General features: G+C 73.3%; 93 protein-coding genes (1 of these 93 running past the window's edge). 35 read left to right on the top strand and 58 right to left on the bottom strand.

Annotation, left to right across the window (positions count from 1 at the left end; all coding sequences use genetic code 11):
* Positions 1-85 precede the first annotated feature (85 nt).
* Both ACMXGY_RS18835 and ACMXGY_RS18840 read left to right on the top strand, forming a co-directional pair.
* Positions 86-646 carry a DUF6318 family protein gene (locus tag ACMXGY_RS18835; protein WP_483774491.1) on the top strand — a complete coding sequence of 187 codons (561 nt, stop codon included), beginning with the start codon at positions 86-88 and terminating at the stop codon, positions 644-646.
* Positions 647-668: 22 nt separating this feature from the next.
* A complete protein-coding gene (locus ACMXGY_RS18840; protein WP_483774492.1) occupies positions 669-1,601 on the top strand; it encodes a hypothetical protein in 933 nt (310 codons plus the stop codon).
* Positions 1,602-1,711: 110 nt separating this feature from the next.
* Here ACMXGY_RS18840 and ACMXGY_RS18845 read toward each other — a convergent pair whose 3' ends face one another.
* Together ACMXGY_RS18845 and ACMXGY_RS18850 are read right to left on the bottom strand one after the other, a co-directional pair.
* A complete protein-coding gene (locus ACMXGY_RS18845; RefSeq protein ID WP_483774493.1) occupies positions 1,712-2,080 on the bottom strand; it encodes a DUF6199 family natural product biosynthesis protein in 369 nt (122 codons plus the stop codon).
* Positions 2,081-2,185: 105 nt separating this feature from the next.
* Positions 2,186-4,381: a family 43 glycosylhydrolase gene (locus ACMXGY_RS18850; protein ID WP_483774494.1), complete on the bottom strand. Its 2,196-nt coding sequence runs from the start codon at positions 4,379-4,381 to the stop codon at positions 2,186-2,188.
* A 214-nt stretch (positions 4,382-4,595) separates the two neighbouring features.
* On the opposite strand from ACMXGY_RS18850, the gene ACMXGY_RS18855 reads away from it, so the two are divergent.
* The 3 genes from ACMXGY_RS18855 to ACMXGY_RS18865 all read left to right on the top strand — a co-directional run bounded on the left by ACMXGY_RS18855 (position 4,596) and on the right by ACMXGY_RS18865 (position 8,875).
* A complete protein-coding gene (locus ACMXGY_RS18855; RefSeq protein WP_483774495.1) occupies positions 4,596-5,795 on the top strand; it encodes an FAD-dependent monooxygenase in 1,200 nt (399 codons plus the stop codon).
* Positions 5,796-5,842: 47 nt separating this feature from the next.
* Positions 5,843-6,496, top strand: a complete 654-nt coding sequence (locus tag ACMXGY_RS18860) for a response regulator (protein ID WP_483774496.1) — start codon at positions 5,843-5,845, stop codon at positions 6,494-6,496.
* Positions 6,497-6,853: 357 nt separating this feature from the next.
* The gene (locus ACMXGY_RS18865) at positions 6,854-8,875 is read left to right on the top strand and encodes a DUF262 domain-containing protein (RefSeq protein ID WP_483774497.1); all 2,022 of its coding nucleotides are present in this window, start codon (positions 6,854-6,856) and stop codon (positions 8,873-8,875) included.
* A gap of 473 nt (positions 8,876-9,348) precedes the next feature.
* Here the strand turns inward: ACMXGY_RS18865 and ACMXGY_RS18870 are convergent, their stop codons facing one another.
* The 4 genes from ACMXGY_RS18870 to ACMXGY_RS18885 form a co-directional block, all read right to left on the bottom strand.
* Positions 9,349-10,329 carry a hypothetical protein gene (locus tag ACMXGY_RS18870; RefSeq protein ID WP_483774498.1) on the bottom strand — a complete coding sequence of 327 codons (981 nt, stop codon included), beginning with the start codon at positions 10,327-10,329 and terminating at the stop codon, positions 9,349-9,351.
* Positions 10,330-10,377: 48 nt separating this feature from the next.
* Positions 10,378-10,917, bottom strand: coding sequence for a hypothetical protein (locus ACMXGY_RS18875; protein ID WP_483774499.1), 540 nt, complete (start codon positions 10,915-10,917; stop codon positions 10,378-10,380).
* Between the two features lie 68 nt (positions 10,918-10,985).
* Positions 10,986-12,074 (bottom strand): hypothetical protein, encoded by a 1,089-nt coding sequence (locus tag ACMXGY_RS18880; protein WP_483774500.1) that lies wholly within the window; start codon positions 12,072-12,074, stop codon positions 10,986-10,988.
* Positions 12,075-12,121: 47 nt separating this feature from the next.
* Complete coding sequence (locus ACMXGY_RS18885; protein WP_483774501.1) at positions 12,122-12,508, bottom strand: hypothetical protein; 387 nt, start codon at positions 12,506-12,508, stop codon at positions 12,122-12,124.
* A 141-nt stretch (positions 12,509-12,649) separates the two neighbouring features.
* Between ACMXGY_RS18885 and ACMXGY_RS18890 the strand changes: the two genes are divergently transcribed.
* Both ACMXGY_RS18890 and ACMXGY_RS18895 read left to right on the top strand, forming a co-directional pair.
* Positions 12,650-13,246 carry a MarR family transcriptional regulator gene (locus ACMXGY_RS18890; RefSeq protein WP_483774502.1) on the top strand — a complete coding sequence of 199 codons (597 nt, stop codon included), beginning with the start codon at positions 12,650-12,652 and terminating at the stop codon, positions 13,244-13,246.
* A complete protein-coding gene (locus tag ACMXGY_RS18895) occupies positions 13,239-13,718 on the top strand; it encodes a HEPN domain-containing protein (RefSeq protein WP_483774503.1) in 480 nt (159 codons plus the stop codon). The genes ACMXGY_RS18890 and ACMXGY_RS18895 overlap by 8 nt, the downstream gene beginning before the upstream one ends.
* A 42-nt stretch (positions 13,719-13,760) precedes the next feature.
* Here the strand turns inward: ACMXGY_RS18895 and ACMXGY_RS18900 are convergent, their stop codons facing one another.
* Entirely contained in the window at positions 13,761-14,276 is a 516-nt protein-coding gene (locus ACMXGY_RS18900; RefSeq protein ID WP_483774504.1) for a hypothetical protein, read from the bottom strand.
* Between the two features lie 168 nt (positions 14,277-14,444).
* On the opposite strand from ACMXGY_RS18900, the gene ACMXGY_RS18905 reads away from it, so the two are divergent.
* Both ACMXGY_RS18905 and ACMXGY_RS18910 read left to right on the top strand, forming a co-directional pair.
* A complete protein-coding gene (locus tag ACMXGY_RS18905) occupies positions 14,445-15,572 on the top strand; it encodes a saccharopine dehydrogenase family protein (RefSeq protein WP_483774505.1) in 1,128 nt (375 codons plus the stop codon).
* Between the two features lie 30 nt (positions 15,573-15,602).
* Positions 15,603-16,223: a hypothetical protein gene (locus tag ACMXGY_RS18910; RefSeq protein ID WP_483774506.1), complete on the top strand. Its 621-nt coding sequence runs from the start codon at positions 15,603-15,605 to the stop codon at positions 16,221-16,223.
* A 235-nt stretch (positions 16,224-16,458) separates the two neighbouring features.
* Here ACMXGY_RS18910 and ACMXGY_RS18915 read toward each other — a convergent pair whose 3' ends face one another.
* From ACMXGY_RS18915 to ACMXGY_RS18945, 7 genes are all read right to left on the bottom strand, one after another.
* Positions 16,459-18,948, bottom strand: coding sequence for an OmpL47-type beta-barrel domain-containing protein (locus ACMXGY_RS18915; RefSeq protein WP_483774507.1), 2,490 nt, complete (start codon positions 18,946-18,948; stop codon positions 16,459-16,461).
* Positions 18,949-19,054: 106 nt separating this feature from the next.
* Entirely contained in the window at positions 19,055-23,062 is a 4,008-nt protein-coding gene (locus ACMXGY_RS18920) for a ThuA domain-containing protein (protein ID WP_483774508.1), read from the bottom strand.
* 106 nt (positions 23,063-23,168) lie between these two features.
* Positions 23,169-24,305: a multicopper oxidase domain-containing protein gene (locus tag ACMXGY_RS18925; RefSeq protein WP_483774509.1), complete on the bottom strand. Its 1,137-nt coding sequence runs from the start codon at positions 24,303-24,305 to the stop codon at positions 23,169-23,171.
* 480 nt (positions 24,306-24,785) lie between these two features.
* Positions 24,786-25,652: an alpha/beta fold hydrolase gene (locus ACMXGY_RS18930; protein WP_483774510.1), complete on the bottom strand. Its 867-nt coding sequence runs from the start codon at positions 25,650-25,652 to the stop codon at positions 24,786-24,788.
* Positions 25,653-25,774: 122 nt separating this feature from the next.
* Positions 25,775-26,074 (bottom strand): hypothetical protein, encoded by a 300-nt coding sequence (locus ACMXGY_RS18935; protein WP_483774511.1) that lies wholly within the window; start codon positions 26,072-26,074, stop codon positions 25,775-25,777.
* Positions 26,071-26,703, bottom strand: a complete 633-nt coding sequence (locus ACMXGY_RS18940) for a hypothetical protein (protein WP_483774512.1) — start codon at positions 26,701-26,703, stop codon at positions 26,071-26,073. The genes ACMXGY_RS18935 and ACMXGY_RS18940 overlap by 4 nt, the downstream gene beginning before the upstream one ends.
* 68 nt (positions 26,704-26,771) lie before the next feature.
* Positions 26,772-27,764, bottom strand: a complete 993-nt coding sequence (locus tag ACMXGY_RS18945) for a WXG100 family type VII secretion target (RefSeq protein ID WP_483774513.1) — start codon at positions 27,762-27,764, stop codon at positions 26,772-26,774.
* A gap of 157 nt (positions 27,765-27,921) precedes the next feature.
* Between ACMXGY_RS18945 and ACMXGY_RS18950 the strand changes: the two genes are divergently transcribed.
* The gene (locus ACMXGY_RS18950; RefSeq protein WP_483774514.1) at positions 27,922-29,127 is read left to right on the top strand and encodes a hypothetical protein; all 1,206 of its coding nucleotides are present in this window, start codon (positions 27,922-27,924) and stop codon (positions 29,125-29,127) included.
* Positions 29,128-29,131: 4 nt separating this feature from the next.
* Here the strand turns inward: ACMXGY_RS18950 and ACMXGY_RS18955 are convergent, their stop codons facing one another.
* Positions 29,132-31,171: an MDR family MFS transporter gene (locus tag ACMXGY_RS18955; protein WP_483774515.1), complete on the bottom strand. Its 2,040-nt coding sequence runs from the start codon at positions 31,169-31,171 to the stop codon at positions 29,132-29,134.
* 165 nt (positions 31,172-31,336) lie between these two features.
* Entirely contained in the window at positions 31,337-31,717 is a 381-nt protein-coding gene (locus ACMXGY_RS18960; protein WP_483774516.1) for an ArsR/SmtB family transcription factor, read from the bottom strand.
* Between the two features lie 187 nt (positions 31,718-31,904).
* Between ACMXGY_RS18960 and ACMXGY_RS18965 the strand changes: the two genes are divergently transcribed.
* Positions 31,905-32,621 (top strand): NADPH-dependent F420 reductase, encoded by a 717-nt coding sequence (locus tag ACMXGY_RS18965; RefSeq protein WP_483774517.1) that lies wholly within the window; start codon positions 31,905-31,907, stop codon positions 32,619-32,621.
* A 206-nt stretch (positions 32,622-32,827) separates the two neighbouring features.
* Positions 32,828-33,499 (top strand): histidine phosphatase family protein, encoded by a 672-nt coding sequence (locus tag ACMXGY_RS18970; protein WP_483774518.1) that lies wholly within the window; start codon positions 32,828-32,830, stop codon positions 33,497-33,499.
* 32 nt (positions 33,500-33,531) lie between these two features.
* On the opposite strand, the gene ACMXGY_RS18975 is transcribed toward ACMXGY_RS18970, so the two are convergent.
* The 5 genes from ACMXGY_RS18975 to ACMXGY_RS18995 form a co-directional block, all read right to left on the bottom strand.
* Positions 33,532-34,152 (bottom strand): response regulator, encoded by a 621-nt coding sequence (locus ACMXGY_RS18975; RefSeq protein ID WP_483774519.1) that lies wholly within the window; start codon positions 34,150-34,152, stop codon positions 33,532-33,534.
* Entirely contained in the window at positions 34,149-35,453 is a 1,305-nt protein-coding gene (locus ACMXGY_RS18980; RefSeq protein WP_483774520.1) for a sensor histidine kinase, read from the bottom strand. Before ACMXGY_RS18980 ends, ACMXGY_RS18975 begins: the two co-directional genes overlap by 4 nt.
* 45 nt (positions 35,454-35,498) lie before the next feature.
* Positions 35,499-36,293 carry an ABC transporter permease gene (locus tag ACMXGY_RS18985; RefSeq protein WP_483774521.1) on the bottom strand — a complete coding sequence of 265 codons (795 nt, stop codon included), beginning with the start codon at positions 36,291-36,293 and terminating at the stop codon, positions 35,499-35,501.
* Positions 36,290-37,228: an ABC transporter ATP-binding protein gene (locus ACMXGY_RS18990; RefSeq protein ID WP_483774522.1), complete on the bottom strand. Its 939-nt coding sequence runs from the start codon at positions 37,226-37,228 to the stop codon at positions 36,290-36,292. The genes ACMXGY_RS18985 and ACMXGY_RS18990 overlap by 4 nt, the downstream gene beginning before the upstream one ends.
* 96 nt (positions 37,229-37,324) lie before the next feature.
* Entirely contained in the window at positions 37,325-37,783 is a 459-nt protein-coding gene (locus ACMXGY_RS18995; protein ID WP_483774523.1) for a DUF6194 family protein, read from the bottom strand.
* Positions 37,784-37,828: 45 nt separating this feature from the next.
* Here ACMXGY_RS18995 and ACMXGY_RS19000 point away from each other — a divergent pair, with 45 nt between their 5' ends.
* The gene (locus ACMXGY_RS19000; protein ID WP_483774524.1) at positions 37,829-38,659 is read left to right on the top strand and encodes a MerR family transcriptional regulator; all 831 of its coding nucleotides are present in this window, start codon (positions 37,829-37,831) and stop codon (positions 38,657-38,659) included.
* A gap of 91 nt (positions 38,660-38,750) precedes the next feature.
* Positions 38,751-40,640 carry a glycerophosphodiester phosphodiesterase family protein gene (locus ACMXGY_RS19005; protein ID WP_483774525.1) on the top strand — a complete coding sequence of 630 codons (1,890 nt, stop codon included), beginning with the start codon at positions 38,751-38,753 and terminating at the stop codon, positions 40,638-40,640.
* 13 nt (positions 40,641-40,653) lie between these two features.
* Here the strand turns inward: ACMXGY_RS19005 and ACMXGY_RS19010 are convergent, their stop codons facing one another.
* Positions 40,654-41,490, bottom strand: coding sequence for a VOC family protein (locus tag ACMXGY_RS19010; RefSeq protein WP_483774526.1), 837 nt, complete (start codon positions 41,488-41,490; stop codon positions 40,654-40,656).
* 162 nt (positions 41,491-41,652) lie between these two features.
* Here ACMXGY_RS19010 and ACMXGY_RS19015 point away from each other — a divergent pair, with 162 nt between their 5' ends.
* Both ACMXGY_RS19015 and ACMXGY_RS19020 read left to right on the top strand, forming a co-directional pair.
* Positions 41,653-42,945, top strand: coding sequence for an endonuclease/exonuclease/phosphatase family protein (locus ACMXGY_RS19015; protein ID WP_483774527.1), 1,293 nt, complete (start codon positions 41,653-41,655; stop codon positions 42,943-42,945).
* A gap of 278 nt (positions 42,946-43,223) precedes the next feature.
* Positions 43,224-44,441, top strand: coding sequence for a ScyD/ScyE family protein (locus ACMXGY_RS19020; protein WP_483774528.1), 1,218 nt, complete (start codon positions 43,224-43,226; stop codon positions 44,439-44,441).
* A 42-nt stretch (positions 44,442-44,483) separates the two neighbouring features.
* Here the strand turns inward: ACMXGY_RS19020 and ACMXGY_RS19025 are convergent, their stop codons facing one another.
* Entirely contained in the window at positions 44,484-45,854 is a 1,371-nt protein-coding gene (locus ACMXGY_RS19025) for a pyridoxal phosphate-dependent decarboxylase family protein (RefSeq protein ID WP_483774529.1), read from the bottom strand.
* Positions 45,855-46,036: 182 nt separating this feature from the next.
* Between ACMXGY_RS19025 and ACMXGY_RS19030 the strand changes: the two genes are divergently transcribed.
* Positions 46,037-47,656: an asparaginase gene (locus ACMXGY_RS19030; protein ID WP_483774530.1), complete on the top strand. Its 1,620-nt coding sequence runs from the start codon at positions 46,037-46,039 to the stop codon at positions 47,654-47,656.
* Positions 47,657-47,821: 165 nt separating this feature from the next.
* Here the strand turns inward: ACMXGY_RS19030 and ACMXGY_RS19035 are convergent, their stop codons facing one another.
* From ACMXGY_RS19035 to ACMXGY_RS19095, 13 genes are all read right to left on the bottom strand, one after another.
* Positions 47,822-50,248, bottom strand: a complete 2,427-nt coding sequence (locus ACMXGY_RS19035) for an alpha/beta hydrolase-fold protein (RefSeq protein WP_483774531.1) — start codon at positions 50,246-50,248, stop codon at positions 47,822-47,824.
* Positions 50,249-50,458: 210 nt separating this feature from the next.
* Positions 50,459-51,310: an HpcH/HpaI aldolase/citrate lyase family protein gene (locus ACMXGY_RS19040; RefSeq protein WP_483774532.1), complete on the bottom strand. Its 852-nt coding sequence runs from the start codon at positions 51,308-51,310 to the stop codon at positions 50,459-50,461.
* Complete coding sequence (locus tag ACMXGY_RS19045) at positions 51,307-52,527, bottom strand: CaiB/BaiF CoA transferase family protein (protein WP_483774533.1); 1,221 nt, start codon at positions 52,525-52,527, stop codon at positions 51,307-51,309. The genes ACMXGY_RS19040 and ACMXGY_RS19045 overlap by 4 nt, the downstream gene beginning before the upstream one ends.
* Positions 52,524-54,701, bottom strand: a complete 2,178-nt coding sequence (locus tag ACMXGY_RS19050) for an SUMF1/EgtB/PvdO family nonheme iron enzyme (RefSeq protein ID WP_483774534.1) — start codon at positions 54,699-54,701, stop codon at positions 52,524-52,526. Before ACMXGY_RS19050 ends, ACMXGY_RS19045 begins: the two co-directional genes overlap by 4 nt.
* An 82-nt stretch (positions 54,702-54,783) precedes the next feature.
* A complete protein-coding gene (locus ACMXGY_RS19055) occupies positions 54,784-55,752 on the bottom strand; it encodes a ribokinase (protein WP_483774535.1) in 969 nt (322 codons plus the stop codon).
* Positions 55,749-57,206, bottom strand: a complete 1,458-nt coding sequence (locus ACMXGY_RS19060) for an ADP-ribosylglycohydrolase family protein (RefSeq protein WP_483774536.1) — start codon at positions 57,204-57,206, stop codon at positions 55,749-55,751. Before ACMXGY_RS19060 ends, ACMXGY_RS19055 begins: the two co-directional genes overlap by 4 nt.
* Positions 57,203-58,390: an ADP-ribosylglycohydrolase family protein gene (locus ACMXGY_RS19065; RefSeq protein ID WP_483774537.1), complete on the bottom strand. Its 1,188-nt coding sequence runs from the start codon at positions 58,388-58,390 to the stop codon at positions 57,203-57,205. Before ACMXGY_RS19065 ends, ACMXGY_RS19060 begins: the two co-directional genes overlap by 4 nt.
* A gap of 159 nt (positions 58,391-58,549) precedes the next feature.
* Complete coding sequence (locus ACMXGY_RS19070) at positions 58,550-59,839, bottom strand: ABC transporter substrate-binding protein (protein WP_483774538.1); 1,290 nt, start codon at positions 59,837-59,839, stop codon at positions 58,550-58,552.
* Positions 59,840-59,923: 84 nt separating this feature from the next.
* Entirely contained in the window at positions 59,924-60,751 is an 828-nt protein-coding gene (locus tag ACMXGY_RS19075) for a carbohydrate ABC transporter permease (protein WP_483774539.1), read from the bottom strand.
* Between the two features lie 3 nt (positions 60,752-60,754).
* Positions 60,755-61,717, bottom strand: a complete 963-nt coding sequence (locus ACMXGY_RS19080) for a carbohydrate ABC transporter permease (protein ID WP_483774540.1) — start codon at positions 61,715-61,717, stop codon at positions 60,755-60,757.
* Positions 61,714-62,844, bottom strand: coding sequence for a LacI family DNA-binding transcriptional regulator (locus ACMXGY_RS19085; protein ID WP_483774541.1), 1,131 nt, complete (start codon positions 62,842-62,844; stop codon positions 61,714-61,716). The genes ACMXGY_RS19080 and ACMXGY_RS19085 overlap by 4 nt, the downstream gene beginning before the upstream one ends.
* A gap of 420 nt (positions 62,845-63,264) precedes the next feature.
* Positions 63,265-63,999 (bottom strand): hypothetical protein, encoded by a 735-nt coding sequence (locus ACMXGY_RS19090; RefSeq protein ID WP_483774542.1) that lies wholly within the window; start codon positions 63,997-63,999, stop codon positions 63,265-63,267.
* A 78-nt stretch (positions 64,000-64,077) separates the two neighbouring features.
* A complete protein-coding gene (locus ACMXGY_RS19095; RefSeq protein ID WP_483774543.1) occupies positions 64,078-65,619 on the bottom strand; it encodes an arylsulfatase in 1,542 nt (513 codons plus the stop codon).
* A 381-nt stretch (positions 65,620-66,000) separates the two neighbouring features.
* Between ACMXGY_RS19095 and ACMXGY_RS19100 the strand changes: the two genes are divergently transcribed.
* On the top strand, positions 66,001-66,975 hold the full coding sequence (locus tag ACMXGY_RS19100; protein WP_483774544.1) for a glycoside hydrolase family 19 protein: 975 nt from the start codon (positions 66,001-66,003) through the stop codon (positions 66,973-66,975).
* A gap of 51 nt (positions 66,976-67,026) precedes the next feature.
* Here ACMXGY_RS19100 and ACMXGY_RS19105 read toward each other — a convergent pair whose 3' ends face one another.
* The gene (locus ACMXGY_RS19105) at positions 67,027-67,683 is read right to left on the bottom strand and encodes a DUF305 domain-containing protein (RefSeq protein WP_483774545.1); all 657 of its coding nucleotides are present in this window, start codon (positions 67,681-67,683) and stop codon (positions 67,027-67,029) included.
* 191 nt (positions 67,684-67,874) lie between these two features.
* Here ACMXGY_RS19105 and ACMXGY_RS19110 point away from each other — a divergent pair, with 191 nt between their 5' ends.
* Positions 67,875-69,686 (top strand): carbohydrate-binding protein, encoded by a 1,812-nt coding sequence (locus ACMXGY_RS19110; RefSeq protein WP_483774546.1) that lies wholly within the window; start codon positions 67,875-67,877, stop codon positions 69,684-69,686.
* A 66-nt stretch (positions 69,687-69,752) separates the two neighbouring features.
* Here ACMXGY_RS19110 and ACMXGY_RS19115 read toward each other — a convergent pair whose 3' ends face one another.
* The gene (locus ACMXGY_RS19115) at positions 69,753-70,343 is read right to left on the bottom strand and encodes an NADPH-dependent FMN reductase (protein WP_483774547.1); all 591 of its coding nucleotides are present in this window, start codon (positions 70,341-70,343) and stop codon (positions 69,753-69,755) included.
* Positions 70,344-70,440: 97 nt separating this feature from the next.
* Here ACMXGY_RS19115 and ACMXGY_RS19120 point away from each other — a divergent pair, with 97 nt between their 5' ends.
* Together ACMXGY_RS19120 and ACMXGY_RS19125 are read left to right on the top strand one after the other, a co-directional pair.
* The gene (locus tag ACMXGY_RS19120; protein ID WP_483774548.1) at positions 70,441-70,908 is read left to right on the top strand and encodes a MarR family winged helix-turn-helix transcriptional regulator; all 468 of its coding nucleotides are present in this window, start codon (positions 70,441-70,443) and stop codon (positions 70,906-70,908) included.
* Positions 70,905-71,327 carry a YchJ family protein gene (locus ACMXGY_RS19125; protein ID WP_483774549.1) on the top strand — a complete coding sequence of 141 codons (423 nt, stop codon included), beginning with the start codon at positions 70,905-70,907 and terminating at the stop codon, positions 71,325-71,327. The genes ACMXGY_RS19120 and ACMXGY_RS19125 overlap by 4 nt, the downstream gene beginning before the upstream one ends.
* Here the strand turns inward: ACMXGY_RS19125 and ACMXGY_RS19130 are convergent.
* Positions 71,300-71,770: a VanZ family protein gene (locus ACMXGY_RS19130; RefSeq protein WP_483774550.1), complete on the bottom strand. Its 471-nt coding sequence runs from the start codon at positions 71,768-71,770 to the stop codon at positions 71,300-71,302. The two genes, ACMXGY_RS19125 and ACMXGY_RS19130, sit on opposite strands and share 28 nt — an antisense overlap.
* Before the next feature lie 140 nt (positions 71,771-71,910).
* Here ACMXGY_RS19130 and ACMXGY_RS19135 point away from each other — a divergent pair, with 140 nt between their 5' ends.
* Together ACMXGY_RS19135 and ACMXGY_RS19140 are read left to right on the top strand one after the other, a co-directional pair.
* Positions 71,911-72,900 (top strand): TIGR03885 family FMN-dependent LLM class oxidoreductase, encoded by a 990-nt coding sequence (locus tag ACMXGY_RS19135; protein WP_483774551.1) that lies wholly within the window; start codon positions 71,911-71,913, stop codon positions 72,898-72,900.
* Positions 72,897-74,600 carry an alpha-amylase family protein gene (locus ACMXGY_RS19140; protein WP_483774552.1) on the top strand — a complete coding sequence of 568 codons (1,704 nt, stop codon included), beginning with the start codon at positions 72,897-72,899 and terminating at the stop codon, positions 74,598-74,600. The genes ACMXGY_RS19135 and ACMXGY_RS19140 overlap by 4 nt, the downstream gene beginning before the upstream one ends.
* Positions 74,601-74,673: 73 nt before the next feature.
* On the opposite strand, the gene ACMXGY_RS19145 is transcribed toward ACMXGY_RS19140, so the two are convergent.
* Entirely contained in the window at positions 74,674-74,988 is a 315-nt protein-coding gene (locus tag ACMXGY_RS19145; protein ID WP_483774553.1) for a hypothetical protein, read from the bottom strand.
* A 96-nt stretch (positions 74,989-75,084) separates the two neighbouring features.
* Here ACMXGY_RS19145 and ACMXGY_RS19150 point away from each other — a divergent pair, with 96 nt between their 5' ends.
* The gene (locus ACMXGY_RS19150) at positions 75,085-76,179 is read left to right on the top strand and encodes a threonine aldolase family protein (protein WP_483774554.1); all 1,095 of its coding nucleotides are present in this window, start codon (positions 75,085-75,087) and stop codon (positions 76,177-76,179) included.
* 18 nt (positions 76,180-76,197) lie between these two features.
* Complete coding sequence (locus ACMXGY_RS19155; RefSeq protein ID WP_483774555.1) at positions 76,198-76,692, top strand: nucleoside deaminase; 495 nt, start codon at positions 76,198-76,200, stop codon at positions 76,690-76,692.
* Positions 76,693-76,723: 31 nt separating this feature from the next.
* Here ACMXGY_RS19155 and ACMXGY_RS19160 read toward each other — a convergent pair whose 3' ends face one another.
* Positions 76,724-77,650, bottom strand: a complete 927-nt coding sequence (locus ACMXGY_RS19160) for a hypothetical protein (RefSeq protein WP_483774556.1) — start codon at positions 77,648-77,650, stop codon at positions 76,724-76,726.
* A 104-nt stretch (positions 77,651-77,754) separates the two neighbouring features.
* On the opposite strand from ACMXGY_RS19160, the gene ACMXGY_RS19165 reads away from it, so the two are divergent.
* Positions 77,755-78,183, top strand: coding sequence for an SRPBCC family protein (locus ACMXGY_RS19165; RefSeq protein ID WP_483774557.1), 429 nt, complete (start codon positions 77,755-77,757; stop codon positions 78,181-78,183).
* Between the two features lie 19 nt (positions 78,184-78,202).
* Here the strand turns inward: ACMXGY_RS19165 and ACMXGY_RS19170 are convergent, their stop codons facing one another.
* Entirely contained in the window at positions 78,203-81,769 is a 3,567-nt protein-coding gene (locus ACMXGY_RS19170; RefSeq protein WP_483774558.1) for a DUF5979 domain-containing protein, read from the bottom strand.
* Positions 81,770-81,936: 167 nt separating this feature from the next.
* Here ACMXGY_RS19170 and ACMXGY_RS19175 point away from each other — a divergent pair, with 167 nt between their 5' ends.
* Entirely contained in the window at positions 81,937-83,142 is a 1,206-nt protein-coding gene (locus ACMXGY_RS19175) for a glycoside hydrolase family 3 N-terminal domain-containing protein (RefSeq protein ID WP_483774559.1), read from the top strand.
* 44 nt (positions 83,143-83,186) lie between these two features.
* Entirely contained in the window at positions 83,187-84,239 is a 1,053-nt protein-coding gene (locus ACMXGY_RS19180) for a LacI family DNA-binding transcriptional regulator (RefSeq protein ID WP_483774560.1), read from the top strand.
* Positions 84,240-84,254: 15 nt separating this feature from the next.
* Here the strand turns inward: ACMXGY_RS19180 and ACMXGY_RS19185 are convergent, their stop codons facing one another.
* The 4 genes from ACMXGY_RS19185 to ACMXGY_RS19200 all read right to left on the bottom strand — a co-directional run bounded on the left by ACMXGY_RS19185 (position 84,255) and on the right by ACMXGY_RS19200 (position 88,755).
* Positions 84,255-84,533, bottom strand: a complete 279-nt coding sequence (locus ACMXGY_RS19185) for a hypothetical protein (protein WP_483774561.1) — start codon at positions 84,531-84,533, stop codon at positions 84,255-84,257.
* A gap of 30 nt (positions 84,534-84,563) precedes the next feature.
* Positions 84,564-85,856, bottom strand: a complete 1,293-nt coding sequence (locus ACMXGY_RS19190; protein WP_483774562.1) for an anion permease — start codon at positions 85,854-85,856, stop codon at positions 84,564-84,566.
* A 167-nt stretch (positions 85,857-86,023) separates the two neighbouring features.
* Entirely contained in the window at positions 86,024-87,697 is a 1,674-nt protein-coding gene (locus ACMXGY_RS19195) for a hypothetical protein (RefSeq protein WP_483774563.1), read from the bottom strand.
* 164 nt (positions 87,698-87,861) lie between these two features.
* Positions 87,862-88,755 carry an NUDIX hydrolase gene (locus ACMXGY_RS19200; protein WP_483774564.1) on the bottom strand — a complete coding sequence of 298 codons (894 nt, stop codon included), beginning with the start codon at positions 88,753-88,755 and terminating at the stop codon, positions 87,862-87,864.
* Positions 88,756-88,845: 90 nt separating this feature from the next.
* On the opposite strand from ACMXGY_RS19200, the gene ACMXGY_RS19205 reads away from it, so the two are divergent.
* Positions 88,846-89,892 carry an SPFH domain-containing protein gene (locus ACMXGY_RS19205; protein WP_483774565.1) on the top strand — a complete coding sequence of 349 codons (1,047 nt, stop codon included), beginning with the start codon at positions 88,846-88,848 and terminating at the stop codon, positions 89,890-89,892.
* A gap of 2 nt (positions 89,893-89,894) precedes the next feature.
* Entirely contained in the window at positions 89,895-90,824 is a 930-nt protein-coding gene (locus ACMXGY_RS19210) for a diacylglycerol kinase catalytic domain-containing protein (protein ID WP_483774566.1), read from the top strand.
* A 3-nt stretch (positions 90,825-90,827) separates the two neighbouring features.
* Here the strand turns inward: ACMXGY_RS19210 and ACMXGY_RS19215 are convergent, their stop codons facing one another.
* Together ACMXGY_RS19215 and ACMXGY_RS19220 are read right to left on the bottom strand one after the other, a co-directional pair.
* The gene (locus tag ACMXGY_RS19215; RefSeq protein ID WP_483774567.1) at positions 90,828-91,784 is read right to left on the bottom strand and encodes a hypothetical protein; all 957 of its coding nucleotides are present in this window, start codon (positions 91,782-91,784) and stop codon (positions 90,828-90,830) included.
* Positions 91,781-94,171, bottom strand: coding sequence for a S9 family peptidase (locus ACMXGY_RS19220; RefSeq protein WP_483774568.1), 2,391 nt, complete (start codon positions 94,169-94,171; stop codon positions 91,781-91,783). Before ACMXGY_RS19220 ends, ACMXGY_RS19215 begins: the two co-directional genes overlap by 4 nt.
* 63 nt (positions 94,172-94,234) lie before the next feature.
* Here ACMXGY_RS19220 and ACMXGY_RS19225 point away from each other — a divergent pair, with 63 nt between their 5' ends.
* Positions 94,235-95,119: a MerR family transcriptional regulator gene (locus tag ACMXGY_RS19225; protein WP_483774569.1), complete on the top strand. Its 885-nt coding sequence runs from the start codon at positions 94,235-94,237 to the stop codon at positions 95,117-95,119.
* A 25-nt stretch (positions 95,120-95,144) separates the two neighbouring features.
* Here ACMXGY_RS19225 and ACMXGY_RS19230 read toward each other — a convergent pair whose 3' ends face one another.
* Positions 95,145-96,593 (bottom strand): DUF1254 domain-containing protein, encoded by a 1,449-nt coding sequence (locus ACMXGY_RS19230; RefSeq protein ID WP_483774570.1) that lies wholly within the window; start codon positions 96,591-96,593, stop codon positions 95,145-95,147.
* A 136-nt stretch (positions 96,594-96,729) separates the two neighbouring features.
* Here ACMXGY_RS19230 and ACMXGY_RS19235 point away from each other — a divergent pair, with 136 nt between their 5' ends.
* Positions 96,730-97,698: a transglutaminase-like domain-containing protein gene (locus tag ACMXGY_RS19235; RefSeq protein WP_483774571.1), complete on the top strand. Its 969-nt coding sequence runs from the start codon at positions 96,730-96,732 to the stop codon at positions 97,696-97,698.
* Positions 97,699-97,708: 10 nt separating this feature from the next.
* Here ACMXGY_RS19235 and ACMXGY_RS19240 read toward each other — a convergent pair whose 3' ends face one another.
* The 3 genes from ACMXGY_RS19240 to ACMXGY_RS19250 are packed head-to-tail and all read right to left on the bottom strand — an operon-like array spanning position 97,709 to position 102,891.
* Complete coding sequence (locus tag ACMXGY_RS19240) at positions 97,709-99,406, bottom strand: outer membrane protein assembly factor BamB family protein (protein WP_483774572.1); 1,698 nt, start codon at positions 99,404-99,406, stop codon at positions 97,709-97,711.
* Positions 99,407-99,431: 25 nt separating this feature from the next.
* Complete coding sequence (locus ACMXGY_RS19245; RefSeq protein ID WP_483774573.1) at positions 99,432-101,165, bottom strand: outer membrane protein assembly factor BamB family protein; 1,734 nt, start codon at positions 101,163-101,165, stop codon at positions 99,432-99,434.
* Positions 101,166-101,190: 25 nt separating this feature from the next.
* Positions 101,191-102,891, bottom strand: a complete 1,701-nt coding sequence (locus ACMXGY_RS19250; protein WP_483774574.1) for an outer membrane protein assembly factor BamB family protein — start codon at positions 102,889-102,891, stop codon at positions 101,191-101,193.
* A gap of 102 nt (positions 102,892-102,993) precedes the next feature.
* On the opposite strand from ACMXGY_RS19250, the gene ACMXGY_RS19255 reads away from it, so the two are divergent.
* Complete coding sequence (locus ACMXGY_RS19255; protein WP_483774575.1) at positions 102,994-103,977, top strand: GGDEF domain-containing protein; 984 nt, start codon at positions 102,994-102,996, stop codon at positions 103,975-103,977.
* Between the two features lie 9 nt (positions 103,978-103,986).
* Here the strand turns inward: ACMXGY_RS19255 and ACMXGY_RS19260 are convergent, their stop codons facing one another.
* From ACMXGY_RS19260 to ACMXGY_RS19280, 5 genes are all read right to left on the bottom strand, one after another.
* On the bottom strand, positions 103,987-104,706 hold the full coding sequence (locus ACMXGY_RS19260) for an ABC transporter ATP-binding protein (protein WP_483774576.1): 720 nt from the start codon (positions 104,704-104,706) through the stop codon (positions 103,987-103,989).
* Positions 104,693-105,685 carry an ABC transporter ATP-binding protein gene (locus ACMXGY_RS19265; RefSeq protein WP_483776908.1) on the bottom strand — a complete coding sequence of 331 codons (993 nt, stop codon included), beginning with the start codon at positions 105,683-105,685 and terminating at the stop codon, positions 104,693-104,695. The genes ACMXGY_RS19260 and ACMXGY_RS19265 overlap by 14 nt, the downstream gene beginning before the upstream one ends.
* A gap of 98 nt (positions 105,686-105,783) precedes the next feature.
* A complete protein-coding gene (locus tag ACMXGY_RS19270; protein WP_483774577.1) occupies positions 105,784-107,076 on the bottom strand; it encodes a branched-chain amino acid ABC transporter permease in 1,293 nt (430 codons plus the stop codon).
* Positions 107,073-108,131 (bottom strand): branched-chain amino acid ABC transporter permease, encoded by a 1,059-nt coding sequence (locus ACMXGY_RS19275; RefSeq protein WP_483774578.1) that lies wholly within the window; start codon positions 108,129-108,131, stop codon positions 107,073-107,075. The genes ACMXGY_RS19270 and ACMXGY_RS19275 overlap by 4 nt, the downstream gene beginning before the upstream one ends.
* A gap of 123 nt (positions 108,132-108,254) precedes the next feature.
* Positions 108,255-109,511, bottom strand: coding sequence for a branched-chain amino acid ABC transporter substrate-binding protein (locus ACMXGY_RS19280; RefSeq protein ID WP_483774579.1), 1,257 nt, complete (start codon positions 109,509-109,511; stop codon positions 108,255-108,257).
* An 860-nt stretch (positions 109,512-110,371) separates the two neighbouring features.
* Here ACMXGY_RS19280 and cspE point away from each other — a divergent pair.
* Both cspE and ACMXGY_RS19290 read left to right on the top strand, forming a co-directional pair.
* Entirely contained in the window at positions 110,372-110,575 is a 204-nt protein-coding gene (cspE, locus tag ACMXGY_RS19285; RefSeq protein ID WP_047231069.1) for a transcription antiterminator/RNA stability regulator CspE, read from the top strand.
* A 338-nt stretch (positions 110,576-110,913) separates the two neighbouring features.
* Positions 110,914-111,660 (top strand): hypothetical protein, encoded by a 747-nt coding sequence (locus ACMXGY_RS19290; protein WP_483774580.1) that lies wholly within the window; start codon positions 110,914-110,916, stop codon positions 111,658-111,660.
* A gap of 40 nt (positions 111,661-111,700) precedes the next feature.
* On the opposite strand, the gene ACMXGY_RS19295 is transcribed toward ACMXGY_RS19290, so the two are convergent.
* Positions 111,701-115,343 carry the 3' portion of a TM0106 family RecB-like putative nuclease gene (locus ACMXGY_RS19295; protein WP_483774581.1) on the bottom strand. The gene runs 20 nt beyond the window's last position, so only the last 3,643 of its 3,663 coding nucleotides appear in the window; its start codon lies off the right edge, out of view; it ends in the stop codon at positions 111,701-111,703.

Raw genomic sequence — 115,343 nt, forward strand, 5'->3', positions numbered from 1 at the left:
AGGGGGTCCCGTGAGTCGTCCCGCCCGTGTGCTGTCCCATGCCCGTGCCCGACGGCGGTCGGTCGCCGTAGGTGCCGTCGTCGCCGTGGGGCTGGTGGTCGCCGGCTGCACCGGCGGCGCCGAACCCGACCCGTCGCCGTCGGTCGAAGAACCGGAGTCGCCGTCGCCGACCGAGACACCCGAACCGGAGCCGACCGAGTCCGGCCCGGTGAAGCCCAAGCGTCCGGCGGCGATGGACCGCGACGACGCCGAGGGCGCCGCCGCCGCGGCGGAGTACTTTCTCGAGCTCTACCCGTACGTCATGACAACAAGCGACACGGCGGATTGGGTAGCCATGTCCCATGCCGAGTGCGGCTACTGCTCCGACGCGCTAGCAAGCGCGTCATGGCTGAGCGAGAACAATGCGGCGTTCTCGGGCGGTGGGACCTCGGTCGAAATCCTTGACTCCTACGGACGCGACGCCGAGACCGGGATCTACCCGATGGATGTCAGATCGATTCAAGAGGCGATCTCCATCGTCGGCAAGGACGGGGCCGTCGTGGAAGACGTCCCTCGGAGTGAGTCGACATTCCGCGTCGAGGTTGGACGCAACACAGGCGCATGGGTCGTCGTCGAGGTTGCGCCGACGCCCGAGACGGGAGCCTGACGTGGCCCGACCTCGCCTTGCTATGAGCTTCGCACCCGTCATCGTCGCCATGTTCATTCTGACTGGCCCGGCCGCGGCATCAGCTCTCCACGAAGCGACACCACCGTTGGCTACCGCCCAGCAGGCGACGTCCCCTGGCTTTGGACAGGACAGCCACGCGCGCGATCAGAACGTCACTCTCGAGATCTGGCAACGCACCATCGGAGGCGTGTCCGTCGAGACCGGCGCCGATGATGGGCCTGCGACTGAGAGGTACTTTCGGGCCGAGCAGACGACGTGCTCGTTATTCCATGGGCTCGACGACCCGACTTCTGACCTGTCCGGACGATGCGCTGACTGGGAACGACTCCAAGCTGAGAACCTTGAGTGCGACGCCAACTCGTACTACCTCGGCGCCCTGTACCGCCAGACCCGCGAGATCGGTGCCGACGGCACCCCCGGCGACTGGTCGGCCACCGGTGACCCCGTCGCCGACCAGTCCTGTGTCACGCCCGCCGACCTTGCCGCCGAGGCCGAACGCGCTCTCGCCACGTTGACCCTCACGCCGTCACCGATCGTGGTGCAGCCCCCGGACGGGTGGACGCTGGTCAACGTCCCCACCATCACCTACACCGAACCCGGCGAGCAGATCCTGGACACGACCCTGCTCGGCATCCCGGTCCAGATACGCGCCGTCCCGGACACCTACACCTGGGACTACGGCGACGGCACCGATCCCCTCGTCACCACCGACCCGGGTGCGGCGTACCCGCACGAGACCGTCGCGCACACCTACGACCAACCCGCCGACGCCGTCAACATCACGCTCACCACCACGTGGACCGGCCAGTTCCGCATCACCGGCACCCCGACCTGGACCGACGTCACCGGCACCGCGAACACCGCGACCACCGCCGACCCGCTCCAGGTCTACGAGGCCCGCTCCCGCCTCGTCACCGACAACCTCGACGACTGACCCGCGTGGGACTGGCCATCGGTCTCTGCCGGGACCGCGAGGTAGAACCCTGGTCCTCGACCAGGGTTCTACCTCGCGCCACCAGGGTTCTACCTCGGCCGACCAGGGTTCTACCTCGATCGATCACGGTTCCATGTCGCGTGACCATGGCTGCTCGCGGTGAGGGCGTGGATTCCGTCCTGCGCAGCGCCATCGCACCGGTGTGCCGCATCGCTTGAGAGCCGCACTCCGGCTGCCGACGCCTCGCCCGCGCCTTCGCTGCTGTCGGAGAGCAGCGGCACCACGATGATGACCAGACCGACGAGGACGAGGACGGCTCCCCACGCGCGCAGCAGCAGCAGGTAGGCCCGGCTCGGCCGCCCGTCCTTGTCGCGCTGCCAACGCCGCCAAGGACGACCCCGGCGGAACGCGTGGGAGCCGGGAGCGATCACCATCCAGGCGCCCGCTGCGACGACGACGATCCCCAGGACGATGGCCATGCTGGGACCGTACTGTCCGAGCGGTCCCCTCGTCGCCCGGTCCGTCGAGCGACTCGTGGCGCCGCCCATCGGCCGGGCGGCGCCACGAGTCGTTTCCGGCCTACGTCACGCGCAGTTGAGCGCGTCGTACGCGGCCGTCACCTCCGTCGTCGTGCCGGCGACGTCCGTGACGACGACGAGCGCCTCGCCCGCCTCGAGCGCGCCACCGCGCACCTTGAACGACTGGTAGGCGTTCTTGCCGGGCTCGACCTGGGCGAACGACCGCTCGCCGTGCTCGGTCCGCAGGGCGATCGCGACCGTCTCGTCGCCGTCGTTCGCCGCGCGCACCGCGAGATACGGGGTGCCGCCGAGGCAGCGCGGCTGGGCCGTGACCGTGACCTGCGGGTCGACGGGCGGCACCTCGGCCGGGTAGACGTCGAGCGCGTCGAGCTCGGTGTACCAGGTGAGCTTGGTCAGCGCGACGGTGTTCCAGCCCTCCTGGAGCTCGACCTCGTGCACCACCGACTGCCAGTTCCCCCACGTGGTGTGCGGGAAGCTGACGACGCCGGCGTCCTCGCCGTTCACCGTGACGGTGCTCGACGAGGCCAGCGTGTAGCCGCCGCGCTCGGACCCGTTGGCGAACCGGACCCCGAGCGCGTACGGCCCGGCGTCCTCGGCGAAGACCTGGAGCGCGACCGAGCTGTCGAGGAAGTCGAGCCCGCCCACCTTCTCCCCGCCGGACGCGCCCGCCGCGGTCCCGACCGAGCCGCGCGTGATGACGCCGTCCTCGAACTCGTACCGCGTCGCGTCGGACGGGATCACGGGCGGCGCGATCGGCCGCGGGTCGCGCGTCGCCGGGTAGACGTCGAACGCGTCGAGCTCGGTGAAGAACGTCGCGCGGGTCAGCGTGATCGTGTTGGTGCCCGCGACGAGGTCGACCAGGTGCTCGGACGTCTGCCAGTTGCCCCACGTGGTGTGCGGGAAGACGACGGTCTCCGCGTCCTGGCCGTTGACGGCCAGCGTGCCCGTGGACGGGACGCGCGTCGACCCGTCCTGGGAGCCGTTCGCGAACCGGATGCCCAGCAGAGCGGGGCCGGCCTCGTCGGCGTGCACCTCGACCGTCACGGACGAGTCGGCGAAGTCCAGGCCGCCGACCTTCGCCCCGCCGGACGCGCCGCCGTCGGGCACGACGCGCGCGTTGGCCACAACGCCCTCCTCCGCCTGGTAGCGGTCGGAGGCCTGCGGGACGAACGGGACGCCGTCGGCCGTCCACTCGAGGTCCGCGACGTACATCGCGCGGTACGTGAAGGCCGTGTTCCAGCCGTGGAAGACGATCGCGTCGCTCCCGTCGGGCGCGGTGACGATGTCCTGCCCGCCCGGGCCGCGCACGTCGCCCTGGAAGCGGTCGCTCGTGAGGAGCTCGGTCGTGGCCTTGGTCCACGGGCCGGCGAGGCTCGACGCCGTCGCGTACGCCGTGCGGTAGGCACCGCCGTAGAAGTCGTTCGCCGAGTAGAAGAGGTAGTAGGTGCCGTCGCGCTGGACGATCGTCGGCGCCTCGACGACGCGGCCCTCGAAGGCCTTGTCCACGCGGATGAGCTCGACGGGCGGGCCGGTGAGCGTGGTGCCGTCGGACGAGAGCGGCTGCGCGAAGATGATCGCCGTCATGCCGGTGCAGCAGTTCCCGTCGGCCTTCCACAGCAGGTAGAGCTGGTCGCCGTCGCGGAACGTGCCGGCGTCGATCGCGCCACCCATGTCCTGCGTGCCGTCCTCGCCGTTGGGGCAGACGAACGGGTCGTCACCGACGGGCTCGAATGGGCCCTCCGGGGTGTCGGACAGCGCGACGCCGATGCACTGGCGCGGGGTCGTCGCGTCGCGGGCCGTGTAGTAGAGCGCGTAGCCGCGCTCGACCTCGGCGACCTCCGGCGCCCAGACGCAGCGGTCCGTCGCGCCGCCCGGGGAGAACGTGCACGTCTCGCTCACCCAGGCGCCGAGGTCCGGGGCGACGTCGGTCGGGTCGCTCCACGACACGAGGTCCGTCGACGTGCGGTGCTGCACGTTCTGGCCCTCGTGGTTCGTCGCGTAGGCGTGGTAGACGCCGTCGACGAGCAGGATGTCCGGGTCGGGGAAGTTCTCGTCGACGACCGGGGAGATCGTCGGTGCAGGGTCGGCCGCTGCTGGGCTCGCGGGCGCGGCGGTCGCGGATGCCGACGTCGCGGGCGCCGCGGTCGCGGCAGCGGATCCGGCGACCGTCAGCCCGAGCGCGAGCAGCGCGCTCGTGACAGCGGTGGCACGCGACCGCAGTGGTGACAGGGGTGGCTTCATGGGTGGGTGTCCTCTCGGCGGTGAGGGGGCAAGAACCCCGGACGACGTCGACCTCGGGGCTCCCTAGTGTCTCGGCCCACTCCACACAAGTCAACAACTTCCCGCAAGACTGAACACGTACCCTCATCGCGTGATTACCCCCTCCCCGGGGACACCGCGTCCGCACCCGTCCCGGTAGCGTCGCGACCGTGGACACATCCAGTGGGAGCGGTCGATGAGCGGGCGGGCGGTCGTCGTGGGCGGCGGGATCGGAGGGCTCGCGTCGGGCGTCGCGCTCTCGCGCGCAGGGTGGGACGTCACGGTGCTGGAGCGCGCGCCGTCGCTCGAGCCCGTGGGTGCCGGGATCGCCGTCGCGCCCAACGCGGTGCGAGCCCTCGTCGCCCTCGGGCTCGGCGACCGGCTGCGCGACCTCGCCGGGCTGCAGGGCGAGGTCGGGCTCCGGCGACCGGACGGGCGGTGGCTCGTGCGCGCGAACGCCGACGAGGCGAGCGCCCGGTTCGGCGACGACCAGACCCTCGTCCTGCACCGCGCGCAGCTCGTCGGCATGCTCGCCGACGCCCTGCCCGACGGCGCGCTGCGGCTCGGCGTGGACGCCGCCGTCGTGGACCCCGGCGACGCGGGGCGACCCGCACGCGTGCGGGTGCGGGACGTCGCCCACTCCTCGCGAGGGGGCGAGGAGATGGAGGTGGCACTCGTCGTCGCGGCGGACGGCATCGACTCACCGACGCGTGCGCGCTGGTGGCCCGAGGCGCCGAAGCCGGTTTCGGGCGGTTCGACGGCGTGGCGGCTCGTCGCGCCCGCGCCCGTGGGTGTCGTCGGGAGCGAGACCTGGGGGCGCGGGATCGTCGTGGGGATCGTGCCGCTCGCCGACGGGCGCGTGTACTCCTACGTGTCCGTCGCGGACGCGGCCGGGGTGCCGGCGTCGTTCGCGGAGCTGCGCGAGCGGCTCGCGGACTGGCACGAGCCGATCCCGTCGCTCCTCGCGTCGGTGGACCCGGCTCAGGTGCTGTGCCACGAGCTGCGGCAGCTGCCCGCTCCCCCGGCGTCGCTCGCGACGGGGCGCGTCGTGCTCGTCGGGGACGCGGCGCACGCGATGCTGCCGAACGTCGGGCAGGGCGGGTGTCAGGCGCTCGAGGACGCGGTGGTGCTGGGCGTGCGGATGGGTGCCGTTGCCGGTGCTGGATCCGCTGCTGCGAGCGTGCCCCAGGCGCTGCGCCGGTGGTCCGCAGAGCGGCGGCCGCGCGTCGTGAAGGTCATGAAGATGTCGGCGCTGATGGCCGGGATGTCCCGGTCGACGTCCCCAGTCGCGACGGCGATGCGCGACGCCGGCGCGCGGCTCGCCGGGCCGTGGAGCGCGGCGCTGGGATCGTGGGCGCTGCGCGGAGTGCTCAGCTGGCTGCCTCCCGAGGTATGACGGGTCTTCTGCCGGGTGACGTGGGCGGACGCCGCTAGGTTCGAGGCGTGATCAGGGTGCTGGTCGTCGGCGACGACCCGACGGTGCGACGGCTGCTGCGGGTAATCCTTCGGCCGGACGACATCGAGGTGGTCGCCGAGGCGTCCGACGGCGACGAGGTGGTGACGGCGGTCCAGGCCCATCACCCGGACGTCGTGCTCATGGACCTGCGGATGCCGCGAGTCGACGGGGTCGTCGCAACCCGGGCTGTCCTGGCTCTCACGGATCCTCCCGGAATCATCGTCATGACGTCGTTCGACACCGAGTCGGTCATCCTGGACGCGGTGCACGCCGGCGCCTCAGGCTTCCTCGCCAAGGACGCGTCGCCAGACGAGATCATGTCGGCGGTCCGCGCCGTTGCTGCTGGCGAAGGCGCACTGTCGCCACGAGCCGCGCGGACGGTGATGGCGCAGGTCAGCGCAGCCCCTGGTGCGGTGGGACGCCGCGAGGCGACGGAGAAGCTCGCGACGCTCACGGAACGCGAGCTCGAGGTCGCGCGGCTCGTCGCGCAGGGCCTGTCCAACCCCGAGATCGCGCAGCGGCTGTTCCTCGGCGAAGCGACCGTGAAGACTCACCTCTCTGCGGCGAGCACGAAGCTCGGTGTCACGAACCGCGTGCAGCTCGCCGTCGTCGTGACGCAGTCGGCGTCCGGCGACGCGTAAACGCCGCTTCCCTGCCCGTCATGCCCCCTGCGAGAGCCCCTCGCCGAGCGCTGCACCGGCGCCGCCTCAAACACGCTCATCCGCCCGGTAAAGACCGACGCCCGCCAATGTGATGACGATCGGCGCGCCCCTCGACCTCAAGAGCGGTTCGAGCAATCCGCCATTTTACGACGCTGCCCGCCCGCAGACTGGCGCACCTGCGTACTGCGGAGGCGGTAATCCACGGGTCAACGTGTACGTCCCTGCCTCCAATTCACCCCGTTGCCCTCTTGACGCGCTGGACCACCTCGGTGAAGCTGGGCCGTCGAGACGCGGCCGCATGAGAAGGAGCAGACCATCAAGGGCACCGAGAACAAGTTGCGAGAGATCCTCGAAGGCACCAAACAGTACGTGGTGCCCGCGTATCAGCGCGACTACGCGTGGTCGACCGGGCAGTGGAATGCACTCTGGCGGCCCGTGGAGCGTCAGTTCGATGCGCTCGTGAACGGAAACTCACTGAGCCCGTACTTCCTCGGTAGCCTCGTAATCAACGCTCAGGCGGACTCGTCCGCCTCCTCTGATGAACAGCCGAAGCGTTGGGACGTCATCGACGGTCAGCAGCGGCTGACAACCATCGTCATCCTTCTTGCCGCTCTACGCGACGCGACCGTCTCCGCTGTCCTGAGGGAGGGGATCGACGAACAAATCCTAAGGAACAAGTACGCGAGCGGCGACGGCCGCCTGAAGATCCTGCCAAAGGCCGCTGACGCCGAAGGGATGCGCGACCTCCTCGTCGACGGAGGAGAGGGGGGTACTGGCCGAATTCATGTCGCGTACCTCTGGATGCGAGACAGGGTAGGCCGCCTGCTCGACGTCCATGGCTCCGCCGCTGCCAGTCAGCTTCGACAGGCAATTCTCGACGGTCTACTCGTCGTCAAGATCGAGGTTGGCGAGGGCGACAACCCACACCGCATCTTTCAGACGCTCAACAGCACGGGAGTGGGCCTCTCCGAGGTCGACAAGCTGCGAAGCCATTTTTTTATGTTGCTTCCGGACAGCCACGAAGACGCCCATCATACCTATTGGCGTCCGATGGAGGACGCACTCGGGCGCAGCTTCGGTCGCTTCCTGTGGGTCGACCTCGTGAGCCGCGGGAACGGGCTTGAGCAGGTAAAGACCGAAGCTGTCTATGAGCACTGGCAGCAGATCTTGCAAGACGTCGAACACTCGGAGACCGAAGTCACCGCGACGCTAAAGGATTTGCATCGCCGACACAAGATATTTCTCGCTGCGACGGCACCCCACGAGGAGAACCTTCTCACGATACCTCTGCGCCGCTTGACCGAGTGGAGCTCGAATGTCCATCAGCCACTGACCCATCACCTCTTGGTACGTCATGCGGTCGGGGAACTGAGCGAAGTCGACCTCCGTCAATGCCTAGCTCTCGTAGAATCGTTTCTCGTGCGACGGATGCTCGTTGGCACGCCGACCAACAACCTCAACCGCATCTTCACGACGCTGGTGGGCCAGATTGCGTCGTTTGGCGGACCTGGAATTGCCGACGCGCTCCACCGTTTCCTCTCGGAGCCCGGCAAGTACTGGCCAAGCGACGCTGAACTGCGCGACAAGGCCGAGACGTCGCCCTTCGCCGCGTTTCAACGCGTGACGCAGCGGTATTTCGTGCTGCGAAGGCTCGAAGAGCATCGCGCCAAGGACGGCTACATCGACTGGACCTCAGCCAACTTTACTCTCGAACACTTCATGCCTCAGAAGCTCAACGCGCAGTGGTCTACGCATTTGCGCCAGTCGGGCATCAAGGACGTCGAGCACGTCCACCGGGAACTGGTGGATACAATTGGTAATTGCACGCTCACAAGCCTCAACCAAAAGCTGTCAAACTCGTTTCTAGACCGCAAGCAGGAGATCCTCTCGGGAAGCACGCTTCACCTGAACACCGAAATCTCCGAGTCCGCTGACTGGCTCCCCGACGACATCCGTCAGCGCTCTCGTCGCTTGATTGACGACGCCATCGAGATCTGGGAGGGTCCGCTCGCAGCAGTGAGCGATGCCAGTGCGCCCGACCTCTCCGCGGTTGAGGCGGCCCTCGCGGCGCTCACGGGGGCGGAGTGGACCTCTGCGAATGCTCTAGCCGAAGCATGCGAGGTCTCGTACGACGACGTCGTCGCCTATCTGGACGAAGCCCGTCCGAGCGAGCACCAGCGCGTCCTCAACCACGAAGGCGTACCCGACCCGCGCCGGGCCTGGGTGCGAGACGAGGGCCTGACGTCCATCGGCGAGCACCTGGTCGCGCTCGGCGTGCTGGCCTCAACGATTGACCTAACCGCCGACAAGAGTTTGTTCGTCGACGGGACCGCTATCGCCGAACGCGTCGGCTCCTGAAACTCAACGACCGACACCGCGAGGAGTAGGCCGCGAGCACTCGGCTCCGGTCTGCGCCCATTAGTCTTGCGCCTTTCATCGCGGCGCCTTCCGTTGTGCGGACTGATTTAAGAATTGGTGTTTGCGAACTGGGAGGTGCTTTTCAATGGTTCGAGTTCGGTCCGGGGTTGGTGGGCCTCGAGCTGAGGAGCTCAGGGGGTTCCTCGCGAGACGAGAAGTTCAAATCCGTACAGGGATGCGGTCGAACAGACTGGCGGTGTCGTGCTCGCTGAGTCGGTCCTAGTCACCGAATGAAGCACGCGGATGCACGACGAGACTCGCAGCGCAGCGCCCGCGCATCAGGCCGTGTCGGACTCGTGGTGGCGATTCGGTGCGTTCGGGGTCCCGGCAGAGCACGGGCGCCGATAGCGGCAAGAGGAGAGGCCGTCCTCGCAAACTTCAATGCCGACGTCGCGTGTTGACAGGCAATGTGATCAGCGTTCGATCACGAGCGGTCCGAGTCCCGGATGCTCCCGGAGCGCGTCCTCGCCGTGCGTGCGATAGAGCGTCATCACCGCCGCGAACGGTGCGTGGTCGCCCGTGAGGAGCAAGGGCTCAGTGGACGAGAACTGGCAGACGAGCCCCCAGCTCGCGGGCTCGGGAAACACTGCCGTCATCGCTGCGTAGTCGAACGAGAGCCATCGACCGCCCACCTGGACGAGCAGCCGGAAGTTGCTCACCACCAGCCGCGCGACACAGTGCTCACGCCACTGAGCCCGCGCCATGTTCTGGGCCGCGTTGCGCTGCGCCGCGTTCGACACAGCCGTGACGGCGAGGCCGGTGAGCACGAAGGACGGCCGCCCGTAGAAGAAGCCCGAGGTCTGCGTGTAGCTGACGTCCATGCCGTAGTACCGGGCATAGCGGATCGGCACGTCGCAGAAGAACTCTTCGTTCGGGTACCGGACGACGTCCCACACCGCCAGCGTCGGCGGAACCTCACGCTCGAGCAGCCGCCGATGAAGTTGTTGAGCATCGCTCCACGCCTTGGCCGACGTGTCTCGGCGCTGTATTTCCGCGACCTCGGACGAGTTGAACCTGCCCTTGCTCCGACGGTGGTCTCGGTAGGTGGCACTGCCCTTCACGATCGACACAACGACGAGCATTATCGGCGCGACGAAGAGACCGACGAACAGCGCCATGGCGGCGAGGATCCACCAACCCTCGAAGCTCTCGCGCTCGCTCAGGTGCGAGAGCCCGAGGACGCACGCGTAGAAGGTGATCGGCGCCAGGAGCAACGGCACGATCCACCGTGCATGCCGCCTGAACGGAGCCGCCTTAGCCATCCCGCGCGGATCATCCATCGAGGCCCCCTGCTTCCGTCGAGGATCGCTCCCCTGTGCGTCAGACACGCGCAGGCTATCCGAGCGCTCACCGGCGCGGCCTCGGGCATCCACAACGCGATCCCGCAGCTCCACGGTTCTTGTCCTCGCTCGCCGGCCCACCAAGCCGGGCGCTCCGCCCGGTCAGGCGCAGTCGTCGCAGACACCGTTCGCCGGCAGCTGCATGAAGCACGTCGGACACATGACGGCCGGACGCTCTGCGGCACCCGCGCGCACCGCACCACCCGCTGCTCGCACGAAGGTCGGCATCTCGTGTCGCTCGTAGCCGCCCCCCTCGAGCCGGACGTCGACGAACCCCCGGTTGAAGTAGGCGGCGGCCGGTCGGCCGTCGAGGTGCCCCACCCCGACGTACGACCGCGACTGCGGCGCCCAGACCTTGGTGAATGTGACCGGTCCGGCGATGTCTCGCATGAGCGGTCGGTTCTCGACGGGGAACTGCAATGCCTCGAACGCGTCGTCGAGCGACTCGTACTCCGTGCGCCCGACTCCGTGGATCTCCTTGTCGCACTCGGTGCACAGGTCCAGCTCGGCGCGGTCGCGGTCGTCGGCCTCGACGAGACCGCTCGTGTCCGCCAGATGACTGCACCCGCGGATGTGGAGCTTTCCGCGCCCCTTCGTCCGGACCAGTTCCGCGCGCGCCACGAGCTCGTCCTGCTCGTCCATGTCTCTCCTCGATCGAAGTCCGCGCGAGGCGGGCCGCTCTCCGCGACCCGCCGCGCGCCGTCGGGCACTCAGCGTGCGGCGGGAACCCCTCCTAGCGGCCCGGCCGCCAGCTGGACCTCGCTCGTGTAGCAGTAGAAGCCCGGCACGCGCTGGCCGGACCGGAAGGTCACCTTGTTGAGCTGTCCCGTGCGGTTGGCGATGACGTTCCACGGCAGCGGACCGTCGCCGGCCACGTCGACGAGCTGCTGGAGCGCGGCGCGCGACGAGTCCGCGTTGAGGTACACCGGCACGCCGCGCACGGTCGCCCACACGACCGCGCGCCCGCCGAACGTGCCCACGTCCGCGAGCGTCGGCGATCCCGACGCGAGCACCGACCGCAGGTGCTGCAGGAGAGCGTGCTCGTCGAACGGGTCGTCCTTCGTCCCGCGCGGCGCACGGACGGGCGGCGTCGGCGCGGGGCCGGCCCACGGGGCAGCACCACGGGCGGCACGCGCCGGCCCGGACCCACCGGCCGCCGCGCGGTCGGCCTCGGAGTACACCGCGTGCTGCTCGCGCGCCGCGGCAGGCGCGGCACCCGCGAACACCGCGCCGCGCATCGCCGCCATGCTGCGCGACGTCGCGGCGTACGCCTCGTCGACGCTGCCCAGGTCGTACGTGAGCGACCGCTCGCGCTTCACGCCGAGCGACGCGCCGACCTCGATCGCGTCCTGGTTGGCGCCCATGTAGAGGAACGTCCAGCCGAACTGCTCCTCGCGCTCGGTGACGAGCGCCTTGATCGCGGCGTGCGTGTACTCCTCCGAGGCGTTCTCGAGGCCGTCGGTCATGATCCCGACGATCACGGCGCCGGGCCGCTGCTCCTCGGGGAGCTGCGCGATGCGCAGCGCGGTCGTCTGCACGAGGCGCCCGATGGAGTCGAGCAGCGCCGTCATGCCGCGCGGGCGCAGGTCGAGCGGCGGGACCTCGCGCACGTCGAGGTCGGTGTAGAGCTCCTCGTACTCGTTGTCGAACTGCGCGAGCGTGACCGTGCAGCGGCCGGGCGCCTCGCGCTGCTCGGCGAGGAACAGGTCGAAGCCCTGCTCGGTGGCCTGCTTGATGGACTGCATCGAGCCGGACCGGTCGAGCAGCATGGCGAGGTGGGTGAGGGTCTGGTCGGGCATGGCGGTTCCCTTCGTCGTGCTGCTCGGGCTGGCGGTTCGGGGAGTGCTCAGGTGCGGCGGCGGAACCGCAGCGGTTCGACGGCGGTCGTCGGCTCGGGCGGCGGGGTCCCCCGCTCGCGGTCGTAGCGGGCGCGCGTGACGCCCTCGGCGGAGACGCGGCCGTCGGGGCCGGAATAGCCCGCGAGCGCCGGGGTCCGCGCGATCCGGGGCGGCACAGTGTTGGGCGCGACGCCCGCAGCCTCGGCGACGGATCGCATCGACGACCCGGCGAGCAGGGCCTCGGCCATGGCCTCGTCGAGCGCGACGTCGAGCAGCGCCCGGGCCCGTGACAGCGGCTCGACGGCGTCGCCCGGCGCAGCGGCCGACGCCTCGTCGAGCGCCGCGCGCGCGGCGTCGAGGCGAGGGCGGGGGTGCCGTGAGGCGTCGGTGGTCATGACGTCACTCTATGTGCAGTAATTGCACACGCGCAAGACATGCGCAGTGTTTTCACCTCGGAGCGCCATGCCTCACCTGGCCAGGTCGCCCCCGGCGGGGAACCCTAGAACTTTCATGAAGCAGCGACTAGCCTCCGTTTTATGAAAGCTGCCTCACCGCTCCTGCTTCCCCTGCTGAGGTCGCGAACACAGGGGGACATCCTCGCGCACGTCCTGCTCGACCCGGACCGTGCACAGAGCATCTCGGAGATCGCCGAGTCCGTCGGCACCTCGGCACCGACGGTGACCCGCGAGGTCGCGCGCCTCGAGGACGCCGGCCTGGTGCAGACGACGAAGCGCGGCAACACACGGCTCGTCCACGTCCTCACGGAGTCGGTCGTCTACGGCCCGCTCGTCGGCCTCCTAGCGGTGACCTTCGGTCCGCTCGCAGTCCTGCGCGACGCGCTGGGCGGCGTGGAAGGCATCGCGCGAGCCTTCGTCTACGGGTCGTGGGCGGCTCGGTACCACGAGCTGCCCGGCCCGGTCCCCGCCGACATCGACCTCCTCGTCGTGGGTGACCCCGACCGCGACGAGCTCGACGACGCCGTCGAGGCTGCCGAGCGCCGCTTGCACCGGGAGGTGAACGTCCGCCGCGTCCGAGCCGACGAGTGGGCGCGCGACACGAGCAGCTTCAAGCAGACCGTGCTCGACGGTCCGACCGTGGACGTGCTCGGCGGCTCCGGAACCGCGGATGCCTGAGTCGCGAGGACGGTGGACGACCGGGGAGGCCGTCGTCGTGGCAGCGCTCGAGCAACGCCGGCTGCAAGCCGTATACCCGTCAGCAGATCATGCGGCGCTGCTCGTCGAGCAGGCCGAGCAGCACCTGCGAACGGCAGCCCTCGTCGTCGACGTCGACCCGGCCGGCGCCTTCACGATGCTGTACGACGCCGCGCGCAAGTCGATGGTCGCCGTCCTTGCGGTCCAAGGCCTGCGCCCGACGTCTCGCGGCGGGCACCGCGTCGTCCAGGACGCCCTCGAAGCCCAGCTGGGGCGAGACGGTCGGACCGTCGTCCGCAGGTTCCGCGAGCTGCGCCTGCGCCGACACGACTCCGAGTATCCGGACCTCGACAGCCAACCAGTGACTCCGGACCAGGCACGTGAGGGCCTGGAGGACGCACGGACCGTCGTCGCTGCGATGAAGCGCTTCCTCCCGCTCGTGGGCCCCTGGTGACACGACGTCGACGGCGCATGCCGCGCGGCCGCGGACCCCGCTTCAGCCCGCGAGCGCTTCCCGCATGATCCGGACGGCGCGCGGGCCGACCCCGTGCAGGGCGAGGAGCTCCTTGTCACTCAGCCGTGCGACGTCGGACAAGGACGTGAGGCCCGCGCCGGCGAGCGCGCGCGTGGCCGGCCGGCCGATCGCGGCCGGGAGGTCCCCGGCCTGCCCGGGCTCGACGGAGTCCCCCGACGCGACGGGCGCGGCGAGGCGCTTCGGCGCCCGGTGCAGCCATGCGCGGCGCACCCAGTGGTTGAGCTGCTGACCGTTCATGTCGGCGAGCGGCACGCGCACGCCGAGCAGCGTCTCGCCGCGCGTCACGCGCTCGGCGGTGGGGTGCTCGGCGAGGACGGTCGCGACGTCGTCGGCCGCGAGGTGCAGCCGCACCACCTCGCCCGCCGTCGAGGCGAACGTCGTGGCGCGCACGGTGAACCCCGCTCCCCCGGCACGCGGGGTCTCCTCGGTCTCGGGCAGCGCGAGCGCGGCCTTGCGCAGCTGGGCGAGCGTCGTCATGCCGCCACCCTGCCACGGGTCGCCGGACCTCGGACACCCTGCGAGTCAGTCGCAGCCGACCTACGCTCACCGGAACCGAGCGGAGGAGACCCTGGTGCAGAACGCTGCCCGACCGAACACCCGACCGGCCGCACGACCCACCGCACGACCGGCCGCACGACCGGTCGCATGACCGGCCGCATCGTCCTCCTCGGCGCGACGGGGTACACCGGGACGCTCGTGGCCCACGAGCTCGTCCGCCGCGGCGCCCGGCCGGTCCTGGCCGCCCGCTCGCGCGACAAGCTCGACGCGCTCGCCGACGACCTGCGCGCCACCTCCGGCTCGTGGGCCGAGCCCGAGACGGCGGTGGTCGACCTCCACGAGCCGCGCACGGTGCGGGCGCTCGTGGACCGCGGCGACGTGCTCGTCTCGACGGTCGGGCCGTTCGCGCGCCACGGCGGACCCGCGGTCGACGCGGCGATCGGCGCGGGCGCGGTCTACCTCGACTCGACGGGCGAGCCGGCGTTCATCCGAGAGGTGTTCGAGCGCCACGGCCCGCGCGCCCGCGAGGCGGGCACGACGCTGCTCACCGCGTTCGGCCACGACTGGGTCCCCGGCAACGTCGCGGGCGCGCTCGCCCTGCGCGACGCGGGCGACGCGGCGACCCGGCTGCGCATCGGCTACTTCGGCAGCGGCGGGGGCGGCACGAGCGGCGGCACCCAGGCGACGGCCACGGCGTCGCTGCTCGAACCGTCCTACACGTTGCGCGACGGCTGGCTGCGCACGGAACGGCTCGGCGCCCGGACGGTGATGTTCGACCTCGAGGACGGAGCGGACGGCGGGCGCGTGCGCGGCATCTCCGCGGGCGGCACGGAGCCGTTCACGCTGCCTGTCCTCGCGCCGGGCCTGCGGGACGTCGACGTCGTGCTCGGCGTCCGCAGCCCGGCCCTGCGCCTCGTGCCCGCGGCGACGGCGCTCCTCGCCGGGGCGCTCCGGGTCCCGGGGCTGGGCACCGGGGTCCGCCGCCTCGTCGGGGCCCGCGCGTCGGGCTCGAGCGGTGGCCCGGACGCCGCACGGCGCGCGCGGTCGCGCAGCCACGTGCTCGCCGACGCGCGCGACGCCGACGGCGCGCTGCTGCGCCGCGTCCGGCTCGACGGCCCGGACCCGTACGACCTCACGGCGCGGTTCCTCGCCTGGGGTGCGATGCGTGCGGCCGAGGAGGGCGTGCGGGACGTCGGCGCGCTGGGTCCGGTCGAGGCGTTCGGGCTCGACGCGCTGCTCGACGGCGTGAAGGGCGCGGGCATGACCGTGCGCTGATCCGGGACACTGATCCGGGACACTGTGCCCGTGAGCAGCAGCTGTCAGCCCCGGCCCCCGCACCGGCGCACCCTGGTCTGGACGGCGGTGCGCGGTCGCGAGCGCCTCGCACCGGTCGCCGACTTCCTCGCGGTGCTCGCCATCCTGCTCGCACTGTTCGCCGGGTCGGTGTGGTTCCTCGTCGCCATGATCGCGACCGAGGAGGGGGTCGCCGCGACGGTCGCCGCGCTCCCCGTCCTGGGCTTCGGCGTCGGCCTGGTGATCTACGTCCGCAGCCCGGTGCGGCAGTCGGTGGTGCTCCGCCCGGACGAGATCGAGCTGCCGGTCGGGACGGAGCCGACGCGCGTCGTCGTGCGCTGGGACGACGTCGCGGCCGTGCGCACGCTGCCCGGCGAGCGCGGGCCGGTGCTGCAGGTCGACCTGCACGACGGCGCCCGCGCCCGCCACGCGGAGGGCGAGGACCTGCTCCAGGGTCGCCCGCTCCACGGCCCGTCGCCGGACACCGTCGACGTCGTCGACGCCGAGGCAGTCGCGCACGTCCTGCGCCACCTCCTCGACCACCCGGACGACCGCGCCCGGCTCGCCGAGCGCGGGGGCGTGGGGATCGTGCTCGCGTTCGCGCGCCCGGTCTACGGCGAACCGCCGGCCTGAGCCGCGCCGCCGTCGACGACTGTCGCCCGGCGAGTGACCCGCCGAGCACGACCCTGCGCGCGGTCGAGCACGACCTTGCTGTCGGAATGGCGCCCAGAACGACAGCAACGTCGTGTTCGGCGCGTCCCGGGTGGGCGGCGGCACGACGACGGCCCGGCCCCGCGCCCCGGAGGGAGCGGGACCGGGCCGTCGCCGGTCGGACGTCGGTTCGGTCAGGCGTCAGCCGACCGATCCGTCAGCGGCCGATGTCGGACAGCAGCGCCGCCTCGATGACGAGCTCGCGCTCGGTGTCGTCGAGCACGCCGTCGAGGACGAGGTCCTCGGTGACGAGGCTGACGTGGTCGACGAACTCGCGGTGCGTCGCGTACTCGTCGGTCTCGGCGACGTGGTCGTTGACCGTGCAGCCGGTGCCGTCGTCGTAGTTCTGCACCGTGCTGTCGTGGCCGTCGATGACGACCGTCGGCCGCACGTCGGAGCCCACGCAGCGGTCGCGGACGAGCTGGAGGACCGTGAACGTGACCTCGCCGGTCGCCGAGACGTTGCCCACCCCGTCGACCGCGCGGTAGCGCACGACGTGCTGGCCGTCGGCCGCGAACGCGACCGGGGCCGCGTAGCGCTGCCACGCACCGCCGTCGGCCTGGAACTCGATGCGGTCGACGCCCGACTCCTCGTCCACCGCGGTGAGGGTGACCCGTGCGCTCGCGACGAAGTCGCCGTCACGCGTGCGGCTGCCGCCCACGCCTGCCGTGACCACGGGACCCTCGGTGTCACCGGGCTCCTCGCCGCCCGCGATGACGAACGTGACGCTCTTCGGTGCCGACACGTTGCCCGCGACGTCCGTCGCGCGGTAGGTGACGGTGTGCTCGCCCGGGGTACGGACCGAGACCTGCGTCGCGTACGGGGTCCACGCACCGCCGTCGAGCTGGTACTCGACGGACCCGACGCCCGAGTCGGCGTCGGTCGCGTGCAGGCGGACGAAGACGTTGCTGAGGTACTCCCCGGCCTCGTTCTTCTCACCGCCCATCACGCGGTGGGCCACCGTGGGGGCGACGGTGTCGCTCCCGTCGCCCTCGACGACGGCGAACGTGACGCTCGCGTCCTCGGAGACGTTGCCCGCCTCGTCGGTCGCGCGGTAGGCGAGCGTGTGCTGGCCGGGCTCGTCGACCACGACGGCGCCGGTGTACGGGGCCCAGCCCGCGCCGTCGAGGTCGTACTCGACGGACGCGACGCCCGAGCCGTCGTCGGTGGCCGTGATCAGCACGGACGCGGAGCCGACGTAGGCGCCGGTCTCGTCCTGCGTACCGCTGACCTCGTTGGTGACGGTCGGAGCGGTCGTGTCCTCGCCGGCGTCGGCGACGACGGTGAACGTCGAGACCGTCTCCTCGGACACGTTGCCCGCGACGTCGGTGGCCCGGTAGACGAGCGTGTGCTCGCCGGGCTCGTCGACGACGAGCGGCTCGGTGTACGGGGCCCAGCCGGCGCCGTCGAGGTCGTACTCGACGCTCTCCACACCGGACGCGTCGTCCGTCGCGGTGAGCGTCGCCGTGGCGGACCCGACGAACGCGCCGTTGTCGTCCTGCTCCCCCGTGACCTCAGCGGCCACGGTCGGGGCGGTCGTGTCGTCCTCGCCGCCCGCGACGACGGTGAACGCCACGGAACCGACCTCGGACACGTTGCCCGCGACGTCGGTCGCCCGGTAGGAGACGGTGTGCTCGCCGAGCTCGGTGAAGGCCACCGTCGTGGTGTAGGGCAGCCACGCGCCGCCGTCGAGCTGGTACTCGACCGACGCGACGCCCGACCCCTCGTCCGCGGCGTGCAGCATGAACGAGGCGGTGCCGACGTAGGCGCCGTTCTCGTCCTGCTCGCCCATGAGCATGGGCTCGACCGTCGGGGCGGTCGTGTCCTCCTCGCCGGAGCCCTCGACGACGGTGAACGTCGCCGTCTGGGCCTCGGACGTGTTGCCGGCGACGTCGGTCGCGCGGAACTGCAGCGTGTGCGCGCCGACGGCGTCGACGAGGAACGGCTCGTCGTACGCCGTCCAGCCCGCGCCGTCGAGGTCGTACTCGACGCCCGCGACACCAGAGGCGTCGTCGGTCGCGGCGAGCGTGACCGTCGCGCCGCCGACGTACGCGCCGTCGCCGTCCTGCTCGCCCGTGACCTGGGCGGTCACGGAGGGCGCGGTCGTGTCGTCCCCACCGCCGCCGTCGGTGACGACGAGCTCGCCCCACATCTCGCCGTGCCCGGGGATCGCGCAGAAGTAGCGGTACTTGCCGGGCGTGAGGTTCACCTGCGCCTCGTGGCGCCCACCGTTCGCGTCGAACGGGCTCGCGAGGATGTTGAGGTTCACGTCGTGGTTGTAGCCCGGGGTCGACGTGTCGAACGTGAGCGTGTGGCTCATGCCGAACGTGCTGCCGGTCGCGATGCTGTTCTCGAACACGATCGTCGCGGGGCCCGCCTCGGCGGTCGCGGGGAAGGTCTTGTAGTCGGTCACGCTGTTGTCGCCGGTCCAGGTGAGGACCTGGGCGGCGGCGACGGTGGCGTCCGCGGCGGACGCGAGCGAGGTCGCGGTCGGGGCTGTGGCCGCGACGGGGGTCGCGGTGGTGGGGGCAGCCGTCGCCGGTGCGACGGTGAACACCGTCGCGGCGGTGAGGCCCGCGACCGCGGCGGCCACGAGCCGCCTGGCGCCCGTGCGACGGGTGTCGCCAGGGCCGGTTCGTCGTTCCATGGGGTGCACTCCTCGTGCGTCGTTGGTGCGAGGTCTGTGGTGCGAGATCGGTCGACGGTGGTCCGCCGTCGTGCTGGACGACGGCGGACCACCGGACGTGCGGGTCCTACAGGTCGGCCACGCGGATGTCACGGAACTCGATGAGGTCCGAGTTCCCGTGGTTCTGCAGGCCGATGAACCCGCTGTCGAACTGGCGCAGGTCGGTCGGCGGGTCGCCCGCACGGGACGACTGCTGTCCCGGCGAGTTCTCCCACTCGTTGATGACGACGCCGTTGCGGATGATCGTGTACTGCTGACCGACCACCCGGATCTCGTACTCGTTCCACTCGCCCTTCGGCTTCTCGCCGCCGGTGTTCAGACCGAGCGGGTCGAAGTTGTAGACCGAGCCGGTCTTCTGCGGCTCGCCCGTCGGGCCGTCGTAGATCTGGATCTCGTGACCGCACGAGATCGCGACCCACGCCGGGGACTGACCCTCGGCGCACTCGACGTCGCCGGGCTCGTTCGGGTTCGGGAACCGGGTGAACACGCCGGCGTTCGCGTAGTGGTCACCCTCCGAGACGTCGCGGTAGAGCAGCTTGACGGAGAAGTCGCCCAGCTCCTCACCCGCGTACCAGAGCATCCCCAGCCCGCCCTGCGAGCGGATCGACCCGCCCGGCTCGAGCGTGAACTTCCCGCCCGGTGCCTGGAACCAGTCGTACAGCGACGCCTCGGTGCCGTCGAAGATCGTGCGGTACCCGCCCGGGTCCACACCGATCTGGGACCGGGCCGCCGCGTCGACGAGGCGAGCGCGCTCGCGCTCGTCGATCCGGCTGTCGTCGTACAGGCTCTTCGCGACCGACTCCACGTGCGCCAGGAACCGCGCGTGGGTGCGCCACTCCTTCTCGTCCTGGAACAGGTCGTTCATCGTGCAGGCGCCCAGGTCGAGGTTCTCGACCGTGGAGTCGACGTCGCCGAAGAACACCGTCGGGCGCTCGTCGGGCAGGGTGCACGACGGCGAGCCGTCGGTCGTGACCGTGGCCGTCGACCCGTCCGCGTACGTCACGGTGAGCTTGGCCTCGTACGTCCCGATGCGGGGGTACTTGTGCTTCGGGTTGGCCTGACGCGAGGTCGAGCCGTCGCCGAACTCCCAGAGGTAGGAGACGCCACCGGAACGCTCACCGGTGAACTGCACGGTCAGAGGGTCGCCCTGGATGCTCGTGGCGGACGCCGCCGGGGCCGGGGTCGGAGCCCCGCCCTGGTAGGTGATCCGCATGAGCTTCTGGTTCGGGTCGAGGCTGAAGAAGCCGCCCGCGTAGTCGACCATGTACAGCGCGCCGTCCGGACCGAACTTCGCGTCCATCCAGCTCTGCAGCAGCCCGTCACCGCGACCGCCCGGGATGATCTGGCGCAGGTCCTCCATGAACGCCGGGGCGCCCGCCTCGTCGACCGTGTCGGGGTTGACCGTCACCGCGACGCGGTTGTTCGAGTTCGACTGGTCACCGATGAACCACTTGCCCTCCCAGTACGAGGGCCACGCGACGTCGGACTCCGGGTCGACCTGCGACTGCCGGTAGGTCGGGCCGGACATGACGGCCTGGCCGCCACCCCGCAGCCACGGGATGGTGTAGGTCGCGTCCTCGTCCTCGTACGTCGGGATGCCGTTGCCGCGGTCCGGGAAGACCGGCCCGCCGCCCGACGGCGAGTACCAGATCATGTTGTCCCGCACGGGCGGGAGGTCCACGAGGCCGGTGTTGCGGGGGGACGTGTTCTTCGGGTTGTCGCAGTCGTACCAGCCGGTGAGGACGCTCGCGTCCTCGTTGCTCCGGTCACGGTACGGCTGCTTGTTGCCCATGCAGTACGGCCAGCCCTGGTTGCCCGCGGACGTGATGATCGTCGCGGTCTCGTACTTGGCCGGGCCGAGCTCGGGGTTCGGGCTGCCGGCGTCCGGCCCGACCCAGGCGGCGGTGAGCCAGTTCGTGTCGGGGTCGATCTGCAGGCGCGAGATGTTGCGCACGCCCATCACGTAGATCTCGGGACGCGTCTTGTCCGCGGGGTACTCGCCCACCGGGAACAGGTTGTCCTCCGGGATCGTGTACGTGCCGTCGGGCTCCGGGTGGATCCGCAGGATCTTGCCGTTGAGGTCGTTCGTGTTGCCCGAGGTACGGCGCGCGTCCTGGAAGCTGATGCCCGCGTACTCCTGCGTCCAGTTGTTGCCGGAGTACCCGTTCGAGCCGCCGGACGAGTTGTTGTCACCCGAGCCGATGTAGAGGTTGCCCTCGTCGTCGAACGCCATGCCGCCGCCCGCGTGGCAGCAGCTGTGGATCTGCGTCTCCCACTCGAGCAGGTCGACGCGCGTGCTCTGGTCGATCGTCGGGGTCGCCGGGTCGTACGTGAACCGCGAGACCGTGCGGTAGCCGACGCGACGCTCACGGTCGATGTTCTCGTGCGGCATCCAGTACACGTAGAGCCAGTGGTTGTTCGCGAAGTCGGGGTCCGGCACGATGCCGAGCAGCCCCTCCTCGTTCTTCACGAGCTCGTCGCCGCTGCCGCGGTTGCCCATGACGTCGAGCGTCGTGAGCAGCTTCGCCTCGCCGGACTCCGGGTCCCACTGGTGGATCGTGCCGCAGCCGAGGCCCACGTTCGGGTCGCTCCACGGGACGATCGGACCGGTCGCGCACGCGCCGCGCCCGATGTAGAACACCGTGCCGTCGGGTGCGATCGTCAGGCCGTGCTGCTCGCCGTTCTGGTCCAGCGTGCCGGGCGTGTTCACCTGGGACAGGCGCTCGGCCTTGTAGTTGGACGCGATGGTCGCCTGGCAGTCGCCGCGCACGACACCCGTCGTCCACTGCAGCGCACCGAGCAGGTGCGTGCGGAACGTCTCGTCCTCCCAGCTCTCGGGCGTGCCGCCCATGCCCGTGAAGAACGAGCGGCCGCCGTCGTAGTCGCGGCACCAGGACAGGGGCTGGAACGGGTTGGTCGTGGGGCCGGCGTCGGCGCCGGGCTCGAGCGTCGCGACGGTGTGCACGTCACCGGTCGGGTCCTCGGACCAGTCGAGCCACTTGTCCTCGCGGTCCCACGTGAGCGGGAGGTCCGCCGTCGCGGGGTGCTGGCGGTCGACCAGGTCCACCGTGCGCTCCTCGACCGGGATCACCGGGTCGGGCTGCTCGACGGAGTCGGGGCCGAAGATCGAGAGCTCCGCGAGCTGGATCTCGGCGTCGCCCGAGTTCGCGGTGACGTCCAGCCGGTACCAGCCGTACTCGGTCTCGTTCCCGACGTCGAACGTGCGGGGCTGGAAGCGCTGCGGGAAGTCCTCGTCGGTGCGCGTGTCGAGGTCGACCCACGTCTGGCCGTCGGTCGAGCCCTGGAGCTTCCAGTTCTTCGGGTCACGGCCCGCGGAGTCGTTCGCCGACGTGATGCCGTACTTCACGAGCGCGACGGGCTGCTCCATGCGCAGCGTGAGCTGGCCCGTGTTGGCGAACGTCAGCCACTTGGTGCCGGGGTCGCCGTCGACGGCCTTGGGCGGGGCCTCGCCGGCCGGGCTGCGGCCGGTGCCGGTCGCCTCGGCGACCTTCTCCGCCGTCATCGTCGCGCCCTTGATCCGGGCGCCGACGAGGCCCTCGAACCACTTCGACGTCTCCTGCGAGCGCGCGGCGTCGCGCACACCGAGGAAGCCACCGCCGGTGTTGATGTACGCCTGGAGCGCGGCCTCCTGCTCGCCGCTCAGCTCGATGCCCTCCGAGGAGAGCATGACGACGCCGCGGTACTCGCCGAGCGTCGCCTCGCTGAGCATCGCGGGGTCGGACGTCGCCTCGACGTCGAACCCGTTGGCGGCACCCAGCTCGGTCAGCGCCGCGGTCGCCGCGACGACCGGGTCGGTCTGCTCGTCGGGCGCGCCGTGGAAGACGAGCACGCGCACGGGTGCGGTCGCCGCGGCCGTGGCGAGGGGAGCCGTCGTGAGGGCCTTCGAGGCCACCGCGGCGTTCGTCGGTGCCGTGGCACCGGTCTGGGCCGCCGCCGCCGGGATCACGGCGGCGCTCGCGATGAGCGCGGCGCTCGTGAGGCCGACGGTCAGGGCCCGTAGTGCTCCCGGTCGGGAGCGTCCCTTCGTCAGGGATGTCGATCGTCTGGACAGCACTCTGCAACTCCTTCGTCCTCGGTGCGACGCTCCCGGACGGGCCGGGAGCGGGTCCTGCGGGTGCGGGTCGTGCGATGCGGCGAGCCGGTGGCCCGTCACGTCCGCATCAGTGGCCGGCGTGTCCGCCCAGGTCGACGACGGCCGGGCCGGTCCCCCCGGCCGCGGCGCCGTCGGTCGTGGCCGTCGCGCCGGACGGTGGTGCTTCGGGTGGCGCCGACATCGTGTGGCTGTGGCCCTGGAACCGGTCGATGGTCTCCTGCGCCCCCGCCGGCATCGAGCCGTCGGCGTTGCGCACGAGGAAGACGCCGGCCATCCCGCCGTCGGAGTGGAACTGGACGTGGCAGTGGTACATCCACGCCCCCGGCCCGACGCCCAGCCCGGCGACGACCTGGAACCCGAACGCGTCACCGGGGTTGAGGTCCCGGTTGTCCACGACCTGGCTCGTGTCGTACTGGTCCGCGAGCAGGCCGGTCCGGTTGTTCGCCCAGCGGTGGGCGTGCAGGTGGAAGGTGTGGAGCTGGTTCCCGTGGCCGATGCAGATGAACTCGACGCGCTCGCCGAGGTTCGCCTCGTACAGCGGCGTGTCCGGGGCGACCTTGTTGTTGATCGTCATGTCGTTGAAGACCATCGTGAACTGCTTCTGCGGCAGCACGTCCCCGACCCGGCGCACGACGAGCGCGCCGTAGAGCCCCGCGGCGATCCCCTGCGTGCCGTGGTCGCCCCACGCGTGGTCGTGGTAGTGCCAGTAGCCCGCGCTGCCCGGCATCCAGATGCCGCGGTCGCGCGCCATCTTGACGGTCGACCACGTGTACGTCCGCGTCTGGCCCGGCTCGTTGAACGAGTTGTTGAAGGCGCTGCCGTCGCTGTTCACGTCGTAGTTCACGCCGTGCGGGTGGATCGAGAGCCGCTGGTCAGTCGTGTTGACGAGCGTGATCTCGAGCGTCTCGCCCTCCCACATCTCGAGGATCGGCCCGGGCACGGTCGCCTTGCCGCGCTCGAACCCGTAGCCGACGAGCGTGTCGGAGATCCGCTCGGCGTACATCGTGATCTTGCGGACGGTCGTGCTCGCCGTGAGCGGGGCCGCTGCGGCCGAGGCCGCGGGGGGCATCGCGGCGACGCTGCCCTGGGCGCCGAGCAGCAGCGCGGCCGCGGGGCTCGCCGCGACGACGCCCGCTCCAGCGAGCAGGGCGCGCCTCGACAGCGGCTTGCGCGGCGGGACGACGTCGGTCGTCGGGTCGGTCATGAGGTCTCCTTCCGGACGGCGAGCGGGCTGCTCGGCTGCTCGCCGCGGTCGTGCGGTCCCGGCAGGGCGCGAGAGCGTGCGCGCGCGACGACGCGCGAGCGAGCGCTCTCCTGGCTGTGGGGACGTGGATCGAGGGTGGGGGGTGGGTCAACGGGGGATCAGGGCAGGGGCCTCGTGAGGCCCCGCAGAGCACGCGTCGGTGCGTGCCGCTCGGTCGTCGGCCCGGACGTCGCGCTGCCCTGCACGGCACCCGGCCCCCCGGTCGGTTCCAGGGGCAACGAGATTCATGACACCGCAGTCAGGAGGCGATGTCAACAGGTAGGCGAAAGTTGTGTCGACAACAAGCAAAAGTCCGCTGCCCATCGACGCTCGTTCGCGGTGCGCCTCGACGAGACCCCGTCCGACCTGCCAAAACACGACCAGGCGGTCGCCATCTGTCGGATGGCGACCGCCCGGTCTTGCTCGGCTCGACGAGGGTCGTCAGCCGACGAGCGCCTCTCGAAGCGCCCCGGCGAACGCCGCCGGGTCGTTGTCCGGAGACCACTCGTTCACCATGAAGCCGCCGTGGTCGCCAGGGAACGTCACGGCCTCGGTGCCGAGCAGCTCCGCGAGCGCCGCCCCTCCGCGCCACGCCAGCGTTCCCTCGCCCTCCGCGCTGACCACCGGCACGATCCGCACGCCCGACGCCCGCAGGGCGTCACCGTCCGGCGACCACGACGGCATCGTGGCGAGGTTCCGGCCCAGCAGGAGGTCGTCGCGCGAGCCGTCGTCCTCGCTGGGCATCCCGAACATGGCCGGGTCGGGCGCGGGTCGGTCGAGGTAGTCCGCAGGGAGGGTGCCCTGGTGGCTGACGAGCGCGATGAACTTCGCCATCGCGGGCCCGAAGCCCTCGCGCCCGTACGTCTCGACGATGTCGGCCTGGACGGCCGTCGCGACGTCGCGGTCCTCCAGGAGCGTCGTGATGGGCGGCTCGTGCGACACGAACGTCCGCACGTCCCGCGGGTGCCGCTCGATCCACGACAGCCCCACCACACCGCCGCCGCTCGACCCGAAGACGTCGACCGGGCCGAGACCGAGCTCCGCGACGACCCGGTGCAGGTCGTCCGCGTGCTGCTCGACCGACACCTCGCCGTCGGGGGCCAGGGTGCTGCGCTCGACGCCGCGCGGGTCGTACGTGACGACGACGCGGTCGTCGAGCAGCGCCACGAGCTGCTCAAACCCGGACGCTCCCATGGGCGAGCCCATGACGACGAGGGGCAGCAGGTCGCCCGCGGCGTCGGGCGTCCACACGTCGTAGGTGAGGACGGCGCCGGGCACGTCCAGGGTGTAGGTCTTGCGCTCGCTCATGGTCGTCTCCGCATCGCCGTGGTTCGCGCGCCGCGGGTGCGGCGGTCTCGTCGGTGCAGACGCCCGGTCCGTCGAGAACTCATCGCTCCTCGGTCGGCGCGGCCTCGCCCAGGGGTCGAGGTTCAGGCGTGCGGTCGCCCGCGCTCCTGCGCGCGCTGCGCGGCCGCCTGCTTCCAGGCGGCCGACGTGCGGACCTTGACCAGCGCCCACAGCAGGAACACCCCGAGCGCGAGGGCCGTGGCGGCCCCGAACCACCGGCCGCCGTCGTCCGGCGGCGCGGCGAGCACGACCACGACCGGGACGACGAGGAACAGCACCGCGAGGACGGTCAGCCAGCCGGCGAACGTGCGCAGCCTGCGCGCGCGGGCGGGGTCGGGCGGCGGCGGGCCGGCCACCTGCCCGTACGGGCCGTGGCCGCTCATCGCAGCGCGTCCCGGACGCGGGCGAGCGCGGCAGCCTGGTCGGCCGGGGCGTCGGGCTGCACGGTGAGCCGGCCCTCCGCGTCGGCGGGTTCGAGCGCGACCTGCCACGCGCCGTCCGCGTCCCGGTGCGCGCTCGCGGTGGTGCTGCCGTCGAGCGTGACCACCTTGACCGTGACGGCGACGGGCTCGCCGTCGGGCGTGACGTCGACGCCGCGTGCCGCGAGGTCGACGCCGGCCTCCACGAGGTCGGTCCCCTGCGCGACGGCGAGCGTGTTCCACACGTCGTACCCGCGCGGCGTGATCATCAGCGCGCCCTTCGCGGTGCCCACGAGGACGGCGGCGTCGGCGCTCTCACGACGGGCGACGCCGACCTCGACCCAGGTCTCGGCGGTGGTCAGTGCGCCCGCGACCGCGCCCGCGAGCCCGTCGGCCCGGATCTGCGTGCCCTCGATCGTCGCCAGCTCGCGCACGAGCAGCGACGAGAGCCCTGCACGCTTGGACTGCGGGTCGGTCGCCGGGTCGGGGATCCGCAACGACGTCGCCGACTGCGTCGCCGCCGGCCCCGGCGCGAGCGCGACGAGCGCCGCGAGCTCGAAGGTGGTCAGCGGGAACGTGCTGGGTGCAGCCACGGTCTCTCCAGGTGGTGTCGGTGCGTCTCAGGGTCGTGCAGGCGGGACGGTCGCGGTTACGGCCGAATCTAGCCGAAGGAGAAGAGGTCCCTCAGCGGCGAGGTGACGTCGTCGACGAACTCGGCCGCGCCGTCGACGACGTCCTCGGCCGCGTTGCCCGCGGACTCCCACGCGTCGCCCGCGAAGTCGGCGACGTTCGACCCGACGTCACCCGCGAAGTTCGCGACCTCTCCGGGCCAGGTCGCGATCCACTCCGTGGTCTCCATGCCGTCGGGCGTGAGCTCCTGCAGGCCCCACCACGCGAGGCCGCCGACCGCGAGGCCCGCGGCGACGCCCCACCCGACGGGGTTGGACGCGAGGAACCCGGTCGCCGCCGCGAGCCCGAGACCACCGGTGATCACGCCCGCTCCCCCGAGCCCGGCGGAGATCGCGCCGTCGCCGATCGCCCACCCGTTGCCGTCGAGGAAGCCGTTCGTCATCTCGGTGACGCCCTCGACGTACTGCAGCATGCCGAGCCCGATCCCCAGCACGCTCAGGCCACCGGTCGCCCAGCCGGGCGCCGTGAAGATGTCGAACTCGTCGAGCGCTCCGAGCGTCGCGTCGGCGAGCCCGCCGATGCCGCCGACGATGTCGTCGATCCAGTCCGGGAAGCCGCCACCGTCGTCGCCGCTCTGCGGGCCACCGGGACCCCACGGGCCGCCCGGCCCCCACGGACCGCCGGGTCCCCCCGGGCCGCCGGGGCCCAATGGGCCGCCGGGGCCCCACGGGCCCCCGGGACCGCCAGGACCGCCCGCGGCAGAGGTCGTCTCCTGCTGGTCGGCGTGCCCGCGCAACGTGTCCGACTGCGTCGCGAGCAGGTCGGCGACGCTCTGGAGCGCCGGCCGCCCGATGTTGGTCCAGTCCGCGAGGAACTGCTGCTGGTCCGGCCCCTGCCAGCGACCGCCGGAGACGAGCGGCGTGATCGTCGAACCGACGGACCGCAGCCGGTCGCCCGCAGCGCTCATGTCCGAGGCCAACCTGCGCAGGTCCTCGACGTCAGCGCCCCACATCCCCTGGCTCACGCCGTGCTCCTTCGTCCGTCGGCCGTCCGTGCCGGTCGACCGTAGCGGAACGACCCGTCCGCGCACCATGGGGACCTCTCCCCGGGCGCGGACGGCCCGGAAGCCGACGGACCTTGGGTCGGTGCACGGCGCCCTGCGGTGCCACTACCCTCGCAGGATGCCGTCATCGAGGACCGCCCCCGCCGTCGTCGTCGCCGGGCTGCTCACCACCGTGCTGTGGGTCGTCACCGGGCAGGCCGCCGACTGGCTGTCCGGCGGTTCGTCGCCCGTCCTGCCGGGCGCGGTCGTGCGGGCCCTGCTGCCCCACCCGACCGGTCTCGTGGCCGGCGGCGAACCCGTGTCGGGGAGCACCGTCCTGGCGGCGGCGCTCGCGGGTGCCGTCGTCGCGGTCGGCACCTCCCTCGCGCTGCGGCGCCTGCCGACGGCGACCGGCGGCTGGGCGGTGTTCCTCGCGGTCTGGTTCTCGGTCGTCGGCGCGTCCGTGCTCGCCGGCTCGGTCGCGTGGTTCGCCGGCGTCACGCTTCCCCTGCCCTGGACGGCGGACACGGTCGAGGGCTTCGTCGCCGCCGCGCTCGGCGGGTACTGGGGGCTCGTGAACGGGCTTCTGGTCGGGCTCGCGGTCGTCGTGACGCGCGTGCTCCTGGACCGGCGCGACGACCCGGCCGGCACGCGGCACACCCGGCAGCTGACGACGGTGCGCACCTGGCCCGTCGCGCTCACCACCGGCGTGGCGACGGCCGTCCTCTGGGCCGGCGTCGGCATCACGCGGACGCTCGTCACGGGAGCCGTCGACCCGCAGTCGACGTGGGGGGTCGCGCGCGACGTCGTCCTGCTGCCCGCCGCCCAGCTCCCCGTCGACCGCGACGCGCTCCTCGCCGACCCGGTCGCCCTCGCCCTGCCGGTGGTGGTCGGTGTGGTCGTCGCGACCCTCACCGCCCTCGCCGCGCGGCGGCTCCCCCCGTCGGCCGGCCGCTGGTCGCTCCTGCTCGCCGTGTGGTTCGCGTGCGTCGCCGGCGCGGTTCTCGCCTCCGTCGTGCCCGTCGTGGTCTCGACCGTCACGTCGGGCGGCGCGCTGCCCGACGTCGGGCGCACCTTGCCCGTCCTCGAGGCCGGGCTCGCGTGGGGCCTGGTGTGCGGCGTCCTCGTGGCTCCGCTCGCGGTCGTCGTCCACCGGTATGCCGGGCCGGTCCGCCGCAGCGGGGACGAGCAGGCCGACGAGCCGTGGCCGTCGCCGTCGGGCCATGGCGAGGCGGCCGCGACCGATACGACCGCGGCCGGGGGAGCCGACGAGGTCCGAGCGGCAGACGCCCCGGAGCCGGCCCGCGACGGGCGCGAGCGCGACGAGGTCCCCGCGAACGCCTGACCGCTCAGCGCGCGGGCTCGGGGTCGGCGAGGAGCTCCTCGGCGACGCGGCGGACGAGCTCGTCGACGGCGGGCTCGTGGTCCCAGCCGGCCACGTACGTCGCGAGGCGCTCGCGCTCGGCCTCGCGCAGCCGCTCGGCGGCGGCCAGGCCGGCCTCGGTCGCGGTGACCGTGTCGCCGTCGAGCGTGACGAGGCCCCGCCCGGCGAGCGACCGGGCGACGTCGCGCACCCGCTCCTCGGGCTGCCCGGACCGCTCGGCCATCCTCAGCACCGAACGAGGCCCCTTGAGGGACGCGCGCGTCAGCATCCAGCACTCCCCCGGCCCGAGGCCTACCTGCCCGGCGATCACGCGATACACGGCCAGCGGGTCGCGCGCTCCGACGCGCCGCCACAGGATCAGACGGAGCTCCTCGAGCGAGGTGCGGCTCGACGGGAGGGCGAACGCCTCGCCCGCGGAGTGCCCGGCGACCTCGGCCGGGTCGGGGGCGCCGGCGTCGCGCGACGTGCCGCGCAGCGTCGTCTCGGGCAGGAGCCAGGTGAGCGCGAACGCGACGACCGCGACGGGCACGGCCCACAGGAACACCGTGTGCAGCGAGGCCGCGTAGGCGTCGAGGAACCAGTCCTGCACGTCGGGCGGGCACTGCGCGAGCCCGGCGGTCGACGCCGCGAGCGCCGCCGGGTCGCACGGGCCCTGCGCGTCGGCGGGCACGCCCGCGACGAGGTTCGCGCCGAGCCGGTTCGCGAAGATCGTGCCGAACACGGCGACCCCGACGGCCGAGCCGACGGTCCGGAAGAACGTCGCCCCTGACGTGGCCGTGCCGAGGTCGCGGTACTCGACGGCGTTCTGCACCGCGAGGATCAGGACCTGGTTGACCATGCCGAGCCCGAGCCCGAAGACGAACATGGACAGCCCGGCCTGCAGGGTCGAGGTGTCGCGCCCCATGAGCGACAGCAGGTACAGCCCCACGGCCGTGATCGCGGTGCCCACGATCGGGAAGACCTTGTACCGCCCGGTGCGCGAGATGATCTGGCCCGAGCCGATCGAGGTGAGCAGCAGGCCGAGCATCATCGGCGTCATCTGGAGGCCCGACGCGGTGGGGGTCGAGCCCTTCACCGTCTGCAGATACAGCGGCAGGAACGTGATGGCGCCGAACATCGCGAAGCCGACGGCGAAGCCGATCACCGACGCCGAGGAGAAAACCCGGTTGCGGAAGAGCCGCAGGGGCAGCACCGGCTCGCTCGCGCGCTGCTCCACGAGCACGAACGCGACGAGCGCGAGCACGCCGACGACCGCGAGCCCGTACACCTCGGGCGAGCTCCACCCCCACGTCGTCCCGCCGAGGCTCGTGATGAGCACGACCGCCGTCGCGACGACGCCGATGAGGACGATGCCCGCGTAGTCGATGCTCGGCCGCTTCGTCGCGGCGATGCGCGGAAGCACGGCGACGACCGTCACGAGCGCCGCGATGCCGAGCGGGACGTTGATGTAGAACACCCACTGCCACGAGAGGTTGTCGACGAAGAACCCGCCGAGCAGCGGTCCGGCGACCGACGAGACACCGAACACCGCGCCGAAGAACCCCTGGTAGCGGCCGCGCTCGCGCGGGGGCACGATGTCGCCGACGATCGCCTGCGACAGCACCATGAGACCGCCTCCGCCCACGCCCTGCAGGGCGCGCCACGCGATGAGCTGGCCCATCGTCGTCGACGTCCCGGCGAGGACCGAGCCGAGCAGGAAGATGAGGATGCAGGCGATGAACAACGGCTTGCGCCCGACGAGGTCGCCGAGCTTGCCCCACAGGACCGTCGTCGCGGTCGACGCGAGCATGTAGGACGTGACGACCCACGAGAGGTGCTCCGCCCCGCCGAGGTCCGAGACGATGGTCGGGAGCGCCGTCGCGACGATCGTCTGGTCGAGCGCCGCGAGGAGCATGCCGAGCATGAGCCCGCCGAAGATCACGTAGACGCGGCGCTTGGGAAGCCCTTCGCCGCCCTCCGGGGCGACCGCGGGTCCGCCCGTCGTCTCGTCCGTCGGTCCGGTCACGGCCCCTCCCCCGGGTGCGACGCTCGCTCGTCGCAGGATCGCACGGAGCCCCTGGGTCGGCACCTCCGGGCCCCGTCGCCGCGAGCCGCAGGCCCGATGGCGGACCCGTCTCCCGCACGGCACACAGGAGCGACCGATCACCCCGGTCGTGAGCGGTCAGTCGTCCTACCGCGCCCAGTCGCCAGCAGAAGAACCGATCGCACCGTGCATACTCGCGTCGGAGGGCAGGACGGACAGCTCCTTGAGAACCAGCGGCACCAGGCCAGGAAAGCGGCTGTCGAGCTCTTCGCGGCGAAGCCAGTTGCGATGGCGTGTGCCGTCGACCTCCTGGCGGATCAGCCCCGACTCCCGGAGCACGCGCCAGTGCCGCGTCAGCGCCGACTTGGACACACCGAAGTCGGCGGTGCTGCACGACGTACCCGGATCGGCGGCTATGTACGCCACGAGTGCGCGTCGAACGGGGTCTGCCAGCGCCGCCATGACCTCGAAGAGGTCGATCTCGTCCGCGGCAGGAATCGTGAGCGGCTTCGCCAGGCGACTGGCCATCTTCACGTCTCCTCTCTCGACGGGTTGACGTCATGTACACATCTGCGCGTACATTGCCATGTACGCGCTACAGCGTACATCTAGCGCGCCGTCCGGCGCGCGCTAGCCGTCAACGGCGACCGACACGTGGTCCGATGCGACGCAGCAGCGCTCGAGGTCCCCGTGACCGTCCGAAGGGAACGACGACATGACGAACATCGGAATCATCGGCAGCGGCGCGATCGGTGCCGGCATCGCCAGGCTCGCGGTCGCCGCGGGCCACCAGGTGCTGATCGCGAACTCCCGCGGTCCGCAGTCGCTGTCCGACCTCGTCGGCGAGCTCGGTGGGAGGGCTCGGGCAGGGGAGGTCGACGAGGCGGCGAGAACTGGCGAGATCGTCGTCCTCGCCGTCCCGCTGTCGGCCTATGACGCCCTCTCTGCCGACGCGCTCGACGGGAAGATCGTGCTCTCGACCGGCAACTACTACCCGTCGCGCGACGGGCGGATCGAGGACCTCGACTCGGGTGCCATGACCACGGCCGAGTACGAGCAGGCAATCCTGCCGGGTGCCGTGGTCGTCAAGGCGTTCAACAACATCGTCGCCCACCACATCCCGTCGCTCGCGCGGCCCGCGGATGCGCCGGATCGGTCCGGGCTCGCGGTCGCCGGCGACGACACCAGCGCCAAGCGCGCCGCTTCCGAGCTGGTCGACACGCTGGGGTTCGAGCCGGTCGATGCCGGGAGCCTCGCCGAGTCCTGGCGGTTCGAGCCCGAGTCCGGCGCGTACACCACGATCTACGCCGCCGACCTCGAGACCTTCAGCAAGGACTACCTCGCGGACGACGGGGCGCCTCTCCCCGCCGAGCGTCTGCGCACGATCCTGTCGGCGTCGTTCCGTCCGCACGTGGCCGGCCGCACTTTCTGAGACCCGCCTTCCGTCACCGGCAGAGGTCGCCGTACCGAACGCTGCGTACGGACCTTCCGCGGCCCGAGGTGCGCAACGGCGCGTGGGCGCCGAGCCGTTCCGCGCGCGGCCACACGATCGTCACCTCGTCGCCGTCCCCCCGAAACCCCGACGCCCTAGCGTCGGGCGTGACCAGAAGACCGGGACCACCGGAGGGCACAGCGACGATGACCCTGACGATCACGCTCGTACGGCACGGGCAGACCTACCTCAACGCACGCCGCCACCTGCAGGGGTCGTGCGACTCACCCCTCACCCGCACGGGGCGTGCGGGCGTGCGCGTCACCGCGCAGCACCTCGCGCGGCACGACTTCGACACCGTCTACTCCTCGCCGCAGGGCCGCGCCGTGCTCACGGCGATGGAGATCCTGCGGCACCACCCCGACCTGCCCCTCACGGTCGACCACGACCTGCGCGAGCTCTCGTTCGGCTCGTTCGAGCGCCGGCCCGAGACGCAGCTCGACGCCGTCGAGCCCTGGGCCGAGCTCGTGCCGCGCGTGCTCGCGGGCACGCACCCCGGCGTCGGGGGCGGCGAGCCGGGCGCGGAGTTCATGGCGCGCGTGCGCGCCGTGTTCACGCGCATCGTCGCCGCGCACGACGACGCCGCCCGCCCGGGCGCGACGCTCGACCGGCACGTGCTCGTCGTCGGGCACGGGCTCACGCTCGGCGCGTGGCTCGCGACGCTCGACCCGACGGGGCTCGTCGCGCTGCCCAACGCGTCCGTCTCGACGGTCGAGGTCACGGACGGCGTGCCGGTCGTCGTGTCGGCCGGCGTCGACGTCGCTGGGCACGGCTCGGTCGCGGCCCGCCCCGCGCCGACCACCGCCGTCCCCGTCTGACGCACGCCCGGGCGCCGGCCGGCACCCGGGCGTCAGGTGAGCAGGCGACGGCGGTAGCCCTCGGCGACCGCCGACGCTCGGTCCCGCACGCCGAGCTTGTCGTAGACGTGCTGCAGGTGGGTCTTGATGCTCGCCTCGCCGATGAACAGCGCGGCGGCGGCCTCGCGGTTCGAGCTGCCGTTCGCGACGAGCTGCAGCACCTGCTTCTCGCGCTCGGTCAGCGTGCCGGCGCCCGGCCTTCGGACCTGGCCCATGAGGTGCTGCGTCACCGACGGCGCGAGCACCGGCTCGCCACGCGCGGCCGCGCGGACCGCGCGCATCAGCTCGTCGGGCAACGCGTCCTTGAGGAGGTAGCCGGTCGCGCCCGCCTCGATCGCCGGCAGCACGTCGCTCTCGCTGTCGAAGGTGGTGAGGATGAGCACGCGGGTCTCCGGGGCCCGCTCGCGCAAGGCCGCGGTGGCGGCGACGCCGTCCGTCCCGGGCATCCGCAGGTCCATCAGCACGACGTCCGCCGACAGCTCCGTCGCACGGTCGACGCCCTCGGCGCCGTCCCCGGCCTCGCCGACCACGACGATGTCGTCCGCGCCCGCGAAGGTGTCGCGCAGGCCGCCCCGCACGACCGGATGGTCGTCGACGATCACCAGTCGGATCATCGGTCGGTCTCCTCTGCTCTCGTGCCGCCGGGGGCGATGGCCGGGACGCGCGCGCTGACGGACGTCCCCTCGCCCGGCGTGCTCTGCACCTCGACGTGACCGCCGACGCCTCGGATGCGCTGGCGCATGCTCGTCAGCCCGAAGCCGGTGCCGTCCTCACGGGCGAACCCGCGTCCGTCGTCGCGCACGTCCAGCAGCACCTCGGCACCGGTGTACGACAGCGTGACACCGACGCGCGAGGCCCCGGCGTGCTTCGCCACGTTGGTCAGCGACTCCTGCGTGACGCGGAAGAGCGCCACCTCGATCGCCGGGCTCAGGGGCACGCGGGCACCGGTGACCTCCACGTGCGCCCTCGTCCCCTCGTCCTGCGACCAGCGCTCGGCCAGCGTGCGGAGCGCGTCGGGAAGGTGCGCGCTCCCGAGCTCCTGTGGGGCGAGCGCCTGCACCGACCGCCGGGCCTCGGCCAGGCTGCTGCGCGCGAGCCGCAGCGCCCGCGTGACGTGCTCGTCGCTCTCGCCCCGCGCGCCCGCGGACCGCTCCGCGGCCTGGAGCTGGGTGATGATGCCGGCGAGACCCTGGGCAAGGGTGTCGTGGATCTCGCCCGCCAGACGCTGCCGCTCGTCCTGCGCCCCCGACTCCCGGGCCTGGGCGACCAGCTGCGCGTGGAGCCCGGCGTTCTCGTGCAGGGCCGCCTCCAGGCGCTCGACGAGCTCCTCGCGCTTGCGCTCCTCCGGTTCGCTGCGCGCCGTCAGGAGGATGCCCACGCCGATCGCGGCCGTCTGCACGGCGACGATCAGGAGGAACTCCGCGAGCGTCTCCGCGCTCGGGTCGTCCCAGACGCGCATCGCGGAGCCGTTGAGGGCCACGGACGTGAGCAGGACGCCGAGCACCCCGACCGGCCACGGCCTGAGCAGGTACGCCTGGAAGAAGCCGGCCACCGTGAAGACGAGGAAGACGTCGGAGTACGTCATGAGGGCGACGCACAGGGCGAGCAGCCCGACGAAGTAGACGCCCGCCGCCACGGGCCCCAGGGCCCTCCTCCTGAGGGGCAGCGTCTGGCGGAACAGCACCCACAGCGCCGAGACCACGACCAGCCCGAGGACCGTGGCGCCCTCGGGCCAGAGGGGTTCGCCGGAGGCCGGGAGGACCCGCGCGAAGTAGATCACGGTCGAGATCGTCAGCAGCAGCCACGGCGTGCACAGCTGCAGGAGGTCCCAGACCCGCAGCTGCTCCCGCTTCCAGGCCAACCGCGAGCGGTTCGTGGCCTCCGCCTCTGCCGTGACGGACGACTGGAGCGTCACGGAGCTCGGGCGTACACCGTCCCCGGCATCCCGCGTCATCGACACCTACTCCCAGCGGAAGAGCTTTGCGGCGATCGCGCTCGCGCTCACCGCGATCCCCGCCATTATGGCGATCTGCAGCCAGAACGGCTGGCCACCGGCGGTGGCGGTGACCTCGCCCGCCGCGGGGGACCACGCCGCGGTGAGGGCCTGCAGTCCGGGTGGGACGAGCTCACCCACCGCGCGCAGCACGTCGGGCATGAGGACACGGGGCAGGAAGGCGCCGCCGAAGAACATCAGCGCGACGAACAGGATGGTGCCGACCTGGTTCGCGGCGCTGCTCGTGCGGACCACGGCCGCGGAGATCATGCCGATCCCGAGAAGCGCCGCATAGCCGACGACGAACGCGACGGCGAACTCCAGGGGCCGCTCGGGCGGCGCGATGTCGAGCACCGCCCAGGCGACGACGATCAGGAGCACCGCGGAGACGACCACGGACGCGAACGCGACGACCATCTGCGCGAGCAGGACGCTCCGCGGGTGCGCCGGAGTGGTCGACAGCCGGCGCAGGATGCCGCGCTCGCGGTAGGTCGCGACCACCGCGGGGACGTGCTGCACGGCGATCATCACCATCCCGAACACGAGCGCGGTCGGCGCCCAGACGTCGATGGCCCGGAGCCCGCCCGTCTCCGGCGACGGCTCCCGGAGCGCCGGGACCGCCCCCAGCCCCAGCAGGAGCCCCGCCGGGAACAGCACGCCGAACAGGACGGTGGCCGAGTCGCGGACGAAGAGCTTCGCCTCGACCGTGACCATCTTGAGGCGGGTACGCGACCCGAGGCGGTGAGCGGTGGTCGCGGTCATCGGTCGACCCTCCTCTCGGAGGATGCCGGGGACTCCAGAGGCCGTCCCGTGAAGGCCACGAACGCGTCGTCGAGGGTGCTCTGGTCGACGCGTAGCTCCTCCGCCACGACCTGCGCCCTGGCGAGCGCCCCGGCGACGCTGCTCACGAGCGGTCCGGAGCCGGTGACCAGCCAGCGGCCCCCGTCGACCTCGACGGCAGACACCTCGGGCAGCTCGGTGAGGACCCTCTCGTCCAGCGGCCGGCTGACGCGGAACCGGAGCTGCTGCACCGCGCTCGACCGCGCGATCAACCCCTCCGGCGTGTCCACCGCGGCGACCCGGCCCCGGTCGATGACCGCGATCCGGTCGCTGAGGCGCTCCGCCTCGTCCATGAAGTGCGTGACGAGGAGGATCGTGACGCCCGTGTCGCGCACCCGCTCGATGAGGCCCCAGGTGTCCCGCCTCGCCTGCGGGTCGAGTCCTGTCGTGAGCTCGTCGAGGATCGCGACCCTCGGGTTGCCGACCAGGGCGACCGCGATCGAGAGCCGTTGCTTCTGCCCGCCGGAGAGCGCCTTGTACGGCGTGCTGCGCTTCTCGGCGAGGCCGAGCAGCTCCAGGAGCTCGCGCCAGTCGGCGGGGTCCCGGTAGAAGGAGCTGTAGAGGTCGAGCGCCTCGGCGACCTTGATCGCGTCGGGGAAGCTGCTCTCCTGGAGCTGCACGCCGAGCCGCTCGCGGACCTCGGCCCGGTCCGCGACCGGGTCGAGCCCCAGCACGGAGATCGAGCCGGAGTCGGGCGTGCGCAGGCCGGCGATGCTCTCGACGGTCGTCGTCTTGCCGGCCCCGTTGGGCCCGATGATGCCGAAGATCTCCCCCTCCTCGACGGTGAAGGAGACGTCGTCGACGGCGACGTGGTCTCCGTAGCGCTTGTGCAGGTGTCGTACGTCCAACGCGGTCATGCCGCGACGCTACGGACGCGCCGCACGCTGCCACATCGACCGTCGCGTCCGGGCCCGGTTGATCCGCGCATCCACCGTTCGGTGGACCCGCGCCCGTCAGCGCGCGGTCCGGCGCAGGGCGCGCGCCCGGGCGTCGCCGTGCGCGGCGCGCAGGAGGTCCAGCACGAGCGCCGTCGTGCGGTCGCCCGGGTTCACGACGGCGACCCACCCGAGCGCCCCGTAGACCGGGTGGGGGACGACGACGTCGGTCTCCCCGACCTCGGACGGCTCGCCGTCGCGGGGGTCGGTGCCGAGCAGCTCGCGGAACCGTGCTCGGCCGACGTGGACGTTGACCCTCCAGCGCCCGTCCTCGTCGAGGCGGGACGCCGTGTCGTCGGGGTAGTCCTTCGTGACGATCGTGCCGTAGGGCTGACCGTGCGGGACCACGCCGTCGGGTGCGTGGTAGAAGAAGTGGTCGGCCCACGCGAGCTCGGGGAACGGGCTGCCGGGACCTGGCGAGAGCACCAGCACGCCGTCGAGGGAGCGGACGGTCTCGAGGATCTGATCCATACTCATGGTTCGAGTGTGTCCTTGAAGTGCTTGTGGAGGGTCGGAGCGACGATGGGCTCGGGAGGACCGCCCCCGGGACGGGAGCGGCTGCGGACGTCTGACGTCGCGCGCGCGTCGGGCTGGTCCGTCCAGCAGGTGCGCGACCTCGAGCGGCTCGGCGTCCTCCCGCCCGCCGTCCGGTCCGCGAACGGGTACCGGACGTTCACGGACGAGCACGTCCTCGCGCTGCGCGCCTACCGCGGCCTGGCCACCGCCGTCGGGCCGGTGGCCGCCCGCCGCACGCTGCGCGACGCGTGGTCGCTCCCCCTCGACGAGGCCGCGGCGCTCGTCGGCGACCTGCACGTGACGCTCGCCCGCGAGCGCGAGGAAGCGCTCGCCGCGCGACGCGCCCTCCTCGCCATCCAGGCCGAGCCGTCCACCGCCGACGATCCGGGCGGCGCCGTCGGGCGCGCCGAACCCGGCGCCACGCTCACCATCACGGAGCTCGCCACCGCGCTGGGGGTGCGTACGTCGACGCTCCGATTCTGGGAGCGGGAAGGCCTCGTCGCGCCGGAGCGCGTCGCGTCGCGCGCGGGGTCCGTGAACGCCCGCCGCTACCCGCCGGGCGCCGTGCGCGAGGCCCGCATCACCGCGGCTCTTCGCGCTGCCGGGTACCCGGTCCCGGACGTGCGGCGGACGATCGACGCGCTCCGGCGGCTCGCCGACGACGCCGTCACCGACCCGCTCGCCGCGCTCGACGTCCGGCTCAAGGCGATCGCGCGCCGGACGCTCGCACTCCTCGACGCCGGGACCGACGTCGCCCGCCTGCTGGCCGGGCGTGCGCGAAGTGACCGGGAGACCCTCGGAGAGGGCACCCCGGGGGCGTGGCGTCCCGTCACCTGACCGTCCCCCCGGCGTCGCCCCCCGGCCACCGGGGCGCCATCCGGCGTTCCTAGCGTCGCCGGGGCAACCGTCCCGACGCTCGGAGGACCCGATGACGACCACCCGACCACGCGCCGCGCGCGGCACCGCCGCCACGCTCGCCGGCGCACTCCTCGCCACCACCCTGGTGACCGCGGCGACCACGACCGCGACCGTCCCGCTCGCGGCCCCTGCGGCCGCCGAGCCCGGCGACGTCCTGCTCTCCGAGTCGTTCGACGGCGACGCGCTGCCCGAGGGCTGGACGCCCGTGCTCGGCGACTGGCAGGTGCGCGACGGCCGGCTCGTCGGCGACGCGCCCGACGGGTCGTCGCCCGCGCGCATCGTGTTCGGCGAGTCAGCGGAGAACTACCGCCTCGACGCGACGCTGCGCTTCGAGGCCGTCGACAACGCCACGCGCTGGGCGGGTGCGATCCTCGACGTCGCGCCCGACGGCTCGGTCCCGTGGTGGCAGGCGGTGCTGCGCAGCACGACGACGGCGCACAACGGCATCGAGATCGCGCAGCGGACCACGGCGAACGCGTGGAACGTCCCATACACGGCGTCGGCTCCGGCCGACGCGGCGACGGGCCGCGACGTGCACCTGTCGGTCGAGGTCCAGGGCGCCTCGGTCACGTACTCGCTCGACGGGACGACCCTGCTGGAGGGCCGGATCGACCGCTCGCGCGACGGGGCGCTCGGCTTCGTCACCGCCGGGGCGACCGTGAGCATCGACGACGTCTCCGTCACCGAGATCGAGCCCGCCTCCTACGTGGGTGACGACGGCGAGCTCCCCGTCACGGTCGCGCACCGCGGCTACTCGTCCGTGACGCCCGAGAACACGCTCGCCGCCGTGGCCGCAGGGATGCGCACCGGTGCCGAGTACGTCGAGATCGACGTGCACACGTCCGCGGACGGCGTGCCCGTCGTCCTGCACGACCAGACCGTGGACCGCACGACGGACGGCTCGGGTGACGTCGCCGCCCTGCTCGGCGCCGACGTCACCGCGCTCGACGCCGGGTCCTGGTTCTCCCCCGCGTTCGCCGGCCAGACCCTGCCCTCGTTTGCGCAGGTGCTCGACCTGCTGGAGACCGGCTCGTCGACCCTGCTGCTGGAGATCAAGGGCCCGGAGACGTCCGCCGAGGTCGAGCGCGTCGTCGACATGATCGTCGAGGCGGGGCTGGAGGACCGTGTGGTCCTGCAGTCGTTCGACGTCGCCGCGCTGCGGTTCGCGCACGAGCACGCGCCGCAGATCCCGCGCGGCCTGCTCCGCGGCTCCCTCGACGCCGACCCCGTGGCCGTCGCCCGCGACCTCGGCGCGGTCATGTACAACCCGTCGGCGAGCGCGCTGCTCGCACGCCCGAGCGCCGTCGCAGACCTCAACGAGGCCGGGATCGCGGTCATGCCGTACACCGTCAACTCCGCGGCGGACTGGGCCCGGCTCACCGAGATCGGCGTCGACGGCATCATCACCGACCGGGCGGGCGCGTTCGTCGGCTGGAAGCAGGCGCGCGAGCAGGAGGCGCCGGCCCCCGGAGCGCCGACGGTCGCGATCGTGAGCCCGGCGGAGGGCGCGGAGGTCGAGCGCGGCGGGTCGCTCGTCGTCGCCGCGAGCGCGACGGACGCGGACGAGGTCGTGCTCACGCTCGACGGCGCGCCGGTCGAGAACGGCGCGGTCCTCCCGGCCGCGGACCTCGTCCTCGGGGAGCACACCGTCGTCGCGACGGCGCGCGGCGCCGGTGGCGAGGCGACGGCGGAGCGCACCGTCGTCGTGACCGTCACGCCGGAGGGCCTGCGGGCGCGCCTCGCGGCCCTCGGCCTCCCGCCCGGCCAGCTCGTCAGCGCGCTCACCGCGGCCGAGGCCGGCCGGTGGGACGCGGTGCGGCGCGTCGTCGAGAAGTTCGTCGGCGACACGGCCACGCGCGAGCGCCTGCTCGAGGAGATCGACCACCTCGCCGGCCGCTGACCGTCGGCAGCGGTCAGGAGCCCCCGGGCGGCGTGTACTGCGAGAGCGTCAGCACGCCGCCCTGGGGGTCGCGCACCTCGGCCTCGCGCGTCCACCCCGTGTCGAGCGACGACAGGACCGTGGCGCCCGCGTGCTCGGCCGCCGCCGCGGCGTCGTCCCGGTCTGCGACGGTGAACGTCACGGTGTGGCGCGCGGGGCCGCCGTCGGGCAGGATCCCGGCGACGACGTCGCGGAACCCGGGGGGCGCACCTTCCTGGTTCGCGTCGATCTCCGGGTAGACCGTGCGCGCGAGGTGGTCGCCGTAGCCGGCGACGCGCACCATGCCGGCGCCGAGCCCCGGGTCCACCTCCCAGCCGAAGAGCGGCCCGTAGAAGTGCAGCGCCCGCGCGACGTCGGGGGTGTGCAGGACGCTGAAGTTCCACGTGCCGGGGGCGTTGACCCGCTGCGCGCCGAGCCGCGTCCCGGGCTGCCACAGGCGGAAGCGCGCGCCCTGCGCGTCGCGGACCGTCGCCATGCGTCCCGGCGGGCCGACCGTCGTCGGGCCGTCGAGGACCTCACCGTCCAGGTCGGGCACGCCGCGCGCCGACGCGTCGACGTCGTCGACCGCGACGTACGTGACCCACTCGGCGGTGCCGCTCCCGCTGGCGATCGCGGCGACGTCCTGCCCATCGAGCGACGCGACGACGTACCGCTCCCCCGCGCCCGGCGGGAGCTTCTCCTCGAAGTCCCAGCCGAAGAGGGCGCCGTAGAACGCGAGGGCGGCGTCGACGTCGGGCTGCTCGGTGTCCACCCAGCACGGCACACCGTGCGGGTAGGTCCGCTGGGGCTGGGGCTGAGGTGGGGTGCTCATGACCCCACACTCCCACCGGGCACCCACGGCCGCGCGTCGCCCTCCGCGGGCCACCGACCGTTCTCCTGCCGTTCGCCCGCCGGCTCTTCCCGGGGCCGACGACGCGTGCGTAGGGTGACGACACATCGCCCGACGACCGTCACCGACGACGAGGAGCCGACCGTGTCCACGAGACCCGTCACCCGGACCTTCCCCCACGCAGCACGAACCGTCCTCGCGCCCGCCCTGGCCGCGGCGCTCGCCCTGGGGAGTGTCGGCGCCGTCGCGAGCCCCGCCGTCGCGCACGGCGGCGGCGGCCACGGTCAAGGACACGGCCACGGTGGGAAGGGCGAGACCCTGCGCGTCGCGACGTACAACGCGAGCCTGAACCGGGCGGCGACGGGCGAGCTCGAGGCCGACCTCTCGACGCCCGACGACGCCCAGGCCGCGACGATCGCCGAGGTGCTGCAGCGCACGCGGCCCGACGTCGTGCTCCTCAACGAGTTCGACTACGTGCCCGACAGCCGCGCGGTGGACCTGTTCCGCGAGAACTACCTCGAGGTGTCCCAGGGCGGCGCCGAGCCGATCGAGTACCGCTACGCGTACGTGGCGCCGTCGAACACGGGCGTGCCGAGCGGGTTCGACCTCAACAACGACGGCACGGTCGGCGGCGGGGACGACGCGCTCGGGTTCGGGCTGTTCGAGGGGCAGTACGGCATGGCGGTGCTCTCGCGCTACCCGATCGACACCCGCGGCGTGCGCACGTTCCAGGAGTTCCTGTGGAAGGACATGCCCGGCGCGCTCCTCCCCGACGACCCGGCGACCCCCGAGCCCGCGGACTGGTTCACGCCCGAGGAGCTCGAGGTCGTGCGGCTGTCGAGCAAGTCGCACTGGGACGTGCCGGTCCGCGTGGGCCGCGAGACGGTGCACGTGCTCGCGTCGCACCCCACGCCGCCGACGTTCGACGGCCCCGAGGACCGCAACGGGCGGCGCAACCACGACGAGATCCGGTTCTGGGCGGACTACGTCACGCCCGGGAAGGCCTCTCGGTACGTCTACGACGACGAGGGCCGCCGCGGGGGCCTGCGCCCGAACGAGAGCTTCGTGATCCTCGGCGACCAGAACGCCGACCCGCGCGACGGCGACTCCGTGGACGCCGCGATCGACCAGCTCCTCGACCACCGGCGCGTCCAGGACCCGGCGCCGCGCTCCGACGGTGGCGTCGAGGCCTCGGCGCTCCAGGGCGGCGCGAACCTGACGCACGAGGGCGACCCCGCGCTCGACACCGCGGACTTCGCCGACACCGCGCCGGGCAACCTGCGCGCCGACTACGTGCTGCCGTCGCGCGACCTGCGCGTGCGCGACTCGGGCGTCTTCTGGCCCGTCCAGGCCGACCCGCTGTCGCGGCTCACCGGCGTGTTCCCGTTCCCGAGCAGCGACCACCGCCTCGTGTGGGTCGACCTCCGGGTGCGCTGAGCGGTGCGCTGAGGTCCGCCAGATCTCACCCCCTCCGGCCGGGCCGACCCCTGGCGCGGCTCCGGCCGGAGGGTGCACACTCGTCATGGCTCACACTCACTGCTGAGGCACAGCCACCTCGCCGCCGGCACCCTGCCGGCACTCGGCACCGTCGCACCGTCGACGCGCGCCTCCGTCGTCCGGCCCGACGACATCCTGAGATCACGTCCGGATCCTCGGCGCCCGCACACGGGCCGTCCCCCGGGGTCCCGGACGCCGCCGGACCCTGGAGCACACCCATGAGACGAGTACCCACCGTCCTGGCCGCCGCGGCGACGTCGCTGCTGCTGGCCGCCACCCCCGCCGTCGCGCACGGCGGCGGCAAGCCCGACCCCAAGCCCCCGACCGTCACGGACGTCGTCGGTGGGCTCGTCGGCCCGCTGAGCGTGGCCGTCGGCCCGCGCGGCACCACGTACGTCACGCAGGACTTCGCCGCGCTCGTCTCGGCCGTCCGGCCCGACGGCACCACGACGGTGCTGCACACCGCCGAGGGCGGTGCGGAGGCCGCCGGCGTCTCGTACGCCGACCGCACGCTGACGTTCACCGAGACGTCCTACGGCATGAGCCCCGTGTCGGAGACCGCCGTCGTCAAGACGGTGCCGACCGACCGGGCCGGCAACCCCGTCGGGGAACCGACCGTGCTCGCCGACATCCACGCGTACGAGACCGCGAACAACCCCGACGGCGGCGTGTCGTACGGCCTGCTCGAGACGGACCCGGCGTGCGTCGCCCAGGTGCCCGCCGAGCCCGTCCCCGCCCTGTACACGGGGCACCTCGACGCCCACCCGTACGCGACGACCACGTCGCACCGCACGACCTACGTCGCCGACGCGGGCGCGAACGCGATCCTCGCGATCGACCGGCGCGGTGGGGTGCGCACCGTCGCCGTCCTGCCGTCCCAGCCGTACGTCATCACCGAGGCCCTGGCCGCGGAGGTCGGCTGGCCGGAGTGCACGGTCGGCGAGACGTACTGGTTCGAGGCGGTCCCGACGGACGTCGAGGTCGGGCCCTGGGGCCAGCTGTACGTCTCTGTCCTGCCCGGCGGGCCCGAGGACCCGTCGCTCGGCGGTCGCGGCATCGTCTACACGGTCGACCCGTGGCGCGGGACGGTGCGGCAGCTCGCGAGCGGGTTCGTCGGCGCGACCGACCTCGCCGTCACCGAGCGCGGGACGGTCTACGTCGCCGAGATGTTCGGCGGACGGATCTCCGTGATCGAGCGCGGCACCCCGCGCACGCTCGTGGACGTCCCTCTCCCGGGCGCCGTCGAGTGGAACGGCAAGGGGCTCGTCGCGACGACGAACGCTCTCCCGATGGACGAGACCACCCCGCCCGACGGCCACCTCGTCACGATCAGCACCGGCAAGAGCCGCGGGCACGGGCACGGCGGCTGGCACCGCGGCTGGGGCGACGACGACCGGCACGGCCCGGGCGCGTGGTTCGACCGCGGGAACCGCTGACAGATGATCGTCTGACCGGTCGTCGCCGAGGGCGGCGACCGGTCAGACGGCGGACGCCCGGGCGAGCGCGTCGAGACTCACCCGGACGTCCGCGTCCGTCGTCGCCCAGCTGCTCACGGAGATGCGCAGCACCGCCCGGTCGCGCCAACGTGAGCCCGACATCCACGCCGTGCCGTCGTCGAGCACGCGCCGCACCACCTCCTGCGTGCGCTCGTCGCTCCCGAACGACGCGCACACCTGGGTGAAGACGACGTCGTTGAGCACCCGCGCGCCGTCGAGCCCGCTCATCCCGCCGGCGAACGTCGCGGCGTGGCGGCAGAAGCCGTCGACGAGGTCCGCGACACCGGTGCGGCCGAGCGCGCGCAGCACGGCCCACACGGGGAACGCGCGCCCGCGCCGCGACAGCTCGGGCACCTTGTCGAGCGGGTCCCCCGCGTCGCTCTGGATGAGGTAGTCGCCGTGCATCCCGACGGCCGCGCGCAGCGGCACCGGGTCCGCGACGATCGCGAGCCCGCAGTCGTACGGGACGTTGAGCGTCTTATGCGCGTCGGTCGCCCACGAGTCGGCCGCCTCGTAGCCCTCGACGAGGTGCCGGTACGTCGGTGACGCTGCGGCGAAGAGCCCGAACGCGCCGTCGACGTGCACCCACGCCCCGTGGCGGCGCGCCACCGCGACGGCCTCGGGGAACGGGTCGAACGCGCCCGAGTGCACGTTGCCGGCCTGCAGCACGACGACGGTCGGGCCGTCGGGCGCACCTCGCCCGGCGAGCGCCTCCTCGAGCGCGGCGACCGAGATCCGGCCCTGGTCGTCGGCCGCCACGACCTCGGGAGCGCCGAGCCCGAGGTAGGAGAGCGCGAGGTCCACCGACTCGTGCCGCTCCGCGCCGACGAGGACACGCACCCGCGGGGCCCCGGTCAGACCGTCGCGGCGTACGTCCCACCCCACGCGTCGCAGCACCTCGCCGCGGGCCGCGGCGAGGCACGTGAAGTTCGCCGTCGTCGCACCGGTGACGAACCCGACCGCGCCCGTCGCGGGCAGGCCGAGCAGGTCGAGCAGCCACGTGCTCGTCACGTCCTCGACCGCGGTGTGGGCAGGGGTCACGGTGCGCAGCGCGGAGTTCTGGTCCCACGCGCTCGTCAGCCAGTCGGCCGCGAGCGCCGCGGGGTGGCTGCCGCCGATGACCATGCCGTAGAAGCGCCCCGACGGCATGGCGGTCAGCCCCGGGCCGACCGCCGTGGCGAGCAGGTCGACGACGTCGGGCGCCGACGTCGGGCCGTCGGGCAGGTCCGTGCCGAGCGCCGCGACGACCTCCGCGACCGACGCCCGCGGGGGCACGGGACGGGTGGCGAGGGAGTCGAGCCACGCGGCGGCGTGCTCGTGCGCCCGCAGGAGGGCGGCATCGCGATCGTCCATGACCGCTCCTGACCGGGCCGGACCGGCGCCGGACCCTCCCGCCAGGCTGGACCCGCCCGGCGTCGGGGTCAACCTCGACGGGATCCGGCACGCGAGTGCTTCTTACGCCCAGGCAATCATCAGGCAACACACGGTGCCTACCGTCGGGCGGGCCAGATGTTCCCCCGACGGAAGGCCCCCTCTTGAGAACGTTCACCCTGACCCTGTCCGGCCGCGCCGTCGCGGCCGTGGTCGCGCTCGTGCTCGCGTGCGCCGCCCTCGTGGCGACCGTCGCGTACACGCTCGCCGACTCGCGAGCGACGGCGGCCGCCGCACGTGCCGACGGCGCGACGAGCCCGGTGCTCGCCGCGGGCACCACCGCGACCAACCCGCTCGGCATCGCGTCCGCGCGCTACGCCACGGCGACGGCGACCGCCGCCGCGGAGAAGCCGAAGGTCGTCGTCGTCGCGACCGGCGGCACCATGGCCGGCAAGGCGACCGGCCGCGACACCTTCACGAGCTACCGTGCCGGCACGTACCTCATGGAGGACATGCTGGACACGCTGCGGCCGGAGCTCGACGCCGTCGCCGACGTCACCGCCGTGCAGTTCGGCAACGCAGGCTCGTCCGGGTACACGATCGAGCAGTTCCACGCGCTCACGCTCGAGGTGGAGAAGCAGCTCGAGTCGGCGGACGCCGTCGTCGTGACGACCGGCACCGACACGCAGGAGGAGTTCGCGTACTGGCTGGACCTCACGGTCCGGTCGCGCAAGCCCGTCGTCACGTCCGGCTCGATGCGCCCGTGGGGGTCGGGCGACGGGCCGGACTCCAGCCTCGTGTTCGGGACCGACGCGCCCGCGAACCTCTACAACGCGATCAAGGTCGCGGCCTCCCAGCAGACGTACTGCTTCGGCACCGTGCTCATGCTCAACGACGAGATCCAGGCGGCCCGCGAGGTCACCAAGTCGAACTCGTACCGCACCGACACGTTCCAGACGCGCGAGTACGGCGTGCTCGGCTGGATCGACGGCGACAACATCACCCTCGGGCGCGCCCCAGCACGCGTGATGTCGTGCGACACCGAGCAGTGGTTCACGCCGTTCGACCTCGCGAAGGTCGACCCGAAGTCGCTGCCCCGCGTCGAGATCCTCATGTCCTACCAGCAGGCGGGCGGCGAGGCCGTCACGGCGTTCGCGAACGCGGGGGTCAAGGGCATCGTCACCGCCGGGACCGGCGCGGGCGGGATCTCGTCCGCGATGAGCCAGGCACGCACCGCGGCGGTGCGTGACAAGGGCGTCTGGTTCGTCTCGACGACGCGCACCGGGTCCGGCTCGTCGTACGGGGGCGGCACCGGCGTCATCGCCGGCGGTGACCTCACCGCGGTCAAGTCCCGGCTGCTGCTCCTGCTCTCGCGGGCGTTCACCGACGACCTGGCGACGGCGCAGGGCTGGTTCGCGACCTACGGCAACGCGTCGTTCGACCAGTCGGCGACGGCCGACACGGTCGGGGCGGAGCCCGGCTCCACGGCGGTGCTCTTCTCCGGCACCGCGACGCCGTCGTGCAAGGCCGCGGGCAAGCAGCTGTGGCTGACGGCGTCGGTGACCAACACGGACACCGTGCCGATCGACGTGCGCGTGACGACCGTCGCGGGCGAGCACAAGTTCTCGAAGATCGCCGCCGGCGCGACGGTCGAGAAGGCGTTCGCGGTCAAGGGCGGGACGCTCGCCGCAGGCGAGGCGACGCTCGTCGCGTACAAGAACGTGGACGGCACGGGTGTCCAGACCGAGGCCACCGCCGCCTACCCGGAGACGGCGTGCGGCTGACCGGCTGACCCGGTCCCGCCGACGGACGCCGGTCCCGCCGAGCACGACGTTGCTGTCGATATCGCCTCGATGACGACAGCAACGTCGTGCTGGAGCGCGCGGAGGGTCGTGCTCGGCGCGACCCCGGCTCCGACCCCGGCTTCCGCTCCGGCTCCGGCTCCGGCGTCAGCCGCAGGTCGCGGCGGCGTACGGGACGACGGCGGTGCGACCGTCCGCGGTCGCGCTCGCCTCTCCTGCGGGGACCGAGGCCGCCCGGACCGCGAACGACTGGTACGCGCTCGCTCCCGGCGCCACGTCGGCGACGACGCGCGAGCCGTACGGGGTCGTGAGCTCGACGTCGACCGGCGCCTCTCCGGTGCTCGTCGCGCGCACGGCGACGTACGCCGTCCCGGCGAGGCAGCGGGCCTGGGCGGTGACGTCCAGCGCGGGCCCGGTGGGCCCGCCCGGCACGACGGCGTCCCACGGGGCGCGCGCGACGAACACGTCGGCGGCGCCCGCGTTCGTCGTCCCCGCGGGCGCGCCGTACGTGAGCCCGGTGAGCAGCGCGGACCCCTCGCCGCCGTCGGTCCCGGGTGCCGGTGCCGCGAACAGGTTGGCGTCGTCCCACTCGTCGGCGCCGTCGCGCTCGCGCGACCCGGTCTGCGTCGCCTCGCCGGGCGTGCCGTCCGCCGCGACGGGCAGCGTCACGACGTCGACCCCGCCGATCGCGGCGCCCATCGCGCCGTACGTCGCGCCGACGACGAGCACGGCGTCGTCCGCGCCGAGCACGCCCGCGACGCCGCGGTCGTCGGTCGAGGTGCCGGCCTGCGTCGTCCACAGGACCTCGCCCGCCGGGTCGAGGGCGCGCACGACGACGTCGTTGTCCCCGGCGTTCGGAGCGTCGCCGAGTGCCCCGCGCGTGTGCCCGATCGCGACGACGGACCCGTCCGACCGGGCGACGAGCCCGCTCACCTGGTCGTTCTCGGCCGTCGCGACGGCGCGCAGCCACTCCTGCCCGCCGTCCGCGTCGTAACGCGCGACCCAGCCGTCGTTCGCGCCCGCGCGCTCCGTCCCGGGCATCCCGCCGCCCGACACCCCGCCCACGTACACCGCGCCGTCGGGCGACGCCGCGACGGCGAGCGCCTTGTCCTCGCCCGCGCCGCCGACCTGGCGCAGCCACAGCAGCTCGCCCGCCGCGGAGACCCGCCCGACCAGCGCGTCCTTGTCCCCGGCGCTCGGCGCGTCGCCCACGGCACCGCTCGTGTACCCGGCGACGTAGGCGCCGCCCGCACCGTCGGGCGCGACGGCGTAGAACCGGTCGGCGGCCGCGGGGTCGCCGGTCTGCAGCGTCCAGGCGCGCCCGCCGTCCGCCGTGACGGCCGCGACGAACCCGTCGTCGCGCGTCGCGCCCGCGTGCGCGCCGTCGAGGTCGCCCTTCGTGTACCCGGCGACGATCGCGCCGCCGTCGGCTCCGGGCACGACGCCGTACGCGCGGTCGTCCGCGCCCGTCGCCACCGCGTGCCGCCAGACCTCGGAGCCCTCGGCGTCGCGCCGCACGACGACCGTGTCCAGCCCGCCCGCGGGCTCGTACCCGTCCCACGCGCCGGCGAGGTTGAGGGCGAGGTCGGTCCCGCCGTCGGGCGCCGGGGCGACGCCGCCCGCGCGGTCGTCACCCGCCGAGCCGAGGAGCTCCGCGTCCCACGGCGTGACCGGCGTCGTGCGCAGGCGCGCCGACACGTCGACGATCCCCTCGCGGAACGCGGGCTGCCAGACCTCCCAGTCGTGGCCGCCGTCGAGCACGCGCAGCTCGGCCGTCACGCCGGGCACGCGACGCGCCTGGTTGTAGAGGCGCGCGGACTCGAAGTCGATGTCGTGCGTGGCCTCGGCGGGGTCGGGGTTGGCCCACTCGTCGTCGCCGACGGCGACGAACAGATGCACCGGCAGGGCCGGGTCGAGCGCCGCGAGCGCCGTGGGGTAGGACAGCGCGGTGTAGCGGTCGGCGTCGAAGAGCGCGGTCCCGACGCCGTAGGCGCCGTGGTCACGCGCGGAGGAGTCCGCGGGCGGCTGCGGCACGTAGACGGCCGGGCTCAGCACGATGCCCGCGGAGAACGTGTCCTGGTGTGCGAGCGTGAACCGCAGCGCGCCCGCGCCGCCCATCGAATACCCGCCCACGGCGCGCGCCTCGCGGTCCTCGACCGTCCGGTAGGTCGCGTCGACGTGCGCGACGAGGTCGCGCGTGAACGCCGTCTCGACCGCGGTCCCGGCACCTGCGCCCGTCGCGTCCCCTTCGTAGAGCGAGTCGGTGTACCAGGAGCCGCGGTCGTTCCACGGCGCGTCGGGCATGACGACGACCATCGGCTGGATCTCCCCGGTGCCGATGAGCTCGTCGAGGTCACCCGTCACCTGCTGCCACGCGGCCTGCGTGTCCCCGCGCCCGTGCAGGAGGTAGAGCGTCGGGTACTCCTGCTCGGCGTCGTCGTAGCCGGGTGGCAGGTAGACCGTGTAGTCGATCGGCCCGGCGGCCGAGTCGGCGACCCGCCCCACCGTGACCGTTCCCTGCTCCGCAGCGGTGGCCGGCAGGGCGAGCCCCGCCCCGCCGATCGTGGCGCTCACGGCGAGCGCCGCCGCCCCCCTCGGCCATCGTGACCGCCGTCCCTTCGCGTGCTGGGCCCCTGCTTCGTCTCGCGGTGCTGCGTCCATCGTGTCTCCTCGTCGAGATCTGATCGGTATTCCCGCCGAACACGAGGTTGCTGCCGTCATCGGGCGGATAACGACAGCAACGTCGTGTTCGCCAGCGCGCAGGGTCGTGCTCGGCGCCGGTGACTACCCGGCAGGCCGTCGTTCTGCGAGCGCGAGGACCGTGCGCGCGCGCTCGACCATCGCGACGTCGAGGAACGTGCCGTCCGCGAGGGCCACGACGCCCGTGCCCGACGCCGCGGCGTCGCCCACGCGCTCGACGACCTCGCGCGCGCGTTCCACCTCGTCGGGTGACGGGAGGAACGCGTCGCGGATGGTGTCGAGCTGCCCCGGGTGGATCGCGGTGCGGCCGCAGAACCCGAGCGCGCCCCCGGCGCGGCACGACGCCGCGAGCCCGTCGAGGTCGCGCACGTGCGTGTACGCGGACATCGCGGGCGACGGCAGCCCGGCCGCGCGGGCCGCCACGACGACCCGGCTGCGTGCCCAGGTCAGCCCGGCCTCGTCGTCGACCCGCAGGTCGGAGCGCAGGTCCGCCTCGCCGAGGCCGATCGACGCGACCTGCGGCGACGCCGTCGCGATCTCGTAGGCCCGCTCGACGCCCAGCGCCGACTCGACGAGCAGGTGCAGCGCTCGTCCGGGCAGGGCGGCGGCGAGCGTCCGCACCTCGTCGGCCGACTCCACCTTCGGCACGCGCGCCCCGACGGCGAGCGGCAGCCCGGCGAGCGCCGCGACGTCGTCGGCGTGCCACGGCGTCGCGGGGTGGTTGACGCGCACCTGGACACCCCGTGCGGCGGCGGCCTCGTCCAGCAGCCCGACGACGTTCCCCCGCGCCTCGTCCTTGCGCGCCGGCGCGACGGCGTCCTCGAGGTCCACGAGCACGACGTCGGCCGCGGACGCGAGCGCCTTCGCGACCCGGTCCGGCCGGTCGGCGGGCACGTACAGCAGGGTCAGCGGCGGTGCGCTGCGGAGGTCGGTCATACCGCCCCCTCCGACCGCAGCTCCGCGACGCGCTCGGGGCCGAACCCGAGCTCACCGAGCACCTCGTCGGTGTCCGCGCCGTGCGGGCGGCCGGTGAAGCGGATGACGCCGTCGTTGTCGGACAGCCGGAACAGCGGCCCCTGCATGAGCATCGGCCCGAGCTCCGGGTCCTCGATCTCGTGGATCGTGCCGAGCGCGCGGAACTGCGGGTCCTCGACGATGTCGTGCGCGTCGTAGATCGGCGCGACGGCTGCCTGCGCCTCCTCGAACGCGGCGACGACCTCGTCGCGCGTGCGCTGCGCGATCCAGCCGCCGACGGCCTCGTCGAGCAGGTCGGCGTGGCGCGCGCGCTCGACGCCGCTCGCGAACCACGGCTCCTCGATGAGCTCCGGCCGCCCGACGAGCCGCATGACCCGCTCCGCGATGGACTGCGCCGACGTCGACACCGCGACCCACTGCCCGTCGAGCGTGCGGTAGGTGTTGCGCGGCGCGTTGTTGGCGGACCGGTTGCCGGTGCGCGGCTGCACGGTGCCGAGCTGGTCCCAGCGCGTGATCTGCGGGCCGAGCATCGCGAGGATCGGTTCGATGATCGCGGTGTCGACGACCTGCCCCCGCCCGGTGCGCTCGCGCGTCGACAGCGCGACCATGACCGCGAACGCCGTGGCGAGCGACGCGACGCCGTCGGCCAGGCCGAACGGCGGGAGCGTCGGCGGGCCGTCGGGCTCGCCGGTCATCGCGGCGAACCCGCTCATCGCCTCGGCGAGCGTCCCGAACCCGGGGCGCGTCCGGTACGGGCCGACCTGCCCGAACCCGCTGACGCGCGCGAGCACGAGCCGCGGGTTGCGCTCGGCGAGGACGTCGTAGCCGAGACCCCAGCGCTCGAGCGTGCCCGGGCGGAAGTTCTCGATGACGACGTCCGCGTCGGCGACGAGCGCGAGGAACACCTCGCGCCCGCCCTCGCTCCCGAGGTTCGCCGTGACGGTGCGCTTGTTGCGCCCGAGCGTCTTCCACCACAGGTTGACGCCGTCCTTCGCCGCGCCGTGCGTGCGCGACGGGTCGGGCCGGGTGGGGTGCTCGACCTTGACCACGTCGGCGCCCAGGTCGCCCAGGTGCATCGCGGCCATGGGCCCGGCGAACAGCGTGGACGCGTCGACGACGCGCAGCCCGGCGAGCGCGCCGGCGGAGGGGTCGCGCGAGATGCGCGGGGCCCCGGTCATGCCGTCACCCCCGTCGAGGTGTCGGAGAGGTCCCACGCGCAGCGGAACCCGACGGTCGCGCCGCGCGCGAGCCCGAGACCAGGGACGAGGAGCTTCACGGCATAGTCGGCCGCGTGCCGACCGCCCTCGACGTACCAGTCGGAGCCCTCCGCGCGGTAGTCGCTGCCGCCCTTGAGCATGACGAACCGGGTGCGGCCGTCGGAGTGCTCGGACCCCGTCCAGCTCCACACCGCGGGCTCGGCGCGCGTCCAGCCGGGTTGCTCCGCCGCGAGCTGCCACTCGTCCTCGGTGGGCAGGCGCCCGCCGCGCCACGCGCAGTAGGCGCGCGCGTCGTCGAGGTCGACGAACGTCACGGGCTCGTCCTCCGTGCCGGGCGCGGGACGGCCGTCGGCCCAGTGCGCGAGGAACCGGTGCGCGAAGGCGGGCACGTACCCCGTGGCCGCGAGGAACACGGCGAACTGCGCGTTGGTCACGTCGCTCCCCACTGCGACCGGGGTGGCGAGCTCGCCGTCGCGCTGGAGCGTCCGGGCGTCGTGCAGGCGCGGCGGCAGCGGCTTCCACTCGTCGACGTACGGCGCGCCCTGGTACATGCCCGTCTCGCGCGCCCGGTACCGCACGGTCAGCACGTACGGACCGGCGGGCACGACGACGGCGCCCGGCTCGGGCGCGCGGGGCGCCTCGTCCCGCCCGACGGCGGCGCTCGCCACAGACCCGCGCGGCGCCGACGCGGAAGCGGCCAGGCTCGCCGCCGCGGGCGTCGCGTCGAGACGACGGGCCAGCCGGTGCGGGAACCGCGCGTCCGGGTCGTGGGGCGCGGACGCGTCGAGCGAGGCGACGACGTCGCGCAGGTGCGGCAGCCACGCGGGCTCGGCGGCGCCGTCGGCCACGCGCAGCAGCGCGGCGATCCCCCGCGCCGGTACGCGGACGGCGCCGTCGGTGCGCTCGGCCTGCCGAACCCGGGCTTGCGCGTCATCCACGGTCTGCCGAACCCGGGGTTCCGCGTCACCGGGGCGCTCCGCTGACGTGGAACCCCGGGTTCGGCGGGAAGCCGGGTCGCCCGGGAGCAGCGGACCGTCGTAGTCGGAGTCGCCGCGGTTGGCGAGCGTCCACAGGGTCACGCCGTCGAGCTCCCAGCGCGACGCGTACACCCCTGCCGCCTCTGCCTCCGGCGCGAGCTCGGCGAGCGGCGTCCACTCCCCCTCCAGCAGCAGCGGCCGTGCGGCGCGCTGGACCGTGACCAGGCGCTTGACCGTCGCGGCGTCCCGCGGCGACCAGCCCACCCAGACGCCGAACACGACCTCCCACACCATGACCCCCACCCCGTTGAGCCACGCGGACTGCAGCTCCTCGGAGTGGTCCCGGTGCCAGCGGCGCACGTGGTGCTGCATGTGGCGGCGCTCGTACCAGTGCGCGCGCAGCACGCCGGGCACGGGCGAGTCGGCGAAGAACTGCGCCCACGACGACGAGTGGTCCTCGATGCGCTCGACCGGCAGCTTGGACTCGCCCTCCAGGACGATCCCCGGCCGCGCCGCCTCGAGCCGCGCGACGAGCTCGGGCTCGGCCTTCTTCAGGGTGTCGAGGAAGACGCCGTCGGCGCCGAGGTCGCGCACGAGCGCGGCGAGCTCGGTGAGGTCGTCGTCGCCGCGGCGCGTGCCGACGTCCCACGGGTTGTAGTCGACGAACACGCGCAGCCCGGCGTCGTGGAACGTCTGCACCAGGTCGACGATCCCCGGCACGTCGCGGTAGAAGTCCCATTGGTTGCGGTCGTCGATCCCGATCACCGGGTACGCGTGCCACAGCACGACCGCGTCGAGCCCGCCGAGACGGTCGCGCGCGTCCGCGAGGAACCGCTCGGGCGTGAACCGGTGCTCGGCGAACGAGTACAGCAGCTCGTCCCACAGCCACACCTGGGCGACCGTCGAGCACCCGGCGGCCCACTCCGCCTCAGGCCGCTCGTACGCGGCCCCCGTGTACCCGTGCCGGCGCCGTGCGTCGTCGCGCCACGCGGCGAGCCGCTCGCGCCACGCGGGCCGGTCCGCGGGGTCGGCCGGGCCGACGAAGATCTTCGCCTCGTCGAGCGCGAGGGACTGCTCGGGCGTGAGCGGCCCGCCGAGCGCGACCTCGGTCGGCCGGTCGATCGGTCGCGGGACGAGCGGGTCGAACGTGTAGGTCATGGTGCCTTTCCCTCGGCGGGCGGTCCCGCGCTCGGTCTGGTGCTGGTCGGGCCGGTGCGGCCCGGGTGCCGTTCAGCCAGGCTCAGCCCGTGGCCGCCCGTTCGGCGAGCGCGACGACGTCCGCCGCGTCGGGCACGGCGTCCTGCGCGCCCGGCCGGGTCACCGCGAGCGCACCCGCAGCCGCGGCGAGGCGCGCGGCGTCGGGCAGGTCCGCGCCCCGCGCGAGCGCCGCGGCGAGCACGCCGCAGAACGTGTCGCCCGCGCCGGTCGTGTCCACGGCCTCGACGGGGATCGCGGGGACGTCCGTGAGGAGGTTCCCACCGGGGAGCCGTTCGGCGACCAGGCTCCCCTTGCCGCCGAGCGTCACGACGACGGCGGGCACGCGGTCGAGCAGGAGCGTCGCGAGCGCGGACGGATCGACGGCGTCCGACGTCGCGCCCGCGAGGTCGGCCGCCTCGTGCTCGTTGACGACGAGCACGTCGAGCGCGGCCCACACGTCGTCCGGCAGGTCGCGCGACGGCGCGGCGTTGAGCACCATCCGCGCACCCGGACGGCGTGCGGCCGCGGCGGCACGCACCACGTCGAGCGGGATCTCGAGCTGCGCGAGCACGACGTCCGCCGCCGCGACCCGCTCCGCCTGCGCGGCACCGATCGTCACGTGCGAGTTCGCCCCGGGCGCGACGACGATCGCGTTCTCGCCGTCGGGCGAGACGGTGATGAGCGCGGTCCCGGTAGGGACGTCGACCCGCTCGACGAGGTCCGTCCGCACGCCCCCGCGGTCGAGCGACGCGAGCAACAGGTCCGCCGCGTCGTCATGACCGAGCGCACCGACGAACGTCGTGTCCGCGCCGCCCGCGCGCGCCGCGCCGAACGCCTGGTTCGCGCCCTTGCCGCCCGGGTTGCGGCGCAGGTCGCCGCCGAGGATCGTCTCGCCGCCACCGGGGTGGCGCGGCACGTCGACGACGAGGTCGACGTTCGCCGAGCCCACCACCACGACCCGGCCCGCCCGGGACTCCCGGCCGTCCTGCCCCGCGTCCGCCGTCGTGCTCATGCGCGCGCTCCCTCGTGTGCTCCCTCGAGGACCCGGACCCCCGCGAGCGCCGCCGTGCGCGCCGCGAGGTCCACGATCCTCTGCTCGCCGCCGGGCAGCGAGGTGGCGATGTGCCCGTCGAGCGGGCGGGTCCAGCTCTCGCCGATCCCGTCGACGCCCCGCAACGCACCCACCACGCCGCCGACCGTCGCGCCCGCGGAGTCGGTGTCCCAGCCCGCGGTGACGGCGATCGACACGCTCGCGCCGAAGTCGCCGCGGCCGTCCTCGCCGCGCCCCGCGGTGAGCGCGTAGGCGATGACCGCGGCGTTGTTCAGCACGTGCACCCAGTGCAGGTCGCCGTAGGCGGCGTGGAGCGCGTCGAGCCCGGCGCGCACCCCCGCCTCTGAGACGTCGCCCGCGCGGCCAGCGTCGCGGCCGAGCCGGATCGCGGCGGCGAGGCGGCTGCCCGGCGGCACGACGGCGTCCGCGGCGTCGAGCACCTCGTCCACCGTCTCGCAGACCACGGCCGCCGACGCGAGCGCCGCCGCCCACATCGCGCCGTAGACGCCGTTGCGCGTGTGGCTCAGGCGCGCGTCCGTCCACGCGAGGCGCGCGGCCTCCCGCACGTCGCCGGGCGAGACCCAGCCGAGCACGTCGGTGCGGATGAGGGCGCCGATCCACTCGCGGAACGGGTTGTGGTGCCTGGCCGTCTCCGGGACGGGCCGCGCGTCGAGGATGTTCCGGTACGCGGCGCGCTCGGCCGTGAAGACACGCCCGGCGGGCAGCGCGTCGAGCCAGAGCTGCGCGACGTCGTCGGTCGTGAACGCGGGACCGTGCTTCTCCAGCAGGGCGAGCGCGAGGATCGGGTAGTTGAGGTCGTCGTCCTCGGGCATCCCGTCGATGTTCTCCTCGAGGGACGTCGGGGCGCTGCGCTTGTTCCAGGGCCAGCGCTCGGCGACGTCGTCGGGCAGCCCGACGGCGGTGAACCAGCGGTCGAGCGGCCACCGGCCCGTCGCGCGCAGGATCTCCTCGATGCCCTGGCGCGGGATCTTCTCGACCGGCTTGCCGAGCAGGCACCCCGCCGCTCGGCCGGTCCACGCGCCGAGCACGCGCTCGGCGTACGCGGCGTCAGGGCTGGGCGCGTCGGTGCTCTCCTGCCCGACGGCGGCCGGTCGCGTGGGCAGCGCGGGCGCCGTCGGGAGCGTGGCGAGGATCGCGTCCCAGTCGTCGGGCTCGTGCGGCGCGGGCGCGGCGGGCAGCGCGTCGAGCTCGTCGAGAAGGTCGCGCGCGAGCGCCCGCAGCGCCGGGGTCGCGGGCACCGGTCCGGCGCCGCTCACCGCAGTGCCGGGGTCGCCCCCGGCTGCGACCCAGCGGTCGCGCACGGCCGCGAGCGCGGCGGAGTCCTTGCCCTCCGCGGCGGACTGCACGAGCTCGTGCGCGAGCAGGTCCTCGGGCTGGGCCCAGGTGAGCCTCACGCGAGCTCCCCGACCGGCTCGGGGCTCGCGTCGCCGAGCACGTCGAGCGCGCGCAGCCGCGCGGTGGCGCGCTCGCGGTCGGCCCGGAGGATGTCTGCGGCGGCCGACGCCATGAGGCGGCCGGTCTCGCGGACGTCCATGCGGCTCGCCTCCTCGATGGCGTCGAGCCACTCGTCCGGCACGACGGCGGTCCCGCCGAGCCCGGCGCAGACCGCGCCCGCCATGACGGCGATGGAGTCGGCGTCGCGCCCGTAGTTGACGGCGCCGAGCACGGCGCCGCGGAAGTCGCCGCGGTGGCCGAGCACGAAGCCGAGCGCGGCGGGCAGCTCCTCGATGGACTTGGTGCGTGACGGGCGGCGCGCGTCCATCGACATCTGGCGGTAGGCCGGGCCGACGGAGTCGAACGGCGCGACGGTCTCCCGGACGAGCCGCGCGAGGGCGCGCTCCTCCTCGTCGGTCGTGGGCGCCGTCGTCCAGCCGTCGAACGCGTCGACCACGGCCTGCAGCGCGGCGGCCGTGCCGTCGTGCGCGACGTCGAGCGCGGCGCGCACGACGTCGTCGATCGTGGCCCCGGGCGCGACCGCCGCCGCGACCATGGCCGCGAACACACCAGCGGCCTCGCGGCCGTAGCTCGACTGGTGCGCGCCGGTGAGGTCGATCGCCTCGGCGTACGCGCCGCGCGGGTCGCCCGCGTTCGCGAGGCCGACCGGCGCGACGTACATCGCCGCGCCGCAGTTCACGACGTTCCCGACCCCCGCCTCGCGCGGGTCGACGTGGCCGTAGTGCAGGCGCGCGACGATCCACTTCTCGGCGAGGAACACGCGCTGCAGGAGCAGCGCCGTGGACTCGAGCTCGGGGATCCAGCGCGGCTCGCCGATCATGAGCGGCACGAGGTCCTCGGCCATCGCGTACGCGTCGAGGTGCTCGCGGCGCTTGGCGTACACCTCGACGAGCGCACGCGTCATGAGGGTGTCGTCGGTGATGTGCCCGTCGCCCTTGTGGTAGGGCGCGATCGGACGCGCGTCCTGCCAGTTGGGGTACCAGGGCTCCACGATCCCGGTCACGCGCCCGCCGTGGCGCTCCTCGATCTGCTCGGGGGTCCAACCCTCGGTGGCGCCCCCCAGCGCGTCTCCCACCGCTGCTCCGGTGATCACGGCCACCGCTCGGTCGTCCAGCCAGCTCACGGGTCCACTTCCTGTTCGTCAACGGTCGATCCACGGCGCGCGTCGCGCGTCGGTCGACGGCGCGCGTCGCGCCCGGTGCGACCCGTCGTGCGGGTCGCGAGGTCCGGCGCGGGGTGGTCGGCTCGCGACCACCCCGGCCGTCGTGCTCGGCCTTCCGGCCTACTTCGTGATCTCTTCCCAGCCGCTCTCCAGCTCGCTCGCGAGCTGGTCGGCGTCGATCTCCTGGGCGAGGAACTTCTGGTACGCCGGCGTCGCGACCGTGTCCTTCCACTGCGCGTACGCGTCGACGAACAGGTACGGCGCCGACGTGAGGAACTGGCCGGACGACAGGATCGTGTCCCAGCCGTTCTCCTCGCCGAGCGACGCGGCCATGGCCTCCTGGGCCGACGTCGTCGCCGGGATGAGCGCGTCCGCCTCGTTGAGCGCGGCGAGGTTCTCCGTGTCGGTGAAGAACTCGATGAACTCGGCCGACTCCTCGACGTGCTCGGAGTCGATGTTGACGGAGAGCGTCTGCGGGTTCGCGGCCTGCTCGGCGCCCTCGGGGCCCTCGAGCGGCGGCAGCACGACCCAGTCGAAGCCCTCGGGCGCGTCGTTCGCGATGTTCGCGGCCTGGAACGAGCCCTGGATCGTCATCGCGACCTGGCCGGCGTAGAACGACGCGAGCGTCTCCGAGCCGGACTGGGTGAGCGTGACGGGCAGGATCGTGTTGTCCTCGTGCGCCATCGCGTCGACGAGCTCGGGCAGCGCCATCTCGCCCTCGCCGATGGTGATGCTCGCGTCGGCGCCCGTGCCCTCGAAGTACTCGCCGCCGAACCCGGGGGCCATCGCCATGAACGCCGCCGTCGGGCTCGCGAGCCCCCAGCCGAGGCCGTAGGCGCCGCCCTTCGTCGTGGCCTTCGAGATCTCGCGCAGCTCGTCCCAGGTCATGGTCTCGCCCGTGGGGATCTCGACGCCCGCGGCCTCGAGCATCGTCTTGTTCGCGAACACCATGTAGGACTGCAGCTCGGTCGGGTAGGCGATGACCTGGTCGTCGACCGTCACGGAGTCGAGGATGCCCTCGGGGATGTCCGCGCGCTTCTCGTCCGACATGTACTCCGAGAGGTCGGCGAGGTAGCCGTCGACCGCGAACGGCACGATGCTCGCCGCCTCGTAGTGGATGATGTCCGGCGCGGCGCCGCCGTTGAACTGGGTGATGAGCTTGTCGTAGATGCCGTCCCAGCCGGCGGGGACGATCTCCACCTGCACGTCGGGGTTGGCCTCGTTCCAGTCGGCGACGATCTTCTCGGTCGCCTCGATCGCGGCGGGCTGGTCGGACAGCGACTGGAACTTCAGGGTCACGGGGCCGGCGTCGCCGCCGTCCTCGCCGCCCCCGCCGCCGCTCCCGCAGGACGCGACGAGGAGGGTCGTGATCGTGAGGCATGCGGCGATGGACGCACCACGAGTCTTCATGGTTCTACCTTTCGGGTGGGGGTGGGTCGGTGAGGTCTGGTGGGCGGACGGGCTCTGGGCCGGTCGCCGGGCGGTCATGGCGGCTCAGCCCTTCACGGCGCCGGAGAGCAGGCCGCCGGTGAGCCGCTTCTGCATGAGCGAGAAGAAGACGATGCTGGGGATGGCCGCGAGCACGGACCCCGCGGCGAGCGGGCCGAGCGCCACCTTGCCCTCGCCGCCGATGAACATCTTCAGCGTGATGGGCAGCGTGTAGTTCTCGGGCGACTGGAGCAGGACGAGCGCGAAGAAGAACTCGTTCCACGACGACACGAAGCTGAACATCGCCGTCGCGACGACCCCGGGCATGAGCAGCGGGAAGACGATCGTGCGCAGCACGGTGAACCGCGTCGCGCCGTCCATCGAGCCCGCTTCCTCGAGGTCCACGGGGATCGCCGAGACGTAGCCCTGCATCATCCACAGGGCGAACGGGAGCGTGTACGTGGTGTGGACGAGCGTGAGCCCGACGAGCGAGTCCGTGAGCCCGACGGTCCGCAGGATGAGGAACAGCGGCAGGATGATGAGGATCACCGGGAACACCTGACTCACGAGGATCCAGCCCACGCCCGCGGCGCGGATCTTCCCCCGGAGCCGGGCGAGCACGTACGAGGCGGGCAGCGCGATGACGATGACGAGCGCCGTCGAGACGATCGCGACGACCGCGCTGTTCCACGCCGAGCGCACGAGGCCCTGGCGGGACAGCGCCTCGGAGTAGTTCTCCCAGTGGAAGTCCTGCGGGATGAGGCTCACCGTGAGCGAGTTGAGCTCCCCGGACGACTTGAGCGACGCCGAGATGAGCCACAGCAGCGGGAAGCCGAGGAACAGGATGTAGAACGCCAGGGCCGCGTACTGGGCGGGACGGACGAGTGCGCGCACGGATCAGCTCTCCTTCTCGGAGCGGAACTGCGACCGCAGGTAGATCGCGAGCAGGAGGACGACGACGACCACGAGCACCACGCCCATCGCGGCGGCGTAGCCGATGTTCCGGTTCTTGAACGCCTCGAGGTACGTGAACAGCATCGGGAGCATGGTCCGGCCACCCGGGCCGCCCTCCGTGAGCACGTAGACCAGCGAGAACGAGTTGAAGTTCCAGATGAAGTTCAACGACGTGATCGACGTGATGATCGGCCGCAGGCTCGGCAGCGTCACGGCGGTGAACCGGCGCCACGCGTTCGCGCCGTCCATCGCGGCGGCCTCGTGCAGCTCGTCCGGGATCTGCTGGAGCCCGGCGAGGAGGGTCACGGTCGTCTGGGGCATGCCGACCCAGACGCCGACGACGATCACGGCGGGCAGCGCCGTCGAGAAGTCCGCGAGCCAGTTGATGTCGTCGGGGAGCCCGATGCTGCCGAGGAACGCGTTGAGCGGCCCGGCGTTGGGCGAGTAGATCATCTGCCACATGATCGCCACGACGACCGGCGGCATCGCCCACGGGATGAGCGCGAGGACGCGCGTGAGGCCCTGGAGCCTCAGACCCGAGTTGAGCAGCAGCGCGAGCCCCATCGCCGCGACGAGCTGGAGCAGCGTCACCGAGACGGCCCAGATCATGCCGATCCGGAACGAGTCCCAGAAGAAGCTGTTGTCGGCGAGGCGCACGAAGTTGTCGACGCCGACGAACTGGTAGTCCGGGTGGCGCACGAGCCGCGCGTCGGTGAAGGCGAGCGCGACGCCCATGACGAGCGGTGCGACGCTCAGCACGAGGATCGGCAGGAGCGACGGCATGACGAGCGCGACCGCCTCGCGCCGCTTGGCGCGCGCCATGCCGCCGGTCCGGCGCGGTCCGCCGCGGACCGCGCGGCGGGCCGCCGCGGCGTGCGGGTCGCCCGCGAGGGTGGGGGCGCTCATCGCGCACCTCCTTCCGTCAGTGCGGCGGCGTGCTGCCCGACGGCGACGCTCGCCTCGGGCGCTGCGGCCGCCGGGGTCGCGTCGAGCGCCTCGGTCGACTCGCGCACGACGAGGCGCGGGCCGACGAGCGTGTGCCGCCCGGCCTGCGCGTCGCCGTCGACGAGGTCGAGGACGAGCTGCGCAGCCACGCGGCCACGCTCCGTCGAGCCGAGCGACACGCTCGTGAGGCTCGGCTGGAACACGCGGCCGATCTCCGTGTCGTCCATGCCCGTCACTGCGACGTCCTGGGGGACGGAGAGCCCGGCCTCGCGCACGGCGCGGATCGCACCGATCGCGAGGAGGTCGTTGGCCGCGACGATCGCGTCGACGCGGGGGGTGCTGTCGGACGTCGTTCCGGAGGAAGAGCCGGCCCCGCCGGCGAGCAGCTCGCGCGCCGCGGCGAGGCCGGCCGCGACGGTGAAGTCCGCGGCGACGGCGACCTCCGCGTGCTCCCCCGTGAACCCGGGAGCCTGGGTCGCCGCGTCGAAGCCGCGCTGGCGGGCCTCACCGGGGGTCGTGTCGAGCGGCCCGTTGAGGAAGCCGATCCGGCGGCGCCCGAGGCCGAGCAGGTGCCGCACCGACTCGCCGATGCCGCCCGCCGAGTCGGTCGAGACCGAGTCGATGCCGCGGTCAGCGAGGGAACGGCCGATGACGACGACCGGCACCGACGCGTGCTGGATCGCGTGCACGAGCTCGTCGTCGGTGCGCAGCGGGCTGAGGATCATCGCGTCGACGAACCCGCTCGACAGGCTGCGGACGAGCTCCGCGGTCGAGGCGGGCGTGTCCCCCGTGGTCATGACGACGACGCGGTACCCGTGCGGCGCGAGCACCTCGTGGATCGCGGTCATCATCTCGACGTAGACAGGATTCCCGATGTCCGCGACCGCGAAGGCGACCTGGAACGTCTTCTTGAGGCGCAGCGAGCGCCCGATGGCGTCGGGGCTGTAGCCGAGCTCGGTGGCCGCCGCGCGCACGCGCTCGACCATCGCCTCGCTCGCGCCCGTCCCGTGCAGCGCGCGGGAGGTCGAGGCCAGGGAGACCCCGGCCCGCTGTGCCACCTGGATCAGCGTGGCGCGTGATGACGTCACTGTCGCTCCACCTCGTCGTCGAGTCCGTCGTTGGAAACGTTTCCGAGCCGCGCAGAACGACTCGCCTGGAAACGTTTCCGGGATGTTCGAGCACTGTCTCACCGTCACCCGTGGGCCGTCAAGCGCTCGCACGGTCCGCCACCCCACCCACGCCGCGCCTCGACAACGCCGGCCGGCGGGCCGCGCTCGATCGTGCTGTCACCGGTCTCGAGATTCGTACCGGACCCGGCACGACGGACGCCGATCCGGAGCGCGCTCGCACCGCCGCGCACTCGACTCCCCACGAGTCTTCCGGGGCTCAGTGCGTGGCGGGAACATCACCGCGATCCACCAGCGCCAGGAACTACGGCGGGAGAGCGAGCTGCAGCTCATCGCCCGCGCCGTCACGGACGCGAGTCTTCGCGGCGCGGGCGGTCCTCGTCACTCGCGCAGGAGCATCGCCTGGGCCTCACGCTCGAGGTCGACAAACGGCTCACCGCTGACGTCGACGCGTACACGACGGAGGGTCCCACCGGTGAATCGCCACGGCGCGACGCCCGGGTAGTCGTCGGTCACGGGTTCGCCGCCGTCTCGACCGACCGTGAGCCCCTCGCCGGCGATCGAGAACTTCCCGGGCTGGGTCCGAATCGAGGCGCTGCCCACCTCGCGCTCGCCGTAGTGCAGCGTGAGCGTACCCGTTGCGACGCGGTTCTCCTCGCCGTTCTTTTCGAAGGACGCCACGAGGATGAGATTCTTGCCCAACGGCAGGTCCTCCGTGGCGTCAACCTTCTGTTCCACCATCCCGACGAAGTTGTTGACGTAGTGGAGTCGGCCGTCTTTCACATAGAGGGCGTGCCCGCCGAACTTCGACCCCTGGGCGAAGAGCACGCCCTCTGCGCCCGGCACCGGAAGATCGACGAGTGCGCCGATGACAAAGGACCGGTTGCGCACATTGACGGACTGCGACTCGGGTACCTCCGCCATGTCTGCGAAGTAGTCGTATCGGTCGCGGGGCGCCGAGAGCACGGGGCGCGGGGTCATCAGGATCTCTGGGGCAGAGCGGTCGTCGAGCGGGAATGCCTGGTTCCGCCCCGCCTCGGCGAACCACAGGTTCACGAGCTCTCGCACCAGCTCGGGGTGCTGAGCCGCGACGTTGTGCAGCTCGGCCCGATCCACGTCGGTGTAGTACAGCTCCCACTCGTCGTCGTTGAAATGTCCCCAGCCGCTCAGTGTCGGATGGTTGGTGATCGCCTTTCAGCCATCGTGCCAGAGGGCGCGCGAACCGAGCATCGAATAGAACTGGGTACGGCGCATGGTGGGTGCCGTACCGTCGTCGAGCGAGTAGCGCATGCTGACGCCGTCGAACGCGCTCTGCTCGTGTCCCTTGATCTGCCCGGGCGGCTCGACACCGAGCGCATCGAGCACTGTCGGCACGATGTCCACGGCGTGGTGGTACTGGTCGCGGATCTCGCCGCGGGCACTGCATCCGGACGGCCAAGAGATGATGCACGGATCGCACGTGCCCCCATTGAATTCGTAGCGCTTCCACATCTTGAACGGCGTGTTGAACGCCATCGCCCAGCCGTTCGGATAATGGTTGTACGTGTTGACACCCCCGAGCTCTTCGAGCATCGCGAGGTTGCCGGCCATGTCGTCCGGGATGCCGTTCATCATCCGCATCTCGTTGACCGAACCGTTCGGGCCACCTTCACCGCTCGCACCGTTGTCCGAGACGATCACCACCAGGGTGTTGTCCCGTTCCTCGATGTCGTCGAGATAGTCGAGGAGCCGCCCCAAGTGGTGGTCGGCGTGCGACAGGAATCCGGCGTACACCTCAGCCATGCGACAGAACAACCGCTTTTCCTCGTCGGAGAGCGAGTCCCAAGGCCGAGTCTCGTCCATCGCGGGGAACGGAACGCCCTCTGGCCCACTCCTCGTTCCGGGCCTGCCGAGGGGATTGAGGGGAGGCAGCTCGGTATCCGCAGGGACGATTCCGAGCTGCTTCTGCCGCGCCAGGGTCTGCTCTCGGATCGACTCGTAGCCTGCGTCGAACTTCCCTGCGTACCGGTCGACCCATTCCTTCGGCGCGTGGTGCGGGGCGTGTGCCGCACCTGGGGCGTAGTAGAGGAAGAATGGCTTCTGCGGGGCGATGGCCTTCGCGTCGCGGATGAACTCGATGGCCTTGTCGGTGATGTCCTCGGTGAAGTGGTAGCCCTCTTCGGGCGACTTCGGCTGGTCTACAGGGTGGTTGTCGTAGACGATGTCGGGGTACCACTGGTTCGTCTCGGCCCCCAGGAATCCGTAGAACCGCTCGAACCCGCGGCCGCTCGGCCAGTTCCGCCGCGTCGAGGCTACGTTCATCTCGTCGTCGGGGCACAGGTGCCATTTTCCGACGGCGTAGGTGTTCCAGCCGAGTTCGCCGAGGATCTCGGCGAGCATCCCGTTCGCAGGTGGAATGGTGCCGCTCGCGTTCGGGAATCCGATGGCCGCTTCCGTGATGCACGCCATGCTGTTACGCGTGTGGTTGCGGCCGGTCAGCAGGCACGACCTGCTGGGCGAGCAGAGTGCGGTGGTGTGCCACTGGGTGTAGCGCACGCCGTCAGCGGCAACCCGCTCGATATTGGGTGTCTCGATGGGGCCGCCGTAGGTTGACATCGCCGAGAAGCCCACATCATCGAGCACGACATAGACGACGTTCGGCGCTCCGTCTGGCGCCTTTGGCGCCCCGAACGGCTCCCAGTCTGCTTCCGAGTCCCGAACATCGACGTTGACGATTCCACTGAACGGCTTGGCCATGACGTCCCCAGTCCCCCGCCGAGCCCCAACCATTGAGGTGGTGCGAAACTGAGCGGAGGAGTTCGTCGTGCGATCTCATGACTCGACGGCCCATGGGCGAGTGTGTGCTACCCAGGCTACGCCCCTCTTGGGATCGACCCACAAGCAATCGCGCGTGCCCTCGGCAGGAGGTCAGCCCCCGAGGTTCAGGCGCACCGCAGCGGAGGTTCCAGCCCCGGGCGCCCCGGCGAGCGTGTGCGTCCCGGGCGCGTCGACGACCAGGGCGTCGTACCCGCTGCTCCCGGCGTCGCGCGGACTACGGGGTTCCCCGTACGGGGGTTGTCCACGTCACCGCGCCGCGCCCAGGCTCGGGGTGACCCGACCCCGACGAAAGGTGCACCGATGCACACGCGATCCCCGGCGTCGCCCGTTCCCGCGGCAGCCGCTCTCCGACGAGCCGTCCCCCGTCCGGTGGCGGCGCTGCTCGCCCTCGTCCTCGCGCTCACGGCCGCCGTCGCGTGGTCCGTCGCGGGCCCCGCATCGCCGGCGCACGCGGCCGCCTGCGCGCCCGCGTGGAGCTCCGGCTCCGTGTACCTCGGCGGCGCGGTGGTGTCCCACGGCGGGCAGAACTGGAAGGCCGGCTGGTGGACCCAGGGCGAGACGCCCGGCACGACCGGCGAGTGGGGCGTCTGGCGCACCCAGGGCGCTTGCGGCGGCGGGACGGACCCGGGCAACCCCGGGAACCCGGGCAACCCCGGCAGCTTCGTCGTCTCCGAGGCGCAGTTCAACCAGATGTTCCCGAACCGGAACTCGTTCTACACGTACCAGGGCCTCGTCGACGCGCTGTCCGCCTACCCGGGCTTCGCGACGACCGGCGGCGACCAGGTCGCGAAGCGCGAGGCGGCGGCGTTCCTCGCGAACGTCAACCACGAGACCGGCGGTCTGGTCTACATCAAGGAGATCAACACCGCGAACTACTCGCACTACTGCGACCGCTCGCAACCCTACGGCTGCCCCGCGGGCCAGAGCGCGTACTACGGCAAGGGCCCGATCCAGCTGAGCTGGAACTACAACTACAAGGCCGCGGGCGACGCGCTCGGCATCGACCTGCTGAACAACCCGTACCTCGTGGAGCAGAACGCGGCCGTCGCGTGGAAGACCGGGCTGTGGTTCTGGAACACCCAGTCGGGGGCCGGCTCCATGTCCGGGCACCAGGCGATCGTCTCCGGCGCGGGCTTCGGCGAGTCGATCCGGTCCATCAACGGCTCGATGGAGTGCAACGGCGGCAACCCGGCGCAGGTCCAGTCGCGCATCGCTGCGTTCCAGCGCTTCACGCAGATCCTCGGCACGACCCCGGGGAACAACCTCTCCTGCTGACCCGCTCCCGCCGGACCGAGCCGGACCGAGACCCGTCTCGGTCCGGCGGGATCAGAGGGTCGCGAGGAGGTCGCGCAGTCGGTCGATCTCGCCGCCCTGGCCCGACGCCGTCTCGGCCGCGATCTCGTTCGCGGACAGGTCGTGGCCCTCGACGAGCACGACGTCCGCCATGTCGAGCGCGCCCTGGTGGTGCTGGATCATCCCCTCGACCCAGAGCCGGTCGAACTCCGCGCCGCTCGCGGCCGCGAGCGCGGCGAGCTGCTCCTCCGAGAGCATCCCGACGACACCGTCCCCGTGCGCGTGCGCGTCGTGCTCCGCATCCGTACCCGCCGGGGCGCGCGGGCCCGTCCCGCCCGCGTCCTCGGCGCCGGCAGGCACGGCGAGGTCGCGCGCCTGGAGCCACGACGCGAGCGCATGGACCTCGGGACCCTGCGCCGCGGTGACGCGCTCCGCGAACGACCGGACCGCGTCGGACTCCGCGCGGTCCGGCGCGAGCGCGGCGATCTCCAGCGCCTGGAGGTGGTGCTCGATCATCCCGGCGACGAACGCGACGTCCGCCTGGTTCCAGGTGTCCTCCTCCGGCGCGGCCTCGTAGTCCTCGGGCGCGACGGTCGTGGCCTCCTCCCCCGGCCGGCCGGGCTGCACGACGACGCTCGACGGCGTCGACGTCGGCTGAGGGTCGTCGGTGCACGCCGAGGCCCCGAGCATGACGCCGAGGAGGACGAACCCGCAGGTCAGGACTCGCCTGCCGGGACCCGGCGCCGCGTTACCGCTGGGAAAACTCTGCACTCGCCCTGTTCCCTCCGTGTAAAAAGTCTCCGAAAACAGCCCAGTTTGGGTGGTACACGTCACATTTGCCCGTCAGAATGCGGGAACCCTACCAAGGAGGTGTTTCCCCCGTGCATCGAACGACGCACCGGCAGACGCACCGGCAGAGAAGCCGGTTCCTGCTCGCCTCGTCCATGGCGGCCACGCTTGCCGTCTCCTCGCTCGCGATCGCCTCGTCGGCGTCCGCCGAACCGTCCGACGGATCACCCGAGGCGGTGGCCGAGCTCGTCGAGCAGTCCGCTTCCTCCCTCCCCGCACAGCGCCTCGCCCCCCTCGCCCAGGCCACCGACGTCCTGGCACCGGGAGAGGTCGCCGGCACCCCCAACCTGACCCACGTCGCGAACATCCCGAAGAACGGCGAGTTCGCGCCCGAGGGTCAGTACTCCAGCGACCTCGCGTTCCAGGACCACTACGCGTTCGCCGGCAACTACGGCGGCTTCACGGTGTACGACGTCGCGGACCCGACCGCTCCGGTCCAGGTCGCCCAGGTCGTGTGCCCCGGATCCCAGAACGACATCTCGGTCTACGGCGACCTGCTCGTCCTCAGCACCGACTCCTCGCGCAGCAACGACTCGTGCGAGAACGTCGCCCAGAGCGCCACGGTCAAGGAGTCGTGGGAGGGCATCAAGGTCTTCGACATCTCGGAGCCGACGTCGCCGCAGTACGTGTCGTCGGTCGAGACGCAGTGCGGGTCGCACACGCACTCGCTCGCGCCGTCGAAGGACGGGCAGGAGCTGTTCGTCTACGTCTCGTCGTACAGCCCGAACGCGTCGTTCCCCGACTGCCAGCCGCCGCTCGACCTCATCTCGGTCGTGCAGATCCCGCTCGACGACCCGGCCGCGGCCGCGCTCGTCTCCACGCCCGTCCTGTTCCCGGCCCCGCCGGTCGGCGACGGCGGCAACCCGAGCGGCAACTACTCGCGCGAGACGTCGGGCTGCCACGACATCACCACCTACCCGTCGAAGGACCTCGCGGCGGGCGCGTGCATGGGCGACGGCATCCTCATGGACATCTCCGACCGCGCGAACCCGGTGGTCACCGAGAGGATCCGCGACACCGAGAACTTCGCGTTCTGGCACTCGGCGACGTTCAACAACGCCGGCACCAAGGTCGTCTTCACCGACGAGCTCGGCGGCGGCGGCGCGCCCACGTGCAACGCGGCGACCGGACCGGAGAAGGGCGCGGACGCGATCTACGACATCGTGGACGGCCAGCTCGTGTTCAAGAGCTACTACAAGATCGACCGGGAGCAGGCGGCGACGGAGAACTGCGTCGCGCACAACGGCTCGCTCATCCCGGTCCCGGGCCGCGACATCATGGTCCAGGCCTGGTACCAGGGCGGCATCTCGGTGTGGGACTTCACGGACTCGGCGAACCCCGTCGAGCTCGCGTGGTTCGACCGTGGCGCGCTGTCCACCGAGCGGCTCATCCTGGGCGGCTCGTGGTCGGCGTACTGGTACAACGGCGCGATCATCTCGAACGACATCCAGATGGGGCTCGACGTCCTGCTGCTCGACGACCCGGTCACCAACGCGGCGAAGACGGTCGTCACGGACGAGTTCAACCCGCAGGCCCAGCCGACGTACGTCGAGCCGGCCGCCTGGTCGAAGAGCGCTACCTACACCGGCGGGTCCGCGGTCACCTACGGCGGCGCCGTGTGGCGGGCCCAGTGGTGGACCAAGGGCCAGACCCCCGGTGACCCGTGGGGTCCGTGGGAGGAGATCGCGGGAGTCGACTCCGACGGCGTCGGCGCGTGGAAGCCGACCCGCGTCTACACCAAGGGCGACACGGTGACGCACGAGGGCACCGAGTACACCGCGAAGTGGTGGACCCGGAACCAGGAGCCCGGCGACCGCTGGGGCCCCTGGGACCCGAAGGACTGACGCACCACTGCACGACGGCGCCCGCTCACCACCCCGGTGAGCGGGCGCCGTCGTGTCAGGGCCTGGTCAGGCCGCGGCCGTCGTCGCCTTGCGCTCGCGCACCGAGGCCAGGGCGACGCTCCACGCCACGACCTCGTCGAGCGTCGCGTCGAGGTCGCCCCGGTGCCGCTCACGCGGCGCGACGCGTGCGAAGTCCTCGAAGTCGTCGTAGAGCGACAGCCCGACGGACGTCCGCACGTCGGCGAGCTGGAGCTCCCCGGCGACGAGGCGCAGCTGCTCGACGGCGCGCGAACCGCCCTGGACCCCGTAGCCGACGAAGCCCACGGCCTTGTCGGCCCACTCGTGGTAGAGCCAGTCCAGCGCGTTCTTCAGCACGGCGGGCGGCGCGTGGTTGTACTCGGGCGTCACGACGACATACCCGTCGAAGCCCTCGATCACGCGCGACCACTCCCACACGAGCGGGTTCTCGTACTGCTGCATGCGGGGCGGGAGCGCCTCGTCGAGGTGCGGCAGCGGGTGGTCGGCGAGGTCGACGAGGTCGAACGTGGCGTCGGAGCGCTGGGCGGCACGGTCGAGCACCCAGCGCGCGACGCCCGCGCTGTTGCGTCCGGCGCGCGTGCTCCCGACGAGGACCGCGATGCGCGGGGTCGAGCTCATGGTTCCTCCAGAAGAGTGACGTGTCACCAAAGTTGGTGATGCGTCACCATAACTCCATCTCGGTGACGTGTCACCTACCAACGGTAGGATCGTCCGCATGACGGGACACCCGGTCCTCGACGACGCCGAGCGCGACGCCTGGGACGCCTACCTCGCGATGCGCCGGACGCTCGACCGAGCGCTCGAGGCAGCCATGCGCACCGCGGGCGACCTCTCCCCCGCGGAGTTCCAGGTGCTCTCCGTGCTGCACGCCGCCGACGACCGTGCGCTGCGCACGGGCGAGCTCGCCGCCGAGCTCGGCTGGGAGCGCAGCCGCGTGTCCCACCTGACCCGGCGCATGACGGAGCGCGGGCTGCTGGAGCGGACCGACTGCCCCGACGACGCGCGCGGCACGTGGATCGTCCTCACCAACCCCGGCCGCCGCGCGCTCCTGCGGGCCGTCCGCGGCCACACCGAGCTGCTGCGCGAGGTCCTGTTCGAGCCGCTCGGCACCGACGGCCTCGCGCAGCTCGAGGACATCGCCCACCGCGTCGTCGACGCGGTCGAGCGACCGGAGCGCTCGTGACCGCGGCTCCCGGCACGCGTCCGCTGCCCGACGACGCCCGCTGCCCCTGCCTGTCCGGCGACACCTACGGCGCGTGCTGCGGCCGGTACCACGCCGGGCTCCACGCCCCGACCGCCGAGGCACTGATGCGCTCGCGCTACAGCGCGTTCGCCGTGGGCCACACGGCGTACCTCCTCGCGACGTGGCACCCCTCGACCCGGCCGGTGGACCTCGACCTCGACGACGACCTCGAGTGGCGGCGCCTCGACGTCGTGCGCACCGAGGCCGGGGGCCCGTTCGACACCACCGGCGTCGTGGAGTTCGTCGCGCACCACCGCTCGCGTACCGACCCGTCGGACCGCGGCCGCCTCCACGAGGTCAGCCGCTTCGTCCGCGAGGACGACCGCTGGCGCTACGTCGACGGCGACGTCGCGGGCTGAGTCCCTCCGCCTCCGCGCCTCGACACGACGACGACCGCCACGAGCACCGAGCCGAGGAACGCACCAGCGGTGTTGAGCACGACGTCCTGCACGGTCGGCACGCGGCCGGGCAGGAGGTTCTGGGTGAGCTCGATCGCGGCGGACAGCGCCGCACCGGCCAGCGTCACGAGCCCGACGGCGCGCCACGCCCCGGTCGGCACGCCGCGCCGTCGCGCCGTGGCACCGCGCAGGAGCGGGGCGCCGAGCACGCCGAACGGCACGAACATCACGACGTTCGCCGACGCCTCGAGCACCGGGAGCGTCATGGGGATGCCGAGCCCGTGCAGCACGTCGAGCGTCGCGGTCGCCCAGCCGGGGGCGTCCGTCGACTGCGGCGACGGCCACAGCGTCACGACCAGGACCGCGGCGAGATAGGCGGCGAAGGTCCAGGTCAGCAGGCGCATCGCCACAGCGTACGGCGGTGCACCCGGCGCCGCGGGGGCCGCCGTCGGACGGGCACCGGCCCTTCACGACCTCCCCTCGCGCCACCCCTCGGACCGCTCCCACCGCGCGAGGGGGACGCAGAGTCGGTTCACTGGCAGCCATGGTCACTCTCGGATTCCACGCGTCCCACGAGCAGATCCCGCCCGGACCCCTGCTCGCCGCGGCCCGGCGGGCGGAGGAGGTCGGCTTCGACGTCGCGATGTGCTCGGACCACCTCGCGCCCTGGAGCGAGCGGCAGGGCGAGTCGGGCTTCGCCTGGTCCTGGCTCGGCGCCGCGCTCGCGACGACGGGGCTGCCGTTCGGCGTCGTCACCGCGCCCGGCCAGCGCTACCACCCGGTGATCGTCGCCCAGGCGATCGCGACCCTGGGCTCGATGTTCCCTGGCCGGTTCTGGGCGGCGCTCGGCTCCGGCGAGGCGATGAACGAGCACGTCACGGGCGACCCCTGGCCCACCAAGGCGGACCGCGACGCCCGGCTCCGCGAGTGCGCCGACGTCATCCGCGCGCTGCTGGCGGGCGAGGAGGTCACGCACCACGGCCACGTCACCGTGGACCGCGCGCGCGTGTGGTCCCTGCCCGACGACGTCCCGCGCCTGGTGGGCGCCGCCGTCACCCCGCCGACCGCGCGCCGGCACGCCGGCTGGGCCGACGGCCTCGTGACGGTGAACCAGCCGGTCGAGTCGCTGCGCCGCGTCGTCGGCGAGTACCGCGACGCGGGCGGGCGGGGGGAGCTCGCCCTGCAGGTCCACGTCGCGTGGGCCGAGGACGACGAGGCAGCGTTCGCCGTCGCGCACGACCAGTGGCGCTCCAACCTGCTGCCGCCGAGCGTGAGCTGGCACCTCGAGACGCCCGAGCAGTTCGACGCCGTCGCGGACCTCGTGCGTCCGGAGGAGGTCCGCGGGACGGTGCTCGTCGAGCACGACGCGCGGCGCCTCGCGGACCGCGTGGCCGAGATGGCCGCGTGCGGGTTCGACGAGGTGTACCTGCACCACGTCGGGCAGCAGCAGGACGCGTTCCTCGACGCGGCGGGCGAGACGCTGCTCCCCGCGCTCCGGGAAGCGTGCGCCGCGACCGCCGGAGGTGCGTCATGAGGATCCGCGACACCGGAGACCTGTGGTGGAAGAACGCCGTCGTCTACTGCCTGGACGTCGAGACGTTCATGGACTGGAACGACGACGGCGTCGGGGACTTCCCCGGCCTCGTGCAGCGCATCGACCACCTCGCCGACCTCGGGGTGACGTGCCTGTGGCTCATGCCCTTCTACCCGACGGCGGAGCGGGACGACGGCTACGACATCACCGACTTCCTCGGGGTGGACCCGCGCCTGGGCGACCTGGGCGACGTCGTCGAGCTCGTGCGGACGGCCCGGGACCGGGGCATCCGCGTCATCGTCGACCTCGTCGTGAACCACACGTCCGACCGCCACCCGTGGTTCCGCAGCGCGCGCCGCTCGACCGACGACGCGTTCCGCGACTTCTACGTGTGGCGCTCCGACGAGCCGCCGTCGACGAAGGACCAGGTCGTCTTCCCCGACCAGGAGGAGGGCATCTGGACCCTCGACGAGAAGTCGGGCGAGTGGTACCGGCACCGGTTCTACAAGCACCAGCCCGACCTCAACACGGCGAACCCGAAGGTGCGCGACGCGATCGCCAAGACCATCGGCTTCTGGCTGGAGCTCGGCATCTCGGGCTTCCGCGTCGACGCGGTGCCGTTCGCGCTGACCGACGCCGCCGGGACCCCGGGCGACGAGATCGACGACCCGCACGACATGCTGCGCGTGCTGCGTGCGTTCCTCGGGCGACGCTCGGGGGACGCGATCCTCATGGGCGAGGTCAACCTGCCCTACCTCGAGCAGGCCCGCTTCTTCGGCGACGGCGACCCCGGGGACGGCGATCCCGGCGGCGTCACGAGCTCCGAGCTGACGATGCAGTTCGACTTCAACGCGATGCAGGCCATGTACCTGGCGTTCGCTCGCCACGACGCCGGGCCGCTCGCCGCGTCGCTCCGGGCACGCCCGCCCATCCCGCGCGACACCCAGTGGGCGACGTTCGTGCGCAACCACGACGAGCTGACGCTCGACAAGCTCTCCGAGGACGAGCGCCAAGAGGTGTTCGCCGCGTTCGGGCCGGACGAGGGCATGCAGCTCTACGGCCGGGGGCTGCGGCGCCGGCTGCCCCCGATGCTCGGCGGCGACCCGCGCCGGGTGCGCATGGTCTACTCCCTGCTCTTCGCCCTGCCCGGGACCCCGGTGCTGTTCTACGGCGAGGAGATCGGGATGGGCGAGAACCTCGACGTCCCGGGTCGTCTCGCCGTGCGCACCCCCATGCAGTGGACGTCGGCGGCGAACGGCGGCTTCTCGCGCGCGCCGGCACGCCGCCTCACCGCGCCCCAGCCGGGCGACGGGTACGCCCCCGAGCACGTCAACGTCGCGGACCAGCGGCGCGACCCCGACTCGCTCCTCACGTTCGTGCGGCTGCTCGCGCACCGGTACCGCGAGTGCCCCGAGCTCGGGTGGGGCGACGCCGTCGTGCTGGACCAGCCGGTGCCCTCGGTGCTCGCGCTGCGCACGACGTGGCAGGACGCGTCGATGGTCACGCTGCACAACCTCTCGCCGAACCCGGCCGTCGTGCCGCTCGCCCTGGACGAGCTCCCCGACGACGCCCGCCTGGTCGACCTGCTCGACCACGACGACGTCGAGCCCGAGCCGGACGGCACGGCTGAGGTGCGGCTCGACGGCTACGGCTTCCGGTGGCTGCGCATCACGCACCAGGAGTCGCGCCGGCTCCTGTGAGCCGACGCACGACGCCCCGCCCCGTGGCTCCATGGGCGGGGCGTCGTGCGTGCGACCTCGCGGGCGCCGCGGGTCAGCCGTGCGTCGGCTCGTCCGGCCCCACGGGCCTGCCGGGCGACGACGGCCAGTCGGGCTCGTCCGGCACCGGGTCGCTCGGTCGCGGCTCGCCGGGGACCGGCTCGGTCGGCGTCGGGTCGTACGGCGGGGCCGACGGGTCCGGCGGCGGTCCGGGGGACTTCGGCGGGTCGACGACGGGCTCGGCCGGGCGGACCGGCTCGACCGGACCCGTGGGGTCGACCGGACGAGTCGGGTCGTCGGGTCGGGTCGGGTCGGCGGGGCGGGTCGGGTCGGCGGGGCCCACGGGGTCCGGGTCGGGGTTCGTGGTCATGCTGCACCTCCGGATCGGCTCGGCGCCGGCGTCGGCGCCTGGTCCGACGCTAGGCCCGTCGCGATCCGCTCGCGCGCGGCGACCTACCCTGAGCACGTGACCTCGTTCGCGTCCGACAACTACGCCCCTGCCCACCCCGACGTGCTCGCGGCGCTCGCCGCGGCGAGCGCCGGCCACGAGATCTCGTACGGCGAGGACCCGTGGACCGCACGCCTGCAGGACGCGGTGCGCGAGCGCTTCGGCGCCGACGCCACGGCCTACCCGGTGCTCACCGGCACGGGCGCGAACGTCGTCGCGCTCATGGCGATGCTGCCGCGCTGGGGGGCGGTCGTCGCGACGGAGCACGCGCACCTCAACACGGACGAGAACGGCGCGCCCGAGCGGGTCGGCGGCGTGAAGGTGCTCGCCGTCCCCGCCCCCGACGCGAGGCTGACGCCCGACGCCGTCGAGCGCTTCGCCGGCGACCTCGGCGACCCGCACCGCGCGCAGCCGCTCGTCGTGTCGCTCACGCAGTCGACCGAGCTCGGCACGCTCTACACGCCCGCCGAGATCCGCGCGGTGGCGGACGCCGCGCACGCGCGCGGCATGCGGGTGCACCTCGACGGGTCGCGCCTCGCGAACGCTGCCGCGGCGCTCGGCGTGCCTCTGCGCGCGCTCACGACGGACGCGGGGGTCGACGTGCTGTCGTTCGGCGGGACCAAGAACGGCCTCGCGCTCGGCGAGGCGGTCGTCGTGCTCGACCCCTCGGCGGTCGACGGCGTGGAGTTCGTCCGCAAGGCGACGATGCAGCTCGCGTCCAAGATGCGGTACGTCTCCGCGCAGCTCCTCGCGCTGTTCGAGCCCGTGGGCGACGTCGTCGCGGAGGTCGACGAGGCCGCGGACGCCGACGAGCTGTGGCTGCGCAACGCGCGTCGCGCCAACGCCGCGGCGACCCGCCTGCGTGCGGAGCTCGAGGAGCTCGCGGCGCCCGCCCTCGCGTTCACGCAGCCCACGCAGGTCAACGCGGTGTTCGCGACGCTCCCCCGCGCGGCCGCGGCGCGCCTGCACGAGCGGCACCGCTTCTACGACTGGGGTCCTGGCGAGTCGCCCGACCGCGTCGAGGTGCGCTGGATGTGCGCGTGGGACACCACCGCTGCGGACGTCGACGCGTTCGTCGCCGACGTCCGCGACGTCCTCGCGGTCGCGTCCTGACTGCGTGAGGATGGCGGCATGACTGTCGCTCCCGACCTGACCCCCGTCGACCTGCAGCACCTGCGTCGCTGCGTGGAGCTCGCACGCGAGGCGCTGGACGACGGGGACGAGCCGTTCGGCTCCGTCCTCGTCGACGGCGACGGCGTCGTGCGGTTCGAGGACCGCAACCGCGTGAAGGGCGGCGACGCCACCCGGCACCCCGAGCTCGAGATCGCCCGCTGGGCCGCCGCGCACCTGACGCCCGAGGAGCGGCGCGTCGCGGTCGTCTACACGTCCGGCGAGCACTGCGCGATGTGCAGCGCGGCGCACGCGTGGGTCGGGCTCGGACCGATCGTCTACGCCGCGAGCACGACGCAGCTCCTCGGCTGGCTGGAGGAGTGGGGTGTCGCGCCGGGGCCCGTGCGACCGCTCGCGATCGGGGACGTCGCGCCGGGCGTCGCCGTGCGGGGTCCGGCCCGCGAGCTCACGGAGGAGATCCGGTCGCTGCACGCGCGGCTGCACGGCGTGGCGTAGGGCTCGCCTCGACGGCCGCGCGGGTGCCTCCTCACCCGCCGAGGGCGTCCGCCACGGCGCGAGCGACGGCCGGCGCGGCGAGGTAGCCCGCGGGGGTGCCGTCGTCGAGCAGCACGGCCGCGGAGTGGTGCCCGGGGGCGCGGTTCTCGACGACGAGCGTCTCGATCGCGGGCGACGGCGGGTCGAGCGGGAACGCCTCCGGCCCCAGGCCGTGCAGCGCGAGCGCGTCCCGCGGGTCGCGGGCGGCGACCCACCGGCGCACCGGGGCGGGCACGCGGAGCGGGGACCCCGCCGCGAGCACGTCGCGGATCGCCCGGATCGCGAGCGGCGAACCGAGCGTGAGGAGCAGCGGCACGTCCCAGCGTGCGGCGTGAGCGTGCTCGCGCAGCACCGCGTACGCGATGACCGACCCGAACGAGTGCGCCACGACGACGGCCGGCTCCCCGACCGGCATCGCCGCCGCCAGGGCGTCGTCGAGCGCGCGCCGGGCGTCGGGGTCGTGCAGGTACGTCCACACGTCGTGCGCGAGCAGCACGACGACGCCGCTGCTCAGGCCGGGCACGTAGCGGTCCAGCGCGGACAGCAGGGCGCCCAGCCACGCTCTCACCGCCCCGCCGAGGTCCACGCCCTCCGCACGCCCCACGGCGTCACGCAGCGCGGCGACGTCGACCCCTGCTCCGTGGAGCACCTCCTCGGCGACGGCGGCGACGAACGCGAGCTCGTCGTCGGGCAGCAAGGTCAGCGCGTGGACCGTCACGGGCGGGGCGTCCCCGTCCCCGTCGACGAGGCCCGCGAGCGCGTCGCCGTAGTAGACGAACGACGCGTCGGCGTCCCCGGGCCGGGCGTCCGACCCCACCTCCGCGAGCCCCGCGCGGAGCACGGTGAGCCAGGTCCGTTCGAGGGCGTCGGCGTCGAGGCCCTGGTTGTCGCGGCCGTGGACGAGCACGAGTCGGGTCACACCGACGAACCTACCCACGCCCGCCGACGCCTGCCGGGCTGCCGCATGGCGCCGAACGGTCTACCGTCACTCGCAGGCCCCCTGCCCGACCCCGGAGGTACCCGATGACCGAGAGCACCGCGACCGAGCACACCACGACCGTCGAGATCCATGTCGCCCGCCCGCCGCAGGTCGTGTGGTCGGAGATGATGCACCCCGGTGCGCGCTGGATGCTCGGCATGAACGTCGAGACCGACTACCGTCCCGGCAGCCCCGTGACGTTCGAGGGCCACTACATGGGCCGCGAGTTCGCGGACTGGGGCACCGTCGTCGCCGTCGAGCGGCCGCGCCTGCTCCACTTCACGCACTTCTCGCCCACGATGGGCCTGCCCGACGTGCCCGAGAACTACCACGACATCGCGATCACGCTCGAGCCGGACGACTCCGGCACGCTCGTCCGCGTCGTCGAGAAGAACATCGAGACCGCCGACCGCGCAGAGCGCGCGCACGCGCTGTGGGCGAAGGCGCTGGCGACGCTCGCCGGCCACGACTGACGCGGCCGGCGAGCGGGCGTCAGGCGGCGCGGCGGCGGTAGGCGCGGATCACGAGGAGCGCGCCGCCCGTGCCGAGGAACAGGAGCGCGAGGACCGTCGCGAGGGCGGCGTCGGTGCCGGTGATGGCGAGCGCCTCGTCCGAGGCGCTGTTGGTGAGCGTCACGACCACCGGGTCGTCGCCGACGGTCACCTCGGTGACCGGCTCGCCGTCGACGGTGAAGACCGGCGTGCCCCAGTCGACCCCGCCGATCTCGGGCACGTCCGACTCGGAGAGCCGGACCACGGTCCCCACGGGCAGCCCCTGCGGCCCGTCGACGACCGCGCCGTCCGCCCGCACGACCAGCGACCCCGTGACGCTCTCGCCCCCGACCTCGAACGCGTAGCCGACCGTGAACTCGGTGCTCGGGGGGACCGCATCGGCCGCCTCGCCCACGACGGCCTTGACGACCGAGAACCCGCCGACCGCCTGGTTCGCGGTGTTCGTCGCCGTGACGAGCGTGTTCGTGCCGTCGCCGACGACGACCGAGTCCGGGCTGAAGTCCGGCACGCCCCACGCGACCCCCGGGATCTCGGGCAGGTCCGCCTCGGTGTACGTCACGACGGTCCCGGCCGGGAGGTTCTGCGGCCCGTCGACGACCGTCCCGTCCGCCGGGACCTCGAGGTAGCCGCCGACGAGCGTGCCGTCGAGCTCGTAGGAGTACGCGACCGTGAACACGGTGTCCGCCGGCACGAGGTCGGCGCGGTCACCCGTCACCTCCTTCGCGACGGAGAAGCCCCCGACCTCTGCCACGTCCTGCGTCGTGTTCGTCAGCGTCACGAGCGTGTTCTCGCCGTCGCCGACCGTCACGGAGCCCGGTGAGAAGGTCGGCGCGCCCCACACGACGCCGTCGACGTCGGGCAGGTTGATCTCCGTGAACGTCACGACGGTCCCGACCGGGAGGTCCTGCGGACCGTCGACCACCGTGCCGTCCGCGAGGAGCGTGAGCGTCCCTGTGGTCTCGCCGTCGTACCTGAAGCCCTCGGGGAGCGTCGCCGACCACTCGACCTCGAACGGCGTCTCGGGCGGCACCGAGCCCGCGAGGCCGCCTGCGACCACCTTGGCGAGCGAGAACCCGCCGAGCTGGGCGGTCGCCTCGTTCGTCACGACGACGCCCGCGACCTCGTCGCCCTCGCCGATCGTCAGCGTGCCGGGCGAGACGGTCGGCTGCCCCCAGTCGATGCCGGAGACCGGCGGCATCGTCTGCTCGGTGAACGTCACGACCGTCCCCGCGGGGAGATCCTGCGGGCCGTCGACGACCGTCCCGTCCGCGCGGACCGTCACGGTCCCGTCCGTGGGGCCGTCGTACTCGGAGCCTGCGGGAAGCTCGGCGGTCCAGGCGACGACGAACGCGGTGCCTGCGGGCACCGCGCCCGCGGCGTCGCCGATGACGGACTTCTGGACCGCGAAGCCCCCGACCTCCTCGGGTGCGATCGCCGTGTTCGTGACCGTCACGGCGACGCCCGTCGCGCCCTCGACGATCGTGATCGGTGGGGCCGGCTCGATGGTGGGCAGCCCCCACACGACGCCGTCGACCTCGGGGAGCGGCTGCCGCTCGGTGAGCGTGACCGTCGTCCCGACCGGCAGGTCCGTCGGCCCTGCGACGACGGTCCCGTCGGCGCGCACGGTCAGCTCGCCCGACGTCGCGCCGTCGTAGGTCGCGCCGTCCGGGATGGTCGCGGTCCAGTCGACGACGAACGACGTGCCTGCGGGGACGGCCTCCGCGGCGTCGCCCGCGACGACCTTCTGCACCGTGAACCCGCCGACGGCGGCGTCCGCCACGTTCGTGACCGTCACCGCGACGCCGGTCGCGCCTTCCACGATCGTGATCGGCGACGCCGGGCTGATCGTCGGCTCGCCCCAGTCCACGCCCTCGATCGCGGGCAGCGGCTCCTGCTCGGTGAGCGTGACCGTCGTCCCGACGGGCAGGTCGGTCGGGCCGGCCACGACCGTCCCGTCCGCCAGGACGGTGAGCGTGCCCGACGTCTCGCCCTCGTACGTCGCGCCGTCCGGGATCGTCGCGTCCCAGTCGACGAGGAACTCCGTGTCGTCCGGGACGAGCCCCGACGCGTCGCCGGTCACGGACTTCTGGACCGTGAACCCACCGAGCACGGGCTCCCCGGCGCCGTTCGCCGTGTTCACCACGGTCACGGTGACGGTCTGGTCCTGCGCGATCGTGAACTGCGCCGGGTCGCCCAGCGGCTCCCCGTTCACCTGGATCACCGGGGTGCCCCACTCGACCCCGGGCACCTCGGGCAGCGTCGTCTCGCTGACGGTCACGACCGTTCCGACCGGCAGGTTCGGGCCGTAGACGAGCTCGCCGCTGATCGGCACGACGAGCGTGTCCCCGCCCGTCGCCCCGTCCGGCTGCTCGTACGTGTACTCGACGTCGAACGTCGTGTCCGCCGGCACGTCCGCGGACGCCTCGCCCGTGACCGTCTTCTGCACGCCGAAGCTCGACGACGGGATGCAGTCGAACGGCCCCGGGCCGATCCACGGGTAGTTGTGCTGCTCGTTGCCGCTGCCCGACGTCGTGAGGTCGCTGCCGGCGTAGACGCGCCCGTTGGTGCTCGCGTTCAGCGTCACGTCGGGTGCGCTTGGGGCGAGGATCGACCCGACCCACTGACCCGCGCCGTTCACAGCCACGGCTCCTGCGCCCGTGAAGTTCCACAGGATGCGCGCGGCGGCGTTGCCGATGTTCGCCGGGTCGTCGACCCGCTCGCCGTTCAGCAGGACGCTGTTGACGGTGACGGTGACAGGGGCGTCACCGACCACGTCGACCACGACCGGAGCGCCGTCAGGGATCCCGACGAACGAGTACTCGGACGCCCCGTCGAGATCGGCGGCGTCGATCGTGAACGCCTGGAGCGCGGTGTTCGCCGGGTCGGTGCTCGTGAACAGCACCTGTCCACCGGAGCGCACCGCCGTCCCCGTCGCGGGGACCGCTCCGAGCGTGGCCGACGTGCTCGTGACGACGTCCTGGAACCCCTGCCACGGTGCGAGCGCGGCATCCTGTCCCATCTCGGTGACGACGTCGCCGCCGTTCGTGTCGAGGTTCCCCGTGCTGAGGTTCTCCGCCCCCACGTGCACCGCGCCGCCGCCGTCGACGTTCGCGCCGACGATCACGTTGGTCGGCGCGACGACGTTCAGCGTCCCGCCCACCTGGAGCATGGGCGAGCCCGGCTCCGGGACGATCCCGGAGCCCGCACCGACCGACCCGATGTTGAAGCTGCCGCCCGCGGTCTTGTCGAAGGTCGCGTCGCCACGGACGACGAGCAGGCCTTCGCTCTCCGCCGCCGTCCCCGTGACGAGGTAGTTCCCGCCCGCGTAGACCGCGACGTTGTTGTCGGTGAACTCGGGCAGCGGACCGATGTCCGGGAAGTCGTCCGGGTCGGGGCAGAAGCCGATCGCCGCGTGCGCGGGCCGCACCTGCGGGCCGGCGACGAGCACGACGGCCCCGACCAGCGCGAGGGCCACGGCCACCACAGCGGCGACCGCTCGCCGGGAGCGGTCGAGAGCGACGGTGCGGACAGGAGGGCGAGGGGTCATGCCGTGCTCCAGGGTCGGACGACGTCGGGCAGATGCTCCGGGTGACCGGCGCATCTCTCACATCACGAGACTCCCCCCTCTCGGCATCATGACGCGGAGGACACCGTTGCGCTCGTCACACACGCTCACCGCACCACCCGGATACGGTGGCCGTCGGAGGTGTTTCCTTGACCACCCGCGCTCGCACCGTCTGGATCGTCGTCGCTCTCGTCACCACCCTCGCCGCGGTCGCCGCGGTGGTCTGGTACGTCACCCGTCCGGCCCCCGCACCTACCACGGGCTCGCCGACCGCCTCGCCCGACCCGTCGCCGTCGGCCACTCCCCCGACGCCCTCCACACCACCCGAGGACCCGCTCGCCGGCTGGACGCTCGAGCAGAAGGTGGGTCAGCTCTTCATGGTCGGGGTCGACGTGCGCGCGCCGCAGCAGGTGAGCTACGACGCGGTGACCGGGCTGCACGTGGGCAACGTCTTCCTCGCGGGCCGCACGCAGGCGGGCGTCGGCCCGACGGCGGACCTCGTCGCGAGCTTCACGTCGCTCGTCTCCGAGGAGTCGACGCGCGGCACGCCGCTGTTCGTCGCGACGGACCAGGAGGGCGGGTTCGTCCAGGTGCTGCGCGGCGCGGGCTTCTCCGACATCCCGACGGCGCTCGACCAGTCCCGCGTCGATGCCGCCGCGCTCCAGGGCCAGGCCACGACATGGGGCTCCGAGCTCGCCGCCGCGGGCGTCAACCTCAACCTCGCGCCCGTCATGGACCTCGTGCCCGAGGGATCGGCGTCCCAGAACCCGCCGATCGGCGCGTTCGACCGCAGCTACGGCTTCACGCCCGAGTCGGTGACGTCCCACGCGAACGCCTTCACCGCCGGGATGGTCGCCTCGGGCGTCGACGTGACGATCAAGCACTTCCCCGGGCTCGGGCGCGTCACGGAGAACACGGACACGGACGCGGGCGTGACGGACGACGTGACGACGCGCGACGACCCGTCCGTCGCGGTCTTCGCGTCGGGGCTCGAGGCGGGCGCGGCGTTCGTCATGACGTCCACCGCGGTCTACCCGCAGATCGACGGGTCGCTCCCCGCCGCGTTCTCGCCCGTCGTCGTGGACGGGATGCTGCGCGGCGATCTCGGCTTCGACGGCGTCGTCATCACCGACGACGTGTCGGCCGCCGCACAGGTGCAGCAGTGGTCGCCCGCGGACCGCGCGGTCCTGACGATCGACGCCGGCGGGGACATGGTGCTCGCGTCGGCGGACCCGGGAGTCGTCGCCGAGATGGTCGGAGCCGTCGTCGAGCGGGCGTCGAGCGACGCGGCGTTCGCAGAGAAGGTCGACGCGGCCGTGCTGCGCGTGCTGGCCGCGAAGGAGCGGCTCGGCTGATCGGTCGCTGACCGGTCACAGCGCGCACCGGTATAACTGACGGCATGGCATCCCGTCGCCCGGAAACCCGCCCGACCCTCGAGGCCGTCGCCGCCGTCGCGGGCGTCTCCCGCGCGACCGTGTCGCGCGTCATCAACGGCGTGCCGACGGTGGACCCGGGGATCGTCGCGGTCGTCGAGAAGGCGATCGAGGAGACCGGGTACGTCCCGAACCTCGCCGCGCGGACGCTCGTCACGCGGCGCACGGGCTCGGTCGCCCTCGTCGTCTCGGAGCCGACGGAGCAGCACTCGACGAGTCCGTTCCTCGAACGGCTCTTCACCGACCCGTACGTCGGCCGCGTGACGGCGGGCGCCCAGCAGGTGCTGCGCCCGCGCGACATCCACCTCGCGATCCTGCCCGCCGACCCTCCCGCCCACGACCAGGTCGTGCGGTACGTCCGCCAGGGTCACGTCGACGGCGTCCTGCTCATCACGTCGAGCACGGGCGACCCGCTCCCCGCGCGGCTCGCCGCGCTCTCCACGCCGGTCGTGATCTCGACGCACGTCGAGGGTGCCGACGAGTCCGCCGGCGTCAGCCGCGTCGACCTGGACCAGGCCGCCGGCGGGCGGCTCGCCGCGGAGCGCCTCGTGACCACGGGACGCACGCGGCTCGCCACGGTCGCCGGGCCGTCGGACGTGCCGTTCGCGCGGGAACGGCTCGAGGGCTTCCTCGAGGTCGTGCGCGCCGCCGGACTGGCGGAGCCCGTCGTCGTCGTGGGGGACTTCACGCGGGCGGGCGGCGAGGCGGCCGCACGCGAGCTGCTCGCGGCCCGGCCCGACGTGGACGGCGTGTTCGCGGCGAGCGACCTCATGGCCGACGGCGCGTCGATCGTCCTGCAGTCAGCCGGCCGGCGCGTGCCCGACGACGTCGCGGTCGTCGGCTTCGACGACTCGACCGTCGCGCTGCAGGCCCACCCGCCGCTCACGACGGTCCGTCAGCCCGTCGAGGAGATGGCGAGCGAGATGGCTCGGCTCCTGCTCGCCGCGATCGACGACCCCGACACCGAGGCACGCTCGACGCTCTTCACCCCGAGCCTCGTGGTGCGCGACTCCGCCTGACACCCCGCTTCGGGGTCAGTGGCCCCCGCCGGCGACGAACGCGATGCCGCCCGCGATGGCCAGCACGACGACGGCGAAGCACACCGCGGCGCCGACCTGGCGCCCCCGGGACGCGACCTCGACGCGGACGGTCCGGCCGTCCGGGGTGAAGCGGCCGTCGGCCGTGCCGACCTCGACGGGTGCGGTGCGGCCCGCCGCGAGGCGGACGCCCAGCGCGAACAGCGCGGGCAGCCCGGCCCCGACGACGAGGCCGGCGACGACGACCTTGAGCAGCGAGTCGATCTCGATGAGCACGGTTCTCTCCTTGGTCTCAGGACAGCCCGGTCAGACGCCCGCGCGCTGGCGCGAGGCGCGGGGCGCTGTGACGGACGAGGCGACGGGCGGGACCGCGGGCAGCGGCGCGGGCTCCGTGAAGGGGTCGGCGTCGTCGAGGCGACGCTCGAGCCTGGCCTCGCGGGCCTCGACGACCTCGGGCTCGAGGCCGGTGTCCACGGCGCCCTCCTCCCAGGCGTCGTTGACGTTGCTGTGGTCGACGGGCTTGCGACGCGAGGCTACCCAGATGGCGGCCGAGGTCGCGATGAGGATCGCGAACACGGCGAGCGTGCCGCCCGTCCCGCCGATCCCGTGCTGGATGCCGTAGCACGCGGCGCCGACGAGGCCGGCGGCGGGAAGCGTGAGGCCCCACGCGGCGAGCATGCGGCCCGCGACGCCCCAGCGGACCTTCGCGCCCGGCATCCCGACGCCGGAGCCGAGGATCGAGCCGGTGGCGACGTGCGTCGTCGAGAGCGAGTAGCCGAAGAGCCCGGACATGAGGATGACGGCGGCCGACGACGTCTCCGCGGCCATGCCCTGGCGCGTGTCGATCTCGACGAGGCCCTTGCCGAGCGTGCGGATGATGCGCCAGCCGCCGAGGTACGTGCCGAGCGCCATGAAGAGCGCGCACGAGAGGATCACCCAGAACGGCACGCCCGAGTCGGACGGGACAGCACCGGCCGCGATGAGCGCGAGCAGGATGATGCCCATCGACTTCTGCGCGTCGTTGGTGCCGTGCGCGAGCGAGACGAGCGAGGCGGAGCCGACCTGGCCCCACCGGAACGCGCGCGTCGAGACGTCCTCGGGCACGTCGCGCGTCACCCGGGCGACCGCCCAGGTGCCGACGCTCGCGACGCCGACCGCGACGAGCGGGGCCAGCAGCGCGGGGATGAGCACCTTCGCGGCGACGCCGCTCCAGATGACGCCCTGCGTGCCGACGGCGGCGAGCACCGAGCCCACGACGCCGCCGATGAGGGCGTGCGACGAGCTCGACGGGATGCCGAACAGCCACGTCAGCAGGTTCCAGGTGATGCCGCCGACCAGGCCGGCCAGCACGACCTCGAGCGTGATGACGTTCGCGTCGACCAGGCCCTTGGCGATGGTCGCGGCGACGGCCAGGGACAGGAACGCCCCGACCATGTTGAGGACGGCCGACAGGGCGACGGCGGTCTTGGGCTTGAGGGCTTTGGTGGCGATGGACGTAGCCATCGCGTTGCCCGTGTCGTGGAAGCCGTTGGTGAAGTCGAAGGCCAGTGCGGTCACGACGACGAGCACCAGCAGGAGCGTCTCGGTCACGTACTCCATGGTGGGGTCAGCACCGAAGGGTCCACGACCATCCTGTGGATTCTTCGGCCACTGTTCACCGACAGTTCATCCGGCGTTCGAAGCGCTCGTTCGAACGCCGGACGAGGGTCCTCGGAGCAGACGGCCGAAGGTCCCGCGAGGCGCGGGATCCCGGCCCTGGCGAGACCTCAGACGCCCAGCTCGGCGAGCGTGTCGTCGACGTCCGCGACGACCGTCGCGACGGCCTCCCGGCGGGTACGTGCCCGCTCGTCGTCGGCGGCGACGGCGGCCCGTGCCGCCGCGAGGTCGCGGTCGAACTGCTCCGCCCGCGCCTGCGCGTCGGCGCGCTGCGCGCGTGCCCGCTGCTCGCCCGAGAACCACTGCCACCCCGCGACGAGCGCGGCGCCGATCCCCAGCACGAGCCAGGCCGGTGCCACCGCGATCCCGAGCACGACGCCGAGCAGCGCGACCGCCCCGACCCCGCCGACGACGCCCCACGAGGGCCCGTCGACCGGTCGCGCGAGGTGCTCGGCCCGCGCGGTCGTGGCGAGCGTCGCGCCGTCGTCGGAGGGCGTGACGGTCACGGTGCGGCCCGCGAGGCGCAGCGACCGGGCGGGCGCCGGGGTGGCAGCGATCTCGGCGGCGCGTGCGTGGACCGCTGCACGCAGGTCGTCCGCCAGGAGCGGGGCGACGAGCGCCACCCGGCCGGCGGCGTCGCTCCGCGCGTCCGCGACGACGAGGTCCACGACGCTGCCCGCCGGGGCGTCCCAGGCCGGGCCGTCGTCGTCGGGCGTGCGGCCGACGCGCTCGTCGAGCAGCTCGGCACGTCGCAGGAGGTCGCGCTCGACGGGCGCCCCCTCGTCGACGAGCGACGTGACGACGCGCAGCAGGGCATCCCGCGCCGCACCCGCCGCCCCGCCCGCACCGGCCGCACCGGCCGCACCGGCCGCACCGTCGGGCACCGCGAGCTCCCCCGCGACGACGGCGCGCGACCAGTCGGCCCAGGTGCGCAGGGTGTCGAGCTGGTCCGGTGAGCCCGCGGGCGTGCCCCACTCCGAACCGCCGCCGGGCAGCGCGGGCGGCTCCACCAGCAGGACGGTGCGCAGCCGCGTGCGCGCGGTGTCGTCGAGCACGGCGAGCCGCTCCGCGAGGCCCGCCCGCACGACGTCGGCGCCGTCGGCCCCGAGCAGCCCGTCGGCAGCAGCGACCCACAGCGCCCGCTCGGCGCCGGTCAGGAGCACCTCGGCCGGGGTGCCCCCGCCGTTCGCGCTCCCGTTCGCGGCGCCCCCGCCGTTCGCGCCCGGACCGCCGTCGGCGCTCCCCCACCCAGCGCCGGGCACCGCGGGCGCGTCGAGGACGGACGCCGTCCACGCCGTGGCGAGCGTCGGCTGCCCGACGAGCGTGCACACCGCGACGAGGAACGTCGCCGCGCGTCGCCGGTCGCGCAGGAGCGCCTCCTGCGCGGCGTCGGCGTCGAGCCGGCCGGACGCGACGTCGGCCACGGCGAGCGCGGCGGGGACGAGCCAGTAGCCGTGGACGTCCACCAGGTCGGGCGAGCGACGCAGGTGCGAGACGTCGCCCTCGCCGGTGACGACGGCGCGCGTGAGGGCACGGGCGGCGTCCCGCGCGCGGCGCGCCGGGGTGAACAGCGCGAGCTCCTCGCGGACCTCGCCGAGCTCGATGAGCGCGTTGACGAGCCGTGTGAGCACCTCGACGCGGCTCGAGAGGTCGCCCTCGAGGGAGCGCAGGCGCCGGTTCAGCGCCGACTCGCGCGAGCGCGCCATCGCCGCCTGCGTGGCGAGCTCCTCGGACAGTGCCGCGATGTTGCCGTGGTCGCTGCGCCACACGCTGTAGGTCGACATGCGCGTGAGCGTACTCACGTCGGGCACCGCGTCGAGGGGGAGAACTCCCCCACCCGCTCCCGCCGAACCCCGGGTTGTCGGGCGATCGGGCGGCTGATCGACCGGTAACCCAGGGTTCGGCACCGGGTGTCGTCAGCGGGCGGGGGCGCAGGCGCGGCGGGCCGTCAGGCGCGGGGACGCATGAGCGGGGGGTCGAGGACGGCGGGCACGCTCGCGGGCGCGTCGTCCGGCTCGGTCGCCGAACCCGGGGTTGCGGGCCACGCAGGCCGCTCGGTGACCCGTAAGCCCGGGTTCGGTGGTCGGCTCGCGGCGCGATAGAGCGCGGCCGGCCGGCCGGTGCCGCCCGACGTCGTGAGGCCCGTGTCCTCGAGGAACCCCACGGTGGTGGTCGCCTTGCGCGAGAAGTTGCGCGGGTCGAGGCGCACGCCCCAGACGGCCTCGTAGACGCGGCGCAGGTCCGCGATCGTGAACTCGGGCGGGCAGAACGCCGTCGCGAGCGCGGAGTACTCGAGCTTGGCACGGGCTCGCTCGACGCCGTCGGCGAGGATCCGCGCGTGGTCGAACGCGAGGTCCGCGCCCGACGGCGCCGGCGTGCCCGACGACGCCCGCTCGCCCGACGCGGTGCGCTCGCCGGACGGCACCGGCCCGCCGCGACCCGGTCCCACCGCGAGCAGTGGCTCGACGGGGTGCCAGTCCGCTCCCCCGGCGTCGGACCCGGCGTGCACGACGCCGAACTCGGGCGCGAGCAGCAGGTACGCGACGGACACGACCGGCCCGCGCGGGTCGCGGTCGAGCGGGCCGTAGGTGCGCAGCTGCTCGAGGTGTCCGGGCGGGCGGACGCCCGTCTCCTCCTCGAGCTCGCGGCGCGCGGCCTGCGCGAGGCGTTCTCCTGGGAGCACGAACCCGCCGGGAAGGGCGAGCGCGCCCCGGAACGGCTCGACGCCGCGCTCGACGAGGAGCACGTGGAGGGCACCTTCGCGGACCGTGAGCGCGACGACGTCGACCGTCACGGGCAGGAGCGCAGCGGTGGGCGGCACGAGGGCGGGGTGCGTCGTCACCGGTCCATGCTCGCACACTTCGCGTCAGGTTGACGAGAAATGCGGACAGGCTTATCGTCAACGTGACGATAACGACGAACGGAGAGACTGATGGCCACGATCCGCAGCTACCCCTGGACCCGGCACTTCCTCGGCAGCCCTACCGGGCACGTCGTGCACCTGCGGCGCGGTCGCGTCGTGCACGAGGGCGTCGGGCAGGCGTTCTGGTTCCGCCCCACGACCTCGGTGCTCTCGGAGGTCCCCGTCGACGACCAGGAGCTGCCCGTCTTCTTCCACGCCGTGACCGCCGACCAGCAGGACGTCACCGTGCAGGCCGGCGTCACCTACCGGTTCGTCGAGCCTGTGACCGTCTCCCAGCGCCTCGACTTCGCCGTCGACCCGCGCACCGGCGAGACGAGCACCGCGGGTCGCGACCAGGTGACGAGCATCGTCGGGCGCCTGGCGCAGAGCCGGGCGGCGGACACGCTCGCCGCGATGCCGCTCGCCGACGCGCTCACCACCGGCGTGCCGCGGGTGCGCGACGTGCTGACCGAGGCCCTGACCACGGACGTGCGCCTCGGCGCGACGGGCATCGTCGTCGTCGGGGTCCAGGTGCTCGCGGTCCGGCCCGAGAAGGACGTCGAGCGCGCGCTCCAGACGCCGGCCCGCGAGCACGTCCAGGCCGAGGCCGACCGCGCGACGTACGAGCGGCGGGCGCTGGCCGTCGAGCGCGAGCGCGCCATCGCGGAGAACGAGCTCGCGAGCAAGATCGAGCTCGCGACCCGCCGCGAGCGCCTCGTCGCGCAGGAGGGCGCGAACGCCCGGCGCGAGGCGGAGGAGAAGGCGGCCGCGGCGCTCGTCGACGCCCGCGCGACGGCCGAGCGCGCGCAGCTCACGACCGAGGCGAGGGCCGAGCAGGTGCGGGTCGTCGGCGCCGCCGAGGCCGCCGCGGAGCAGGCACGGATGGACGTCTACGCGACCGCCGGGCAGGGCACGCTCCTGGCGCTCGCGGTCCGTGATGCGGCCGGCTCGCTTCCCGCCGTCCAGAACCTCACCATCACGCCCGACCTGCTCACCGGAGTCCTGTCGACCCTCGTCCGGGGGCTCGGGCCCGACGACGGCCCGGCCGGGGCGGGGACCGCCGGGAAGGCGGCCTGACGATGCTCCGGCGACGCGCCGTCGTCGTGCACCGGCGCACCGAGCTCGACGACCTCCTCGACCGGCACGGCACGCGCGGGCAGGCGGAGTTCTTCCTCCGTTCGCGCGGCCGGTCGCTCGGCGAGGTCCAGGCGCGGCACGACGCCCTCGCGGCGGCGCGTGACGCCGTCGTCGCCGCCCTGCCGGCAGGGTGGGCGCGCGCGGACGTCGAGCGAGCCGACCTGTCGCGGTTCCTCGTCGCGCCCGAGGACGTGGTGGTGGTCGTCGGGCAGGACGGCCTCGTCGCGAACGTCGCGAAGTACCTGCGGGGGCAGCCCGTGCTCGGCGTCGACCCCGAACCGGGCGTCAACGCCGGGGTGCTCGTCCGGCACACCGTCGCGGCGGCGGCCGCCCTGCTGCGCGGCCTCGGGCCCGACGACGGCGTGGGCGCGGCGGGCGGCACGACCGACCCGGCGGCACGGCTCCCGGTCGACGCCCTCACCATGGCCCGCGCCGACCTCGACGACGGCCAGCACCTCACGGCGCTCAACGAGGTGTTCGTCGGGCACCCGAGCCACCAGAGCGCGCGCTACACGCTGCGGTGCGCGGCGGGCGAGGAGCGGCAGTCGTCGTCGGGCGTGCTCGTCGCCACGGGCACCGGCGCGACCGGCTGGTGGGCGTCGCTCGCCCACGACCGCGGCGGTCGCCCGGCGCCGGCGCGGACCGAGCACCGGCTCGGCTGGTTCGTGCGCGAGGCGTGGCCGTCGCCCGCGACGGGCGCGAGCCTCACGGAGGGCTACGTCGACGACGGAGCCGACGTCGCGCTCACCGTCGCGTCCGACCGTCTCGTCGTGTTCGGCGACGGCGTGGAGGACGACCGCCTCGTCGCCTCCTGGGGTCAGACCGTGACCGTGCGCACCGCGGAGGCACCCCTGCGCCTCGTCCGCCCCTGACCGTCAGCGGTCCGACGGCTCCCCGCCCGTCCGGGCCCGAGAGCCCAACCGCCGCTCGCGCGCCCGTCGCACCGCCTCGCGGCGTTCACCGATCGCATCGCTCGTGAGGCTCGTCAGGCTGTCCGTCGAGGCCCTGGTCTCGGCACGCTCCGCCTCGACGCGCGCCCGGTGCTCGGCCGACTGCGGGCGGGAGCGCGTGACGCGTGGTCCGTCGCGCAGGTCCCGCGCGTCGCCGTCCCGCGCGACCCACCGCTCGCGGCGTCCCTCGCGCACGCGCTCGCGGTGGAACCGCCAGCGCCACGCCCGGCGCAGGGCGACCATCGACCAGACGGCGAACGGGACCGCGGCGACGAGGAGCCCGACCCGCCACGCGGACGGGAGCGCCGTCGACGCCCCGGTGCTCGCGAGCGCCCACGCCACCCCTCCCGGGACGGCGGGCCAGAACTCGCGGGCGTCGAGGTTCCAGCCGCAGACGTAGAACCGCATGAGCGTGTCCGTGAGCCGCGAGCGCCGCACCGGCTGGAGCGACATCGCGACCGGTCCGGGCAGTGGCGGCCCCAGGGTGGTGCCGGACGCGACGTGGCTCGTGAAGGACAGCCGGTCGCCGCGGTACGACGGCCGCAGCGCGCGCCCGGCGTAGACGACGGACAGCGCCGCGAGCGGCCACACGGCGCACGACAGGTACCAGGCGACGGGGCCGGCGAGCACGACGGCGATCGGCGCGACCACCACGAGCCGCCCGAGCACGTCGCCCGGTGCGACGACGAGCTCGGCCCACGGCTCCTGGTCCTCGGGCGGCTCGAACAGGCCGTACGCGGCGACGGTGAGGTACAGGCCGACGACGAAGAGCCCGATGCACGTCCACACGAGCCCGATCGCGAGGTAGCCGAACGGCCGCAGCAGCAGCGCCGCCGTGCCCGGCGGCGTCGCGTCGCGAGCGACCCCCTGGTCGGCGGTCACCGGGCCGCGAGGCCGAGGACGTCGAGGACCCACGCGTCCTCGTACGCGACCTCGCGCCAGCCCTCGTACCGGCCCGAGACGCCGCCGTGCCCGGCGTGCATCTCGATCTTCAGCAGCGCGGGCGCCCCGGCGGCGCGCAGGCGCGCGACCCACTTGGCCGGCTCGACGTAGAGCACGCGCGTGTCGTGGAGCGACGTCACGGCGAGGACGCGCGGGTAGTGCGCGGCGTCGTCCGGCACGTTCTCGTACGGCGTGTACGACCGCATGTACCGGTACACCTCGGGGTCGTGCAGGGGGTCGCCCCACTCGTCCCACTCGACGACGGTCAGCGGGAGCGACGGGTCGAGGATCGACGTGAGGGCGTCGACGAACGGCACCTGCGCGAGGACCCCGGCGAACAGCTCGGGCGCGAGGTTGGTCACCGCCCCCATGAGCAGCCCGCCCGCCGAGCCACCCTGCGCGACGAGCCGCTCGGGGCTCGTCCACCCCGCGTCGACGAGGTGCCGCGCGACGGCGACGAAGTCGGTGAAGGTGTTCCGCTTGGCCAGCGTCTTTCCCTCGTCGTACCAGCGGCGCCCCATCTCGCCGCCGCCCCGCACGTGCGCGACCGCGAACACGACGCCCCGGTCGAGGAGCGACAGGCGCGAGATCGAGAACGCCGGGTCGATGCTGATCTCGTACGACCCGTACCCGTACAGCAGCAGCGGCGCCGGCTCCGCGCCCGTCCCCGTGGCGTCGAGCCCGACGGCGTCCCGCCGCCACACGAGCGAGACCGGCACCTGGGTGCCGTCCTCGGCCGTGGCCCACTCGCGGCGCTGCACGTAGTCCGCGGCGTCGTACCCGCCGAGGACCGGCTGCTGCTTGAGCAGCGTGAGCTCGTCGGTCTCGACGCGCAGGTCGTACACCGTCGAGGGCGTGACGAAGCTCGAGTACGACAGCCGGACGTTCGGCTGCCCCCACTCGGGGTTGCCGCCGAGCGCCGCGGTGAACAGCGGCTCGTCGAACGCGACCTCGTGCACGTGCCAGGGCTCTGGCGCGGGCGCCGTGTCGCCCGTGCGGATCGGCGTCGGCAGACCGGCCGGGCGCGGTGGCTCGGCGCTCGCGAGGCCGATCACGCCCACCCGGGACAGCGCGTCGCGCCGGTACGACACGACGAGGTGACCGGCGAACGCGTCGACGGCCTCCAGCCGCGTCGCCGGGTCGTGCGGCACGACGACCGTCGCGTCCGCCGGGCCGCGCGTCCCGCCCGGGTGCGCCGCGCCGTCGGGCAGGCCGTCGCCCGAACCCGGAACCGCCGTGACGACGAGCTCGAAGTTCTCCGCGCCGTCGTTGTGCAGCACGAGCAGCACATCCCGACCATGCGCCTGCTGCCCGCCGACCATGCGGTCATCGCTCGTCCCGGCCTCAGAACGGGCGGTCACCGCGTGGTCGGCCGGGAGCCAGGTGCTCGGGAGGACCGCGTGCTCGACGGTGTACTCGACGCCCTCGCGCCGCGGCCACACGACGCGCGGCTCGCCCGTGGGGTCGTCGGCGTCGACGAGCCAGGTCTCGGACGTGATCTTCGAGCCCACGTCGATCTGCACGAACCGCTGCGAGCGCGAGACGCCCACACCCACCCAGTACCGCTCGTCCGGCTCCTCGAAGACCACGACGTCCTGCGTCGCGGGCGTGCCCACCTCGTGGCGCCACACGCGCCACGGCCGCCACGCGTCGTCGACGGTCGGGTAGAACACGTACCTCCCGTCCGGGGAGAAGACGGCGCCCGGGAACGTCCCGGGGACCTCGTCCGCGAGGTCGGTGCCCGTCTCGAGGTCTCGGACGCGCAGCGTGAACCGCTCGTCGCCGACGACGTCGACCGCGTAGGCGAGCCGAGTCCCGTCCACGGACACGTCGAACGAGCCGAGCGAGAAGAACTCGTGCCCCTCGGCCTCGACGTTGTCGTCGAGCAGCACCTGCTCGCCCGGCACGGGGACGCCCGGCTCCAGCACGGGCGGCACCCACGACGACGGTGCGTCGCTGCCGACGCTCGCGTCGATCGGCGCGCGCGCCCGGATCGGGTACTGCGACCCCTCGACCGTGCGCGCGTAGTACCAGTACGCGCCCTGGCGCACCGGGACGGACAGGTCGGTCTCGAGCGTGCGCGCCTTGATCTCCTCGAAGATCCGCTCGCGCAGGTCGGCGAGGTGCGCGAGCCGCGCCTCGGTGTACGCGTTCTCGGCCTCGAGGTGCGCGACGACCTCCGGCGACTCCTTCTCGCGCAGCCACTCGTAGTCGTCGACCACGGTCTCGCCGTGGTGCGTGCGGTCGGCGGGGCGGCGGGGGGCGACGGGTGCCGCGGGCACCTGCGGCTCCGCGGCGGGCACGGTCTGCGTGAGGTCGTCAGGCATCTGGCCAGGGTAGTGCGGGCCGACGGCGGTCGGTCGCCGCGCCCGTGCGGCTACGCTCGGCGCGTGGCCACCGAGCAGTCGCCCGCGACACTGACGAGCGGCGAGATGGTGCGCGCGTCAGGCCTGTCGATCAAGGCGCTGCGCCTCTACGACGCGAACGGGCTGCTCGTCCCGGCGGCCGTGGACCCGCGCACCGGCTACCGCGCCTACGCGCCCGAGCAGGTCGAGCGAGGTCGGACGATCGCCCTGCTCCGCCGGCTCGACGTGCCGCTCGCGCGCGTGCCCGAGGTGCTCGACGCCGACCCGAGCGACGTGCGCGACGTCCTCCTCGGGTGGTGGGACGAGCGGCAGCGCACGCTCGCCGACCAACGCGCGACCGCCGAGGAGCTGGTGCGGACCCTCGCCGGGCCTCGCGCTCCCGGCACCACGCCCGGGCCCGCACTGCTCCCGCACGGCGTCTCGCCAGGAGCCCGCCCTCGCGACGTGCGACGGCGCGACGTCGGCGCGCGCACGGTCGCCACGATCACGTCATGCGTCGTCCAGGACGACCTCGTCCCGACGTTCACGGCGGACGTGCTCACGCTCCGCGCGCACCTCGCGGCGGCGGGCGCCGACGCGGACGCCGGGCACGTCGTGGTCTACCACGAGCCCGTCGGGCGCGAGGTCCCGGGGCGTGTCGAGACGTGCGTCCCGTACCGCGGGCTCGTCGCCCCCGCCGGGTCGGTCGTGCTGCGCGAGGACCCCGCGCGCACCGAGGTCTACGTCGAGGTGCCGTCGCGCGACTGCCGGTACCCGCAGATCGTCGGGTACCACGACGCGCTGCGGGCCACCGCGCCCGAGGACGCCCCGACGCGCGAGGTCTACGCCGTCCCGTGGTCCGACGACCCCGACGCCGTCGTCGCGGAGGTCGCCGTCACGGTCGGCGGGACGCCGGCCGCGCGGCGGTGACCAGGGACGATCGCGGGATCAGCGGTCAGAGGCCGGGTCCGTCGACCAGCTCGAGGTCGCCGGGCAGCCAGGTCTTGTCGAACCACGGCTCGAGCGGCCCGTACAGCCGCAGCATGGGGAACCACGACCTGCCCGGCACGGTCCCGACCCAGTTCGACCGGCGGCCCTCCGGCGGCTCGGGTCCGAACCACAGGACGACGCTGCCGTCGTCCTCCGTCGCGACGGTGCCGGTGAGGCTCATGACGCTCGGGTGGGGGTCGGCGGTCTGCAGCAGGGACCTCGTCTGGGTGTCGTAGAGGTCGATCGCCCAGAAGTTCTTCGCCGGGGGGTTCGGGGGGAGCACGAGCCGGTACGTGCGCGCACCGTCGAGGATCCGGCCCTCGGCGTCGTGGGCGGTGTACGCGTACGCGGAGCCCGCGCCCACCTGGGCGTGCGCCATCGCCGGAGTGACGACGGTCGCCAGGAAGTGGAACTGCGTCCGCGCGTCGAGCAGGCGCGCGCCGTCCGCGAGGAACTCGTACGAGCCGCCGAGGAACCCGTTGAGCCAGCTCGAGCCGGGAGCGATCGCGGCCTCGGGGTCGCGTGGGGAGTAGACGAGCGCGCGGCTCATCGCCGCGGCCGTGCGTGCGGCCGTGTCGAGCGTCGCGCGGTGCTCCGCGCTCGGCGCGAACGGCCGGCCGTGCTGTATCCCGACCGCGCGGAGCAGGCCCGCGCGCTCGGGGTCGAGGGCGTCCGGCGGCTCCTCCGCGACGATCTCCGCGACCTCGTCGAAGAACGACGCGTCGTTGGCGTGCACCGTGTTGACGCGTGCCCCGGCGATGTTCACGAACTCCGTGGGCGGGGGGTCGGCCGCCTCCGCCAGCGGGTAGACGCGCGTCTCCTTCATCGCCGGCACGCCGCCGAGCGCGCGCAGCACGACCCAGTTGGTGAAGGTCGGCGTGCGGTAGACGTGATAGCCGTCCGGGACGTCGCCGTCGTGGTCCGGCGGGAGGAAGAGGTAGCGCCCGCCCTCCCCCCGGTCAGGTCCGGCGATGCCCATGTCCGCGACGTACCGGAACCAGAAGTCGTCCACGACGCACAGCGACTGCTTCGGCGGCTCGATGACGAACGGGCCGGTCTCGCGCAGGTCGAAGAAGAACGTCCCGTACGTCGTCTCGGTGTTCGGGGTGAGGAAGATGCCGTTCGAGTCGGCGCGCGGGTCGGTGTACCCGATCTGGGTGGACCGCACGAGACCGAGGCTGCGGAAGCCGTGCCGCATCGCGACGAGCGACGCGCCGGGGATCGCGCTGAGGTACGCCTCGATGCCGCGCACCAGGTCGAGCGAGGCGTACAGGCGCTCGACGGACCCGGGCGTCGGGACCCCGTCGACGAGCTCGAACCGCCCGAGCGGGGTGTCCAGCGGCGACGGCGTGCTCACGGCGGCCAGGACCGCGCCGAACGCGTCGTCCTCCGGGCTCTTCGTGGTCTCGGTCATGAGCACGCCCTTCGTCCGTCCGGTGCGGCGGGCTCCTCGGCGCGCGGCTAGTGCGACGGTAGGGCGGCCGACCCGCTCGTGCCACCGGACCTGACGGAGTTGACCCTGCCCCTGGGGCGGGCCGGAGGGTCGCGGCATGGACACCACCACGACGACCTCGACGGCACCGAGCCTCGAGGACTACGCCCGCCACAGCCCGTACTCCGACCCGCGGCAGCACGCGCCGCTCGTCGCCGCCGTGACCCCGGACCCGGCGAGCCTGCACGTCGCGGTGACGCGCGCCGTCGTGCACTACCGGGCGGGAGCGACGCCGCCCACGCGGGCCCAGCTCGCCGACGTCGACGGGCGCTGGGTCGCGACGATCCTCGACGCGGCGGTCGAGCGGGCGCCCGGCCCCCTGGACGCGCCCCGCGCCCCGGACGCCCAGGTCGGCGGGTGCTGCCGCGACCACTCGCTGCTCGCCGTCGCGATCCTGCGCGAGCACGGGATCCCTGCGCGCACGCGGCTCGGGTTCACGGACTACCTCGGCGAGGGCGGGTTCCACCACGACCACGTCGTCGTCGAGCGCCACGACGGCGAGCGGTGGGTCCGGTCCGACCCGGAGCTCGAGCAGGGCTCGCGCGCGTTCGACCTCCACGACCTGCCGGCCGGCGAGGGCGCGCCCTTCGAGACCGCCGCGGAGACCTGGCTCGCCTACCGGGCCGGCCGGCGGGACCTGTCCGACCACGGCGCGGGACCTGACCTCGGCTGGTTGAGCGGGCCTGGGTTCGTGCAGCGCTACGTGCTCGGCGACCTCGCCCACCGGCAGCGGGCCGAGCTGCTCCTGTGGGACCTGTGGGGCGCGTCGACCCCGCCCGGCGCCGCACCCGACGACGCCACGGTCGCGCTCACGGACCGCGTCGCGGAGCTCACCGTGCGCGCCGACGGCGGCGACGCGACCGCCGAGGAGGAGCTCGCCGCGCTCTGGGCGGGCGACGAGCGCGTGCGGCCGGGGCGCTACGTGACCACCTGGTCGCCGTCGGGCCGCCTCGGGTGGACCGACCTCGACGTGCGTCAGACCGCCTGGGCGGTCGTCCCGCCCGGTGCGGTCCGGGCTGCCCTCTGACGGCCAGGGGTCAGCCGATGCCGGTCACCGACGAGCCGTCCCAGCCGAGCAGGCGACCCTGGACGGCGACGAGCGACGACCACCCCGGTTCGACGTCCGTCTCCCAGACGAGCGCACCCGTGGACAGCTCGAGCGCGACGAGGCGGTGGTCCGTCCCCGTCGTCGGGTCGACGAGCGCGAGGATCGCGCAGCGTCCGTCCGTGTAGGCGCCCGACACCATGGTCGACCGCCCGGCGTCGCTCCCCAGGTCGTCGACGAACCGCGACCACACCGGCTTCCCCGTCATCGAGTCCAGGCCCTCCACGGTGTTCGCCGTGCCGACGACCGCCGTCCCCGCCGCGAGGACGTACACGGCCTCGGGGGCACGGGCACCGTCGTACGTCCACAGGCGGGCACCGTACGGGTCGTACGCGCGGACGCCGATGCCCTCGCGAACCAGCAGCACCCCCGGTCCGGGGTCGTCGGTGGCCCGGGGGTCGAGCACCTCGCCGGGAGCGTCGAGCACCAGGGAGCCGTCGGACGCGAGGATGCGGTCGGCCCGCAGCGCGCCCGACGAGCCCTGCCGGTCGGCGTCCACGAGGACGCGACCTCCCGCGAGCGGAACGGCGCCGTCGGTCGGGACCTCCGGGTCGTCGAGGCGGGTGCCGTCCGGGCCGAACGACGCCGCGATGCCGCAGCCGACGACGTCGACGAGGCGCTCGGTGCTGAGCACCCCGAGGCGTTCGGCGTCCACGGTCTCGTTGCCGGTCTCACCGTCCCACGACGTGCACGACCAGGGCACGTCCTGGAACGGGAGGTCGTGGCGCCAGCGCTCCGCGCCCGTCACCGCGTCCTCGAGCGTCACGACGACACCCCGGCCGCGGACGCCGTCGACCGTCTCGCCCGCGGCGGGGTCGACCGAGACCGGCGCACCGGTCGGCTCCCCCGGCTCGCCGACCCGCTCGGCACGCACCAGGCCGCCGTCGGGCCCGGGCAGGAGGACGGCGCCCCCCGCCTCCGTCGAACGCTCGCCGACCACGGTGCCGGCCGCGTCGAGGACCGTGACGGTGGCCGGCCCGTCGGGCTCGTCGCGACCGTCGGCACCGTCGGCACCGTCCGCGCCCGGCGTCGGCCCCGTCTCGAGCCAGATCGGGAGGACCGACGTCCCGGCGACGCACACGACCGTGCTCGCCGCGACGCTCGTGAGGTCCCACGGGCTCCACGAGCCGCACACCGCGTCGGCGCCGACGGTCGTGCGCCACGCCTCCTCGCCGCTGTCGAGGTCGAGCGCGACGGCGTCGTCGCCGTCGACCGTGACGAGCAGACCGGGCAGGACCACGACGCCCCCGTCCGCCGACACCGGTGCGGTCCACAGCTCGGTGGGTGCGCCGTCGAGCTGGCGCAGCGCACCGCGCGCCGTCTCGAGCCGGTGCTCCGCGTCCCGGCTCGTCACGGCGTCCACGACGAGCATCCCGGCGACCAGCACGACCACCGCTCCCGCTGTCGCGGCGACGAGCACGCGACGACGCCTCGAGCGGCCCGGCGTCCCGCTCGGGGCAGAGAGGGGCCCGGCATGGTCGGGCGGAGGGGGACCCTCCGGCGCGGGTCGCTCGCGGAGCAGCACCGGGTGCGGCACGTCGAGAAGGTCGGGCTCGTCGTCGAACCCGGCCGTCTCGACGAGCTCGAACGTGCGGCGGTCGTCGCCGCCGTCTCGTCGTCGGACCGGCACACCCCCAGCGTAGGACCCTCGCGGCTCAGCCCAGGCGCGTGAGCGTCGTCTCGTCGATGCTGAACAGGCGGCCCTGGATCGGCAGGAGCCACGCGTCGTCGTACGGCTCCCCCTGCTCCGTGTGCCAGCCGACGCTGCCGTCGGCGAGGCCGACGGCGACGAGCATCGTCGACTCGGACTCCCAGTCGGAGACGACGACGATCGCGCGCTCCCCGTCGGTGTAGGTCGTGTCCATCGACCACCCCGCCCCCTCGGTGGCCGGCATCCCGGTGCTCTCGCGCAGCACCTCGTCCTCGAGCGTCCACAGCCGGCGGCCCGTGGTGACGTCGAGACCGACGAGGTCGGAGCTCGGCTGCGGGACGACCACGACCCCGCCGGCGACGACGGCGACACGGTCCGGCGTGCCGGCGTCGGTCGTCCGCCACAGCTCGTCGCCGGACGTGCCGAAGGCGACGAGGTCGAGACCGTCGCGGACCAGGACCGGGCTGTCGCGCGCGTCCGTGGCCCCCGGCACGTACACCGGGCCCGGTGGCTCCCAGCGCACCGACCCGTCGGGATCGAGGATCGCCGGCGGGAACGCGTCCTCCGGGTCGAACGCGGTGGGCCAGCCCGTGCCGGCGGACGCCGGATCGCGGTAGAGCGAGCCGTCGGCGAGGGGCGTGATGCCGTCCGCGGGGTTCTCCGGGTCGTCGAGGCGGGTCCCGTCCGCGGAGAACCACGCCGAGATCCCGCACCCGTCGACGCGGACGATCTCGCCCCCGGTCGCCGCCCAGACGTTCTCCAGGTCGGCGAAGGCGTCGTCCATCGTCCCGCTGTCGCCCCAGCGCACGCACCCGCCGGCACCGGGCACGAACTCCAGCTCGCGCTCCCACCGGTCCTCGCCCGTGAGGGCGTCCTGCAGGGTGACGACGACGCCGCGACCGGTCGGCAGGTCGGTCGCCATCCCCGTGCCCGGGTCGATCTCGACCTGACGCCCGTCCCCCGTGGGGGCCTCACCGACCCGTTCGACGAGGACGACGCCGCCCTCCGGGCCGGCGGACGCGATCGCCCCGCCGCCCGCGAGGTCGCGACGACCGAGGATCTCGCCCGACGCGTCGAGGACGGTGACGCCCCACGACTCGGGCAGGACGTCCGCCGCGCCGCCGACGTCCGGAGCCATGGGGTCCAGCTCGACCGTCCCGTCCTCGGTGCGTGGCGCCAGGCAGACGAGCGTCGGGTCCGGCTCCCCGCCGGGGAGCGTCCAGTAGGCGAACCCTCCGCAGAAGGTGCCCTCCTCGACCTCGGTACGCCACCGGACGTCCCCCGTGTCGAGGTCGCGCGCCACCACGGTCCCGTCCTCGACCGTGGCGAACGCGCCCGGGAGCAGCGCGAAGCCCGCCGTCAGCTCCGCGTCCACGGTCCAGCGCTCGTCCGGCGCGCCGGCGAGCGGCTCGACGGCCCCCGGTGCCGCGCGCAGCCGCGCCAGGTCCGCGCGCGTGCGGGCCGCGTCGACGCCGACCATGCCTGCCGCCACGACGGCGAGCGCCAGGACCCCCACGACGACCGTCCGACGGCGGACCGGCCGGACGCGCGGTGGTCGAGGCGACGGCTCCGGCTCGGCGTGCGGGCCGTCGTCGTCGGCGCGGAAGGCGGCGTCCGCGCCCTCCGGCTGCCGGGTCGCGCGCGGGGGCCCCGCCCCGAGGTCCGGGGCGTCGTCGTCGGACTCCACGAGCTCGAACGTCAGCCGTCGCTCGCGGGCCTCACCTCGTCGGAGCGGCACCGTCCCAGCGTAGGGCCCACGGGCCTCAGCCGAGGCCCACGAGCTCCGTCTCGTCCATGCGCACCAAGCGGCCCTGGAACGGCATCGTCCAGGACCTGCCTTCCACGGACGCGGGCTCGGTCTGCCACCGGACGTGGCCGTCGGTGAGGTCGAGGGCGACCAGCGCCGACCGGCCGAGGTTCCAGTCGGTGAGCACGACGAGCACCCGCGCGCCGTCGGTTAACGCGGCCTCGCCCGCCCACCCCGCGTTCGTCCCGCCGACGACCGCCGCCATGTCCTCGCCGCCGAAGGACCAGCGCTCCCGGCCGGTCGCGGCGTCGAGGCCCAGGAGAGCTCCGGCACCGATGCCGTTGGCGATGACGACCGTCTCGTCCGCCACGGCGAGCACGGCCTCCGTGGTGCCGACCTCGGACGTGCGCCACAGCTCGGTGCCCGTGTCGTCGAACGCGACGAGGTCCAGGCTGTCCCGGACGAGGACCGGCGCCGGACGACCGTCCGTCGCCGACGGCACGAGCACCGGCCCGGGCGGCTCCCAGCGCACCGTCCCGTCGGCCCCCAGGATCGCCGGTGAGGCGGTCGCGTCGTCGGTCGCCCCGAACCCCCAGCCGTAGCCGCCGTTCGTCGGGTCCCGGTAGTAGGTGCCGTCCGGCAGCGCCACCACGCCGTCGCGCGGGTTGTCGACCTCGTCCAGGCGCGTGCCGTCGAGGGTGAACCACGCCGACACGCCGCACCCCTGGACCATGACGAGCCGCGGCTGGCTCACCGCCCAGAGGTTCTCGAGCTCCGCACGGACCGTCGGGTCGGCGCCGTCGGACCCCTCCCAGGAGACGCACTCCCCGGAGCGGTCGACGAACGGCAGCTCGGCCTCCCACCGCGCCTCGCCCGTGACCGCGTCCTCGACCCGCACGACGGCGCCGCGCCCGGTCGGGAGCGCGACCGGCTCCCCCGTGGCGTCGTCGAGCTCGACCTCGACGCCGTCCGCCTCGGGCACCTCGCCGACACGCACGGCCCGGACCACCGTCCCGTCGGGACCTGGGAACGGCGCGCCGCCCTCCACGGTCGTCTCGCGGCGTCCGAGGACCGAGCCGTCCTCGTCGAGGACGGTGACGTCCCAGGACGAGGCGTCGACGCGCCCGGTCGTCGGGTCGACCGTGAGGTCGGCGCCGGGACCACCCGCCTCGTCCTCGACGACGGGAGCGACGCAGACGAGCGTGCGCTCCGGCTCCCCCGCGGGCTGCGCCCAGTTCCCGCACCTCGCATGCTCGCCCACCTCGGCGCGCCACCGCTCGTCGCCCGTGTCGAGCGAGCGCCCCACGGCCTCGCCGTCCCCGATCGTGACGAGGGTGGCCGGGAGCCGGCTCACGCCGCTGCCGTGACCGACGTCGGCCGCCCAGCGTTCCCGCGGGACGTCCGGGAGGGGTTCGACCGCGCCCGGCGCCGAGCGCAGCAGGGCGCGGTCGGTGCGGGTCTGCCACGCGTCGACCGCGAGCATCCCGCCCAGCACGAGCACGGCGGCGGACACGGCTGCGACCGTCACCTTCCGGCGCGGCCCACGCCGAGCGCTCGGCTCGGGGAGGACCGCCGGCTCCTGGTCGTCGTCCAGGCCGGGCACCGCCCCCGCCTCGACGTCCCGCTCCACCGCGGCGTCGGGGCCGGCGCCGTCCTCCGCCGACTCGACCAGCTCGAAGGTCAGTCGGTCCCGGGCGTCACGGCGTCGGATCGGCACGGCGTCAGCGTAGAGGCTCACCGAGGTGACGGGGCCGTGAGCTCTCGAGGAACTCTGAGCCCTTCGCCGCCGGGCCAGGTCGCCGCCCGCCACACTGCGTCTGTGCACGACGAACTCACCGCGCTGGCGCACCACACCGCGATGCGCCCTGCCGCTCGCGCGACGGGTCTCGTCGCCGATCTCTCCCGTCCCGTGCTGACCGTCGGGTCGTCGATGCCCGTCGGCCAGCTCGAGGTCCTGTTCCGCAACCCTGACGTGGCGTGCGTCGTCGTGACGGACGACGAGCGCTCCGTCCCGCCCGCGGGCGGGCACGCCGCCCAGGAGGACCGCTACCCCGACCGGTACGGCGTCGTCGTGCGCTCGAGCCTTACCGCTGCCCTCACCGGCCGGCTCGGCTACGGCCGCGCGGTCCTCGAGCGTCGCCCGGTCGCGAGCGTGACCGACTGGTCACCCCTCGTCGTCGAACCGACGGCGGTCGTGTCCGCCGTCGCGACGCTCGCCATGTCGCGGCCGGCGGACCGGCGCTACGACGACGTCCTGGTCCGTGGTGCGCACTGGGCGAGCGTGAGCGCCGCGGAGCTCGTGCACTCGCTCGTCGGGACGCTCGCGGAGCGGTCGACCCACGACGCCCTCACGGGCCTGCCGTCCCGGCGCAGCACCTGGCACTCGCTCTCCCGTCGCTGCGCCCTCGTCGCGCGCGGCCGGACGCGGGTCGTCCTCATCCTGCTCGACGTGCAGGACATGGGCGGGATCAACGCGCGGTACGGCCAGGAGGCCGGCGACGCGATGCTCGCGACGATCGGGGAGCACCTGCGGTCGTGGTTGCCGGGCGGGTGCGAGGCCGGCCGTGTCGACGGCGACCGGTTCGCCGTCCTCGCGACGCTCCCCGGGATGGGGGACGTCGAGGCCGCCGCGAGCGCCGAGGCGCTCCGTCACGAGGTCCTGTCGTGCCTCGCCGCCCCTGCGGGTCCCGTCCGGCCCGCCTTCCGCACGTCCCTCACGTGGTCCGTCGCCGGGGCGGCGGACGCCGACGAGCTCGTGCGCGAGGGCGAGGCCCGCCTCGCCCTCGCGCACGCCCTGGTCTGACCCGGGCCGTCAGGCGACGCCGAGGTACGCCTCCTTGATGCTCGCGTCGGCGAGCAGCTCCTTGCCGCCGCCGGTCTGCACGACCTCACCGGTCTCGAGCACGTAGGCACGGTCCGAGCGGGACAGCGCCTGCTGGGCGTTCTGCTCGACGAGCAGCACCGTCGTCCCCTGTGCGTTGATCTCCGAGACGATCCGGAAGATCTGCTGGATGACCATCGGCGCGAGCCCCATGGACGGCTCGTCGAGGAGCAGGAGCCGCGGGCGGGCCATGAGCGCACGGCCGATGGCGAGCATCTGCTGCTCGCCGCCGGACATCGTGCCGCCCACCTGGTCCCTGCGCTCGGCGAGACGCGGGAACAGCTCGAAGACCCGGTCGACGGTCTCGTCGTGCTCGGCCTTGGACTCGAACGTCCGTGCGTAGGCACCCATCTCGAGGTTCTCGATGACGGTCATCCCGGGGAAGATCCCGCGACCCTCGGGTGCCTGCACGATGCCCTCGAGCACGCGCAGGTGCGCCTTCATCCGCGTGATGTCCTTGCCGTCGAAGAGGATCGTGCCGCGCGACACCGGGCGGATCCCCGAGATGGCGCGCATCGTCGTCGTCTTCCCGGCGCCGTTCGCCCCGATGAGGGTGACGAGCTCGCCCTCCTCGACCGTGATGGAGACGCCCCGCACGGCCTCGATGCGCCCGTACGCGACGGTCATGTCCTGCAGCTCAAGCAGAGGCATCGCTGCCGCCTCCTTCGGTCGTGCGGCCGGCGGTCGTGGTGCCAGTGGTCCCGGCGCCCGGCTCGGCGTCGGCCACGTGCGCGGCCAGCTCCTCGTCGGGCACGCCCAGGTAGGCCGCGATGACCTTCGGGTCGTTGGTGACCTCGTCGGGCGTGCCGTCCGCGATGACCCGGCCGAACTCGAGCACGACGATCCGGTCGGTCACACCACGCACGAGCCGCATGTCGTGCTCGATGAGCAGCACGGTGTAGCCGTCGTCGCGGATGTGGCGGATGAGGTCCATGAGGGCCTCCTTCTCCGCCGGGTTGAAGCCGGCCGCGGGCTCGTCGAGGCACAGCAGCTTGGGCTCCGTCGCGAGGGCACGCGCGATCTCCAGACGGCGCTGGTCGCCGTAGGAGAGGTTGCGCGCCTTCTCCGTCGCCCGGCCGCCCACGCCCACGAACTCGAGCAGCGCCATCGCACGGTCGATCGCGTCGCGCTCCTCGCGGCGGTGCCGCGGGGTACGGAACAGCGCGCCCGGGACGGACGTGCGGTGCCGCGCGTCCGTCCCGACGACGACGTTCTCGAGCGCCGTCATCTCGTTGAAGAGGCGGATGTTCTGGAACGTGCGCGCGATGCCGCGCTGCGTGATGCGGTACCGCTTGAGCGCGCCGAGCGGCGAGCCGTCGAAGACGACCTGCCCCTTGGTCGGTCGGTACACGCCCGTCATCGCGTTGAACGCGGTCGTCTTGCCCGCGCCGTTCGGACCGATGAGACCGAGGATCTCGCCACGCCGGATCTCGAAGGTCACGTCGTCGAGAGCGACGAGGCCGCCGAACTGGACGGTGACGTTCTCCATGGACAGCAGGGGCTCGCCGACCTTGGCCCGGACGGTACGGTCCGGGGCGACCATGGCGTCGACGAGCTCGGGGTTGGCGAGCTCGGGGCGCACCTCGGCGACGTCGACGATGGCCGGCTCGTCGAGGACCGCGCCGGGCATGTACGTGTCGGCCCGCGAGGAGTCGACACGGCCCGACGACCCGAGGTGCTCGTCGCCGTGCTCGCCGCCCGCCCCGATGCCGCCGGGGTCGTGGGTGCTCATGAGGTCTCCTTGCCGCTGGTCGTGCTGTCGGGCCTTCGGGCGAGCGCCTGCGCGGCTCGACGTGCCGCCACGTAGATCTCCCGACCGTACGCGAGGAGCTTCTGCCGGACCGGTATCAGTCCCTGCGGCCGGAAGATCATCAGCACGACGAGCGCGATCCCGAAGAACAGGTAGCGGTAGCTCGCGATCTCGTTGCCGTTGATCGGGATGCCGAAGATCTCGGTGCGGCCGAGGAAGAAGTTCGGCAGGTAGACGATGATGAACGCGCCGAGGATGACGCCCAGCTTGTTGCCCTGGCCGCCGAGGACGACGGCGCACAGGAAGAGCACCGAGTTGATGACGTTGAAGTTCGTCGGGATGACGAACTGCACCTGGCCGGCGTAGAGCGCGCCCGCGACGCCACCGATCGACGCGCCGATGATGAACGCCCACAGCTTGAAGCGGAACGTCGGCACGCCCATGATCTCGGCCGCGTCCTCGTCCTCGCGGATCGCGACCCACGCGCGCCCGACGCGCGAGCGCTCGAGGTTCCCCACGAACAGGAGCGAGATGACGATGAAGACGAGGCTGAGCCAGTACCACCAGACGCCCGAGTTGAGCGTGCCGGCCGCGTTGCCCGCGGAGAAGACGCCGTTCGGCAGGTCCTCCGTGACCCCGAGGCGGGGGTAGGCGACGCCGCGCAGGCCCTGGCCGCCACCCGTCAGCTCGTCGAGGTTGTCCGCGAGGAGGCGGACGATCTCGCCGAAGCCGAGGGTGACGATCGCGAGGTAGTCGCCGCGCAGCCGCAGCGTCGGCGACCCGAGGATCAGGCCGGAGATCGCAGTGATCGCGACGGCGATCGGCAGCGCCGACAGCCAGGCCCACTCGGTCGACAGCCACTCGTCGGTCTGGTTCCACGGGCTGTCGGGGCTCGTGAGGATCGCGACCGTGTACGCACCGATCGCGTAGAAGCCGACGTACCCGAGGTCGAGCAGGCCGGCCTGGCCGACGACGACGTTCAGGCCGATCGCGATGAGCGCGATCATGCCGAACTGCGCCATGACGCCGCCGAAGTTCGTGCCCACGGTCGTGAGCACGGGGATGTTGAGGATCGGGACCAGCGCGATGAAGATGAGGAACGGCACGCCGATCGCCCACTGCGTGGGCCGGGCCTGCGCGTCCCACCACAGGCGGAACCGGTCGCCGACGCCGCCGTGCGGGCGGTCCTTCGTCGCGACCCGGCCCGCGGGCGGCATCGACGTGGGCGCGCCCTCGCGCGCCGGCTGAGGTGCGGGTGTCGACGTGCTCATGCGCGGGCCCTCCCCAGAGACTCCCCGAGGATGCCCGTCGGGCGGAACATCAGGACGACGATCAGCAGGACGAACGCGACGACGTCGCGCCACTCCGTGCCGAACAGGACCTGCCCGTAGTTCTCCATGACGCCGAGGATCAGACCGCCGAGCAGCGCGCCGCGCAGGTTGCCGATCCCGCCGAGCACCGCGGCGCAGAACGCCTTGATGCCGAGGATGAAGCCACCGGAGTAGATGATGCCGTTCGGCACGCGCAGCGTGTACAGGAGCGCGGCCGCACCGGCGAGGATGCCGCCGATGAGGAACGTCAGCATGATGACGCGCTCGCGCGAGACGCCCATGAGGGTCGCGGTGACCGGGTCCTGCGCGACGGCGCGGATGCCGCGGCCGAACTTCGTGCGGTTGATGAACATGTCCGTCGCGAGGGCCAGGACGAGCGCCGACAGGATGATGATGATCGTGACGTTCGTGACCGGGGCGTTGCCGATCGTGAACTGGACCTCGGGCTGCACCAGCCGGATCGGCTGCTGCGCGTTGACACCGCCGAGCGTGCCTCCCGTGAGCTTCGGCAGCACGAAGTGCACGAACTCCTGGAGGATGAACGACATGCCGATCGCGGTGATGAGGAAGACGAGCGACGGGGCGCCGCGCTTGCGCAGCGGTCGGTAGGCCACCCGTTCGAGCCCGACGGCCGTGCCGCCCGCGACGAGCATGCCACCCAGCATCGCGATGCCCAGGTAGAGGATCGTGAGGGCGACGCCCTTGTCGTACGCGTTCCCGCTCGGGTAGAAGCCCAGGAGCATGAGGGTCGCGTACTGCCCGAACATGCCGAGCATGAAGACCTCGGAGTGGGCGAAGTTGATGAGCCGCAGCACGCCGTAGACGAGCGTGTAGCCGACGGCGACGAGCGCGTAGATCGCGCCATAGGTGAGGCCCTCGATGGTGAGGCCCCAGAAGTTGCGGCCGAGGCCGGCGAGGTCGAAGTCGATGAGCGACTGGTGGACGAGGGGTCCGGCGGTCGCGCTGTGCATCAGCGCGTCAGCAAGAGCGGGCATGACGCTCCCTGGGATTCATGGCTCGGATCGTGCAGAGGTCGTGGTCCACGACGGGCGCCCCGCCCCGTGGCGTCGCCCACCGTGGGGCGAGCGACGTGAGGCGGGGCGCCCGTCGTCGTCGGACTACTGGACCTCGTAGATCCAGATGAGCGCGGAAGCGAGCTCGCCCTTGTCGTCCCACTCGTAGGTGCGGGCGAGGCCCTCACCGGAGTAGTTCGCCACGTAGTCGATCATCGCCGCGCGGTCGGCCACGCCCGAGGCGATGCCGGTGAGCATGATCGTCGCGAGGTCGTAGCCCTCGACCGAGTACACGCCCGGCGCCTGGCCGGCCGACTCCTCGTACGTGGCCGCGAAGTCGTCCGGCGCGGGGCCGCACGGGCAGGAGAGGATCGCGCCCTCGGACGCGGCACCCGCCTGCGAGACGAACTGCGGGTCGTTCGTGCCGTCCGCCGAGACGAACGGGATGTCGACGCCACCGTCGCGCAGACCCTGCACGAACGGCGCGGCCTCGGCGTAGTAGCCGGCGTAGAACACGGCGTCGGCGTCGGCGCCCGAGATGATCTGGACGGCGGCGGAGAAGTCCTTGTCGCCCGTCTTCACCTCGGCGGCGCAGTCGGCGTTCGCCGCGTCGCCCAGGCCCTCGGTGATCTGCTGGGCCAGGCCGATGCCGTAGTCGGAGTTGTCGGAGACGACGCAGACGCTCGCGAACTCCTTCGTGTTCACGAGGTACTTCGCGACCGACGGACCCTGGACGGCGTCGTTGGCGAGACCGCGGAAGAAGTTGGTCCAGCCGTTGCCCGTGAGGTCGGGGTTCGTGGCCGACGCCGTGAGCGAGAGCAGGCCCGCCTGGCTGAACACGTCGCCCGTGGCCGCCGTCTCGCCCGAGAACGCCGGGCCGAGCAGGCCGATCACCGACGTGTCGCCCACGATCTGCGGCGCGACCTGCGTCGCCTTCTGCGGGTCGCCCTCCGTGTCGAACGGCTTGAGGGTCACCTGGCAGCCGGGGTTCGCCTCGTTGAAGGCGTCCACCGCGACCTGCGCGCCGTACTGGATGTTGAGGCCGAGCGCGGCGTTCGGGCCCGTGAGGGCACCGGCCATCGCGATCGACGTGCCCTCGGCGCACTCGGCGCTGCCGTCACCGGCCGGGTCGACCGGGTTGCCGGCCTCCGTCGCCTCGACCTCGGCACCCTCGATGTCGATCTGGACCGACGGGACGATGCTCAGCTCGGCCGAGCCGCCGCCGTCCTCCGTCTCGGTCGAGGTGCCGGTGGTCTCCTCGTCGCCGCCGCCCTGGGACTGGGGACCGCAGGCGGTGAGGACGAGAGTCGCCGCCAGGAGCAGGGCAGCACCCCCGCTCGCCCGTCGTGCTGTGCGATGCATGCCAACCTCCGTGGTCCAGATCCCCGCGGGGACGGCCCGAAGCCGCACTCCTCCGCGGTCGATCGCTGAGTTCAACACTGAATAGCGTGCTGAATAGTGACACAGGTCACGAGGGGACGAAACCCGCCCGCCGACGCGCCGTCCGGGGCTCCCCGCGGCATCTCGGGGGGCTCCGGACCCACGAATCGGCGAAAGGGGGCGCCCCCTGCGTTCCTGGGTGACGCGAACGTAGGCCGGACGGGTTTCGCGGACCGCATCCAGTTGTTACCGACTCGTAACGCAAGGGTCTCGTTTCGTTCCGTGCACGGTACGAAGCGGCCGGTCTCGCCCACGAGGACTGGTGGTCCCCGCGCCCCGCCGCAGTGGTACCGGAACGTCCTCGCCGAGCCCCGCGTCCTCGTGCGGACCGGGTGGCGCCCCGCGGCGCGGGCGATCGCCCGCACGCTCCCGCCCGAGGTCGCCATGCGTTCCCTCGAGGAGTACGCGGAGAGCACGCCCCCGGTCGTGGTCGGTCCTCGTGCCGGTGCTGGGCGAGCGGGCGGACTGGCCGCAGGACGGGGCGAGACGGACTCGCGCCGGGTGGTCCGGTCGTCGAGCTGAGGACGCTGGGACGATGACGACAGGCGCCGCGCGGGGCCGGATCGGCTCCTCGAAAAACGTCGCGGGGAACCCGTGGCCAACCCGGGGCATACCATGTACGGTTGTTCCCGAGATTGCAGTGCCTCGCTTGTCCTCGCGTCGACGTGACCACCACGTGGTGGGTGCCCGGCGGACCTTGTTACCCAAGAGTTGACGACGAACACCGTGATGTACTCCCCTGCGCCCGCGGGGGGTGTTTCCACACTCTTGAAGGAGTAACAATGGCTACCGGAACCGTGAAGTGGTTCAACAGCGAGAAGGGCTACGGCTTCATCGCCCCCGAGGACGGCTCCGCCGACGTGTTCGCGCACTACTCCGCGATCCAGTCGCAGGGCTTCCGCACCCTCGAGGAGAACCAGCGCGTCGAGTTCGACGTGACGCAGGGCCCCAAGGGCCCGCAGGCGGAGAACATCCGCGCGATCTGATCTTCCCGGTCACGGCTCGCCTCGCGTGAGCACGACCGGCTGATCGACCACCGAGTGCCCCTCGACCTCACGGTCGGGGGGCACTCGTGCGTCCGGAGAGGTACGCCGAACCCGCGGTTCCGGGTCACGACGCCCGCCGAACCCGGGGTTGTGGGTCAGACGGGCTCCCGATCGACCCGTAACCCCGGGTTCGGCGGGAGGCGGGGACGGCGCGTCGGGGTCGGCGTCGGGGCGGAACCGGCGAGGCGTGTGCGTCGTTGGTCCGGGAGTAGGCCCACCCGGCCACGACACCCGAGCGAGCGCTCGGCGCCCCGCCACCACGCACCGGAGGACGACACATGGGATTCCTGGACCGGCTGCTCGGCCGCGAGCCGCGCGACCCCTACGGCGCCCCGCAGCAGCAGAGCGGGTACCCGAACCAGTACCCCCCGCAGGACGCGACCGGGCCCGCGTACGGCAGCGCCCCGCAGGACGCGCGGACGGCGGGCCGCGGGCCGAGCGCGCCCCGCACGCCTGACCAGGTGGCGATCGACCGCTACCGGTACCTCCTGCGCACTGCCCCGCCGGACGCCGTCGAGCAGGCGCACGCCGAGGCGTTCGCCCGGCTCACCCCGGAGCAGCGCCGCCAGGTGCTCGCGGAGCTCGGCGAGCAGGTCCCGGCGGCCGAGCGCGCGCAGACGGACACGCCGCAGGACCTCGCACGCATGGCGACGCGTGCCGAGATGCGTCAGCCGGGCACGCTGGAGCGCACGTTCGCCGGACGCGGCGGCCCCGGTGCCGGGGGCCTCGGGTTCGGCGCGATGGTCGGGTCGAGCCTGCTGGGGACGATCGCGGGCGTCGTGATCGGCTCCGCCGTCGCGAACGCGCTCTTCGGGCCCGCGTTCGGCGACCCGAGCACGCCCGTCGCAGAGGACGCGGCGGCGGGCGGAGACCCCGGCTCGGAGGCCGGAGCCGAGAGCGGCGACACGGGCGGGGACGCTGGTGCGGTCGAGGCCTCGGGCGGCGACCCGGGCGCGGACGCCGACGGCGGCTTCGGTGACTTCGGCGGCGGGTTCGAGGACTTCGGGGGCTTCGGCGAGTTCTGAGCGAGAGGCACCGCGAGCGGCGAGGGCTCCCGCCCAGCCGCTACTCGCCCTGCGCGCCCAGGCCGAGGAACGCGCCGAGCTCCTCGAGGCTGCGAGGCGAGTGCGGGAGCAGGTCGGTGAGCTGCGGAGAGCGCACGACGACGGCCGCCCACTGGGCGCGCGACACCGCCACGTTGACGCGGTGGCGGGACAGCAGGAAGCCCAGCCCGCGGGAGACGTCGCGGCCCGACGACGCCGCGAGCGTGACGATCACGACCGGTGCCTCCTTGCCCTGGAACCGGTCGACCGTCCCGACCTCGACGTCCGGGTAGCCGGCGGCGGCGAGCGCGGCCCGCACGGTCCAGACCTGCGCGTTGTACGCCGCGACCACGAGGACGTCGCGCTGGTCCAGCGGGCGCTCGACGGGGACGCCGTCGACGGTCGAGGTCCAGCCGCGACCGAGGAAGCGTTCGACCTGGCGGACGACCTCCGCCGCCTCCTGCGGTGAGCGCACGGCGTTGCCCTCGTGCTCGACGAGCACCTGCTCGACGCCCGGCCGCACGCCGTCGAGCCTGCGCTCGGCCGCGACGGGGTGCGCGTGCAGGCGCTCCTCGTAGGACAGCGTCGACACGGCCGCGGCGAGCCGGGGGTGCATGCGCCAGGTGACGGGCAGGAAGTAGCCGCGCTCCGCCGGGAGCACGCCGTGCCCGTCCGTGAGCCACCCGAGCGCGGACCGGTCGACCGGCTCGGGGTGCTTGCCCTGACTGACCTGCGGAAGCTGCTGGGGGTCGCCGAGGAGCAGCAGGCGTCGCGCCGCACGGGAGACCGCGACGGTGCTCGCGAGGGAGAACTGCCCGGCCTCGTCGACGACGAGCAGGTCCAGCGCGCCCTCGGGCAGACGTTCGGCGGCGAAGTCCCACGCGGTCCCACCGACGACGCGCGGCCCGGGCCCGACGGCGAACTCGGCCAGGTGCGCGCCGTCGAGCTCGGCGCACACCGCGCGCGGCGACGGGCCCTCGCCCGCGAGCTTCTTGGCGACGATCTCGGGCGGTACCCCTGCCCCGAGCACGACGGCCCGGAGCATGTTCTCGACCACCGCGTGCGACTGCGCGACGACGCCGACGCGCCACCCCTGCGCGACGAGCCGCGCGACGACACGCGAGCCGACGTACGTCTTGCCCGTCCCGGGGGGCCCCTGCACGGCGACGTACGAGTCGTCGAGCCGCTCGAGCGCCGTCGTGACGGCCGCGACGACGTCGCCGTCGACGACGGCGGGCAGCACGTCCGGCCGCTCGCCCGCGCCGGTCGCGAGGAGACGCGGCGGACGCCGGAGGAGCAGGTCGGTCGCGGCACCCGGCGGAAGCTCGCCCGTCGTCCGCCAGGAGGCGAGCGCGCGTCGGGCCGCCGTCTCTGCGGCGGCCTCGAGCGGCTTGGTGCCCGGCGGGGGCGAGGGCGTGAGCGCGACGGGCACCGCGTCGAACGGCTCGGCGGAGCGCGGGAGCTGTTCGCGCACCAGCAGCACGTCGCGCTCACCGCCGGGCGCCGCCCGGCGGCCCGCCTCGACGACGGTCGCGCCCGTGAGCCACCCGCGCACGCCGTCCGCGGAGGTCTTGGCGCACGACGGGGGCGGCGGGTCGTACAGCACGTACGGCGAGACCCCGACGCGCAGGTCGCTGCCTTCGGGCAACCTCCCGACCAGCTCGATCCGGCGCGACCAGGTCTGGCGACCCGGCTCGACCTCCCACCCGGACACGACCTCGGCCTGCTCCACGAGGAACGCGTTGCGGCGCCCGAGCCACTCGTCCGGCGGCAGCGAGAGCCGCGAGTAGTGCTCGTGCCAGAACGGCTTGGCCTCCCGGCGGTAGTACCCGACGGCCGCCCCGTACATCGCGAGCGCCTGCCCGACGTCGTCCCGCCGCGCCCGGTCCTCCCCGACGACGCCCCGGATCTCCTCCTCGAGCAGCACCCCGGCCGACCGCTCCCGCCCGGCTTCCCCGTCCGCCGAGCCGCCGCCCTCCGGCGAGACGGCGGACGAGGCCGCACGGCCACCATCCACCGTCGTCGCGGGATCGACCACGGGAGAGGCGACGGCCTCCCGCAGGAACTCGGCCAACCGCAACGTCGACACGCAGTCGTACCGGTTGTAGTCCGCGATCCCGCGCAGGAGCTCGTCGGCCTCGTCGTCGCGCCCAGCGTCGCGGAGCGCCGTGTACTCGGCGTACGCGACGACGGACGCGGCGGCGGTGGTGACGTCGCCGGTGCGCAGCTCGTCACCCATGTAGAGCGGCTCGAGCTTCTTGAGCGAGCGCGACTTGTCGGAGACGTGCAGCGCCTGCCGCACGACGGTGTAGAGGTCGACGAGGACGCCGTCGCGCAGGAGGTCGTCGACCTCCTCCTCGTAGACGCCGTGCCGTGCGGCGATGGCGAGCAGGTGCGCGCGCTCGTAGTCGGCGTAGTGGTAGACGTGCAGGCCGGGGTGCGCGCGGCGGCGCGCGTTGACGTGGTCGACGAACGCGACGAGGGCGTCGCGCTCGGCGGCGAGGTCGTGCGCCCACAGCGCGTGGAACGGTGGGCGGTCTCCCGGGGTCGCCGGGCGCTCGACCCACCCGAACAGGTAGTCGATCCCCCAGCTCGACCCGCCGGCGTCGGTCCAGAGCGGGTCGCCCTCGAAGTCGAAGAAGATGTCTCCGGGGTCAGGTGCGGGCAGCGCGAGCACGGGCGTCGGGTCGTCGATGCGCCAGGAGAGCTCGTGCGGGCCGGACGCGTCGGCCCACACGACGGTGCCGTCGGACGGCCCGGTGCCGAGCTGGAGGGCGGCCTGGCGCCGGACGCGCTCGAAGGTCGACGCGCTCATCCCGTCGGGTGCGGCGGCACCGTCCGGCACCGCCGCGAGGTCGTCGATGGTGCGGATGCCCGCGGCGTGCAGGCGTGCGCGCTGCCCCGCGTAGACGCCGCCCACGAGCAGGACGTCGCGGTGCGCCGCGATCTGCTCGCGGCACCGGTCGCAGCGCCCGCACGCGCGCACGTCGGGGTCGTCCCACGGCGCGCGCCCGTCGCGCGCGAGGTGGCCGGCCGTGAGGCGCAGCAGGTGGGCCCGGCGGTCGTGGAAGACCGGGAGGAGGTCGGCGAGGCGGTGCGTCGTGCGCTCGCCCGTCCCGAGGACGAGGGACGCCTCGGGGTCGACCGGGACGCCTGCGCCGAGGAGCTGGTCGGCGTACGCCGCGAGCTGGAGCAGCGCGGGGACCTTGGCGCGGCGCGCGAGCTTGGCGTCGACGACGGCGTAGCGCGCCGCCCCGGCGTCGTCGGTACCCGTCCGCACGAGGAAGTCCGCACGGCCGTGGAACGTACCGTCGAAGAACGCGGCCTGGTGCACGACGTCGGCCCCGGCCTCGAGGGCGGCGAGGGTCCTGGCCTGCGCGGCGACGAGCTCGTCCCACGACAGGTGGCGCGGCGGCTCGAGGCGCACGACCCCACGGCCGGTGACCGGGTCGAACGGCCCGTGCTCGGCCTCGTACCGCGCGAGGACCTCCTGCTCGTGGCGCTCCCCCAGCGCTGCGGTGCGTGCGAGCATCTCGTCCTCGACCGGCTCGCCGCGAGGCGCGCGCCCGAGCTGCTCGTCGAGCCGGCTCAGGAACCGGAACTCGCAGTCGGCGGCCACGACGAGGTCGCTCGCCGAGTGCACGACGACGTCGGTCCGTGGCGCG

The organism is Cellulosimicrobium sp. G4 BAM 1002 (assembly GCF_057126935.1).

What these genes read in the sequence shown, in the direction of transcription:
- ACMXGY_RS19070 (WP_483774538.1), bottom strand. Translation starts at nt 59,839, where the DNA reads ATGAAGACTCGTGGTGCGTCCATCGCCGCATGCCTCACGATCACGACC.
- ACMXGY_RS18850 (WP_483774494.1), bottom strand. Translation starts at nt 4,381, where the DNA reads ATGAAGCCACCCCTGTCACCACTGCGGTCGCGTGCCACCGCTGTCACG.
- ACMXGY_RS19220 (WP_483774568.1), bottom strand. Translation starts at nt 94,171, where the DNA reads ATGCCTGACGACCTCACGCAGACCGTGCCCGCCGCGGAGCCGCAGGTG.
- ACMXGY_RS19080 (WP_483774540.1), bottom strand. Translation starts at nt 61,717, where the DNA reads ATGAGCGCCCCCACCCTCGCGGGCGACCCGCACGCCGCGGCGGCCCGC.
- ACMXGY_RS18985 (WP_483774521.1), bottom strand. Translation starts at nt 36,293, where the DNA reads ATGACCGCGACCACCGCTCACCGCCTCGGGTCGCGTACCCGCCTCAAG.
- ACMXGY_RS19205 (WP_483774565.1), top strand. Translation starts at nt 88,846, where the DNA reads ATGGCCACGATCCGCAGCTACCCCTGGACCCGGCACTTCCTCGGCAGC.
- ACMXGY_RS19140 (WP_483774552.1), top strand. Translation starts at nt 72,897, where the DNA reads ATGAGGATCCGCGACACCGGAGACCTGTGGTGGAAGAACGCCGTCGTC.
- ACMXGY_RS19290 (WP_483774580.1), top strand. Translation starts at nt 110,914, where the DNA reads ATGGGATTCCTGGACCGGCTGCTCGGCCGCGAGCCGCGCGACCCCTAC.
- ACMXGY_RS19120 (WP_483774548.1), top strand. Translation starts at nt 70,441, where the DNA reads ATGACGGGACACCCGGTCCTCGACGACGCCGAGCGCGACGCCTGGGAC.
- ACMXGY_RS18935 (WP_483774511.1), bottom strand. Translation starts at nt 26,074, where the DNA reads ATGAGCGGCCACGGCCCGTACGGGCAGGTGGCCGGCCCGCCGCCGCCC.
- ACMXGY_RS19195 (WP_483774563.1), bottom strand. Translation starts at nt 87,697, where the DNA reads ATGTCGACCTACAGCGTGTGGCGCAGCGACCACGGCAACATCGCGGCA.
- ACMXGY_RS19235 (WP_483774571.1), top strand. Translation starts at nt 96,730, where the DNA reads ATGGACACCACCACGACGACCTCGACGGCACCGAGCCTCGAGGACTAC.
- ACMXGY_RS18950 (WP_483774514.1), top strand. Translation starts at nt 27,922, where the DNA reads ATGCCGTCATCGAGGACCGCCCCCGCCGTCGTCGTCGCCGGGCTGCTC.
- ACMXGY_RS18990 (WP_483774522.1), bottom strand. Translation starts at nt 37,228, where the DNA reads ATGACCGCGTTGGACGTACGACACCTGCACAAGCGCTACGGAGACCAC.
- ACMXGY_RS18900 (WP_483774504.1), bottom strand. Translation starts at nt 14,276, where the DNA reads ATGACGACGCTCGCCCAGCTGCGCAAGGCCGCGCTCGCGCTGCCCGAG.
- ACMXGY_RS18880 (WP_483774500.1), bottom strand. Translation starts at nt 12,074, where the DNA reads ATGCCCGACCAGACCCTCACCCACCTCGCCATGCTGCTCGACCGGTCC.
- ACMXGY_RS18905 (WP_483774505.1), top strand. Translation starts at nt 14,445, where the DNA reads ATGACCGGCCGCATCGTCCTCCTCGGCGCGACGGGGTACACCGGGACG.
- ACMXGY_RS19020 (WP_483774528.1), top strand. Translation starts at nt 43,224, where the DNA reads ATGAGACGAGTACCCACCGTCCTGGCCGCCGCGGCGACGTCGCTGCTG.
- ACMXGY_RS18975 (WP_483774519.1), bottom strand. Translation starts at nt 34,152, where the DNA reads ATGATCCGACTGGTGATCGTCGACGACCATCCGGTCGTGCGGGGCGGC.
- ACMXGY_RS18930 (WP_483774510.1), bottom strand. Translation starts at nt 25,652, where the DNA reads ATGAGCGAGCGCAAGACCTACACCCTGGACGTGCCCGGCGCCGTCCTC.
- ACMXGY_RS19005 (WP_483774525.1), top strand. Translation starts at nt 38,751, where the DNA reads ATGACGACCACCCGACCACGCGCCGCGCGCGGCACCGCCGCCACGCTC.
- ACMXGY_RS19145 (WP_483774553.1), bottom strand. Translation starts at nt 74,988, where the DNA reads ATGACCACGAACCCCGACCCGGACCCCGTGGGCCCCGCCGACCCGACC.
- ACMXGY_RS19010 (WP_483774526.1), bottom strand. Translation starts at nt 41,490, where the DNA reads ATGAGCACCCCACCTCAGCCCCAGCCCCAGCGGACCTACCCGCACGGT.
- ACMXGY_RS18855 (WP_483774495.1), top strand. Translation starts at nt 4,596, where the DNA reads ATGAGCGGGCGGGCGGTCGTCGTGGGCGGCGGGATCGGAGGGCTCGCG.
- ACMXGY_RS18840 (WP_483774492.1), top strand. Translation starts at nt 669, where the DNA reads ATGAGCTTCGCACCCGTCATCGTCGCCATGTTCATTCTGACTGGCCCG.
- ACMXGY_RS18970 (WP_483774518.1), top strand. Translation starts at nt 32,828, where the DNA reads ATGACCCTGACGATCACGCTCGTACGGCACGGGCAGACCTACCTCAAC.
- ACMXGY_RS19260 (WP_483774576.1), bottom strand. Translation starts at nt 104,706, where the DNA reads ATGCCTCTGCTTGAGCTGCAGGACATGACCGTCGCGTACGGGCGCATC.
- ACMXGY_RS19165 (WP_483774557.1), top strand. Translation starts at nt 77,755, where the DNA reads ATGACCGAGAGCACCGCGACCGAGCACACCACGACCGTCGAGATCCAT.
- ACMXGY_RS19280 (WP_483774579.1), bottom strand. Translation starts at nt 109,511, where the DNA reads ATGCATCGCACAGCACGACGGGCGAGCGGGGGTGCTGCCCTGCTCCTG.
- ACMXGY_RS19190 (WP_483774562.1), bottom strand. Translation starts at nt 85,856, where the DNA reads ATGGAGTACGTGACCGAGACGCTCCTGCTGGTGCTCGTCGTCGTGACC.
- ACMXGY_RS19000 (WP_483774524.1), top strand. Translation starts at nt 37,829, where the DNA reads ATGGGCTCGGGAGGACCGCCCCCGGGACGGGAGCGGCTGCGGACGTCT.
- ACMXGY_RS19050 (WP_483774534.1), bottom strand. Translation starts at nt 54,701, where the DNA reads ATGACCTACACGTTCGACCCGCTCGTCCCGCGACCGATCGACCGGCCG.
- ACMXGY_RS19040 (WP_483774532.1), bottom strand. Translation starts at nt 51,310, where the DNA reads ATGACCGACCTCCGCAGCGCACCGCCGCTGACCCTGCTGTACGTGCCC.
- cspE (WP_047231069.1), top strand. Translation starts at nt 110,372, where the DNA reads ATGGCTACCGGAACCGTGAAGTGGTTCAACAGCGAGAAGGGCTACGGC.
- ACMXGY_RS19055 (WP_483774535.1), bottom strand. Translation starts at nt 55,752, where the DNA reads ATGAGCACGACGGCGGACGCGGGGCAGGACGGCCGGGAGTCCCGGGCG.
- ACMXGY_RS18845 (WP_483774493.1), bottom strand. Translation starts at nt 2,080, where the DNA reads ATGGCCATCGTCCTGGGGATCGTCGTCGTCGCAGCGGGCGCCTGGATG.
- ACMXGY_RS19105 (WP_483774545.1), bottom strand. Translation starts at nt 67,683, where the DNA reads ATGCTCGGGGCCTCGGCGTGCACCGACGACCCTCAGCCGACGTCGACG.
- ACMXGY_RS19170 (WP_483774558.1), bottom strand. Translation starts at nt 81,769, where the DNA reads ATGACCCCTCGCCCTCCTGTCCGCACCGTCGCTCTCGACCGCTCCCGG.
- ACMXGY_RS18965 (WP_483774517.1), top strand. Translation starts at nt 31,905, where the DNA reads ATGACGAACATCGGAATCATCGGCAGCGGCGCGATCGGTGCCGGCATC.
- ACMXGY_RS18875 (WP_483774499.1), bottom strand. Translation starts at nt 10,917, where the DNA reads ATGGACGAGCAGGACGAGCTCGTGGCGCGCGCGGAACTGGTCCGGACG.
- ACMXGY_RS19265 (WP_483776908.1), bottom strand. Translation starts at nt 105,685, where the DNA reads ATGCCCGGCGCGGTCCTCGACGAGCCGGCCATCGTCGACGTCGCCGAG.
- ACMXGY_RS18895 (WP_483774503.1), top strand. Translation starts at nt 13,239, where the DNA reads ATGCCTGAGTCGCGAGGACGGTGGACGACCGGGGAGGCCGTCGTCGTG.
- ACMXGY_RS19210 (WP_483774566.1), top strand. Translation starts at nt 89,895, where the DNA reads ATGCTCCGGCGACGCGCCGTCGTCGTGCACCGGCGCACCGAGCTCGAC.
- ACMXGY_RS18960 (WP_483774516.1), bottom strand. Translation starts at nt 31,717, where the DNA reads ATGGCCAGTCGCCTGGCGAAGCCGCTCACGATTCCTGCCGCGGACGAG.
- ACMXGY_RS19155 (WP_483774555.1), top strand. Translation starts at nt 76,198, where the DNA reads ATGACTGTCGCTCCCGACCTGACCCCCGTCGACCTGCAGCACCTGCGT.
- ACMXGY_RS19115 (WP_483774547.1), bottom strand. Translation starts at nt 70,343, where the DNA reads ATGAGCTCGACCCCGCGCATCGCGGTCCTCGTCGGGAGCACGCGCGCC.
- ACMXGY_RS19135 (WP_483774551.1), top strand. Translation starts at nt 71,911, where the DNA reads ATGGTCACTCTCGGATTCCACGCGTCCCACGAGCAGATCCCGCCCGGA.
- ACMXGY_RS18885 (WP_483774501.1), bottom strand. Translation starts at nt 12,508, where the DNA reads ATGACCACCGACGCCTCACGGCACCCCCGCCCTCGCCTCGACGCCGCG.
- ACMXGY_RS19270 (WP_483774577.1), bottom strand. Translation starts at nt 107,076, where the DNA reads ATGAGCACGTCGACACCCGCACCTCAGCCGGCGCGCGAGGGCGCGCCC.
- ACMXGY_RS19045 (WP_483774533.1), bottom strand. Translation starts at nt 52,527, where the DNA reads ATGACCGGGGCCCCGCGCATCTCGCGCGACCCCTCCGCCGGCGCGCTC.
- ACMXGY_RS19130 (WP_483774550.1), bottom strand. Translation starts at nt 71,770, where the DNA reads ATGCGCCTGCTGACCTGGACCTTCGCCGCCTATCTCGCCGCGGTCCTG.
- ACMXGY_RS19275 (WP_483774578.1), bottom strand. Translation starts at nt 108,131, where the DNA reads ATGCCCGCTCTTGCTGACGCGCTGATGCACAGCGCGACCGCCGGACCC.
- ACMXGY_RS18915 (WP_483774507.1), bottom strand. Translation starts at nt 18,948, where the DNA reads ATGGAACGACGAACCGGCCCTGGCGACACCCGTCGCACGGGCGCCAGG.
- ACMXGY_RS18925 (WP_483774509.1), bottom strand. Translation starts at nt 24,305, where the DNA reads ATGACCGACCCGACGACCGACGTCGTCCCGCCGCGCAAGCCGCTGTCG.
- ACMXGY_RS19100 (WP_483774544.1), top strand. Translation starts at nt 66,001, where the DNA reads ATGCACACGCGATCCCCGGCGTCGCCCGTTCCCGCGGCAGCCGCTCTC.
- ACMXGY_RS19230 (WP_483774570.1), bottom strand. Translation starts at nt 96,593, where the DNA reads ATGACCGAGACCACGAAGAGCCCGGAGGACGACGCGTTCGGCGCGGTC.
- ACMXGY_RS19025 (WP_483774529.1), bottom strand. Translation starts at nt 45,854, where the DNA reads ATGGACGATCGCGATGCCGCCCTCCTGCGGGCGCACGAGCACGCCGCC.
- ACMXGY_RS19180 (WP_483774560.1), top strand. Translation starts at nt 83,187, where the DNA reads ATGGCATCCCGTCGCCCGGAAACCCGCCCGACCCTCGAGGCCGTCGCC.
- ACMXGY_RS18890 (WP_483774502.1), top strand. Translation starts at nt 12,650, where the DNA reads ATGAAAGCTGCCTCACCGCTCCTGCTTCCCCTGCTGAGGTCGCGAACA.
- ACMXGY_RS18995 (WP_483774523.1), bottom strand. Translation starts at nt 37,783, where the DNA reads ATGAGTATGGATCAGATCCTCGAGACCGTCCGCTCCCTCGACGGCGTG.
- ACMXGY_RS19095 (WP_483774543.1), bottom strand. Translation starts at nt 65,619, where the DNA reads ATGGCCAAGCCGTTCAGTGGAATCGTCAACGTCGATGTTCGGGACTCG.